Source organism: Rhodanobacter sp. C06 (assembly GCF_002001105.1).
Lineage (GTDB): Bacteria > Pseudomonadota > Gammaproteobacteria > Xanthomonadales > Rhodanobacteraceae > Rhodanobacter_A.
The window spans coordinates 1-81,893 of the sequence record NZ_MUNP01000026.1; the positions used below are offsets into that span (position 1 = coordinate 1).

Here is an 81,893-nt window from a genome sequence, read left to right on the forward strand (position 1 = left end):
CTCAAGGGTCGAACCGGGTGATCTCGCGCTCGCCGCCACTTGCGGTGGGGGCTTGCATCGCTAGAATTGGCACTCATCTACGTCGAGTGCTAACAGCGGTCCCCGAACCGGCCTGTCAGTTCTCCAGCCACATCCACCACCTAGCTTGGGAGCCACCCATGAGCAAACTGCGTCCGCTGCACGACCGCGTCATCGTCAAGCGCCTGGAAGAGGAGCGCGTCTCCGCCGGCGGCATCGTCATCCCCGACAGCGCCACCGAGAAGCCCACTCGCGGCAAGGTGATCGCCGCCGGTACCGGCCTGATCCAGAGCGACGGCAAGATCCGTCCGATGTCGCTGAAGGCCGGCGACGTGGTGCTGTTCGGCAAGTACGCCGGCCAGGAAATCAAGATCGACGGCGAAGACCTCGTGTTCCTGAAGGAAGACGACATCGTGGCCGTGATCGAAGGCTGATCGGCTGAGCGCGTAAATCGCGCTCGCCAGTCACCAGAGGCTTCCTTCGGTGACGCTTTCGAAACGACAAATCCCTTTACTTAATTTCAAAATTTTTCAAGGAAAAATTTTATGGCCGCTAAAGAAGTCCGCTTCGGCGAAGACGCCCGCTCGCGCATCCTCAAGGGCGTGAACACGCTCGCCAACGCCGTCAAGGTCACGCTGGGCCCGAAGGGCCGCAACGTCGTGCTGCAGAAGAGCTTCGGCGCTCCCACCGTCACCAAGGACGGTGTGTCCGTGGCGAAGGAGATCGAGCTGGCCGACGCCTACGAGAACATGGGCGCGCAGATCGTCAAGGAAGCCGCCTCCAAGACCTCCGACAACGCCGGTGACGGCACCACCACCGCCACCGTGCTGGCCCAGGCGTTCATCCGCGAAGGCATGAAGGCCGTCGCCGCCGGCATCAACCCGATGGACCTGAAGCGCGGCATCGACAAGGCCGTGGTCGCCGCCGTCGGCGAGCTGAAGAACCTCAGCAAGCCCACCGTCGACGACAAGGCGATCGCCCAGGTCGGCACCATCTCCGCCAACTCCGACGTCGCCATCGGCGACATCATCGCCACCGCGATGAAGAAGGTCGGCAAGGAAGGCGTGATCACCGTCGAGGAAGGCTCGGGCCTGGACAACGAGCTGGACGTGGTCGAGGGCATGCAGTTCGACCGCGGCTACCTGTCGCCGTACTTCATCAACAACCAGCAGAGCCAGCAGGTCGAGCTGGAAGACCCGTTCATCCTGCTGTACGACAAGAAGATCTCCAACGTGCGCGAGCTGCTGCCCGTGCTCGAAGGCGTGGCCAAGGCCGGCAAGCCGCTGCTGATCGTCGCCGAGGAAGTGGAAGGCGAGGCGCTGGCCACGCTAGTGGTCAACACCATCCGCGGCATCGTCAAGGTTGCCGCCGTCAAGGCGCCGGGCTTCGGCGATCGTCGCAAGGCGATGCTGGAAGACATGGCCATCCTCACCAACGGCCAGGTGATCTCCGAGGAAGTGGGCCTGCAGCTCGAGAAGGCCACGGTGCAGGATCTGGGCCGCGCCAAGAAGATCGTGGTCACCAAGGAAAACACCACCCTCATCGACGGCGCCGGCGAAGCCGAGAAGATCCAGGCTCGCATCAAGCAGATCAAGGCGCAGATCGAGGAGACCTCCTCCGACTACGACCGCGAGAAGCTGCAGGAGCGCGTGGCCAAGCTGGCCGGCGGCGTGGCCGTCATCAAGGTCGGCGCGGCGACGGAAGTCGAGATGAAGGAAAAGAAGGCCCGCGTGGAAGACGCCCTGCACGCCACCCGTGCGGCCGTCGAGGAAGGCGTGGTGCCCGGCGGCGGCGTGGCGCTGATCCGCGCGCTGACGGCCGTCGAAGGCCTCAAGGGTGACAACGAGGACCAGAACCTCGGCATCGCCATCACCCGCCGCGCGCTGGAAGCCCCGCTGCGCGAGATCGTGTTCAACGCCGGCGCCGAGCCGTCCGTCATCGTCAACCAGGTGAAGGAAGGCAAGGGCAACTACGGCTACAACGCCGCCACCGGCGAGTTCGGCGACATGGTCGCGATGGGCATCCTCGACCCGACCAAGGTCACCCGCTCGGCCCTGCAGTACGCCGCGTCGGTTGCCGGTCTGGCGATCACCACCGAAGCGATGGTGGCCGAGCTGCCGAAGAAGGAAGAGCACAACCACGGCGGCGCCCCCGGCGGCATGGGCGGCATGGGCGGCATGGATTTCTGATGCCCTCATCCGTGCCATCGTCCCTGATGGCTTGAGTCAAAAAGCGGCCATTCATGGCCGCACTGCTCACCAAGAGCAGCGCGACACCAAAAACCCCGCCTCGGCGGGGTTTTTCTTTGATCGCGTTGCCGTGACATCGCGCGAAGTCTGTTGTTGCATGCAACATAAATGTTGCTATGCTGGGTTCGCGCAGGCAGGGACGGGCCGATGAAATACAGCGAGTTCCAGCGCTGGCTGAGGCGGCAGGGCGTGAGTTTCGAGCCTGGCAAAGGCAGCCATCAGATGGCGCGCTACCGAGGCAAGACCTCCGTATTCCCCTCGCATGGGGCGAAGGAGATGCCGGAGTCGTTGCGCAAGAAGATCCTGAAGGATCTGGGACTCTGAGCGGACACCGCGCCGTCGAAGCCGGACAGGAGCCACGATGAAATACCCGATCAAGCTGGTGCATGCCGATGGCGTAGTGATGGCCACCTGTCCGGACTTGCCGGAATTCGCCAGCGTGGGCGACACGCGGGACGAGGCGCTGCGTGAGGCCGTCGATGGCATCGAGACCACGCTGCAGATGTACATGCAGGATCGTCGCGACATTCCGGTGCCGAGCGCCCCCAAGCGAGGTCAGCGCCTCGCCGATTTGCCGCCGCTGGCTGTGGCCAAGATTGGGCTGTATCAGGCGATGCAGGCGAAGCGCATGCGCAAGGCCGATCTCGCGCGCCTGCTCGACATGCACATGCCGCAAATCGACCGCCTGCTCGACCTGCGCCACAGCTCGAAGCTGGAACAGGTCGAAGCCGCGCTCAACGCGGTGGGCTATCGCATCGAACTGGCGGTGCGGGCGGCGTGAGCAGCAAAGCCGAATACGATTGACCCGGTCGAAGCGCTCCAAGGATGTACCGCACTTCAAGAAGCTGCAGGAGGCCGCAGGCAGCGGCAAGACCCGCATCTCGATCATGCTGGACGATGCGGTGATCGCCAGTTTTCGCGCACGCACCGTTGCCGACGGCGCCAGCTACCAGACCGAGTTCAACCGCGCCCTGCGAAAAGCCTGCAAGGCGACGAGCCAGTAACTCTGGAAATACTGCGCAAGGCAACGCGCGAGCAGTTGCGGTCGGCTTGAAGGCGCACATCATACGTGCGGCGGCAACACGTTCCCTACTACATAACTTACGGTGCACGCGGCCGTGTAGGGCGTGTGCAGCTTGGTTTGTCCCGTATGCATGATCCGCAGGCTGGTGCCGCGAGTCCTTACCACTTCTCCATCTCGTCGATGATGATGGATTCGAGCAGTTCCGCTGGGTTTTCGCCGGCACTATTCAAGAGTTCTTTGGCCCATTCGCGACCAAACCTTTCGGTGACGTCGTATAGCCAAACGCCGCCGAATTCCTCCGCATCCACACGGCGCCAGCGTTCGGATAGCAGGGGTGCGTGACGGATAACTTCGCCGATGAACCCCATGTAGCCGTCGTATGCATCGAGGGACTCGCCGCGATGGTTCTTGAGAACATCGGCGGCTCCCAAGGCGAGGAAGGCAATTTCCTCGGCAAGCGATTCGTCGAACTTGCAGTGGGCTGCCGCTTCGCGTTTTTCCAGCTTCGCCAAAGCGTCGGCAGGCGTCGTACCGAAGGCGTACTCCTCGCCATCACCTCGCTCCGCGTAGTAACGAGCCTTTGCCGCTGCTCGCCAGTTTGGGTCGACATGCCCAATGGTGATGTTCTTCATAGCTGGCTCCTCAGCATCGTCTCGCGGTGGTTGCGGATGAGTGCAAGTTCTGGCGCGAACCGTTCCGGCAATTCGATAAAGCGATCCTCGATAGGCCGGAACACCTCTTGCAGGAACAAGTCCTTGCTTGCCTTTAGTTGATGAGATAGCACGACACGGTGGTCGTCGGTCAGCGAGAAAAGATGCAGGTCGAACGCCTTGTCGTGGATCGTCGAGAGGCATAGCCCGTTGCTCGGATTCAAGCGATTCGCCTTGTCCTCGCGCCACGGCACGATGTGGCTGGCGACAAGCAGGCGCGCATCGCTGACGCCCGAGATACAGCAGCGCCCGCCGTAGCTGGCGAGCACGGCGCGACGGAAGAAGTTCTGCTTGATGCGCTGTTGCACAAGGGCTTGGCGGGTTACGCCGGTGTAGTCGTCGAGTGCGAAAGCGTCGTCGGCATCGCGCGGTGTTTCGGCTTTCAGGCCGTGTTCGTGCAGCAGGTGCTGGCGGAGTTGTTCGCACTCGACGGCGAGCCGTTCCCAATCGGCGTGGAACTCGTCCCATATCTCGCGATCCAGCGCGGACGCGCCGCTCAGTCCCTTGCGTCCCGTGCCGGTGATCGACGGATCAAGGCTGGCGAAGTTGACCAGCTTCATCGCCAGCGCACTGGGCGTGCGGCCGATCAGCTTGGCTAGCTCAACGATCTGCGGGTTCTTGCTGTGCAGCTTGCCGAACGGCGTCTGGCAGTAGAACGCGAAGGCGAGCTTGAGTTGCTCGGGCGTCCAATGTCCCTTGTTGGAAAACGCGCCGGGTGAAAGTGAGATCGTGTCAGGCATGGCGACTTCCTTGGCAGCAAGCCTGCATCCTGGCACTTCGCAACGATGGCAGCCACTACGACCAACCATCGTTGAAACAAGCGAAAGTCAGCGCGCGACCTGCGTCCCGCCGCTTGCTGTGTTCGGCACCGGCGCCACATGCGCCACGTGCTCGGGCGCGATCCCGCCGACGAACTTCGCCAGCACCCCATCCAGCTTGCGGCTCATGCGCAGCTGCTCGACGCTGGCCATGGACCGGTCGAGCTTCCGGGTGGCGGCGTCCGTGTTCGGCGGTGGTGCGCCGGGGGCGCGGGTGAGCGCGGCGAGCTGCGGGCCGAGCAGCTGGGTGAGCGCGAAGTAAGGGGCGTCGTGGATGCCGGCGGCGGCGAGCAGCTTGCCGGGCAGCAGCCATGAGGCGGTGCTTTCGTGCACGGGCTGGCCGCTGCCGCGCGGGTCGACCAGCAGCCAGGTGCCGGCCTGCGCGAGCATGTCGCCGCCGTCGACGAAGCCGTCGATGCGGTAGCTGCCGGCGAGCCCGGGCAGGTGGTCGCCGTAGAACAGCAGCAGGGTGGGGCGCTGGCGTTTGGCGAGCAGGTCGGCGAGGCGGCCGAGTTCCTGGTCGGCGTGCTGCATGTGGTAGAGGTAGGTCTGCAGTTCGCGCTTGTCCTTGCCCTCGATGCCGGCGGGCACCGCGATCGCGTCGCGTGCGGCGGTGTCCTTCGGCTCCACGTCGTAGGGGCCGTGCGCCTCGATGCTGATCGCGAAGATGAACTGCGGCGGCCCGCTGTCCTTGAGCTGGCGCAAGATCTCGTCGGTCATCGCGCTGTCGGCCATGTACTTGCCGTCGTTCGGCGCATCGGGCGGGAACGCGGATTGCGACACGAAGCGCTGGAAGCCCAGCGTCTTGAACGCGGTGCTGCGGTTCCAGAACGTGGGGTCGTTGCCGTGCACCGCCACCGTGGCGTAGCCGTGGTCGTCCAGCACGTGGACGAGGCTGGGCAGCGGCTTGCGGCCGATCTGCAGGTAGGGGAACTGCAGGTTGTCGAAGTAGCGCAGCGACAGCCCGGTGAGCACCTCGAACTCGGTGCGGATGGTGCCCCCGCCGAAGGTGGGCACGTGCAGCGGGCCGCTGGTGCCGTGCTGCGCGAGCCGGCGCAGGTTGGGCGTGAGCTCGTCGTGCGCGTAGCCCTTCATGATGCTCGGATCGAAGAACGATTCGCTCTGCACCACCACGATGTCGGGCAGCACGCTGGCGTTCGGCAGCGCGAGGTGCTGGCGCAGCGCGTCGGCGGACTGGGCGATCAGCTGCTCGGCGATGGCGCGATCGGGCTTCGGCTTCTGCTGGCCGTATTGCAGGTGGAACATCACCAGCTCGCTGACGAGGCCTGCATGGATGCGGGTGGAGGCGGCCGACCAAGGCTCCAGCCACAGCACGCGGGCGTTGTAGATCTTCGCCCAGCCGCCCCAGCCGCCGAGCAGGCTGCCCAGCAGCAGCGCCAGCACGCCGCCAGCGACGAGGCGCTTGCCGCCGGTGCGGCGCGCGAACAGCGGCGGCTCCACCCGCCACATCGCGATCAGGATCAGCACGCCCGCGAGCAGCGCCAGATACGGCCACGGGCTGTGCGGCAGGTAGCCGGCCAGCAGGTGCGCGCCGCCCTTGCGCAGCTGGCCCACCATGCGGAAATCGGCCGGCAGCAGTGGCGTGCCGAGGTTCGCCACCTTCAGCGCGTTGACGCCGTAGACCACCCCCTGCAGCAGGTAGGCCAGCCCGAACGACAGCAGCACGCGGCGCGTCATCGCCAGCAGCAGGCCGGCGAACAGCAGCCCGGGCCAGGCATTGGCGAGCGGGAAGCGCGGCTGGTCCAGCAGGCGCAGCGGCAGCACGCCCTTGCCGCCGTCGAGCAGGCTGGTGAGCAGTACGAAGGCCAGTGCCATCGCGAGAATGAGGGCGATGCGCGGCGCCGTGCGGCGCAGGACGGGGACGGCGGGTGGAGTCATGGCGGAAGCGGGGGCTCGCTTGTCATGGGGGTTGAAGAGTGCGGCCATGGATGGCCGCCCGTTTGATTCTCGCAATCACGGATGATTGCAAAGGAATTGAGCAGTGCGGCCATGGCTGGCCGCCCGTTTGATTCTCGCGATCACGGACGATCGCAAAGGTTGAGGCGTGCGGCCATCGCTGGCCGCCTGTCGGATTCTCGCGATCACGGACGATCGCAAGGGTGTTGAAAAGCGCGGCCATGGCTGGCTGGCCGTTTGATCTTCGCGATCGCGGACGATCGCAAAGGCAAAGGAAACAGTAATCAGGATGACATGAACCGGGTGTTCATCGTGGCTGGGGACGAACGGCTCAACCTGCAACGCGTCGGCGGGGCAACGGTGTACCGACCACGTGCATGGCTCGGCTGCGGCACAATGGCCCGATGTCCCACGAATCCCCCGCGCTACGCGCCCTGATCGACGACCGCTACGCCGAGCTGGCCAAGTGCTGCCGCGCCGCCGGCGTGCCGCTGCACGACGACGCCGGCGTGGCCGAGCGCATCCGCCGCACGCTGGCGGCCAGCGATTTCGCATTCGAGGCCTGGCGCGCCCAACCGGCGCTGCTGTCACCCGCGGGGCTGGATCGGCTGCGCTCGAACGCCGACGCCGCCGCGCGTATCGACACGCTGAAGCTGCCCGAGGACGAGACCCTGACGCTGGCCGCGTTGCGCCGCTTCCGCCACGCCGAGGCATTGCGGCTCGTGTTCCGCGACGTCAACGGGCTGGACGAGCTGCCCGAGACGCTGTCCGCCACCAGCGTGCTGTACGAGGTGCTGCTGGAGGTGGCACTGGGCTGGTCCGAGCGCGCGCTGGCCGCGCGCTACGGCCACGCACGCAGCCGTGAGGGCGAGCGCCAGCGGCTGGTGGTGGTGGGCTTCGGCAAGCTGGGCGGCGCGGAGCTGAACTTTTCCTCCGACATCGACCTGGTGCTGGCTTACCCGCATGGCGGCGAGAGCGACGGCGCGCGCGTGCTCGACAACGGCGAGTATTTCGTGCGGCTGGGGCGACAGCTTGTGCGCCTGCTGGGCGAACCCACGGTGGACGGCATCTGTGCGCGCGTCGACTTGCGCTTGCGGCCGTTCGGCAACGCCGGGCGACTCGCGCTGTCGTTCAGCGCGATGGAGCAGTACTACCAGCGCGAGGGCCGCGACTGGGAGCGCTACGCCTGGATCAAGGCGCGCCCGGTGGCCGGCGACCGCACTGCCGGCAAGCAGCTGCAGGAACTGCTGCGGCCCTTCATCTACCGCAAGTACCTCGACTACACCGCGTTCGCCGGCCTGCGCGAGATGAAGGCGCTGATCGATGCCGAGGTGGCGCGCAAGGATCTGTCCGACAACCTCAAGCTCGGCTCCGGCGGCATCCGCGAGATCGAGTTCATCGTGCAGCTCACCCAGCTGATCCGCGGCGGCCGCGAACCGTCCTTGCGCGTGCGCGGCTTGCTGCCCGCGCTGGCCGCCTGCGAGGCGCGCGGTCACGTTCCCGCCGCGCGCGCAAAGGCGCTGCGCGAGGCCTACGTGTTCCTGCGCCGGCTGGAGAACCGCGTGCAGATGCTGCGCGATGCGCAGACCCACGACATCCCCGATGACGCGCTGAGCCGCGAGCGCATCGCGTTCGGGCTGGACTGGCCGGCGTGGGAACCGCTGGCCGCGGAACTGGCGCAGCACCGCGAGATCGTAGCCACCGAATTCGCCGCCGTGCTGATGCCGCAGGGCGGGCGCGGTGCGCGCGTGCCGGCGGCGGACGCGGCACTGTGGCAGGCCGCCTGCGCCGAGACGCTGGACGCCGGCACGCTGGAGGCCAGCGGTTTCGTGCCGGGCGCGGAGGTGGCAGACGCGCTGGCCAAGTTGCCGCAGGGCGGCGCGGTGCGCGCGATGTCGGCGCGCTCGCGCGAGCGGCTGGATCACCTGATGCCGCAGCTGATCGCCGCCGCGCGCACCAGCGCGGCGCCGGTGCCCTGTCTGCTGCGGCTGTGCCGGCTGACCCAGACGGTCGCGCGACGCTCGTCCTACCTCGCCCTGCTGGAGGAACAGCCCGCCGCGCGCAAGCGGCTGGCCACGCTGTTCGCCGACAGCGCCTTGCTCGCCGAGCAGGTGATCGCGCAGCCACTGCTGCTGGACGACGTGCTCGATCCGCGCATCGACCAATTGCCGCTGAAGCGCGCCGATATCGCCGCCGAGATCGCCCGCGTGCTGGCCACGCTGGAGGAGCGCGAGGCCGAGGCCGAACTGGAGCGCATCAACGAGTTCCAGTCCTCCACCGCGTTCCGCCTCGGCCTCGCCTTCAACGACGGTCGCGCCGACGCCGCGGCCACCGCGCGCCGGCTCGCCGCGCTGGCCGAGTCGGTGGTGGGCGCGGTCACCGCGCTGGCCGAGCGCGAGCTGGTCGCCCAGCACGGTCGCCTGCCGGGAGCCGATCTGCAGTCGGGTTCCGGCTTCGCGGTGCTGGGCTACGGCAGCCTTGGCGGCGAGGAGCTCGGCTTCGCCTCCGACCTCGATCTGGTGTTCGTCTACGACGGCAAGCGCGCGCAGGCGATGAGCGACGGCGCGCGGCCGATCGAGGGCGCGCGCTGGTACCAGCGCCTCGCCCAGCGCGTGATGAACTGGCTCACCGTGCCCACCCGCGCCGGCCGCCTGTACGAGGTGGACACGCGGCTGCGCCCCGACGGTTCCAAGGGCCTCTTGGTGGGCAGCCTCGACGCCTTCGTCGCCTACCAGCAGAGCCGCGCGTGGACCTGGGAACACCAGGCGTTGCTGCGCGCCCGCCCGGTGGCCGGCGATGCCGCGCTGGGTGTGGCGCTGGCCGCGGTGCGCCGCGAGATCCTCGGCGTGCCGCGCGAACCATCGCAGGTGCTGGACGAGGTGAGCCAGATGCGTCGCCGCTGGCGCGCCGAGCGCGACCGCTCCGACGAACGGCACCTCGACCTCAAGCAGGGCCGCGGCGCCCTGCTCGACATCGAGTTCGCGCTGCAGGGACTGGTGCTGGCGCACGCCGCGCGCCATCCCGCGCTGCTTGGCGTCACTTCGAATGCGGCCTTGCTCGCCGCCTGTCGCAACGCGGGCCTGCTGGCCGCGGCGCAGTTCGCCACGCTGGCAGGCGCGCACGCCGCGCTGCTGCAGCGCTCGCTCGCCTGCACGCTGGATGCGCGTTCACGCGTCGCACCGCGCGATGCGGCGCTGGAGACGCTGTGCAACGAGGTGATCGCGCTCACGCAGGCGCTGGGCTTCGCGTTCGACTGATGCGTGGCGGCGACGGGCGCGTCGCTTGATCAAGCGTCGCCGAGTGCCGCCCTCTTTCTTCGGGAGAGGACGGCGGCAGCCGGGAGAGGGTTCGCACAAGGCGAGGTACTGCGGCGATGCCGAACCCTCTCCCCAATCCCCCTTCCTCGCTCCTTCACGCGGAGAGAGCACATGGACGTTCTCGGCTCTGAGGAGCGAGGAAAGCAGGGCCATCCACGGCCCTTCCCCGCATCCGGCGGAGAGGGGCTTCATGCAGTCCGCAGCGTGCTGAAGCGAGGGCTTGCCATGGCCCGTGGTGCGCGATCGAAGGATGCCGCGCTCAATGCACCAGTGCCGGTGTGGCGAACGGCTTGCGCACGACGTAGTCGATCGATTCGCGGCTGTCCTTGCTGGATTCGTGGTAGCCGCCGCCGTAGAACTTGCGCGCCCAGTCGGCGTAGCGCTCGAGCTTGCTGGGCATGTGGTCGCTGCGCGTGATGATCTCGCAGGCATAGGGAGAGCTGGCAAACGCGTCGAACAAGTTCATGACGACACCTCCTCTCTGGATACGCGCCATGCGGTGATGGTGCGATGCTGGCCGCCAGCTTCCCCGCGGGGGATGCGTCGATGGCCACGCTGGCGTCCGGAACCTTGTGCGTGCCTGACATGCGCCGCTATTGGACGCCGGAGCACGGTGCAGCCGTCGTGAAGCTTGCGCGATACGAAAGTGAAGAACTTGTTTTGCGACGGGATCAGCGAATGGCCATGCGCCGTTGCAGTTCGGCCGCGATCGCGGCGGTTTCGCGCAGCGGCGGCTGGCGTGCGGGCGCCACGTCGTCCAGCCCGTGCAGCAGGCCGCGTTCGCGCAAGGCGGCGTGGAAGCGCGCGAGCTTGTCCGGCAGCGGCGCGGCGACATGGGTGTGCACGGCGCAGCCCACCGCGCACGCCTCGCTGAGCATGTTCACCGAGTCCGGCGTGACCACCAGCCGGTCGGCCCAGCCCAGCACGCCGGGGTAGGGGTTGCGGCCATCGTCGGGGCCGGACCAGACCAGTCCCGGCACGCCGGCCAGCATGTCGCGGAAGATCGCCAGCATCTCAGGTGGCGTGCGCCGCGAGGCCAGCACCAGCAGGCTGCCGCCTTCGCGCGCGTGCCGGGCGAGCAGTTGCGTGGCCAGCATGTGCGCGTAGCCAGCATCCAGCGCCAGCTGCTTGCGCGGTCCGCCCAGCAGCACGCCCACGCGTGGTTGCGGCAGTTCCTCGAAGGCGGGGCAGGCATCGCGACCATCGGCCAGCCAGTCCTCGTCCACCGGGTTCAGCGAGCCCAGCGGCATGAGCACGTTGGGCTCCGCGAGTTGGTCGTGGCGCGGCGCGATCACCGTGTCCCAGTGCGCCGGATCGATGCGCGGATCGAGGATCTGCACGCTGTGGCACTGCCCGCGCGACAGCCGGCGCAGCATGCGCGTGAACAGCGCGGCTGCGCGACCGCAGCCGATCGCCAGTTGCGGCCACGGTGGCGCGAATTGGCTGCGCTGGTCCGCGGGCAGCGCCAAGCGGCCTCCCAGCACGAAGCGCGGCGCCAGCCACGACCACGGTGCACGCGGTTCCAGCAGCAAGTGGCGCACCGGCAACCCCATCCGTTCGGCCAGCGCCAGTGCCTGTCGCTGGTTGCCCGCGGAGGCGTCGGTGATCACCCAGCACTCCGCCCTCACGCCGGGCATGCGGAACGGCACCGGCGGATTGTTTCCTGTGCGTGCACGCTGTGTTGCCCCCGGTTGCGTTTCTGATCTGGCGGCGTGTCGATAGACTGACTGCCGGCACTGTTGTCGCCCAGCCGGCGACTCGGAGAATACCCGTGATTGGCTGTTCTTCCGAGACGTCGCCGCGGGCACTCGGCGGCTTTCCCGTCACCCACCCATTGCGGAGAACTTCCATGCGCGTGTTTCGTTGCTTCCTGATCGCGGGCCTGCTCGGCGCCGCGGCCACCGCCCAGGCCAGCCCGGTCACCTACAAGCTGGATCCGAACCACACCATGGTGCTGTTCAGCTGGAACCACTTCGGCTATTCCAACCCCACCGCCGACCTGGGCATGGGCGAGGGCACGCTGGTGTTCGACCAGCAGGACCCGGCGAAGTCCTCGGTGGACGTGACGCTGCCGCTGAGCAAGCTGGACACCCACGTACCGGCGCTGGACAAGCACCTCAAGGAAGCCGATTTCTTCGACGCCGCCAGGTACCCGGTGGTGACGTTCAAGAGCACCAGCGTCGAAGCGATGGGCGGCAACCAGTACAAGGTGACCGGCAACCTCACCGTGCACGGCGTGACCAAGCCGGTGACGCTGGACGCCACGCTGAACAAGGTCGGCCCGCACCCCATGACGAAGGCGCAGGCGATCGGCTTCGACGCCACCGCCACGCTGAAGCGCTCGGATTTCGGCGTGAGCACCTACGTGCCGATGGTGAGCGACGACATCAAGATCCACATCACCACCGAAGGCGCGGTACCGAAGGCGAAGTAAGCCGCCAAGCGTGCCAATGAAAAGCCCGCACCGTTGCCGGTGCGGGCTTTCGTCGTCGGGATCGGCGGCTCAGTTCGCCTTCACGCCGGCGTCCTTCAGCGCGGCCAGCTTGTCCAGATCGACGCTGGCCACCGCCTGCTTCAGCTGGTCGACGCTGTCGACATTGCCGCTCGCCTTCACCGAGAAGCGCTGGCCCACCAGCACGCCGTACTCGCCGTACTTCGACTCGCTGTCCCACTGTTCGTGGATCAGGTTGCCGTTGGCGCTCCAGGTCTTCTCGTAGCCGTGCTCGGTCTGCTTCTCCTCTTCCGGCGCCATCGCGGTGGCGAGCGACACCAGGCCCTTGGCGCCGCCGGTGTCGGAGACCTCGAGCCGGATGTGCCGGCCGTTGTCGGCCGCGTACTCGGCGTCGGCCTCGGAAACCTGCATGCCCATCGCCGCATTGCGCTGGGCCGACAAGTTGGTGCGCTTGAGGTCGCCCAGGCTGTCGGGCAGGAAGGCCTTGATCTGCTCGGGCGGCAGCGCCTCGACGTTGCCGCCACCGGCCATCGCGCCCATCATCTTGCCCATCGCGGCCGACTGCGCCGCGCTGTCGCCGGACTTCTGCGCCGCGTCCATGTCCTTGCCGGCCTGCTCGGCGCGCTGGCCCATCGCGGCGAGCTTGCCCAGCGCGCTGTTGCTGTCGAGGCTGACGTTGCCGCTGTCGCTGCTGCCCAGGTGCATGCCGCCCATCGCGGCGCCACCCAGCATCGCGGTGCCGACCACGCCGGCGACGATCAGGCCGATGATCCAGCTCAGCACGACCGCGATGATCACGCTCACCGCGGTGTAGCCACCGGCCTTTTCCGGCGGGCACTTCATGGTCGACGGCAGGCCGAGGTACAGCAGGTAGATCGCGTAGATCGCGCCGGCCAGCGCGATCAGCCAGCCGATCCACGGCAGGATCACCGCGATGCCGGCGATCCAGCTGGCGGTCCAGGAGTAGGCCACCACCTTCAGCGCCTGGGTCATGTCCTTCTGTCCGCCGAAACTCGGCGCCAGCGCGTTGACGATCAGCGCCATCACGTAGACCAGCACCAGCGACAGCACGTAGCCCAGCACGAGGCTCGTGATGCCGCCGCCGAACGAACTGCGCACGGTCATGCCGAACGCGCTGTAGCCGATCAGGCTGCTCTTGATGAAGTGGGCGATCGCCGGCAACGCGGCGACGATGACGATGTAGCCGGTGTACAGGCCGCCGACCGAGGCCGGTTCGGTGGCGACGACGGGCCACTCGGTCTTCGGTGTGGTGAGGATGGCCTTGATCCGCGCGATGACCTTTGCGAAGTCCATGATCGTTCCCCCGCGTGCGTGTGGTCGGCCGTTGCCGGACACGGGCCGGCTGGCCGTGAGTCCTGCGGCGCCGGAGATGCTGCGCCGCTCCGTTTGCTTCCCCTGGCCCCCACTGCGTACCACGGCGGCAGGATAGCTCAGCCTGCTACCATTGGCGGCCTCGCATCCCGTCCGGAGCCCTCCCCATGTCTGCCTCTGCCGCAGCCGTCGCGCCGATCCCGGCGAATGCCGAAAATCGTTACGAAGTGACGCGCGCCGACCTGCCGCTGTCCTGCCCGATGCCCGGAATGGGCTTGTGGAACTCGCACCCGAAGGTGTATCTGCCGATCGTCGATGATGGCGGCGAGTCGGTTTGTCCTTATTGCGGAGCACGTTACGTCTTGAGCGACTGACTCGGTCCGTCGTTCAGGATGGGCGCGGCATTGTTCTTGCTTGGATTTCAGGATGAAACTCGTGCACCAGGATGCAGGCCCGCAGGCGGGAACCATGTCCGGCAGTGTCGACTCCACACCGCGACTGACCGTAGTCCAGCTGATCCCCGCGCTGCAGTCCGGCGGCGCGGAGCGGTCCGCGCTGGAGATCGCCCGTGCGTTGGTACAGGCCGGCCACCGTTCGGTGGTGATCTCCGCCGGCGGCCGGCTGGTGGAACAGCTGGTGGCCGAGGGCAGTGAGCACGTCACGCTGGACATCGGCCGCAAGTCGCTGGGCGCGTTGCTGAAGGCCGGCGCGCTGCGCCGGCAGCTGCGTGAGCTGAATCCCGACATCGTGCATGCGCGCTCGCGCCTGCCGGCGTGGCTGGGCTGGTGGGCGCTGAAGGGGCTCAAGACGCGCCCGCATTTCGTCACCACGGTGCACGGGCTCAACACGCCCGGCCGCTACAGCGCGATCCTGCTGCGCGGCGAGCGGGTGATCGTGGTTTCGCAAACCCTGCGCGACTTCGTGCTCGGCCACTACCGCTGGCTGGAGCCTGGGCGGGTGCGGGTGATCCCGCGCGGCATCGACCCCGAGGCGTTCCCCTACGGCCATCGCCCGGACGAGGCGTGGAAGCGGGCGTTCTTCGCCGAATACCCCGCGCTGGCCGGTGCGCCGCTGCTGACCTTGCCGGGCCGCGGCACCCGGCTCAAGGGGCATCACGACGCGATCGAACTGCTCGCCGACCTGAAGCGCCGTGGCATCGACACGCGGCTGTTGCTGCTCGGAGTGATCGAAGCCGGCCGCGAGGCCTACGTGGACGAGCTGCGCGCGCTGATCCGCGAGCGTGGCGTGGAGGCGCAGGTGGTGCTGGCGCCGCCGCGCCACGACGTGCGCGACGTCTACGCGATCTCCAGCCTGATCCTGCAGTTGTCGAACAAGCCCGAATCCTTCGGCCGCACCGTGATCGAGGCACTGTCGCTGTGCCGGCCGGTGCTGGGGTACGCACACGGCGGCGTGGGCGAGCTGCTGGCCGAGCTGTATCCTGCCGGCCGCGTGCCGCCGGGCGATCGCGAGCGGCTGGTGGAACGCGCCGCCGAACTGCTGCGCGTGGCGCCGCCGATCCCGATGCTGCAGTCCTACCGGCTGGCCGACATGCAGCAGGCCACGCTGGCGCTGTACGGGGAAGTGGTCGCGGGCTGAGCGCGGGCTTCCCGCCCTCTACAATGCGGGATCGTCGTCGCCACGGTTCCGCATGACTTCCGCGATCGATTCACTCAAGACCGTCCTGCGTTCGCCGCTGTTGCCGTTCTGGCTGGTGATCCTGTTGCTGCCGTTCGGGCGCAGCAGCGAGTTCGGCACCTTTCTCTGCCTGGTCGGGACGATCCTGTTCGTCGTGCGCGGACCGCGGGACTGGCGCGAGCAACCCGGCGTGCGATTGCTGCTGTGGCTGCTGGCGGCCTACATCGGCGCGGCGCTGATCTCGGCCTTCGACTCGGTGGCGCCGGGCAAGAGCTGGAGCTCGGTGGCCGCGCTGCTGCGCTACCTGCCGCTGGGTCTGTATGCCTGTCTCGCGATTCGCGGCGAGCGCCGCCTGCAAGCCTTGTATGTGGCAGTGGCCTGCGTGCTGGCGTGGTGGGTGCTGGACGCGTGGACCCAGGCGTTCACCGGCTGGAGCCTGGGCGGACATGCCGAGGCCCAGCGCCTCTCCGGTATCTTCGGCGCGAAAAACCTCAAGCTCGGCCCGACGCTGGCGGTGCTGTCGCCGTTCGCCCTTTGGACGGCGCGACGGCGCTGGGGCGTCGCCGGACTGGTCGCCGCCTTCCTGCTGCTGCTGGGGCCGGTGCTGCTGGCCGGATCGCGCGCGGCGTGGCTGTGCTACGGACTGGTGGCATTGGCCTTCGCCTGGCGCGAGGCGCGCTCGTGGCGCCGCTTCGCGCTGTACTGCGCGCTGGGCGTGGTGGTGCTGGCGCTGGCCGGCGGCATCGCGTGGCGCGCCTCCAGCCGCTTCGAGGCGCGCGTGCAGCGCACGCTGGATGTGCTGCACGGCACCGACAGCGGCCTCAACGCCGCGCTGACCGGGCGGCTGGACATCTGGCACGACAGCCTGAAGATGATCGCCGCGCACCCGTGGAACGGCGTGGGCGTGCGCGCGTTCCGCTACGCCTACCCGCAGTTCGCGCCGGCGAACGACCACTTCGTGGTGGCCGAGTCCTGTGGCGAGGGCGAAGGCGCCTGCCATGCCCACCAGATCGTGCTGGAGATCCTCACCGAGACCGGCGGCATCGGCCTCGTACTGTGGCTGGCGGCGGTGGTGCTGGCATGGCGCACGTGGCAGCGGGTGGGCGCAGTGGCGCGCGAACGCGCATTTCCGGTCACGCTGGCGCTGGGCGTGATGCTGTTTCCGCTGAATACCCATCTGGCCTTCTATTCGGCGTGGTGGGGCCTGCTGTTCGCGTGGCTGCTGGGCTTGTGGTGTAGCAGTCTGTTCGTGCCGACATCCCTGCCGGACTCCTCAAAGAAGCCCTTCCTCCGGGAGGCGCCCGATGAGGCGTGAGCGGCTGTCGGTGGTGGTGATCACCTTGAACAACGCGGCCACGCTGGACGCCTGCCTGTCCGGCGTGGATTGGGCCGACGAGATCGTGGTGCTGGACTCGGGCTCGACCGACGACACGCTGGCGATCGCGCGGCGCCACGGCGCGCGCGTGGCCATGCACCCGTTCGACGAGTTCGGCCCGCAGAAGCAGCGCGCGATCGACATGGCCAGCCACGACTGGATCCTCAACCTCGATGCCGACGAGGTGCTCTCGCCGGCCAGCCGTGCGGTGATCGAACGCGCGCTGGTCAATCCGCGCTGCGCGGGCTTCCGCCTGCCGCGTCGCGAACGCATGTTCTGGACCGTGCAGCACCCGTGGAGCTGGCGCAACGCGCACCTGCGCCTGTACGACCGCCGCCGCGGCCGCATGAACGAGGTGGAAGTGCACTCGGCGATGGAGGTGGACGGCCCGGTCAAGACGCTGTGGCGCGCCGACTTCATCAACGACAGCGATCCCGACATCGCCAGCCGCATCGAGCGCATCAACCGCTACTCAAGTGCGCTGGTCGCGCACAAGCTGCGTCGCCGCCAGCGTTTCACCGGGCTCCGCATGGTGCTCTACCCGCCGGTGTTCTTCCTGCGCCAGTACCTGTTCAAGCGCTATTTCCTGAGCGGCTGGGCGGGTTTCATCGCCAGCGTAGTGGGTGCGAACTACGTGTTCCTGAAGTACGCCAAGCTGCACGAAGCGCGGCGGCAGGCGAAACCCGGATCGCGCGTCGGCAACGATCCGGAATAAGAGTCGGCCGCCGCCGATCCAGCCGTTGCAGGCGCACGATGTCGTTGCCTGGTGATTCATGCATGGTTTATGTATGGATTTACGCCATGCAGCAACATGCAATTTGGCTGTGCATTGCAGCATCGTCAAAAATGGTGACAGTCGGACGATTGCATGAAATGCCGTCGGCGTATTTGGCTGCGGATCGATTATCGCATCAAGCTGCACCATGCCATCTGTCGCATGTTTTCGCGATCAGAATGCATATTCATGCCGTTGTTTATGCTGGATTTATTCAATGGCAATAATCCGCAGATCACAGTTGTTTTCGGCGCCATTTGTATTTTGGGTGGATGCGTGACAGCTTCCGCTGATCCCCGGCGGCGATCTTCAAGGCCGGGGAATGAATCCGAAGCGGGACAAAGACGGACAAGCGGATCGGGCCGTTTGTCGGGGCGAATGATTTCGTTATCCGGGCGCGGGGCGAGGCGAAGCGGATTATGACAATGCATGGCGGCCGCCTCGGCGGTTGCCCGGAGGCGTTTTGCTCCTTCGGCTACGCCGTGCAGGGTCGATGGGCAATGGCGACATGCGCGAAAACTCTCGTTCGTGCCGCCGGGCCGGCGGGAAGCCGGGTTGCTGCAGGAAAGGGAAGTCCGCAATGACAGGGGGAATCAACAGGGGGTTCAGGTCGTCACCCCATCCAAGGAGAGATTCCCATGAAGCAAAAGCACCTTGTACTCAGTGTGGCCATCACTGCGGCGCTGGCCAGTCTGCCCGTTGCGGCGCAGACCACGGCGGCGGCAGATGCATCCGTGAATGCGGCGGTGGCCGGGCTCGCTCCGGTCGAAGCGGCGCGGGTAACGCATGTCGTTGACGATCGTGTCCTGGTGACGATTCCGCGCAGCCAGGTGCCCTTGCTCGTGCATGCGCAGCCCACGGGGGCGGTGGCCGACTCGATGCGCATGGAGCACATGCAACTGATCCTGAAGCGCAGCACGCAACGGGAAGCGGCGCTCGCCAGCCTGATCCGGGCTCAGCAGGATCCGGCATCGCCGAAATACCACCGCTGGCTCACGCCGCAGCAGTTCGGCAGGTATTTCGGCGTGGCGCCGGCCGACGTCAACGCGGTGACAACCTGGCTGGTCGCGCACGGTTTCAAAGTCAACGGGATCTACCCGAGTCGGACGGACATCGACTTCAGTGGCACCGCGGCCCAGGTGCGTGCGGCCTTCCACACGCAGGAAGCGCATTACCTGGTCAACGGCGAGCAGCATGTGGCCAATGCGTCCGACATCCGCATTCCCGCCGCACTCCAGGATGTGGTGGCCGGCATGGCCGGCTTGAACGATTTCCGTCCGCAGCCCCAGCATGTGCCGCCCCGGAAGCTGACCTGGGATGCCGCCACGGAGAGCTTCAAGCTGCGCGCCGGCTCGGCCCAGCCGACCGGGACCGGGGCCAGCCCGCAGACTTTCCCGTTCAACCCGAGCCAGCGCGGCTTGTCGCCATACGACATGGCGAAGATGTACAACGTCGCGCCGCTGCTGAAGCAGGGCATCACCGGCAAGGGCGTCACGATCGCGGTGATCGAGGATGCCGAGATGAATCCGGCGGACTGGCAGCAGTTCAACAGCGCCTTCGGCCTGACCGGCTACGGCGGCAGCTTCGCCATCGTCAACCCGCCGCCGGCAGGCATCGCCACGGACAACTGCTACGCGCTTCCCTACGCGACCTGGGGCGAGAGCATCGAGACCGTGCTGGATGCGGAGTGGAGCACCGCGATGGCGCCCGGTGCAAACGTGGAAGTCGCGAGTTGCGCCGATTTCGATCCGAGCAACTTCAATCCCGCCACCAGCAATTTCTTCGGCGGCGTGTACATCGCGGGCATGAACCTGATCAACGGCAGCAGTCGGCCGGACATCATCAGCGCCAGTTACGGTTATGACGAACTGCAGGTCGACATCGCCAGCAAGCTGGCCGACGACGGCATGTGGCAGCAGGCGGCGGGGGAGGGCATCTCGGTGTTCGTCTCCAGCGGCGACTCCGGCACCAACGCGGGTTTCAACGGCGCCCAGTTCATCACGCTGCCGATCAGCCCCAACTCGTTCGCCAGCTCGCCGTATGTCACCGCCGTGGGCGGCACGGACACTGCCGATGTCCTCGACGGCACCACCAGCACGTACTTCAGCGCGAAACCGAACAAGGTGTTCGGTTCGGCGCTGTCCTACGTGCCGGAGATTCCGTGGAACGACTCCTGCGGCAATGGCGCGGCGGCCAAGGATCTGGGCTTCGCGGACGGCGTGGCCATGTGCCTGTACGAGTTCAAGTTGCTCAGCACGGGTGCGCCGTTCACCGCCGAAGGTTCCAGCGGCGGTCCGTCCGCGCTGGACGGCAAGCCGGCGTGGGAGACCCTGGTGTTCGGCACGCCTGGCGACCAGTCGCGCGATCTGCCGGATGTGGCCTTGTTCGGTGGCAGCTTCAACGGCTACACGTGGGCGCTGCTGTGCACGGAGTTCGACAACTGCGCACCGGGGCTGCCGAACGGCGTGGAAGGCGTCGCCGGCACATCGCTGTCCTCGCCGATGTTCGCCGGCATCCAGGCTTTGGTGAATCAGGCCATGGGCGGCCAGCGTCAGGGCGTGGCGGCGGCGACGCTGTATCCGCTGGCAGCCAAGGAATACGGCGCGCCCGGGGGCAAGGTGCCGAAGAGTCTGGCCGCCTGCAATGCCGACCACGGCACCAAGGGCACCGGCGCCTGCGTGTTCCACAACGTCACCCGCGGCGGCATCTCCACCAACTGCGGCAGCGGTGGTGCCGGCGGGTTCCCCGTCATCAACAACTGCTACGTGTACCAGTCGGCCTGGGGCTTCGGCCTGACCTCGACGACCAACGGCAGCTACACCGAGGCGTATCCGGCCCAGCCGGGCTGGAGCTTCGCCGCGGGCCTGGGTTCGGTCAACGCGGCCAATCTGGTCAAGGCCTGGAAGGCTTACGCCGTGACGAAGTAACGCCACTGCCGAATGCGGCATGTCCCCTCCCCGGCAGCGTGGCGCTGCCGGGGGTTTTCATGCGGCACCAAGCTGGCGCACGAACTCGGCGGCGATCACCGGCGTGCTGAAGTGCCGCTCGACGAAGTCGCGCGCGGCGGCGGCCATCGGCTGGCGGGTGGCGTCGTCGCACAGCGCGAGGATGGCTTCGCTCCAGGCGTCGACATCGCCCGGAGGCAGCAGCAGGCCGGTAACGCCAGGCTGCAGGGTTTCGGGAATGCCGCCGACGTCGCTGACCAGCACCGGCACGTTGCAGGCCTGCGCCTCCACCGAGACGCGGCCGAACGTCTCCGGCTCCAGCGATGGCAGCGCCAGCATCGACAGCACGTTGTAGTACGCATGCGCATCGTCGACCCAGCCGAGCACCTGGTGGCGATGTGCCAGCGGGAGCGCCGCAATCCGTTCCTGCAGCCTTTGTGCATCGGTGCCGTCGCCCAGCCAGATGCACTGCAGGCGCGGTTCGCGCGTCATGGCCATGTTGACGGCTTCGAGCAGGGTGAACATGCCTTTCCATGCAAGCATGCGCCCGGTATAGCCGAGCACGATCGCGTTCTCGTCCAGCCCGAGTACATGCAATAGCGCCGAGCGCTGCGTTGCGTCCGGGCGGTATGCGTCGGTATCCACCGGGTTGTACAGCACCTGCACGCGAGGCGCGGGCATGCCGTGTCCGATGTAGTCGCGGCGGGCATATTCGGAGACTGCGAAGAAGCGCTGCGCGAGACGCGGCACCAGTCGCGCGGAATACCCCTTCATGGGCTTGATGCGGTGGCGGAACAGCGCGACCGGTATGCGCAGCAGGCGGCCGAGCAGGATCAGCGGCCAGTATTCCTTGCCGAAGTCGCCCACCAGCCAGTCTGGCTGGAGTCGCCGCGCCGCCGTAGTCACCACGCGATAGCCGCGCAGGTCGAACACATTGCGGAAGCGGCCCGGGTGCAGGCGCACCGCGGAGCCCGCCAGCGCAAGCGCCACCGGGGCGCCCGGGTACACCACGGCCTCGACCTCGTGTCCGGCGGCGGCCAGCGCCTTGGCCAGCGTGACGAAGTGGACCTCGGCGCCGCCGCGCTCGCGGGTCGTGCCGATGAGCAGGAATTTCATCCGCGACTATCCTCGTAGCCGGTGAGCGCGCGCCAGGCGAATTGCGGCAGGATGTGGCTGCGCGCCACCGCCACGCGCGGCAGTCGCCACGGATCCATGCCCGGTTGCGCGCGGCCGCGGCGGATCGTGGTGGCGGCCGCATAGCCGGCTTCGCGCGTGGCCGCGACCACACGCTCGTCGTGGTCGCCGTAGGGGTAGCAGAACTGGGTCACCGGTGCGCCGAGCAGATCTTCCAGCTCGGCCTTGTTGCCGGCGATCTCGTCGCGCAGCTGCGCGTCACTGCACTGGGTCAGGCGCGGATGCGTGCGGGTGTGCGCGCCCACCTCCATGCCGGCCTGGTGCCAGGCACGTAGTTGCGCGGCGTCCATCATCGGCTTGCGCACGCCGAGCTTGGCGTCGTCCCAGTCGTTGTAGCGGCCCAGTGCGCCGCTGACCGCGTAGCAAGTGGCGCTGAAGCCGTGGCGCTGCAGCACCGGCAGCGCGTTTTCCAGGTTGTCCGCGTAGCCATCGTCCAGCGTGATCGCCACGACGCGGCCCTGCCGTTCGCCGCGCAGGTAGGGCATCGCGGCGCTCATCGACAGGCCCGTGTAACCGATCCGCCGCAGCAGCGCCATCTGCCGCGCGAACGAGCGCGGATGCACGTACAGGCTGCGCCAGCGCTGCAGCTCGCGCGGCGCCGGCGCGATGTTGTGGTACATCAGGATGGGGATGGGCATGACGGCGATGCTCAATAGATGCGCGGAGCGCCGGGCGGCCGGGTCTTGAAGCGCTTGTGCACCCACAGGTACTGCTCGGGCGCTTCGCGCACCATCTGCTCGATGCAGGCGTTGATGCGCGCGGTGTCGTCCGATGCGCTGGGCCCGGGGAAATGCTCCAGCGGCGCGCCCAGGCGCAGCGCATAGCCCTGGCTGTCGGGCAGACGGCGATGGAAGAACGGGACCACCGCGGCGCCGGACAGCCGCGCGAGGTGGTGCGTGGCGGTGATCGTGGCGGCAGGCACGCCGAAGAACGGCACGAAGGCGTTGTCCTTGCTGCGCATGTCCTGGTCGGGCGCGTACCACAGCGTGCCGCCGCCTTTCAGGTATTTCACCGTGCCGCGGATGTCGTCCTTGTCGAACATCGCGTCGGCGTAGCCGAGGCGCGCGCGCAGCACCACCCACTCGAACACCGCGGAATCCATCTTGCGGTACATGCCGGCGATGCGGATGCGTCGCGAGACCAGCCGCGCGCACAGTTCCAGGTGCGAGAAGTGCCCGCCCACCAGCAGCACGCCGCGGCCCTGCGCGCGGGCGGCTTCGAGATGTTCGAGGCCTTCGATGCGTACCGGCACGCGCGCGATCGCGCGCTCCGAACCCAGCCAACCCAGCGCGAACTCCATCAGCATCAGGCCGAGGTCCCGCAGGTGGGCATCGACCAGCGTGGCCTGCGCCTTCGCATCAAGCTCGGGGAAGCACAGCGCGATGTTGGTTTCCGCCACCGTCCGCCGCGCGGACGGCACGCGCTGGATCAACCAGCCCAGCGCACCGCCCAGCACCATCAGCGCACGATACGGCAGCTGCGCCACTGCCCGGATCACGCCCACGCCCAGCCAGGCCGGCCAGTGGCGCGGCGCGAGCAGGGCGCGCTGGAAATCGGGACGTGGGGTGCCGGGCATCCGCGGCATTGTAATGGACGTCCCTGCTTGCCCCGTATACTCGTGCGCTGTTTCCGGAGGCCGCCATTGCGTTATCTCTACACCCTCGCGATGTATCTGGTGACGCCGTTGATCGTGCTGCGGCTGGCGCTGCGCGGTTTCCGCTCGCGGCCGTACTACTGGCGCTGGGCCGAGCGCTTCGGCTTCTTCAAGGCGCCGCCGGAGCTGCGTGGCAGCCTGTGGGTACATGCGGTGTCGGTGGGCGAGGTGAACGCGGCCGAGCCGTTGATCAAGGCGCTCCAGCGCGACTACCCCGATGCGCCGCTGGTGGTGACCACGGTGACGCCCACCGGCACCGCGCGCGTGCAGCAGCTGTTCGGCGACGGCGTGTTCCACGTCTACCTGCCCTACGACCTGCCTTATGCGGTGAACCGTTTCCTCCGGGGCGTGCGCCCGCGGCTGGCGCTGATCGTGGAAACCGAGATCTGGCCGAACCTGTACTTCGCCTGCCGGCGCCGCGGTGTCCCGCTGATGATCGTCAACGCGCGCCTGTCCGAGCGCTCGCTGCGCGGTTACCGGCCGCGGCCCCTGCGCGGCATGGTGCGCGCGGCGCTGGGCTGCGTGGATCGGGTGGTCGCGCAATCCCGCGCGGACGCCGCGCGCTACCGCCTGATCGGTGCGCCAGCGGAGCGCATCGTGGTCGGCGGCAACCTGAAGTACGACATGCCGGTGCCGCTGGAGGCGCAGGCCACAGGCGCGCGCCTGCGCGAGCACTGGGGCGCGCGGCGACCGGTGTGGATCGCCGCCAGCACCCACGAGGGCGAAGAGCAGTCCGTGCTGGAGGCACACCTCGCGGTGCTGAAGCGCCTGCCCGACGCGCTGCTGCTGATCGCGCCGCGCCACCCCGAGCGTTTCCGTCCGGTGGAACACGCCGTGCGCAGCCTCGGATTCGCCGCCGGCAGCTACGGCGCCGACGGCATGCCGGCGCCGTCGAACCAGGTCTTCGTGATCGATGCGATGGGCCAACTGATGCCGTTCTATGCGGCCGCGGGGCTGGCCTTCGTGGGCGGCAGCCTGGTGCCGATCGGCGGCCACAACGTGCTGGAACCGGCCGCGCTGGGCACGCCGGTGCTGGTGGGGCCGCACACCTTCAACTTCGAAGAGATCACCGCCAGCCTGATCGAGGATGGCGGCGCGCTGCGCGTGCCGGACAGCAGTGCGCTGGGCGAGGCGGTGTTACGCCTGCTGCGCGACGACGCGCAACGGCGCGCGATGGGCCACGCCGCGCAGCAGGTGTTCGAGCGCGAGCGCGGCGCGGTGGGGCGGTTGATGCGGCTGATCGGCGCGCAACTGCGGGAATGACGGCGCCGAAACGACGATGGCCGGGCATTCGCCCGGCCATCGATCCGGCGTGCGCTGGATGACTTACTGCAGCAGGGCGTTGATGGCCTGCATGTCGCCGAGGCTGGCGGTGCCGGCGCTCTGCTTCAGCAGCAGGCGGTTCAGCACCAGCTGGTGGCGCGACTGCGAATAGGTGCTTTCCGCCTGGGTCAGGGTCTGGATGGCCAGCAGCACGTTGACCATGGTCTGCGTGCCTACCTCGAAGCCTGCGCGAGTGGCGTCCAGCGCCTTCTGCGCCGACTCCACCGCGGCCTTGCCCGACTGCACCTGGCTGACGCCGGCCAGCACCGAGCGGTAGTAGTTGAGCGTGCTTGCCTTCACCTGGCGGCGCTCGATCTCCTCCGAGTCCTGCGCGGCATCGCGGTTGTAGATCGACTGGCGCACGCGCGACTGGGTGAGGCCGCCGGAGAAGATCGGCACGTTGAGGGTGAGTCCGATCGTGGTCGAAGACGGCGTGTTGGAATGGATCGCCGCGTTCTCGTACCAGCTCGCGCTCTTGCCATAGCTGACGTTCGCGGTGATCGTCGGCAGGTGGCCGGCGCGCGCCGCGGTGATGTTGTGCTCGGCGGCCGCCACGTTCTGCTTCTGCGCCAGCAGGTTCGGGTTGTTGATCAGCGCCTGCTTCACCCAGGCATCCGGGTCGGCCGGGTCGGGCGAGTTCATCGGCAGCTCGTCGCGCAGCTTCTTCAGGTTGCCGGTGGGCTTGCCGGTGATCTGGCTCAGCGCCTCGCGGTCGTTGTCCAGGGTGTTCTGCGCAGCGATCGTCGTCGCCTTGGCCGCTTCGTAGAAGCTCTTGGCCTGGTACACGTCGGTGATCGCCGACAGGCCGACCTTGAAGCGCTGGTCCGCCTGCTCGAACTGCTGTTTGAAGGCATCTTCGTTGGCTTTGGCGTTGGCCAGCAGGTCCTCGTCGGTGAGCACGGTGAAGTAGGCGCCGGTGACGCGCACGAACAGGTTCTGCAGCGCGGCCTGGTACAGCTCGTCCTGCGCGTCCGCCGAGGCATGTGCGGCCTTGAGGTTGGCGTACTTGCTGAAGTCGAACACGGTCTGGCTGAGGTTGAGGTTTAGGCTGCGCGTGCGGCTGTGGCCGAACGAGCTGGTGCTGATGAACTGGCCGGGATTGTTCGGATCCTGGATGCGGCCGCCGCTGCCGCCGGTGGTCTGGCTCAGCGAGAGGCTGCCATCGATCTGCGGCAGCAGCAGCGCGCGCGCCTGGGGCACACCCTCGCCGACGGAGAGGCGGTTGGCGTCGGCCTGGGCCAGCACCGGGTCGTTGGCGCGCGCCTCGCGGTAGGCGTCGAGCAGATCTTCGCCATGACTGGGCAGCGAGACGGCGGCCAAGGCCAATGCCAGGGTGAGCAGCTTCAAACGCATGGGTTGCCTCGTGGGGAAGTCGATGTCGGTCGGTGGGGCGTTCAGAACACGAAACGCGACGACGGCGCGGCGTGGGCGAGATATGGCAGGTCGGTCTCGAACAGGCTTTGCTCGCGCTGGCGGCCTTCGCCCTCGTGGACGATCAGCACGGCCTGCTGTGCGGGCGACTCGCCGCGGATCACCAGCAGGCGGCCGCCCGGCTTGAGCCAGCCGAACCAGCGCGCGGGCGTCTCGGCCACGGCGCCCGTAGCGACCACGGCGTCGAACTGGCCGTCCGGCTGCCAGTCGCGCACGGCTTCGCCGGTGTGCAACCGCGCGTTCGTCGCGCCGGCGGCCTGCAGACGCTGGCTGGCGGCCGTGGTGAAGTCGGCATGGATGTCGACGCTGACCACTTCGGCCGCGAGCCCGGCGAGGCAGGCAGTGAGGAAGCCCGAGCCGGTGCCGATCTCCAGCACACGTTCGCCGGGCTGGAGATCCAGCGCCTGCAGCACGCGGCCTTCCAGCACCGGTTTCATCATCACCTCGCCGTGGCCCAGCGGCAGGCACAGGTCGGCGAAGGCGAGCTGGCGGTGTTCGGGCGCCACGAAATCCTCGCGCCGCACGCGGCCGAGCATGTCCAGCACGCGGCCGTCCAGGACCTCCCAGGGACGCACCTGGTTCTCCACCATGTTCGTCCGCGCCTGCTCGAAGTTCATCGCCATGTCTGCCGGGTTCCGTGAGTATCGAAAAAAGACCTGAAAGGATAAGGGCTTGGCCTCGCCTCGACAATGACTAGACTGCGACGCGCGCCCTGTGTCACGAAGTGCCGGAAGTCACCGCGATGCGCTGACTTAAGTCATGCCCCGGACCGTGTCCGCGGACACTCTGCCGCCTGCCGACTGGAAATAATTGAACCAATGCGTATAATAAAGTCCATGTACCGTTTTGGGAAGGCTTGGACATGAGCAGCATCTCGCCGGTCAGGTCGCAGGGACCGGGGCGACCGAAAGACCTTGAGAAACGCGCGGCGATCCTCGCCGCGGCCAAGGCGCTGTTCATCCGCAACGCCTTCGCCGGCACCAGCATGGACGCGATCGCCGCCGAGGCCGGGGTCTCCAAGCTCACCGTCTACAGCCACTTCGGCGACAAGGACAACCTGTTCCGCGAGGTGATCCGCGCGCGCATCGAGGACTTGCTGCCGGAAAACACCTACGACTACGACCCGCAAGCCCCCATCGAGCAGACCCTGCTGCGCGTGGCGCTGATCCACGCCCGGCTCGACTGCGATGCCGAAACCGTGGGCACCTTCCGCGCCATACTCGGCGACTGCCGCCAGGGCAACCCGCGCTTCGGCCGGTTGCTCTGGGAGGAAGGCACCCTGCGCACGCATGGCCTGATGGAACGCCTGCTGCAGCAGGCGGTTGACGCCGGCCAGCTCGCGATCGACGACGTGCCGCGCGCCTGCGTGCAGTTCTTCGCGCTGATCAAGGGCGATCTGTTCATGCGCCGCATGTTCGGCTGCGTGGACTGCAGCGAGAGCTACGCCGCCGAGATCGAGGCCACCGCCCGCGCCGGCGTGGCCACCTTTCTGCGCGCCTGGGCGCCGCGCTGAACTGCGCCGCACTCGCGGTCGATCCCCGCTTCGTGCTTGAATAGCCGTTCCAGAAGCGGGGGTGCCGGCGCAACGGTCGGCTGAGAGAGTCCCTTCGAACCTGATCCGGTTAGCACCGGTGTAGGGAGCTTCGCCGCACGACGTTCCGCCTGTCGTGCTCCGGCGCCAACGCTTCGCGCGCGAACTCCATCGCGCAGAGACCGCACACATGTGCGGATTTCCCATGCAAGCCGCCGGAACCCAAGCCGATGAATGCCCAGCTCTCCGACCTCGCGCGCGCCGCGCAAGAACTCTCCGAAGCCGTCACCCGGCCGATTCCAGGTTCGCGCAAGATCCACGTGGCGGGCAGTCGCGCCGACCTGCGCGTGCCGCTGCGCGAGATCGCCCAGGCCGACACGCCGGCGATGTTCGGCGTGGAGCAAAATCCCGCGATCACCGTCTACGACACCTCGGGTCCCTACACCGATCCGGACTACCGCGTGGACCTCGCCGCGGGCCTGCCCGCGCTGCGCGCGGCCTGGATCGCCGGGCGCAGCGACACCGAGCAGCTCGCCGGGCGCAGCTCCGAATTCGGCCGCCACCACGCGAGCGCGCCGGAACTGGCCGCGATCCGCTTCCCGCAGCTGCCCGTGCCGCGCCGCGCGAAGGCGGGCGCCAACGTCACCCAGATGCACTATGCGCGCCGCGGCATCGTGACGCCGGAGATGGAATACATCGCGATCCGCGAAAACCAGAAGATCGAGGCGCTGGGCGACAGCGCGCTGCGCACGCAGCATCCGGGGCAGTCGTTCGGTGCGGCAATCCCGCGCATCATCACGCCGGGGTTCGTGCGCGACGAAGTGGCGCGCGGCCGCGCCATCATCCCCGCCAACATCAACCACCCGGAAAGCGAGCCGATGATCATCGGCCGCAACTTCCTCACCAAGATCAACGCGAACATCGGCAATTCCGCAGTGACGTCGTCGATCGCGGAAGAAGTCGAGAAGATGGTGTGGTCGATCCGCTGGGGCGGCGACACCGTGATGGATCTCTCCACCGGCAAACACATCCACGAGACGCGCGAGTGGATCCTGCGCAACTCGCCGGTGCCGATCGGCACGGTGCCGATCTACCAGGCGCTGGAGAAGGTCGGCGGCGTGGCCGAGGACCTCACCTGGGAGCTGTTCCGCGACACGCTGATCGAGCAGGCCGAGCAGGGCGTGGACTACTTCACCATCCATGCCGGCGTGCTGCTGCGCTTCGTGCCGCTGACCGCGAAGCGCGTCACCGGCATCGTCTCGCGCGGCGGCTCGATCCTGGCGAAGTGGTGCCTTGCACACCACCGGGAGAACTTCCTCTACACGCACTTCGAGGACATCTGCGAGATCATGAAGGCGTATGACGTGTCCTTCAGCCTCGGCGACGGCCTGCGTCCCGGCTGCATCGCCGATGCGAACGACGCGGCGCAGTTCGGCGAGCTGGACACGCTGGGCGAGCTGACCCAGATCGCGTGGAAGCACGACGTGCAGACCATGATCGAAGGCCCCGGCCACGTGCCGATGCAGCTCATCAAGGAGAACATGGACCGCCAGCTGGAGAAGTGCGGCGAGGCGCCGTTCTACACGCTGGGGCCGCTCACCACCGACATCGCGCCGGGCTACGACCACATCACCTCCGCGATCGGCGCGGCGATGATCGGCTGGTTCGGCACCGCCATGCTCTGCTACGTCACGCCGAAGGAGCATCTGGGCCTGCCGAACAAGCAGGACGTGCGCGACGGCATCATCGCCTACAAGATCGCCGCGCACGCGGCGGATCTGGCCAAGGGCCACCCCGGCGCGCAGGTGCGCGACAACGCGTTGTCGAAGGCGCGTTTCGAGTTCCGCTGGGACGACCAGTTCAACTTGGGCCTCGATCCGGAGAAGGCGAAGGAATTCCACGACGAGACCCTGCCCAAGGACGCGCACAAGAGCGCGCACTTCTGCTCGATGTGCGGCCCGAAGTTCTGCTCGATGAAGATCACCCAGGACGTGCGCGACTACGCCGCCGAGCACGGCACCGGCGAAGCCGAGGCGCTGGCCGAAGGCATGGCCGAGAAGGCCGCCGAGTTCCGCGCGCAGGGCGCCGAGGTGTACCGCAAGGCCTGATCGCAGGGGCGGGCTGGATCGAGAAAGCCGGGTGGAATCCTTCACCCGGCTTTTTCGTGTACGCACCTAGGCTGGACGGACTTGCCTGCACCGCACCGCCCTGCCAGGAGTCCGTCATGTCCAAAGCCAAGCCCTTCGTCAGCGACATCGAAGCCATCCGCAAGCGCGCACGCCAGGACATCGACAAGGGTGCGATGACCGCCGGCTACAAGGCCGATCGCGCCACCGTGGTGAAGCTGCTCAATCACGCGCTGGCCACCGAGATCGTCTGCGTGCTGCGCTACAAGTACCACTACTACATGGCTTCGGGCATCCACTCGCAGGCGATCAAGGCGGAGTTCCTGCAGCACGCGAACGAGGAGCAGGGCCATGCGGACCTGATCGCCGAGCGCATCACCCAGCTCGACGGCAAGCCCAACCTGTCGCCCGAAGGCCTGCTCGCGCGCAGCCACTCCGACTACGTGGAAGGCGAGGACATCGTGGACATGATCAAGGAAGACTTGGTCGCCGAGCGCATCGCCATCGACAGCTACCGCGAGATGATCGACTACGTGGGCAGCGCCGATCCCACCACGCGTCGCGTGCTGGAAAGCATCCTGGCGATGGAGGAGGAGCACGCCGAGGACATGAACACCTTGCTGGAACAGCTGGGCAAGAGGGGCGAGCCGGCCAAGCCGGCGCCCGCGCATGGCAAGAAGAAGTGAGAAGTGAGAAGTGAGAAGTGAGAAGTGAGAAGTGAGAAGTGAGAAGTGAGAAGTGAGAAGTGAGAGAGAGTCGGCGCATGCCTTTTCTCGCTCCTCGCTCCTCTCAACTCACTTCGCTTCCATCATTTCACGGCCGCGCATGGAGGCTGCAAAGGTCGCGGTGAATCGAGCGACCCTGCCGTCTCACCAGCCGGCCAGCACCAGCTTGCCGATGCTGGCGCCCGATTCCAGCCGGCGATGCGCCTCGCGCAGGTTCGCCGCATTGATCGGATTCAGCGCCTCGCGCTGGATGCCCTTCAGCTCGCCCGCATCGATCAGTTGCGCCACGCGCGCGAGGATGCGGCCCTGCTCGGCCATGTCCGGCGTCTTCCAGCGCGCACGCGCGAACATCATCTCCCAGTGGATGCCGATGCACTTGGCCTTGTACGGGTCGCCGATCTTCAGCGCGCCCTTCGGCTCCACGATCAGGCCCAGGTGGCCTTGCGGCGCCAGCAGATCGCCGAGATCGTCCCAATAGCGGTCGGTGTCGGCGAGGTTCAGCGCGGCGTCGATCTGGGGAAAGCCCAGTGCGGCGAGCTGCGGCGCCAGCGGTTCGCGATGGTTGATGACGTGCTGTGCGCCCATCGCGCGGCACCAGTCCATGGTCTCGGGACGCGAGGCGGTGGCGATCACCGTGAAGCCCGCGCGCCGCGCCAGTTGGATCGCGATCGAGCCCACGCCACCCGCGCCGGCGATCACCAGCAGCGACTTGTCCTTGCCGCCGTGCTCGCTGTCGAACGGCATGCGCTGGAACAGCAGTTCCCATGCGGTGACTGCCACCAGCGGCAGTGCGGCGGCCTGGGCGAAGTCCAGCGAGCGCGGCATCGCCGCCGCCAGCCGCGCATCGACCAGCTGGAACTCGGCATTGCTGCCCGGACGGGTGACGTCGCCGGCGTAGTACACGCGATCGCCGGGGCGGAAGCCTTGCACCTCGGCGCCCACCGCCTCGACCGTGCCGGCGGCGTCGTAGCCCAGCACCTTCGGCTGCGCTTCCACCTGCGGCTTCGGCGAGCGCAGCTTGGTGTCGACCGGGTTCACCGACACGGCTTCCACGCGCACGAGCAAGTCGTGCGCGCCGGGCGCGGGTTGCGGCAGATCGGCATCGACCAGTGATTGCGGATCGTCGATGGGCAGGTAGCGGGTGAGAGCGACGGCTTTCATGGCGTGGACTCCGTGGGGATCGGGAAGGGCGTCACCGGCGGCGGATTGCGCTCGGCGAACGGGCCGTTCCAGTAGGGGTAGTAAGGATACGGCGGCATCACTGCGCTGGCGGTGTCGAGCAACGCTACCTGCGCAGGCGTGAGGTTCCAGCCGACGGCGCCCAAGTTGTCGACGAGTTGTTGCTCGTTGCGCGCGCCAATCAGCACGCTGGACACGGTGGGGCGTTCCAGCAGCCAGTTGATCGCCACCTGCGGAACCGTGTGGCCGGTTTCCGCGGCGACAGCTTCCAGCGCATCCAGCACGCGGTACAGGCGCGCCTCGTCCACCGGCGGTGCGAAGCCGGCGGTGTCGTGCAGGCGACTGCCGATGGGCAGCGGCTGGCCACGGCGGATCTTGCCGGTGAGCCGGCCCCAGCCCAGCGGGCTCCACACGATGGCGCCGATGCCCTGATCGAGACCCAGCGGCATCAGCTCCCATTCGTAGTCGCGGCCGATCAGCGAGTAGTAGGCCTGGTTGGCCACGAAGCGCGGGCGACCGTGGCGCTCGGCAGCGGCCTGCGATTTCATGATCTGCCAGCCGGAGAAGTTCGACGCGCCGAGGTAGCGAACCTTGCCCGCGCGCACCAGGTCGTCCAGCGTGGACATCACCTGGTCCACCGGGGTCATCGCGTCGAAGTGGTGAAGCTGCAACAGGTCGATCCAGTCGGTGCCAAGCCGCTTCAGCGTGCGCTCCACGCCGGCGACCAGGTGATGGCGCGAGGCGCCCACGTCGTTCGGGCCGTCGCCCGCGCGCAGGGTGAGCTTGGTCGAGATGATCGCGCGCTCGCGGCGGCCCTTCAGCGCGGCGCCGAGGATTTCCTCCGAAGCGCCATCCGAATAGACGTCCGCGCTGTCGAACAGGTTGGCGCCGGCATCGAGGCAAATATCGACAAGTCGCTTCGCCTCGGCTGCATCGGTGCTGCCCCAGGCGCTGAACAGCGGGCCCTTGCCGCCAAAGGTGCCGGTGCCGAAGCCGAGAGCAGGCACCTTGAAGCCGGAACGGCCGAGAAAGTGGTAGTCCATGACGAAAGCTCGTGAGTGAAGTGAGACATCAGGCCTGTGGGCAGGCGGCGATTGGTGCGCTGCGCATCGAACGTTCGCCGCGTACCGCGAGCAAGGCGATGGCGATGCCAGCCACGGTGACCAGCACCGCGACCCACGGCAGGGCGGCCAGGCCGTAGCCGCGCGCGATGGTCTCGCTGCCCAGCCACGCGCCCAGCGCGTTGGCGAGGTTGAACGCGCCGATATTGAGGCTGGAGGCCAGGCTGGGCGCGGCTGCGGCCTTGCGCAGCACCCACAGTTGCAGCGGCGCCACCGTGGCGAACATGGCCAGGCCGAGCAGGCCGGTGAACAGCACCATCGGCCACGCGGCCTGCAATACCAGGCCCAGCGCTACCAGCACCGCCGCCAATGCTGCCAGCGTGCCGAGCAGGGCCGGCACTAAGCGGCGGTCGGCCAAGCGGCCGCCCAGCGGGTTGCCGATCATCATCCCCAGGCCGAACACCAGCAGGATCGGCGACACCGTCGCGTCGGCCAGGCCGGTAACGCGGGTCAACAGGGGCTCGATATAGGTATAGACCACGAACACGCCCGCGAAGCCGAACACCGTGGTCGTCAGGCCCAGCAGCACCGGCGTGCTGGCGATCGCACGCAGTTCGGTGCCCAGCGCCGCCGGCGTGCTCTCGTTGCGCGTGGCCGGCACCAGCACGGCCACCGCCAGCATGGCCAGCAAGCCCACCACGGCCACCGCCCAGAACGCCGCGTGCCAGCCGAAATGCAGGCCCAGCCACGCGCCCGCCGGCACGCCCAGCAAGGTAGCCACGGCCAGGCCGTTGAACATGGTCGAGATCGCAGACGCCTGACGGTTCGCGGCCACCAGCGAGGTGGCCACCACCGCGCCCACGCCGAAGAAGCTGCCGTGCGCCAGCGAAGTGAGCACGCGCGCGGCCAGCAGGGTGGCGTAACTCGGCGCCAGCGCGCTGGCCAGGTTGCCCAGAGTGAAGATCACCATCAGCCCCAGCAGCACTCCTTTGCGCGGCAGTCGGCGGGTGGCGAGCGTGAGCACGGGCGCGCCCGCGAACACGCCCAGCGCATAGGCGGAAATCAGCAAGCCGGCGGTGGCGACGTCGATGCGCAGGTCGCCGGCGATCTGCTGCAACAAGCCCATCGGCATGAACTCGGTGGTGCCGATGCCGAAGGCGCCGATGGCCAGCGCGTACAGCGCCGGCGGCGTGCGGGAAACGGAAGAGGACATGGCGGTGGCTCGATGCGGGAAGGGTGCAGGCTAGGCGCTTGCGCTTTCTTGAAAAACCGCAAGAATGGCGAATCATTTTCAACGAATGGTTGAATATGGATCGCTTGGACGACCTGCTCCTGTTCCTGCGCGTGCTCGACCAAGGCTCGATCAGCGCCGCCGCGCGCAGCCTGGACATTTCCGTGGCGGTGGCCAGCCAGCGCCTGCAACGGCTGGAGCGTGGCATGGGCGTGCGGCTGCTGCAGCGGACCACGCGGCGGCTGCATCCCACGGCGGAGGGTCGCCTGCTGGCCGAGCAGGGCCGTGCGCTGGTGGAGGATCTGGATGCGCTGACCAACGACCTGCGCCAGAGCGCCGGCAGCGTGGCCGGCACCTTGCGCGTGACGATGTCGGCCGCGTTCGGCCGCGAATACATATCGCCGCTGCTCCCCGAGTTCCTCGCGCGGCATCCGAAGCTGCGCCTGTACGCCCACCTCAGCGACGAAATGGTGGACGTGGTGGGCGCGGGCTTCGACCTCGCCATCCGCATCGGCGCCTTGAACGATTCCAGTCTGGTCGCGCGCAAGCTGGCCGCGAATCGGCGCGTGCTGTGCGCCTCGCCCGACTACCTGCGTCGGCACGGCAGTCCACGCACCCCCGCCGAGCTTGCGCGGCACGAATGCGTGCTGCTGTCCGGCCAGGACGTATGGCGACTCGTCGACCGGCGCGGACACGAGCATGCGGTACGCGTGCAGGGGCGATTCGAAACCACGCTGGGCGAGGCGGTACGCGACGCGGTGCTGGCCGGGCAGGGCATCGGTCTGCATTCACAGTGGCACGTGCATGCGGAACTGGCCGCGGGCCGGCTGGAGCCGGTGCTGCCCGACTACCGCCTGTCGGAGAGCGGCATCTGGGCGGTGACGCCGGAGCGCCGGATGATGCCGCCGCGGGTGCGCGCGTTTACCGAATTCCTGCTCGAAAAGCTGGGCGATCCGCCGCCGTGGGAGCGTAGTGCGGCGAAGGCGACCGCGAAGCGCGGGCCGCGAGCACGCCGGGGATGACGTGCAAAAGAAACGGCGCGTCGCCGCGTGGCGACGCGCCGTCGATTCAGCGGACTCAGGCCTTGGACGCCTTGTAGCGCGCGATGCCGGCGAGGATCTCGGTCTTCGCCGAGGCGGCGCCTTCCCAGCCTTCCACCTTCACCCACTTGCCCTTCTCGAGGTCCTTGTAGTGCTCGAAGAAGTGGCCGATGCGCTCCAGCCAGTGCGGCGACACGCCCTTCATGTCGCTGATATGGGCGTAGCCCGGAAACACCTTGGGCGAGGGGATCACCACCAGCTTCTCGTCGGCGCCGGCCTCGTCGGTCATCTTCAGCATGCCGACCGGGTGGCAGCGGATCACCGAGCCCACGGTCAGCGGCAGCGGCAGGATCACCAGCGCGTCCAGCGGGTCGCCGTCGCCACCCAGCGTGCCCGGCACGTAACCGTAGTTGCAGGGGTAGCGCATCGGCGTGGACAGGATGCGGTCGACGAAGATCGCGCCCGAGTCCTTGTCCACCTCGTACTTGACCGGCTCGGCATCCTTGGGGATTTCGATGATGACGTTGATTTCGTCCGGCACGTTGCGGCCGGCGGGAACCAGGTGCAGACCCATGGGGATGTCCTTGCGCGATTTCGGAGGAAGAAAGCCCGCAAGGATACGCCACCGGCTGCTGCGATGCAGCAGCGGAGGCTGAACGCCACTGCCGAACGGCCGGCGTGTTCGACGCCGCCGCCCGGTCGCGTGGCTCCCTCCCCTGCGCGCAGGGGAGGGCAGGGGTGGGGTGCTCTTTGCCGGTTCGCGAGCACGGAACAACCCCCTCCCAGCCTCCCCCTGCAGGCAGGGGGAGGAGACAAATCGCCGACGGATTCGCTCAATACGGCCGCTCGCGCAGCCACTTGGTGGCGATCCACTTCTCGCCGCGCTGCACCGGCAGGCCGGCGTGCAGCGAGCTGGCGTCGCCGCCCTCGTAGGCGAAATAGACGGCCGAACCGCGCAGCGCGCTGACGGTGAGGCCGACCTCGGGGAACGCGGTGCCGCCGCCGGCTTCGGGCGTGTTGAGGTACATCACCACGCTGGCGATGCGCTGGCCGCCGCGTGCGGTGATCGTGGCGTAGCCCGGCTGGTCGGGATCGAACCAGTCGTAGTGCGGCTGGTACTCCTGGCCGGGCAGGTAGTGCAGGATCTGCAAGCCCTCGCCGTGGCTCACCGGGATGTCGAGCAGCTCGGCGATGCGCAGTTCCAGCCGCGCCACCAGCGGCAGCTCGCCCAGCTTGAAGAACATGCCCACGCTGGTGCGGCGGTGGTCAACCTGCTGCTTGCCGGCCGCGTCCACGGTGAGCGCACGCGCCATGCGCGGCTGGGCCAGCGCGATCAGCTCGTCGCATTCCTCGCCCGAGAGCAATCCGTCGAGCACGCGCAGCGCCGGCCGGTTCATGCTCAGCGCGACCCGTATCTCGCGATCGCCCACCGTGGCCAGCGGTCCCTCGGGATGCTTCGTGCGACGCCCCGCCGGCGCCGCGGCATCCGCGTCCAGGGCAGCCAGCGGCAGTTGCAGCACTTCCGCCACGATGGCGCGGCTCTGCCGCGGTTCGTAGCCATGCACCCGCATCAGTTCGAGCACGTCCTGCGGGCCGTGGCCGGCACGCGTGGTGGCGAGGATCCATTCACGCAGTTCGGGGCTGATCGCGGTGCGGGTGTTCATGGTACGAGGCCAGTCGTGGGCTCACCTAAGCTTACTTCACGAGGCCCGGCGCGACCGAGCCGGCGCGGCGTCGACTTTGCGCCGCTTGGTGGCGATGACTGCCGCCAGCAGAAGTCCGAAAGCTCGGGGCAAAAGCGTCACTCGCCCCTCTTGACGGGGGAGTCTCCTACGGAATTGTTAGGCATCAGCCTGCTCCCATAGACGCCCTGCTCGGACCACCTTGCAGTGGTAGCAGCCACTGCTCTTGTCGTCCATGTTGTACCAGGAGTGACGTCCACCTGCTGCCTCGCAGTCCGGGCCTTTGCCCGCAACGCCGAAGTCAATCAAGAACCACGGCAAATGCCGGCGAACTGCGGTTCTCCAGCGATAAGGGGACGGCTTCGCGACAGTGCCCATCTGATGCCTAACGCTTGAGTTAAGCGGCGGCGAAGCCGTCCGCCTTGAACGAATGATTAGGGCTCACTACCAGCAACAAGCCCGCGAATGATACGAACAGCAACTTTTTTGTCTGCCGACAGTAGCGCACGATAGAGAAACAATAAGCGACGTTCATCTGGTGTCAGCGTGTTGGGTGTAACAGCAAGATCTGCTGTGCTGGACCCGTCGTTGAGCCACGACGGACTCACTCCAAGAGCTGCAGCAATAGTTACGACTGATCTTGAAGTGCGGCTATCGCCATATTCCAGGGTGGCCAGAGTCGATACGGGGATTCCGGTTTCTTTGGCTAGACGTTGGCGAGTCCAGCCAAGTTCGGTTCGCTTTTGTTTGACGCGTTCGCCGACTGTCATGTGGCCCCTAACGCCAAGTAGACCCCAGAACGAGGCATATGCAGCGATGCTCTGCCACCACCCTCTTGCCGTCAAGCGCACCAACCCAGTGCTGCAACAAGCGCTTGCCGCAGTATTCCAGGCATCGATTCGGGAGCATGCCGGTTTGCATGTCGCGCGAAACCAGATGCATGTCTTGTCGGTCCGGAAGTCCGGAGTTGCGCGCTGACGCTGCAGTTGCCGTAGGAGGCGCCGTGGTGGAATGGTGTGGCGCCTGCGACACAGCAAGGGCAAGGTCCGGGGCATGCCATCGCCAATGGAATGGAGCGGCAGACTGATTGAATGGCTCAGCCTGCCGCGGCCGGGACGGCGGCCAGACACTCGCCGAAGAGCCGCATCGCCTCGCGCAATTCGGTGGTCGACAGGTTGCAGTAGCCGAGCAGCAGGCCGGGCCGGGACGGCGGAGCGAGGTAATGCGGCGCGATCGGGTGCAGGCCGAGTCCGCGGTCGTGTGCGTATGCTATCAGCGCCTCGGCGCGCGCGTGGTCGTAACCGTTCAGCCATGCCACCACGTGCATGCCGGCCGGCGAATGCACGATCTGCACGCGGTCGCCGGCGTGGCGGCGCAGGCCTTCGATCAACGCCTCGCGGCGGGTCTTCAGTTCCCTGCGCGCATGGCGCAGGTGCCGCTCGAAACCGCCGCTTTCCATGAAGTGCGCCAGCGCCGCCTGCTCGATGCCGGGGGACGACATGTCGATGAGGTACTTGGCGGTGTTGAAGTCGTTGCACAGCGCCGTCGGCAGCACCATGTAGCCGAGGCGCAACGCGCCGAACAAGGTCTTGGAGAAGGTGCCCACGTAGATCACGCGGTCGCTCTCGTCGAGCGAGCGCAGCGCGGCCAGCGGGTGGCCGTCGTAGCGCAGCTCGCCGTCGTAGTCGTCCTCGACGATCCAGCAGTGCTTGCTGGCGGCGTAGCGCAGCAGTTCGAGCCGGCGTGGCAGCGACATCACCGCGCCGGTGGGGAACTGGTGCGAGGGCGTCACGCTGATCAGTTTCGGGGGCACGTCCGGCAAGTCACTGCAGATCAGGCCGTCGTCGTCGGTGCGCACCGGGAGAAAGTTCGCGCCGTGCGCGTCGAGGACGTGATGGGCGCCGAAGTAGTGCGGCTCCTCCAGTACCACGGTGTCGCCCTCGTCGAGCAGCGCGCGCGCGCACAACGCATAGGCTTGCTGGGTGCCGGTGACGATCAGCAGGTTCTCCGGGCGCGCCTGCACGCCGCGTCGGCGCGCCAGGTAGTCGCAGATCTGCTGGCGCAGCGCCGGCAAGCCCCACGAGCTGGTCACCTTGAGCGGCGAGTAGGCGGCGGCGCGCGACAGTTCGCGCCCCCACGCGGCGTTCAGCGCGGGATTGGTCACCGGATCGCCGTACAGCAAGTCGTAGCGCAGGCCGTGATGCATGCCCGCGATGCCGCGGTTCCGCAGCCGCCGGGCACGTTCCGCGTAGCGCGAAGCGGGAGGAACAGTCTCGCCATCGGCGGGTTGCAAGGCCGGCGCGATCTGCAGGCGGGTCACGTAGCTGCCCGAACCGACGCGACCGTTGATGAAACCTTCCGCGCGCAGCTGTTCGTAGGCGGCCAGCACGGTGGTGCGCGACACCTCGAGCTCCTGCGCCAGTTCGCGCGTGGGCGGTAGGCGCGCGCCCGCGGCCATGCGACCATCGAGGATGGCGCCCTTCAGCGCGCGGGTCAGTTGTGCGTACTGGGGGCCGTCGCCGTCCAGGTCGAGGAACATGCAAGCGCACTCTCGGATGGGGAGTCGGAGGGTGGAGGTTCGACTGCGGCAAGAGTTTGCGCACAACGGTCGGAGTACGGCAACACTTGCGTAACCCATGGCGTCGCACGTTCTTGCGATAGCGGCCTGCACGCTGGCCAGGTCGTGCCCGAAGTCGAATTTCATCGAATGCACACCCACCGCCAGGCCGCTGCCCTTGCAGTTCTCGTGCAGCCGTTCGACATGCGGCAACGCGCACACGCAGTCGATGCGGGAGCACGCCCGGAAATCGACCGCACCCGCTTGCCGCGCAGGCTGGCGGCAGCGAGTTGAACCGGTGGTCGATGCCGGGAATCCGAACGCCCGCGCAAGCACAGGCGCCGCGAGGACTCCGCTGGACGTGACGCCCGGCAGCCATCGCGCGAACAGCGCGAGCTTTTCACGACATCGGTCCCGCATCGAAAGCGACGCCGGCGTCCGTGGCGGACGCCGGCGTCTGGTCAGCATCGCGCCCGGCCGATCACCGGCCGGGCTGGTGCCGCGACGGCTCAGTAGTCGTAGGTCACGGAAAGCCGCACGGTGCGCGGCGGATTCCAGAAGATGCCCTGGCCGTAGCTGTTGTTGATCGAGATGATGTTGGTGGCACTGTCGTAGGCGGCTTCACCGACGGGCTGGGTCTGGATGGCCCGCTGCTGGTTCAGCGCGTTGAAGATGTCCAGGTTGATGCCCAACTTGTGGTCGGCGAACGCCGGCATGTAGTGGACGCCGAGGTTGAGCAGCTCCGTCCACGGCGTATGGCCGACGGAGCCGGGCGGGATGCGCACCCCGTGGCACCAGTGGTAGTTGCCGGCGCCGCCGAGGTTGTAACCGGTGGGATCGCCGGTGCCCGAGGGTCCGTAGTAGCCCAGGCATTCCTTCGGGAAGCCGGACTGCACCAGCAGGACGGCGGAGACCAGCCATTCCGGCGTGATCTGGTAGGCGCCGCGGAAACGGAACTGGTGCTTGCGGATGTTGCTCAGTTCGCCGTTCTGGCCGTCCATCAGTTGCCAGGAATCCCAGTCCTCGGTCTTGGAGACGTCGGCCTGGCCGAAGTCGCTGCGCACCTGGCCTTCGGTGTTGCCGAAGCCACGGCTGAAGGTGTAGTCGGCGCGACCGTACCACTTGCCGTCGAACGGATGCTCGAGGTAGAGGTCCAGCGAACCGATCTTGCGGATCACGCCCTGCTGGTAGCCCCAGTCCTTCATGGTCATCGGCACGAGCATGTTCGGATGGCTGCTGTCGCTGGAAGCGACCAGCATGTTGTTGGTCAGGCCCGGATTGATCAGGCGGCAGTACGAAGCGCCGTACAGCGAGTCGTAGTAGGGGCCGCCGGGCGCTGTGAGGGCCGGATTCACACCCATGGCCTGCATCTTGGTGGCGATCTGCCCCGGCGAACACTCGTCGTCGATCGCGGTCTTCAGGTCGCGCCACATCGCCTTGGCACCATAGACCCAGTGGTCGTCCAGCTTCTTGTCGAAGCCGACGATGAACTCGTCCACGTATTCCGGCTTCAGGTTGCGCGCGGTGACCTGCTGCGGGTCCTTGGGCAGGCCGAACTCGCCGTCGGGCGAAGTCGGTTTGCCGATCTGGGTCAGGCCGGTCGGTATGCCGGTGGTCGGATCGATGCCGGTGTAGTTGTAGGTGGTGACGATATAGGTCGAGCGGTTTGCCGCGCGTTCGGCCGCGTTGTCCGGCAGCGCGAGGTAGTAGCGGCCCGCATTGCCGTAGACCTTGAACGAGGAGTCGCCGAACACGTCCCAGCTCACGCCGAGGCGCGGTTCCCACTGGTTCTTCTCGTCGACGAAGGCCTTGCCCAGATCGTTGTAGTTGGTGAAGTGGTCGTTGCGCACGCCCACGTTCAGCAGCAAGTTCGGCGTGACCTGCCAGGCGTCCTGCAGGTAGTACGCCTTCTGCGTCATCGTCATGCTGGTGACCCAGCCGAGCTCGCGCTTCTTCACGATATCGCCCGGGTAGTAGCGCCAGAAGTAGTTCAGCGACGGGTTGAACGGATTCTGCTGATCCGGGCCCTGGTTGCGGGCCTTGTAGCTCATGTTGTCGATGCCGACGGACAGGTCGTGGTCGCCCAGCTTGTAGTCGAAGTCGACGCGCAGGCCATGGGTACCGTTGGCGGCTTGGGCCGAGGTCCAGTTGGCGTTGACTTGGCTGTTGACGATGCCGTTCGACCCCGTGCCCGGCGGCAGCAGGGCCGGGTCCTGGCGGTCCGCGCGGTCAATGAGCGGCAGTGGGCTGTGGTTGCCGTAAACGACCGGATCCTGGAAGCGCGCCTTGCCGTACAGGATGCTCAGCGTGGCGTTGTCGGTGATGTAGCTGGTGAAGTGGCCGAGGTAGAACTGGGCGTTGTCCTTGGTGACATCGTTGTTCGTGACGAAAGGCCCCGACTTCAGCGTGTCGGTGTCGAACGAGTAGGTCGTACCGGCGCCGATGCTGGAATTGTTCTTGAGCGCCGTCAGCTCGAGGACGTTGTTGTCGGTGATGTTCCAGTCCAGCTTGCCGTAGAACTTGTTGTCCTTGTCCTGGTTGTATTGGACGAGCTGGTTGGCGGCGAACTCCACGTTGGTGGAATGCGTCCTGGTGGTTTCGGCCGCCAGGAACAGGAACAGCTTGTCCTTGATCAGCGGGCCGCCCACGTAGGCCGAGTAGATCGTCTGCCACTCCTTGTTGTCGGCGCGGTACTGGTTCAGCGTGCCCGGCTGTCTTGGGTTTTCCAGCTGGTAGGTGACCGGACCGATCGGCGCGGGAATCACCGGGTGGCTGTTGTAGTAGTTGTTTACCGGGTTCGATTCGAGGAACCGCGGCTGCCAGACCACCTGGCCACCGAAGTGCCAGTCGTTGGTGCCACGCTTGCCGAGCTGGTTGATCACGCCGCCGTCGGAGCGGCCGTACTTGGCGCTGTAGCCGCCGGTGAGCGTCTCCTGCTGGTCGATCGCACCGTAGGGCAGCTGGAAACCGCCGAGGTTCTTGTAGGGCTCACCGGTGTTGTAGCCGTTGACGTAGTAGGCGTTCTCGGTCACCGACGAACCGCCGAATGCGACCAGCGTCTTGTTGCCTGGGCCCATGAAGAAGCTGCTGCCCGCGACCGTGCCGGGCGCCAGCAAGGCAATGGATTCGGCATTTCGCGCCACCGGCAGCTTCTGCAGGTCGGCGGCGGTGATGATGGTGCTGGAGTTGACGCTGGACACGTCGATCGACGGCAACGCGTTGGCGACCACGCGCACGGCGCTCAGGTTCTGGGCATTGGTCGTGATGGCGGCCGCAGTGAATGGCACCTCGATGCCAGTGGCGACACTGACTGCCACGCTGTCGTGCGTGGCGATCGTCTGGCCGCCGTTGCGCAGGGTCACGGTGTAGGTGCCCACCGGCAAGGACTTGATGGCGTAGCGGCCGTCCGCGCCGACCGCCACCTCGCGCGTGACGCCCGAGGCGCTTTTCGCGATCACGGTTTCGCCGGTCGCCACGGGCGCGGTTCCGAAGATGCTGCCGGTCGTGGCCTGCGCGTGAACCGGGTTGGTCGCGCCGAGGCCATACAAGGTGGCGGCCATGGCCAGGCTCAAGGCGGTCAAGGCCGGCTTTCGGCTGTGACGACGATTTGCAACGTGCGTACTGCTGTTCATGCAACTCCCCTCTCAGTGAGATGTGAAACCGGATTCGCCCCAGCGAACCCTGACCGCATGAAATGCGGATGCTTGTGGCGATTTACGTCGTTTTCTGGATGGCCATGCCGATGTTTTCCGGAATCGGTCGGTGCCGGCGGCGCGGAATCGATCGCGCTTCTGCGCCACGCTCGATCACGCGATGAGGGTGCGGCGATTGCCGCGCAGGAGGTTGCCGAGCGTGGCGTGGAAAGCGATCAGGCGTTCGGCATGCCCTGGCTCGCTGGCGCGTCCCAGCAGTTCGTAGAGTTCGACCAGCACGTCGGCACGCTGCGACGGATCCAGCGAACCGCCGGCCAGGCCGATGTACGACTGCAGCAGGCGCAATGCGGAAGCGAGCCGGCGCGCATCGACCGCTGGCATGCCGGCTTGCGGTGTGGGCTCGATGGCGTCGGCACGAACCGGGGCGGCAGTGTGTGTCATGGCGACGGCAGAGGGCGTCTCCACGCGCATGGCCCCTTCGCCGGAAACCAGCCAGAGCAGCGAGATACCGAGTGCCTGTGCGAGAATCACGCAACGCTCGCGTGACATGTCGCTGTGGCCATCGCGCCAGTTGCGTACCGTGCCTTCGGATACGCCACAGCTCCGCGCGATGGCGCTGGCGCTGCCTTCGGTCCGGATCAGCCATTGGATGCGCGCGGACAAGCCGAGCGCGGTGTCCGCAGGCGCTTGCGACGAAGCCATGCGCACGCCATCCATGACTCCGTCGCGCACCGTTCCAGATCCGCGCGACGGGCGTTCGAGAAACGCAATGCGCGTGTGGGACGGGTCGCTCTGGAAATCCGCTGCGTCGCCGCTTCCTGCAATGCAGCGAGACGGATCCCCATGAGGCATTGCGGCCAGCGTGGACATGGGTCGTTGCTCCGGCGAGCGGGGAAAAGGTGGAGAAGGGATTCGCCTGGGGCTGGGGAGGCTCCCAGGCGAACCAGACGTCCGCGCAGACGAATCGTTGATGTCGCCGTCAACTATTCGTTACGAAAGCGTCCGGCGAGCAGCGTAGGTATGCGCGGCGATGCGATACACAACCAATTCGCGCGAAATCGTCAAAGCCATTCGGAGAATGTTGCGAGCCGCGGGCGAATACCGCGGGGAGAACAAGCAACACCGTGGCGGTGACATGGAGAAGCCTCCTCTCGGGCCAGCTTGGCGCGTGAGGCGGGACTGATATGGGACGCGGCCACAGGGTGGTGGAGGGTGTCATGCGCATGGTTCGGCCATCGCGGTCGTGCTTGACGACGACACGCGACGGCCATGTGACGACCAAGGCCATGCCGGGAATGGATGCGCTCCATTCCGGCGACGTATTTGTTCGCCCGCTTCCCCTCTGCGGGTTCCTTTTTCGATCAGGCGGCGACTGGCTCGTGCCGTGCGTAGCCGGATAACTGGTTCTGCAAGGCGGCCTTGAATGCCGGCCGCGATTCGCAGCGTTTGACGTAGGCGTCGACCACCGGATATCCAGCGACCAGATCGGTGTGCCGGATGAACCGCAGCACCGTTGTCATCAAGATGTCGGCGGCCGTGAACGAGCCGAGCAGATGGATGCGGCCGTCGAGCCAGTCGGAAAGCGCGGCCAGCCGCGCCTCGACCTCCTCGACCGCCCCGGCGCGCCGCAGCTTCGCCCACTCCTCGTCGCCGCGCAGCTTGTCCAGCACGAAAAGATTCCACAACGGCGGCTCGACCGAATTGAGTGCGGCGAACATCCAGGTGAGCGTTTCGAAGCGCAAATCGGCGGGCATGAGTGCTTCGCATCGCTCGGCGAGCATGTAGATGATGGCGCCTGTTTCGAACTGGGTCTGGTCACCCGATTCGAAGGCAGGCACCATCCCGAACGGATGTCGGCTGCGGTGTGCCGCCGAGTTGCGTTCGTCGATGCCGATCCAACGGCTTTCGTAGGCGAGCCCAGCCTCCTCCAGTGCCCAGCGCACCCGCAGGTCCCGCACCAGTCCCTGGGCGAAAGGCGGCACCCAGCTGAAACCCCATACGGCAATCTTTTGCATCTCGTTCCTCCTCGTCCGAACCGCCATTGGCGCCGGTCGTATCCGGCGTGTATTCCGCCGTGCATTCGGCGGGTCTCCCCGAGAGAACGAACCAGCCAGACGAAAGGAATCGGTGCGGGGTGATTTGCCGGCCTCACACCAGCCTGGACTGATGGGCGGCCGGAATTCGTCGCCGGTCCGATTCTTTTGCGCGGCCCAGAACGTCTTGATGAAAAGGGGCGTGTCGCCGATGGGGATGACGCCGTCCGGCGCATAATCGCGACAGTCGCGAAATCACTGCGACCCACTGTCAAGGATCAACCGGCTCCATGACCGACACCCCTGCTTCCACCCACGCACGACGCCAGCTGCTCGATCGGATGCTGGCCGAAATACGGCCGCGGCTGCATCGCTACGCAGCGCGCATGACCGGTTCGGCGGTGGATGGCGACGACGTGGTGCAGGAGACGGTGGTGAAGGTGCTCGATTCGCCGCCGGATATCGACAACTTCTCCTTGCTGGAGCGCTGGCTGATCCGGGTGACCCACAACACCGCGATCGACTTCTTGCGGCGGCGCACCCGCGAGGACGCGCGCCACGTGGATGAGGAACTGGACATGATCGTCGACCATTCCGCCCGCATCGACGCCTTCGACGCCGCGCTCGTGGGTTTCCGGATCTTCGCGCGGCTGCCGCCAATGCAGCGCAGCACCGTGATCTTCAAGGACGTGCTGGGCTACTCCCTGGACGAAGTCTCGAACTTCACCAACAGCACGGTGCCGGCGGTCAAATCGGCGTTGCAGCGGGGTCGTGCCCGCCTGAAGGAGCTCGCCAATGCACCGGACGACGTGCCCGTGCCCGTGCCCGTGCTCGATGCGCGCGAACGTCGTCTGCTGACCACTTACGCTTCCCACTTCAATGCGCGGAATTTCGACGCAGTGCGAGACATGCTGGCGGACGAGGTCAAGCTCAACCTGGTGAACCGCATGCAGGCGAACGGCAAGGCGCGGGTTTCCAACTACTTCGAGAACTACAACCGCTTGAACGGCTGGCAACTCGGGTTGGGCTTCGTGGACCGCAACCCTGCGCTGCTCGCATTCGACCCCGACGACAGGGATGGCGCACCCTTGTATTTCGTGGTGCTCGAGTGGAGCGGCAACGAGGTCGCCGCGATTCGCGACTTCCGTTACGCGCGCTACGCGCTGGAGGGCGCGCAGATCGTCGTCGTGGAGCGGCTGCGGGCGTCGATCTAGTTCCGCCGTGTCAATGGGCGCGTGGAGCTCGCTGATGCGTTTTCTCGCCGCGAGGAGGCTTCAAATCGGCGGATTTGAAAATTCACGGACACCGAGCCGGCACAAGGCCGGCCCGCGTGCACTGCAAAGTTCAGCGTCTTACTGCAGCTTGTCCCACAGGAAGTCGTAGACCATCGCGTGCATGTGCGCGGACTGCTTGTTGTCCGCGCCGGCGCCGTGGCCGCCTTCCAGGTTCTCGTAGAACCACACGTTCGGGATATCCATGCCTTCCATCTTCGCGGCCATCTTGCGCGCCTGCGCGGGGCCCACGCGGTCGTCGCTGGTGGTGGTGTAGAACAGCACCGGCGGGTAATGCGTTTCCTTGTGCAGGTTCTGGTAGGGCGAGAAGGTCTTGATGAAGGCCCACTGCTTCGGGTCGTCGGGGTTGCCGTATTCGGCGATCCACGAGGCGCCGGCGTCGAGGTGGATGTAGCGCTTCATGTCGAGCAGCGGCACTTCGCAGGCGATCGCGCCGAACAGCTGCGGGTACTGGGTGAGCATGTTGCCCATCAGCAGGCCGCCGTTGCTGCCGCCCTCGGCGCCGAGGTGCTGCGCGGAGGTGACGCGACGCTTCACCAAGTCCTCGGCCACCGCGGCAAAGTCCTGGTAGGCCTTGGGCCGGTTGGCCTGCAGCGCGGCCTGGTGCCAGGCCGGGCCGTATTCGCCGCCGCCGCGGATGTTGGCGATCACGTAGACGCCGCCGCGTTCCAGCCAGGCGCGACCGATGCTGCCACTGTAGAACGGCTGCAGCGAAACCTCGAAACCGCCGTAGCCGTAGAGCAGTGTGCGGTTCTTGCCGTCGAGTTTCATGTCCTTCGGCGCGATCTCGAAGTAGGGCACGCGGGTGCCGTCCTTCGAGGTGACGAAGTGCTGGCTCACGCTGAATTTCGAGGCATCGAAGAAGGCCGGCTCGTGCTTGATCGTCCGGGCCGCGCCTTCGCCCAGCACGCCGCGTTCCAGCGAGGACGGGGTGAGGAAGCCGGTGACGCTGAGCCAGTATTCGTCGCTGTGGTCGGGGTCGGTGTCGACCACGCTGACCGTGCTCATCGCTGGCGCGCCGGGCATCGCGGCGCGCTGCCAGTCGCCGGTGGTGACGGGCGTCAGCACTTCCAGCTTGCTCTTCACGTCGTCCAGCACGTCGAGGATCAAGTGGTGTTGCGTCCACGCGTACGTGGAGAGCGCGGTGTGCGCGTCGGGCTTGAACAGCGCGGTGAACGCGCGCTTGCCGGCCATGAAGTCGTCGAACTTCATTGCGATCAGCGCGCCGTTGGGCCAGGTGGTGCCGCCCACCGTCCACGGCGAGCGCAGCTGCACCAGCAGCCATTCGCGGTGCGCGTCGGCGTTGGCGTCGGTGGGGATGTCGAGCTTCACCAGCTTGCCGTCCTTACGCAGGTAAGTCTCGCTATGGAAGAAGTCGGTGGCGACCTGCACGAAGTCGCGCTCGAAGCCGGGTGTGCGGTCGTGGAAGGCGCTCACCGCGAGGTCGCTGGCCTTGCCCTCGTACACCGTGGTGGCGGCGGCAAGCGGCGTGCCGCGCGTCCATTCCTTGGCGATGCGCGGATAGCTGGACGCCGTCATCGAGCCCGGGCCGAAGTCGGTGCCCACGTAGAGATGGTCCTGGTCGATCCAGCCCACCTGGGTCTTGGCGATCGGCAGCTCGAAACCGCCCTGCACGAAGGACTTCGTGGGGATGTCGAACTCGCGCACCGCCACCGCGTCGCCGCCGTCGGGCGACAGCGAGAGCAGGCAGCGTGCGTAGGCCGGCTTCAGGCATTGCGCGCCCTTCCACACCCAGCGCTTGCCCTCGGTCTTGTTCAGCGCGTCCACGTCCAGCACGGTTTCCCACTTCGGGGTGGCCTTGCGGTATTCGGCCAGCGTGGTGCGACGCCAGAGGCCGCGCGGGTGCGCCTGGTCCTGCCAGAAGTTGTAGAGCCAGTCACCCATGCGGCGCACATAGGGGATGCGCGCATCGGAATCGAGCACTTCGAGGATCTGCTTGCGGGTGTGCTCGAACGCGGGCGTGCTGGCGAAGTCCTTTTCGGTGATCGCGTTCTGCTGCTTCACCCAGTCCATCGCGCGCGCACCGTGGGTGGCTTCCAGCCACAGGTAGGGATCGTCGCTGGCGGCGGGCGGTTCGGCGGCATGGGTGGCATTCATGCCGCCCAGTGTGATGCCCAGCGCAAGCGCCAGCCAGAGGGAGGTCTCGGAAGTCATGCGCGGAGTCCTTGTCGTGTGACAAATCGCCGGGAAGGTCGAGTGTGGCCGTCGCTGGCTGGCCGTGCCTGTGGCTAAAGTCAGGCCTGCCCGAAAAGCGACAGGCCCCGCATGCGGGGCCTGTCGTCGAAGCCTGCGTCGCTCAGTGCAGCAGCGGAATGATCAGCAGCGCCACGATGTTGATGATCTTGATCAGCGGGTTCACCGCGGGGCCGGCGGTGTCCTTGTACGGATCGCCCACGGTGTCGCCGGTGACCGCGGCCTTGTGCGCTTCCGAACCCTTGCCGCCGTGGTGGCCGTCCTCGATGTACTTCTTCGCGTTGTCCCAGGCGCCGCCGCCGGTGGTCATCGAGATCGCCACGAACAGGCCGGTGACGATGGTGCCGATCAGCACGCCGCCCAACGCCTTCGGCCCCAGCAGCAGGCCGACCACGATCGGCACGATCACCGGCAGCAGCGAGGGCACGATCATCTCGCGGATCGCCGACTTGGTGAGCATGTCGACCGCGCGCGAGTAGTCCGGCTTGGCGGTGCCCTGCATGATGCCGGCGATGTCGCGGAACTGGCGTCGCACTTCCTCCACCACCGCGCCCGCGGCGCGGCCCACGGCCTCCATCGCCATCGCGCCGAACAGGTAGGGGATCAGGCCGCCGATCAGCAGGCCGATGATCACCATGTGGTCGGACAGGTCGAAGCTCAGCGTCTGCGCCACGCCGCCGCTGGCGGCGGCCTTCATCTGCGCGGAGACGTCGAGGTTGTGCGTGTAGTCGGCGAACAGCACGAGTGCGGCCAGCGCGGCCGAGCCGATCGCGTAGCCCTTGGTCACCGCCTTGGTGGTGTTGCCGACCGCGTCCAGCGGATCGGTGACGCCGCGCACTTCCGGCGGCAGGTCGGCCATCTCGGCGATGCCGCCGGCGTTGTCGGTGATCGGGCCGTAGGCGTCCAGCGCCACGATCATGCCGGCCATCGACAGCATCGCGGTCGCCGCGATCGCGATGCCGTACAGGCCGCCCAGCGTGAACGCGCCCCAGATCGCCACGCAGATCGCGAGTACCGGCCACGCGGTGGCCTTCATCGAGATGCCGAGGCCGGCGATGATGTTGGTGCCGTGGCCGGTGGTCGAGGCCTGCGCGATGTGCTGCACCGGTTTGTAGTCGGTGCCGGTGTAGTACTCGGTGATCCACACGATGGCGCCGGTCAGCGCCAGCCCGATCAGCGAACAGAACCACAGGTTCAGTGCGCCGCCGTCGAAGCTCGCCATCAGCCGCATGGTGATCGGATAGAACGCAATCGCGGCCAGCACCGCCGAGACGATCACGCCCTTGTACAGCGCACCCATGATCGAGCCGCCCGCGCCCACCCGCACGAACAGCGTGCCGATGATCGAGGCGATGATCGACACCGCGCCCAGCAGCAGCGGGTACAGCACGGCGTCGGCGCCGGCGTTGCTCAGGGTGAGGCCACCCAGCAGCATGGTGGCGATCACGGTCACCGCGTAGGTCTCGAACAGGTCGGCCGCCATGCCCGCGCAATCGCCCACGTTGTCGCCCACGTTGTCGGCGATCACCGCGGGGTTGCGCGGGTCGTCCTCGGGAATGCCGGCCTCGACCTTGCCCACCAGGTCGGCGCCCACGTCGGCGCCCTTGGTGAAGATGCCGCCACCCAGGCGCGCGAAGATCGAGATCAGCGAGCTGCCGAACGCCAGCCCGACCAGCGCATGCAGCGCGGCCTCGCTGGTGATGCCCATGCGGTTGAGGATCAGCCAGTAGCCGGCCACGCCCAGCAGTGCCAGGCCCACCACCAGCATGCCGGTGATCGCGCCGCCGCGGAACGCCACGTTCATCGCGGCCGAGAGACCTTGCCGTGCCGCCTCGGCGGTGCGCACGTTCGCGCGCACCGACACGTTCATGCCGATGTAGCCGGCCGCGCCGGACAGCACCGCGCCGATCAAAAAGCCCACTGCGGTGGGCCAGGAGAGGAAGAAGCCGATCAGCAGGAACAGCACCACGCCGACCAGGGCGATCGTGCCGTACTGGCGGTTGAGATAGGCGCGGGCACCCTCCTGGATCGCCGCGGCGATCTCCTGCATGCGTGCATTGCCCGGCGACTGCGCCAGCACCCAACGCGCGGAGATCGCGCCATACAACACTGCCACCACTGCACACGCGAGCACGATCCACCAGCCATACTGCTGCAGCATCGGAGCCTCCCCATGAGATGTAATGGCCGTCCGGAGCGGGCGGTCACGGGGAGTATAGGCAGAGCCCGGCGCGTATCCTGTTGTGCGGCGCAACGTCCTGCCGAAACACGAAGGCCGCGCGGCCTTCGTCGTCACGGCACGGGTTCAGCGCGTGGCGATATCGAGGATGATGCCGGTGGCGAGCGCGACCAGCAGGTAGTCGCTGTTGCTGCCGCGCACCCAGCCGTAGCCGCGCGGCGGCGGACGCAGGCGGTAGTGGCCGTAGTCGTGCACCACGTAGATCGGGCCGCCGTAGCGATGGCCGCGTTCCCAGTGGCGGTAATGGTCGTGGTGGCGGACGACCACGTGGCGGCGGTCATCGTGATGCCCATGGCCGCGCCGCTCCTGCCAGCCGTGGCGGTCGTGCCCGCGATCGTGACCGCGGCCGTGGTCGCGATCGGCCAGCGCCAAACTGCTGGCGGCGAGCAGGGGCAGGGCGAGCATCAGGTTGTGCAAGGTCTTCATCGCGATTCCTCCGGTCGCGCCGACTGGCGGCGTGGATGGAGCGTATGAAATTGCGCCTGAACGAAAGATATGTCGACGGCATGCCGCCTTCAGGTGCCAGTCAGCGGTTCGCCCCGGTTGTCGCGTGTCAGCAATGATGATTGGGCCGGCATGGCGGCCGCGCATGGCGTAGTAGGCTGCGCGGATGCATCCCATCGACTACGCGCCGCGTCGCGCCGCCTTCCGCCAGCTGCATGCCAGTGGCTGCTTCATGCTTCCCAATCCCTGGGATCCCGGCTCCGCCCGGGCCTTGCAGGGGCTAGGCTTCAAGGCGCTGGCGACCACCAGCTCGGGCTTCGCGTGGTCGCAAGCCCATGCCGACAACGCGATGGGTTTGGAAGCGGTGCTCGCGCACTGCCGCGCGATCGTGGCGGCCACCGACCTGCCGGTGAACGCCGACTTCGAGGACGGCCATGCCCGTGACCTCAGGGAACTGGCGGACAACGTGCGTCGTTGCGTCGACACCGGCGTGGCAGGCCTGTCGATCGAGGACGCCACCGGCGACGCCGCGCAGCCGCTGTATGAACTCGACGAAGCCGTGGCGCGCCTGCGCGCCGCACGCGCGGCGATCGACGCCTCGGGCCACGACGTGATGCTGGTCGGCCGCGCCGAGTGTTTCCTGGTCGGCCATCCCGATCCGCTGGATGAATCACTGAAGCGTCTGCAGGCCTACGCCGAAGCCGGCGCGGATTGCCTGTACGCGCCGGGCCTGCGCAGTGCCGAGCAGATCGAGGCGCTGGTGCGCGCCGTGGCGCCGAAGCCGGTCAACGTGCTGGTGGGTTACGCCGCGCCGTTCACGCTGGCCGAGCTCGCGAAGCTCGGCGTGCGCCGGGTCAGCGTGGGCGGTGCGCTGGCGGGCGCGGCCTGGGGTGGCTTCCTGCGCGCCGCGCGCGGCTTGGCCGAGGGGCGTTTCGACGGTTTTGCCGACAACGCCACGCACGGGCAGGTCGACGGCTTGTTCTGAACGCCGCGTCCAGCGTCTGCCGTGCCGGCATCGCCGCGCGATGTCAGGGTTTGTCCGGCGACCATGCCGCCAGCTTCTTCGCCACCGGCAGGTTCTTCAGCTGCACGTAGGCCGGCAGGCCGTCCTTGCCGTTGGGCGGCGGCGCCTCGCCGGCGATCAGCGGCGCGAGGTAGCGGCGCGCGGCGGCGGTGATGCCGAAGCCGTCCTTGCGGATGAAACCCTTGGGCAGCTTTTTCTCGCGGTTCGCGATCTTCGCCAGCGGCGCCGGCTCGATCTTCCAGCGGTACGGCGCGTCGGAGCTGCGCACGATCACCGGCATCACCGCGTTCATGCCGGCCAGCGCGCAGTCCACCGCGGCCTTGCCCACGGCATAGGCCTGCTCGGCGTCCACCTTCGAGGCGAGGTGGCGGGCCGAGCGCTGCAGGTAGTCGGGCAGCGCCCAGTGCACCTTGTAGCCGAGCTGGCCCTTCACCAGCGTGGCCAGCGTGGGCGCCACGCCGCCGAGCTGCACGTGGCCGAAGGCGTCGCGCGTGCCGGCGTCGGCGAGGAACTGGCCCGCGGCATTGCGGATGCCCTCGGAGGCCACCACGGTGCACCAGCCCACGCGTTCCACCGTGGCCTTCACTTTCGCCAGGAACGTGGCCCCGTCGAACACGTTCTCGGGGAACAGGATCAGGTGCGGCGGCGCGTCCGCGCCTTCGCCGGCCAGGCCCGCTGCGGCGGCGATCCAGCCGGCGTGGCGCCCCATCACTTCGAGGATGAACACCTTGGTCGAGGTGGACGCCATCGAGGCCACGTCCAGGCTGGCTTCCAGCGTAGAGACGGCGGTGTACTTCGCCACCGAGCCGAAGCCGGGGCAGCAATCGGTGACGGCGAGGTCGTTGTCCACCGTCTTCGGCACGCCGATGCAACGGATGTCGTAGCCCAGCGCCTTGCCGATCTGCGAGAGCTTCAACGCGGTGTCGGCCGAGTCGTTGCCGCCGTTGTAGAGGAACCAGCGGATGTCGTGGGCGCGGAACACCTCGATCAGCCGCTCGTATTCCGCGCGGTTCGCCTCCAGCGACTTCAGCTTGTAGCGGCAGCTGCCGAACGCGCCGCCGGGGGTATGGCGCAAGGCCGCGATCGCGACCTTCGACTCCTTCGCGGTGTCGATCAACTCTTCGCGCAGCGCGCCGAGGATGCCGTTGCGCGCGGCGTACGCCTGGATGCCGCGGGCGCGAGCCGCTTCGATCACACCGGCGGCGGTGGCGTTGATCACGGCGGTGACGCCGCCGGACTGGGCGTACAGCAGCTTGCCGGGGGTGGGGCGGCGGGTCGGCATGGCGATCTCCTGGCGTGAGGTCGCAGTATCGCGCCGATATGACGAATGTCGGTACCGTGGCGGTGTTTTTTGTTTGACGCCAATGGCCTCCAAACGCTACCGTGAAACCCATTTCCCAGGGAATCGGCGGCCGTCCGTCGCCGTTGCGGAGCGATATGCGACTCGTGCTACTCGGTGCGCCCGGTTCGGGCAAGGGCACCCAGGCCACCCGGCTGAAGAACGACTTGGGCGTGCCGCACATCTCCACCGGCGACATGCTGCGCGCGGCCGTGGCCGCGGGCACGCCCACCGGCCTCAAGGCCAAGGCGGTGATGGATGCCGGCAAGCTGGTTTCCGACGACATTCTGCTCGCGATGCTGGAAGAGCGCCTGGCCCAGTCCGACGCGAAAGCCGGCTTCATCCTCGACGGCTACCCGCGCAACCTCGCCCAGGCCGATGCGCTTGACCACCTGCTGGCTCGCATCGGCCAGCCGCTGGACGCGGTGGTGAAGCTGGAGGTGCCGAACGAGGTAATCATCGGCCGCTGCGAGATCCGCTATGCCGCCGAGCATCGCAAGGACGACGACCCGGCCGTGGTGCGCGACCGCCTCAAGGTCTACGCCGAGCAGACCGCGCCGGTGGCCGATTTCTACGCCAAGCGCGGCAAGCTGCAGGTGGTCGACGGTGTGGGCGAGCTGGACGAAATCACCGCGCGGGTGAAGGCCGCGCTCAAGGCCGAGTCGGCGGCCGCGAACGGCTGAGCCACGGGTATCTCCCTCTCCCCTGCGGGGAGAGGGCTGGGGTGAGGAGTGGACGAAGCGCCATCTTCCCGTGTCGCGGCTGCTCCAAAGCCCCTCTCCCCAACCCCTCTTCCTCGCTCCTCAAAGCAGGGCCATCCATAGCCCTTCCCCGCGTCCGCATGCGGGAGAGGGGAGTCGGTTTGCAAGGAACCCCCATGCGTCTGCACATCCTCGGCATCTGCGGCACCTTCATGGGCGGCGTCGCCGCGCTGGCGCGCGAGCTGGGGTTGGAAGTGGAAGGCTCCGACGCCAACGTCTACCCGCCGATGAGCACCCAGCTCGAAGCGCTGGGCATCCGCCTGATGGACGGCTATGCGGCCGAACATCTCGAGTCCGCGCCCGATCTGGTGGTGGTGGGCAACGCGATGACGCGCGGCAACCCTGCGGTGGAATACATGCTCGACGCGCAGCTGCGCTACGTCTCCGGCCCGCAGTGGCTGGGCGAGACGGTGCTGGCCGGGCGCGGGGTGCTGGCGGTGGCCGGCACTCACGGCAAGACCACCACCAGCAGCCTGCTCGCGCACCTGCTTGAGAGTGCTGGCATGGCGCCGGGTTTTTTGATTGGCGGCGTGCCGGGCAACTTCGGCGTGTCCGCGCGGCTGGCAGAAAACCGGGGTCAGAGTCGGCTTTCTGAAATGTTCGGTGCAAATCAGAGGCCGCAGAAAACCGACTCTGACCCCGGTTTTCTTTCCCCGTTCGTGATCGAGGCGGACGAATACGACACCGCGTTCTTCGACAAGCGCTCGAAGTTCGTGCATTACAGGCCGCGCATCGCGATCCTCAACAACCTCGAATACGACCACGCGGACATCTTCCCCGACGTGGCGGCGATCCAGCGCCAGTTCCACCACCTGGTGCGCACCGTGCCGGGCAACGGCCGGCTGATCGTCAACGCACACGACGAGCGCCTCGCCGAGGTACTCGCGATGGGCTGCTGGACGCCGGTGGAGACGTTCGGCATTGGCCGCGGCGACTGGCAGGCCGAGCTGATCGAAGCCGACGGCAGCGCGTTCAAGGTGATGCGCAAGGGCGAGCCGGTGGGCGAGGTGCATTGGCCGTTGCTCGGCAACCACAGCGTGATGAATGCGCTGGCCGCGCTCGCCGCGGCGACAGCGGCCGGCGCCGATCCGCGCGCCTTGCTGCCGGCCTTCGCCAGCTTCGAGAGCGTGAAGCGGCGCATGGAGTTGGTCGGCGAGGTGCATGGCGTGCGCGTCTACGACGACTTCGCCCATCACCCCACCGCGATCGCCACCACGCTGGCCGGTTTGCGCGCGAAGGTGGGCCGGGCGCGCATCCTGGTGGCGCTGGAACCGCGCTCCAATTCGATGCGGCTCGGGGCGCATGCCGAGGCGCTGGCGCCCTCGCTCGCGGATGCCGACGCGGTGGTGTTCCTGCACCGGCCCGAGTTGCCGTGGGATGCGCAGCGTGTCACCGACGCGCTGCAGGGGCGCGGCAGCACCGCGCCCGGCGTCGATGCGCTGCTGGCGGCGCTGCGTGCGCAGACGCGGCCCGGCGACCACGTGGTGTTCATGTCCAACGGCGGCTTCGAGGGCGCGCCGCGGCGCTTCGTCGAGCTGCTTGCCTGACGCTACTCTCCCCGAATGGGGGGCGATGTCAGGCGGCCACCGTGGCGCGATGCGGCTGTTCGGCGGCCATGCGCGCCAGCACCCGTTCCATGCGCGCGAACACCTCGCTCAGCTGCGCCGGCTGCGGCAGCAGGGTGAGGCGCAGGTGGCGGCTGGCCGGCACGTTGAAGCTGGTGCCGGGCACCACCAGCACCTGTTCCTCTTCGAGCAGGCGCAGCGCGAAGGCCTCGTCGTCGAACGCGGGCAGGCGGTCGGCGCGCACCTGCGGGAAGGCGTACAGCGCGCCGGCGGGCGCCACCACGTCGAGATAAGCGCTGGCGGCCACGCCGTCGAGCACGGCCTGGCGCGCCTCGTGCAGCCGCCCGCCCGGCGCGGTGAGCGCCGTGATGGTGGGCGCGTCCGCCAGCGCCGGAATCACCGCCCACTGCGCGGTGACGTTCGCGCACAGGCGCAGCGCGGCGAGCAATTGCAGCGCATCGCGGTAGTCGGCGCTGCGCGCGGGGTCGCCGGACAGCGAGAGCCAGCCCACCCGGTAGCCGCAGGCGCGATGCACCTTGCTGAGGCCCCCAAGGCTGACGCAGGGCACCTGGCCGGCGACTTCCGCCAGTGGCTGGAACGGCGCGTCGTCGTAGAGGATCTCGTCGTAGATCTCGTCGGTCAGCAGCAGCAGGCCGTGGCGCGCGGCCACCGCCACGATGCGCTCCAGCAGCGCGCGCGGATAGACCGCGCCGGTGGGGTTGTTCGGGTTGATCAGCACCAATGCCCTGGTACGGGATGTGACCAGTGCCTCGATCTCGTCCGGGTCGGGCTGGTGGCCGTGCTCGGCGAGGCAGCGGTAGTAGCGCGGCTTGCCGCCGTTCAAGATGGTGGCGGCGCTCCACAGCGGGTAGTCGGGGCTGGGCAGCAGCACCTCGTCGCCGGGCTGCAGCAGGGCGCGCAGGCTGAGGTCGATCAGCTCGCTGACGCCGTTGCCGATGAAGATGCGCTCCACCTCCACGTCGCGCGCGCCGCGGGCGCGTTGCTGCGCGGCGATCGCCTCGCGGGCCGCTTCCAGGCCTTGCTCGTGGCCGTAGGCCTCGCTCTCGGGCAGGTGCGCGGCGATCGCCTCGCGCAGGTGCGCCGGCGCCTGGAAGCCGTAGCGGCCGGGGTTGCCGATATTGAGCTTGATGATGTCGCGGCCGGCGGCCTCCAGCTCGCGGGCACGCCGGGTAAGTGCGCCGCGGATCTCGTAACGCACGTCCGCCAGATGCGTGCTGGGTCTGATCGAAGCCAACGCCGGAATCCTCATGGCCGGCCGGAGCGCCGGTTTGCGCCGATGCTAGCAGCATGGTGCGGTGCAGCGCGAGCCGCTCGGCTGGCTTTGCACGGGCATTTCCGAGGCAGGGCATAATCGCCCTTACCGGCGGAAATCCCTGACTCATGAGTGACGCTGAAACGACAGAGCGACTGCGGCGCATCGGCTGGCGCGGCAACGCCTTGCCGGCGACCGGCCGCCAGCTGGCGCGGGTGGTGGCGCAGCACCGCACCGGCTACGAGCTGCACGACGGCGAACGCAGTTTCGGCGCACAGCCGGCCGGACATTTCCTGAAGCGCAGCCTCGATCCGGCCGAACGGCCGGCGGTAGGCGATTTCGTGGAGATCGAGCCGGGCCAGCCGCCGCACATCGTCGCCGTGCTGCCGCGGCGCAGCGTGCTGTCGCGCGCCGCCGCGGGCGAACGCTACGCGCGCCAGCTGATCGCCACCAATATCGACTACGTGCTGGTGCTCACCGGGCTGGACGGCGACTACAACCCGGCGCGCATCGAGCGCTACCTCTCGCTGATCGAGGATTCCGGCGCACGGCCCGTGGTGCTGCTGAGCAAACCCGACCTGCACGAGGACGCCACTGCGCGCATCGACGAACTGCGCGCGCGGCTGGCGCCCGGCACCGCCGTCCATGCGATCAACGGCAAGGATGCCGCCAGCGCGGCGCAGCTCGCGCCCTACCTGCAGCCCGGCGACAGCGCGGTGCTGGTGGGCTCCTCCGGCGCCGGCAAGTCCACGCTCACCAACACCTTGCTCGGCATCGACAAGATGGCCACCAGTGCGGTGCGCCACCACGACAGCCGCGGCCGCCACACCACCACGCACCGCGCGCTGTTGCAGCTGCCCACCGGCGGCTGCCTGATCGACACCCCCGGCATGCGCGAGCTGAAGCTCACCGGCGAGGAGAACCTCGACCTGTTCGCCGACATCGAGGAACTGGCCGCGGCCTGCCGCTTCGCCGACTGCGGCCACGGCAGCGAACCGGGCTGCGCGGTGCAGGCCGCGCTCGACAGCGGCGAACTGTCGCCGGAGCGCTGGCGCAATTATCTCAAGCTGCGCGACGAGCGCGAGGAGCAGGCCAGCACGCTGGAGGCGAAGCTGCGCCGCCAGCGTGGCGGCCGGCCGATCGAGCGGCCGCACGCGCCGCGCGGCCGGCGGGAGCGGGAGTGATGCGCTTGCGATTCGGCCTCGCTGCTCGTCATTCCGGCCCGCGCCGGAATGACGGTTGGACGTTTCGTTCTGACGAGAGTGTGATCGTCGACGCCGAAGGGATGTCGGCATGAACAACATCGCCGCCGCCCTGCAACACGCTGCCGCGCTCGACCAGCGCTTGCTCACTGCGGCGAAGGGCATCCACATCCTGCCCACGGTGGCGTGGCCGGCTTCGCTGGAGAACCGCATGATCGCGGACTACGCGGTCGGGCGCTTCGCCCTGCCCGAGGTTCAGTACGAGCGGCCCAACCTCGCTGCCGCACGCGCCGAGCTGGTGGCGATCGAGCGCGAGGCGGCGACGCTGGGCGGCGATCCGCTGGGCGATTACCTCGCGCGTACCGCCGAGTCCTGGCGCATCGCGGCGGAGATGCTGGAGGCGGTGGGCAGCGACGGGGTCAGCGCGCCGTCGATCGCGCTGTACGGCCGGCCCGGCGACGCGCTTCCCGGTAGCCAGCGCAGCAACCTCGATGCGGCGCGCTACTTCGTGGAGCTGTCGGACGAATTGGGCGCCGACTTGCTCGCCGACGACGCCCGCGAGGGGATCAGCGCCGAGACGCTGCGCGACGAGCTGGCGAAGACCCTGGACGATTTCTTCGGCGCGGACACGGTGAAGGTGGAGGTCGACCCCGAGCTCACCGCCAAGGCTGCCGCGGGCGCCACCCGCATCCGCCTGCGTGGCGGCGCCAGTTTCACGGACTACGATCGCCACCAGTTGCTGGCGCACGAGGCGCTGGTGCACACGCTCACCGCCTTGAACGGCCGCGCGCAGCCGCTGTTGGCCTCGCTGGGGCGCACCTCGCCGCGCGTCACCGCCACCCAGGAAGGGCTGGCGGTGTTTGCCGAGCTGATGTCGGGGGCGATCGACATCGCGCGGCTGAAGCGCATCAGCCTGCGCATCCTGGCGATCGACATGGCGCTGTCCGGCGCCGATTTCGTCGAGGTCTACCGGTTCTTCGTGGCGCACGGGCAGAGCGCGGCGGACAGCTTCCATTCCGCCCAGCGCGTGTTCCGCGGCGTGCCGCTCGGCGGCGGCGCGGCGTTCGCCAAGGACAACGTCTACCTCAGCGGCCTGCTCACGGTGCACACCTTCTTCCGCTGGGCGCTGAAGGAGCGGCGACTGGAGATGCTGCGCCATCTGTTCGCCGGCAAGCTCACGCTGCACGACGTGGTGGCGCTGCAGCCGCATTTCGCATCCGGCGCGATCGCGCCGCCGCGCTGGCTGCCGCCGTGGATGCAGCACGTGCATGGCCTGGCCGGCAAGCTGGCGTTCTCGGTGTTCGTCAACGGCATCCGCATGGGCAAGGTCCACGCCGACGAATTGTCGCTGGGCGTGTAGCCGACAGCGCAGTGCTACCATGGCGCGAGCCGCCTTGCGGCCCCCCGAATCCCACGAAAAGCCCCGTCCATGGCCCACTCCGAAGACCTGCGCCGCGCCGCGCTCGAGTACCACCGTCATCCGCGCCCGGGCAAGATCAAGGTCAGCCCGACCACTCCGCTGCTGACCCAGCGCGACCTGTCGCTGGCCTATTCGCCCGGCGTGGCCTACGCCTGCGAGGCGATCGTCGAGGACCCGAACGCGGCCAGCGAGATGACCGCGCGCGGCAACCTGGTGGCGGTGATCACCAACGGCACCGCGGTGCTGGGCCTGGGCGACATCGGCCCGCTCGCTGGTAAACCAGTCATGGAAGGCAAGGGCGTGTTGTTCCAGAAGTTCGCCGGCATCGACGTGTTCGACATCGAACTGGCCGAGCGCGACCCGGACAAGCTGGTCGACATCATCGCCGCGATGGAGCCCACCTTCGGCGGCATCAACCTCGAAGACATCAAGGCGCCGGAATGCTTCATCGTCGAGCGCAAGCTGCGCGAGCGGATGAAGATCCCGGTATTCCACGACGACCAGCACGGCACCGCGATCATCGTGGGCGCCGCGGTGCTCAACGCGCTCGAAGTGGTCGGCAAGCAGATCGGGGACGTGAAGGTCGCCACCACCGGCGCCGGTGCGGCCGGCATCGCCTGCCTCGACATGCTGGTGGCGCTGGGCGTGAAGCCCGAACACATCCTCGCGTTCGACCGCGAGGGCGTGATCTACACCGGCCGCGACCACATGGACCCGGACAAGGCGCGCTACGCGCGCGACACCGACAAGCGCACGCTGGCCGAGATCGTGGCCGGCGCCGACGTGTTCCTGGGGCTCTCCGCCGGCGGCATCCTCAAGCCGGAGATGGTGGCCACGATGGCCGACAAGCCGGTGATCCTGGCGCTGGCCAACCCGAACCCGGAGATCCTGCCGGAGGACGCCAAGCGGGTGCGCCCGGACTGCATCATCGCCACCGGCCGTTCGGACTACCCGAACCAGGTCAACAACGCGGTGTGCTTCCCGTACATCTTCCGCGGCGCGCTGGACGTGGGTGCCACCGGCATCAACGAGGCGATGAAGACCGCCTGCGTGCGCGCGATCGCCGAGCTGGCGCGGATGGAGGCCTCGGACCTGGGCAGCGCCTACGGCGGCGACGTGCCGACCTTCGGCCCCGACTACCTGATCCCGCGCCCGTTCGACCGCCGCCTGCTGGTGATGCTGGCGCCGGCGGTGGCGCAGGCGGCGATGGATTCTGGCGTGGCCACGCGGCCGATCGCCGACATGGACGTCTACAAGGAAAAGCTCGGCCAGTTCATCTACCGCACCGGCCTGATCATGAAGCCGGTGTACGACCGCGCCAAGGCGGATCCGAAGCGCGTGGTTTACGCCGAGGGCGAAGAGGAAACCGTGCTGCGCGCGGTGCAGAGCGTGGTCGACTACAAGCTGGCCAAGCCGATCCTGATCGGCCGCCCCGACGTGATCGAGATGCGCATCGAGCGGCTCGGCTTGCGCCTGCGCCCCGGCGTGGATTTCGAGCTCACCAACATCAACGACGACCCGCGCTTCAACGAGTACTGGCAGCAGTACCACGCGATGACCGAGCGTCGTGGCGTCACCCCGGACGCGGCGAAGAACCTGATGCGCTCGCGGCCCACCCTGATCGCCGCGATGATGGTGGAGCGCGGCGAGGCCGACGCGATGATCTGCGGCCTGGTCGGCCGCTACCACAAGAAGCTGGGTTACCTGCGCAGCGTGTTCGGGCTGGACCCGGGCGTGCAGTGCACCTCGGCGATGACCGGCGTGATCAACGACAAGGGCGCGTGGTTCTTCCTCGACACTCACGTGCAGGTCGATCCCGGCGCCGAGCAGATCGCCGAGGCCACCCTGCAGGCTTCCTATCGCCTGAAGCTGTTCGGCGTCGAGCCCAAGGTGGCACTGCTCTCGCACTCCAACTTCGGCAGCCACGACAACCCCAGTGCGGCGAAGATGCGCAAGGTGCGAGAGATCCTCAAGGCACGCGCGCCGAAACTGGACATGGATGGCGAGATGCAGGCCGACACTGCGTGGGACGAGGTGCTGCGCAAGCGAATGTTCCCCGGCACCACGCTCAACGGCCGCGCCAACCTGTTCGTGCTGCCCAACCTCGACGCCGCCAACATCGTCTACAACATGGTGCGGGTGATGACCGACGGCGTGGCGATCGGCCCGATCCTGATGGGCGTGGACAAACCGGCCCACATCCTCACCACCGCCTCCAGCGTGCGCCGCGTGGTCAACATGACCGCGGTCGCCGCGGTGGATGCGCAGATTCGCGCCGCGCGCAGCTAGCAGGCTGTCGAAGACAGCCTGCTAGCTGCGCGCAAAGGATGAGGCGGGCGCCGGAGCCGGACGCTGCTGCGCCGTGAGATGTTTGGCAAGCGAACCCGCTCACCGCGTTCGCCTCCTCTCCCCATTGGGGAGAGGATTGAGGTGAGGGGCGGGTGCTCGCGAAGGTGCGTGATCGAAGCGCGCTTCGTAGCCTCCACGCCGCCAGCTTGCCCCCTAACCCCGGCCCTCTCCCCAAAGGGGAGAGGGGGAAAGTCGCGCTCCCATGCGCCCCCGCATGGCGTCCATCGACGGACGTCCAACTGGCAGCGATGTGCCGCGAAGGCTAGACTTGGACGTCGGCCTGCCGCTTCCCCGGCGACGGCTTCCCCTACAGGCATCTGCGCCGCATGGCGCTGCGGAGAATCTTCCCATGGATCAGCTCGACGACGTCCTCAACCAGGATCTCGATCCCACCGAAACCCGCGAATGGATCGACTCGCTCAGCGCGGTCATCAGCCATGACGGCACCGAGCGCGCGCACTACCTGCTGGAGCAGATGGTCGATTCGACGCGCCGTGCCGGCGGCTACCTGCCGTTCGATCCCACCACCGCCTATGTCAACACCATCGCGCCGGCGAACGAGGCGAAGAGCCCGGGCGACGCGGCGATGGAATGGCGCATCCGCTCGCTGATCCGCTGGAACGCGATGGCGATGGTGGTGCGCGCGAACCGCAAGCCGGGCGAGCTGGGCGGGCATATCGCGAGTTTCGCCTCGTCGGCCACGCTGTACGACGTGGGCTTCAACCACTTCTGGCGCGCGCCCAGCGCCGACCATCCGGGCGACCTGGTGTTCCATCAGGGCCATTCCAGCCCCGGCATCTACGCGCGCTCCTTCCTCGAAGGCCGCTTTGCCGAGGACCAGCTCGACCTCTTCCGCTCCGACGTGATCGGCCACGGCCGTTCGCTGACCTCCTACCCGCACCCGTGGCTGATGCCGGACTACTGGCAGGTGCCCACGGTGTCGATGGGCCTGGGCCCGATCCAGGCGATCTACCAGGCGCAGTTCTTCAAGTATCTGGAGAACCGCGGACTGGTGCCGAAGACCGACCGCAAGGTGTGGTGCTTCCTGGGCGACGGCGAAACGGACGAGCCGGAGTCGCTGGGCGCGATCGCGCTGGCCGGCCGCGAAGGCCTGGACAACCTGGTGTTCGTGATCAACTGCAACCTGCAGCGCCTGGACGGCCCGGTGCGCGGCAACGGCAAGATCATCCAGGAGCTGGAGGGCGTGTTCCGTGGCGCCGGCTGGAACGCGATCAAGGTGATCTGGGGTTCCTACTGGGATCCGCTCCTCGCGCGCGACAAGGACGGCGTGCTGCGCAAGCTGATGATGGAAACCGTCGATGGCGAGTACCAGGCTTGCAAGGCCTTCGGCGGCGCGTACACGCGCGAGCACTTCTTCGGCAAGTACCCGCAGACGCGCGAGATGGTCGCCAACCTCAGCGACGACGACATCTGGCGCCTCAATCGCGGCGGCCACGATCCGCACAAGGTCTACGCGGCCTACCACGCGGCGACGCAGACCAAGGGCATGCCCACGGTGATCCTCGCCAAGACGGTGAAGGGCTACGGCATGGGCATCGGTACCGGCGAATCGCAGAACCCCACGCACCAGCAGAAGAAGCTGGACGACGAGGCGGTGCGGCATTTCCGCGACCGTTTCCAGATCCCGATCGCCGACGACAAGCTGCACGAGGTGCCATACTACCACCCCGGCAAGAACTCGCCGGAAGTGGAGTACATGATGGAGCGGCGCCGCGCGCTGGGCGGCTTCCTGCCGCAGCGCCGCCGCAAGGCCGACGCCAAGCTGAAGGCGCCGGAGCTCGCGGCGTTCGAGCAAATCACCAAGGGCACCGGCGAGCGCGAGATCAGCACCACGATGGCGCTGGTGCGCGGCATGAACCTCTTGCTGCGCGACAAGCAGCTCGGCGAACGCGTGGTGCCGATCGTGGCCGACGAGGCGCGCACCTTCGGCATGGAGGGCATGTTCCGCCAGATCGGCATCTACGCGCCGTTCGGCCAGAAGTACCGCCCGCAGGATTCCGACCAGCTGCTGTACTACCGCGAGGACCAGAAGGGCCAGGTGCTGCAGCAGGGCATCAGCGAAGCCGGCGGCATGGCTTCGTGGATGGCCGCGGCCACCAGCTACAGCATCAGCAACCAGGCGATGTTGCCGTTCTTCATCTACTACTCGATGTTCGGCTTCCAGCGCATCGGCGACCTGTGCTGGGCCTCCGGCGACATGCGCGCGCGCGGCTTCCTGGTCGGCGGCACCGCCGGCCGCACCACGCTGAACGGCGAGGGCCTGCAGCACGAGGACGGCCACTCGCACCTGATGGCCGGCACGATCCCGAACGTGAAGGCCTACGACCCCACGTTCTCCTACGAGGTGGCGGTGATCCTGCAGGACGGCGTGCGCAGCATGATGCAGGAGCAGGAGGACCACTATTACTACGTCACCGTGATGAACGAGAACTACGCTCATCCGGACATGCCCGAGGGCAGCGCCGAGGGCATCATCAAGGGCATGTACCTGTTCAAGGACGGCGGCAAGCCGAAGAAGGGCGAGCCGCGCGTGCAGCTGCTCGGTTCGGGCACCATCCTGCGCGAAGTGATCGCGGCGGCCGAACTGCTGGACAAGGACTTCGGCGTGAAGTCCGACATCTGGTCCTGCCCCAGCTTCATCGAGCTGCGCCGCGACGGCTTCGACGCCGAGCGCTGGAACCGCCTGCATCCCGAGGACAAGCAGCGCGTGCCCTACGTCACCGGCCTGCTGGAAGGCCGCGGCGGCCCGGCGATCGCCGCCACCGACTACGTGCGCGAGTACGCCGACCAGATCCGCGCCTTCCTGCCCGACGGCATGCGCTACACCGTGCTCGGCACCGACGGCTACGGCCGCTCGGACACCCGCGCGCACCTGCGCGAGTTCTTCGAGGTGGACCGCCACTGGATCGCCCACGCCGCGTTGGCCGCGCTGGCGAAGGACGGCAAGGTCAACGCCAAGGACGTGGCCCGCGCGATCAAGGAATACAAGCTCGACCCGGAGAAACCCAACCCGATCACGGTGTGAGCCGGGACGGCGAGCCAAAAGCAAGGCATCGCCACGGTATGAGCCGCTGGCGATATGACAAGAAAACCCGCCGCGTGGCGGGTTTTCTTGTTTGGGGCGCGTGCCCGCGAATGGCCGTCCGTTTGATTCCAGCGATCATCGATGATCGCAAGGGATCACTCCGACAGCCGACGCTGGATCGCCTCCAGCGCGTGGCCGCGGGTCTCGATCCCGTGGCGCGCCAGCAGCCAGCCGGCGGCGGCCATCGGCAAGGCGATCAGCAGCGCCGACAGCGCGAAGTGCGCGAACAGGCCCAGCACGCCCAGCGCCGCGCCCAGGATGCCGCCGAACTTCGAGCTGGCGGCGATCAGACCCGAGCCGCTGCCGCGCAGGTGCACCGGGTAGATCTCCGCCGCATACGGGATCATCGTGGCGATCACGCCGCCGCTGCTCACCAGCAGCGCCGCGGTGGTGGCGATCATCGGGGCCTCGGCCCGTGCGCCGCTGAAGGCAAGCGCGCAGAACGCGGCCAGCGACAACGCGGTCAGTGCGATGAACAGCACCAGCGTGCGGAAGCTGCTCCAGCGCTGATACAGCCACACCACCGCGGCCGTGCCCGGCACTGCCAGCAGCGCCGAGCGTGCCAGCAGCGCGCTGGCGGCGTGCGCGTCCAGGCCGAGCTTGGCCAGGTTGGCCGGCAGCCACAGCAGGAAGCCGAAATTCACCAGTCCCCAGGCCAGTCCGCAGGTGCCCAGCCCCAGCGTGATCCGTGCATGCCGGCCGCGCAGCAACTGGCGCAGGTCGGCCGCCGGGTGCGCGCTTTCCATGATCGGCGGGTCGCTGTCCTCGCCTGTGGGATCCTCGCGCAACGCCGCAGGCGAGCCGGCGAAGCGCGCCAGCACCGCGCGTGCCTGCGCATGCAGCCCGGCGTCGGCGAGGAAGCGCGGCGACTCCGGGATGTAGCGGTTGATGAACACGATCAGCGCACCGGTCGGCAGGTTCAGCAGCCACAACGCGCGCCAGCTGAAGGACGGCTCCAGCGCGGTGGCCGCGCCCGAGGCGGCGAGATAGCCGGCCGAAGTGCCCAGCCCGCCCAGCGCCACCAGCAGCCAGCCGCGGTGGGCGGCGGGCACAGTCTCGGCCATCAGGGTGAACGCGATCGGCAGCATGCCGCCCGCGGCCGCGCCCATCAGGAAACACATCGCCAGGTTCCAGTCGAATACCGGCATCGTGCCGCAGATCGCGGTGCCCATGAACAGCAGCGCCGACAGCAGGATCGAGGCGCGGCGGCCGAACCGGTCGGCCAGCCGTCCCCACACCACCGAGCCGAGCGCGGTGCCGGTGAGCGCCGACAGCGCCAGCCAGCCCGCGGTGGTCATGCAGATGCCGTATTCCGCGGTCATGCCCGGCATCACGAAGGCCAGCGAGGCCGGCTTCATCACGTCGATCGCCAGCGCCACCGACAGCGCCGCCGCGAGGATCCAGTGCGCGCGATTCAGCGGCGCGCGATCCGCGATGTGCAGATGCGGCTGGCTGTCGTTGCCTTGGCGGCTGCGCCGCATTTGCGCCAACCGCGGCATCAGGCCGTAGCCGGCCAGCATCACGCCGCCGGGGATCAGCACCATGCCCACGAGCATGCCGGCATCCATCGGCATGCCGGCAAGCTGGTAATGCATCGGCGCTGCCATCAGGTACATCGGCAGGTGCAGCAGCACGCCGATCGCCACCGCGACGCAACCCAGCCAGAACGCGAGCGGATGATGGAAACGCAGTTCCGGGGACATGGCGACCGTCGGGAGAATGACGATCGCCAGCTTAGCAGTGGCGTCGCTGCGCGAGGTCGCGCGCTTGTTCAGTCCTCGTCGTTGTCGCGAAGGACCCGGCGCAGCAGCAGGAACGCACCGATGGTGCCGGCCACGATCGCGACGGTGGCGACCGGGTGGCGGTTCACCTGGCGCCGGAGCCGCCGGTAGCGGTAGTTCGTCTCGTCGACGAGGTCTTCGGCCGCACGGGCCAGCCGGCGCCGGTAGCCGTCGCCATCGAAACGCGCCGCCGCGTTGCGCCCGCGGGCGATCCAGCCGCGCGCGGTATCGCCGGCGTCGCCGGCGTAGCGGCGCGCGCGGTCGCCGAGATCGTCCAGGCTTTCTTCGATGTCGCGACGGGTACTCATGACGGACTCCTGCAGGAACCGGCACCACGCTGCCAGCGCCGGCGTGAGCTGCGTGTAAATGGCGCGCCGCGGCGTTCAGCCGGCGAGCGCGTATTCGCCGCCACGCTCCAGCGCGCGCTGGTACGCTGGACGCGCATGAATGCGCTGCAGGAACGCCCACAGCCGCGGTCGGCCGGCGTCGAGGCCGGCGCGCGCGGCGGCGGCCTCCAGCGGAAAGCTCAGCGCGATGTCGGCGACGCCGAACGCATCGCCGCCGAACCACGTACTCTTGCCAAGTTCGGCTTCAAGGTAGTCCAGATGCAGCGCAATCTGCGGATCGACGAAGCCGCGCTGCACCTTGCCGGCGATGCCGCGCGCCACCGGCTTGACGAAGAACGGCGCTGGCGCGGCTTCGACGCGGTGGAACACCAGCTTCAGCAGCAGCGGCGGCATCAGCGAGCCTTCCGCGTAATGCAGCCAGTAGTCGCAGCGCAGGCGTTGCGGCATGCCGTGGGCGGGGATCAGGCTGCCGCTGCCGTAGCGGTCGGCGAGGTAGCCGAGGATCGCGCCGGACTCGGCCAGCACCAACCCGTCGTCCTCGATCACCGGCGACTTGCCCAGCGGATGCACCGCGCGCAACTCGGGCGGCGCCAGCATCGTGCGCGGGTCGCGTTGGTAGCGGCGCAGCTCGTAGGGCAGATCCAGTTCTTCCAGCAGCCACAGGATGCGCTGCGAGCGCGAGTTGTTGAGATGGTGGACGGTGATCAAGGGCTTGCTCCGCGAAGCGGGATCGGATGACGGCAGTCGGGCAGCGGCCTGCGCCACCTTCAGCCCGTATACGCAAGACAGGACTCAGTAGATCTCACCCACGCAACAGCGCAGGCTGCCGCCGGCCTTCTCGATCTCGGACAGGTCCACCGCGCCGAGGCGGAAGCCCCAACCGGCCAGCGCCGCGCGCTGTTCGTCGTCGAGCGAGGCGGCGGCCATGGCGCTCATCCACACGCGCTCGTCGCTGAGCGTGATCGCATTGGCGGCGTAGGCCTGCTTTTGCGCGGGCGAGAGCCACAGAGCACGGTTGCCGTAAGCCTGCGCGATCGCCTGCGGCACCGCCGGATCGGCGAAGCCGTCGGCGGCGAGGATCGCGGCGCGGCCGGCGAGCAGGGCGAACACCACGTTGGTGTGGTACTCGCTTGGCGCCAGTTCGAAGGCGTAAGTCAAGCGCAGGCCGAACGCCTGGTGCATCGCCTCGGCACCGGCGAGGTCGCAACGTTCGCTCAAGCCGCAGTAGCCGATGCCGCGGGCGCGGTCGATCACCAGCGAACCGGTGAGTTCGGCGACCAGGTTGTCGCAGCCGGACAGGTCGATCTCGTCGTAGCCCAGCAGCTCGCCGAAGAAGTTGCGGATGTCGGGGCGTTCCGCCTCGCGCTGGCGCACGGCATGGCGCATGCGGCCCACCACCAGCGTGTCAGGCGCGGTGCCGAACACGTTGTTCGGGAACACCGCATCGGGGGTGGCCGCGTCGCCGGGAAACACGATCACGGGCACGTCCGCGCGCAGCGCCTGTGCCAGCACCTGGTGCTGGGCCAGCGCCCGCAGCGGGTCGACGGATTGCTCCATCGCCATGTAGCGGTTGTCGCGCGCCGATTCCGCCGCCAGCGAGAAATCCGCCGGCGCCACGAGGAACGCGCCGCGCGCGGTGGCGGGCGCGCCGAGCAGGGGCGCGAGTGTGGCGAAGGCATCGAGGAAGGCGGTCGGTGTCGCGACGATCATGGGCAAGTTCGGTGGAATGGCGCGAGGCGGGTCTCAAAGTGTATCGGCTGCCGCTTCCGCGGCATCCGGCGTGGCTTCCATGTGCAGCCGCTGGCGCCGGCGCAGGCTGGGGAACATCGCCATCCACGCACCCACCACCGCCAGCGTACCGAGGCCGCCGACCACTGCGGAACCCACCGCGCCCAGCCACGCCGCCAGCATGCCCGACTCGAACTCGCCGAGCTGGTTGGAGGTGTTGATGAAGATGGAGTTCACCGCGTTGACCCGGCCGCGCATCGCGTCGGGCGTGTCCAGCTGCACCAGCGAGCCGCGGATCACCATGCTCACCATATCGAATGCGCCCAGCGCGAACAGCGCGGCCAGCGACAGCCACAGATTCGCGGAAACGGCGAACACCAGGGTCGCCACGCCGAAGCCCGCGACGGAAGCGAACATGGTCATGCCCACGCGACGTTGCAGGTCGTGCCGTGCCAGCCACAGCGACATCAGCAGCGCACCCACCGCCGGAGCCGCGCGCAGCAGGCCCAGGCCCCACGGCCCGGTGTGCAGGATGTCGCGCGCGAAGATCGGCAGCAGCGAGGTGACTCCGCCCAGCAGCACCGCGAACAGGTCCAGCGAGATCACGCCCAGCACGTCCTTGCGTTCGCGGATGAAATGCACGCCCGCGAACAGCGACTTCAGTGTGGCCGGCTCGCGCTTCGGCGGCGCCTGCTCGTAACGCAGCAGCGCCATCATTGTGGCGGCGACGAGGTACAGCGCGGCGGCGCCGAGGTACACCACGCCCGGGCCGGCCACGTAGAGCAGGCCGCCGACCGCGGGGCCGAGGATCATCGCCATCTGGAACGCCGAACCGCTCACCGCCACCGCGCGCGGCAGGATCGCCGGCGGCACCAGCGCCGGCAGCAGCGACTGCATCGAGGGCGACTCGAACGCCTTGGCCACGCCGATCGCGAACACCAGCAACAGGATGCCGGCCTCGTGGATGCGATGAGTCAAGGTCAACACGGCCAGCAGCACGATGGCCGTCCATTCCACGATCTGGCCGAGCAGCACCACGCGGCGCCGCTCGTACTGGTCTGCCACGTGCCCGGCCGGCAACGCCAGCAACACCGATGGGATGAACTGCACCAGGCCGATCAGGCCCAGATCGAACGCCCGCCCGGTGATCGCGTAGATCTGCCAGCCCACAGCCACCGACAGCATCTGGAAGCCGAAGCCGGAGGCGATGCGCGCGCACCAGAACTGCACGAAGGCGCGGTGGCGCAGCGGCGAATCGGGCTGTGGGGACATGGATCGTGCACGGCGGGAAACCGCCAGTTTAACCGGCCCGCCGGATGCGCAAGCGGCGGCCGCCATGCTGCGGGCGGCCGCGAGGCGACGACGCGACGCGCTCAGCCCGTACGCGTGAAGCCGTCCGCGCTCCAGCCTTCGCTGCCCACGCCGTGGTGCACGAAGAACAGGCCGTCGGGATCGTACCTGCGCTTCGCCGCGGCGAGGCGCGGATAGTTGCCGCCCCAGAATCCTTGCTGCCAGTCGCGCAGGAAGTAGTCGCTCTCCGAGACGTAGCAGCCGGCATCCGGCGCCACGGCGCGCAGCGCATCCATCGTCTTGTCGATGGACGACGCCATGTGCCGCGCCATGGCCAGGTCGGGCTTCGCGCCCGGCATGCCGGGAAAAGCGGGATCGCCGCCATTGGCGCTGATGGCAAGGGCGAAGGCCTCCAGCACCTGCGGGTGGGTGGCAGTATCGCGGGCGCGGGCGATCGCGTCGGCCGGCGCACCCGCCAGGCCCTTGTTGAGATGCAGCGAGACGCCGAAGTGCCGCGCGGCCTCGAACAAAGCATCCACCAACGGCGTCTGCCGTCCCGGTTGCAGCAGCGAAGCCGGCAGCCAGGCCGACTGGTAGCCCTGGATGAACCAGCCCGCCTGGTCGCGGTCGCCGGCCCACACGAAGTGGTGGCGGGGCGCACCCGGCCGGTCGTCCGGCACGATGGCGTTCGGGAGGTACTTGCGCAGGAATTCGGCGTCCCAGAGATGCCGGGCCGGTGCTGCCAGCGCCTCGAATGGTTTGGTGACGCGGCAATCCCTGCGGGCATGCACCCAGGCCAGGAAGGGTGCCCAGGTCTGTTCCGCCTGCTGCTTGGTGAGGCCCTGGAACATCGTGGAAACTTCGAAGGTGTCGCCACCGTAGAATTTCAGCTGCTCGCCCCAGTGCGGATTGAACAGCGCGCGCTGATAGAAGCTCACCGCCTCGGTGATCAGGGCGCGATAAGCCGCGTCCGAGTTGGCCTTGATGGTGAGGTTGACCGCGCCGAAGAACTCGGGCAGATCGAACGTGCGCAGAGTCAGCCGCGTGACCACGCCCAGGCTGCCGCCGCCGCCGCCCTTGAGGCCCCAGAACAGCTCGGGATTCGTGCGGGCGTTGGCGATGCGCACCTGGCCGTCGGCGGTGACGACTTCCGCTTCCAGCAGGTTGGATGCCGCCGTGCCCCAGTTCTTCGAGAAGCTGCCGAAGCCGCCGCTCTGCACCAGCCCCGCCACGCCCACGGTGGTGCAGCCGCCGCCCTGCACGTAGCGGCCGCCCTTGGTGGTGACTGCATCGTAGGCGTCGATCCACATCGCGCCGGCCTGCACGGTCACGGCCGGCTGCGGCGCGACGTGACCGGCGCAGCCTTGTGGCACGAAGGTGTCGTGCAGGCTCACCTGGTTCATGTGGCGCGTCCACACCAGCAGCGAATCCGGTGCGTCCGAGGTGCCCTGGTAGCTGTGGCCGCCGCCCTTCACCACCAGGCGCAGGTGGTGCTTGCGGGCGAAGTCGACGGCTGCGACCACGTCGGCGGTGTTTTCCGCCGCCACCGCATAAGCGCTGGGCCGCGAGGTCCACGCGTCGGCCCAGCCGCTGGTCTGGGTCAACGCGGGGTTGTCGCCCACCGCGAACGGGTTGGCGAGTTGCTTCAATGCCGGCGAGGCGGCGCCCTGGGCGAACGGCGGTTCCAGCTTCAGCAGCCTGCCACCGACGCGTTGTTTCAGTTGCTCCCATTCCGCCGCCGCGGGCCAGCCCGGCTGGCCGGGGCGCAGCCGCGAGCGCAGGGTCGTGGCGAGCGCGCCAGCGCCATGCGCGAGTGCCGTGCCACTGCGCATCAGCAGGGGCAGCAGCGGCAGGGTGATGGCGGCTTTCAGCAGGTCGCGTCGTTTCATGGCGGCACTCCGTGGCAGGTCGGCGGCCAGCATGACCCCTTGGCAACACCACGCCCAGCGCGCGGTGACGGATCGCGGCTTGCAGGGACGAATCGCTGCCGACCCGGGACGAGGCGCAGGGGCAGCGCGACGCCGTGAACCCGTAGAATCGTCGGCATGAACGAGCAGGCGGATGGCGGATACCGGGATTTCCAGCGCTGGCGCCCCTCGGTCGAGGTCGCCTTCTGGGTGGCGCTGTACACCCTCAATGCGGTGTTCAACGGCCTCGTTGCGCGGATCGACAACGCCCGCACGGCGGCTTGGGAGCCGTGGGTGTGGGAATCGAGCAGCGCGCTGCTGATCCTGCTGCTGATCCCCTTCGTGAAGGCGGTGGAGCGGCGCTGGCCATTCCGCTTCGATACGTGGCGCCGCAGCCTGCCGTGGCATCTGCTGGCCAGCGTGGCGTTCAGTCTGGTGCACGTGGCCGGCATGGTCGGCTTGCGCAAGCTGGCTTACGGGATGGTTGATCAGCACTACCGTTTCGGAGCGTGGTGGCCGAACTTTGGCTACGAGTACCTGAAAGACATCCGCAGCTATTTCGTCATCGTCGCGATGATTTGCTTGTCGCGCCTGTGGCTGCTGCGCCAGCGGGGCGAGGCGAAGCTGCTGGCCGCGCCCGACGACGGCCCGCCGGTGGAGCCGGTGGAGCGGCCCGAGCGTTTCCTCGTGCGCAAGCTGGGCAAGGAGTTCCTGGTCGCGGCGCGCGAGATCGAGTGGCTGCAGGCCGCGGGCAACTACGTGAACCTGCGCGTGCGCGGGCGCGACTATCCGCTGCGCAGCACGATGGCGGCGATCGAGACGCGGCTGGACCCGGCGCGTTTCCTGCGCGTGCATCGCGGCTACTTCGTCAATCTCGACTATCTCGCCGAGATCGAGCCGCTGGACACCGGCGACGCGCGCCTGCACCTGCGCGACGGTGCGAAGATCCCGTGCAGCCGGCGTTATCGCGCCGCCCTGCGTGAGCGCTACGGCCAGCCGGCGGCGGTCGAATGAACCGGGCCGCGCTTGCGTAGTGGCGCGCGCTCGTTCCAAGCTAGCTCCCTGATTCCGTACCGGATGCTCTGCCGATGATGCACGTGCCGTCGCCCCGCCACCTCGTTCTTGCCGCCCTTGCCGGCGCGCTGATCCTCGCCGGCTGCTCGCAGGGCGGCGCGCCCGCGCCGGACGCCGCGCAACAGCAGGCGCAGGCCAAGGCCGCCGAAGCGGCGCGCAACCTCGACACCTATCGCCAGCTGCTGCGCATCCACAACGACCAGATGGCGGCGACGCTGGGTCAGGACATCGTGCAGCGCTTCCCCGGCAGCGCCGCGGCGAAGGAGGTGCAGCAGACGCTGCCCGAGGTCGAGCAGCGCTGGAAGGAGAACAGCGAGAAGGCGCGCCTCGCCGCGTTGTGGCAGTACCAGGTGGCGCCGATGGCCGGCGGCACCCAATCCACCGCAGCGACCTACAACAGCCGGCCGATCGGCGTGCACGTGCGGCTGGTGCTGCGTCGGCATACCAGCTGGGGCCAGAGCGCGTTCCTGTTCAACGACGGCCGCGGCGGCTTCGTCTGCAAGGGCGAGTGCACGATCGCGGCGAAGTTCGACGACAAGACGCGTGCGATCAAGGCCTACGCGCCGTCCACCGGCGAACCGGCGCTGATGATCCGCGACGACAAGGGTTTCATCACGGCGCTGGAGAAGGCGAAGAAGATCAGCCTGCCGGTCACCCTGCAGGATGGCGAGAAGAAGGTGGAACTTGTCTACGAGGTCGGCGGCTTCGTGCCGGACCAGTGGCAGGCGCTGCCGAAGAAGGGCAAGAGATAGGGGAGAGGAGCGAGGGGTGAGAGAAAGCAGATCCAGCGATGCGCTCCAGCTCTTCACTCACTTCTCACTCCTCTCCACTCACATCCTGCTTCCTGGTGCACCCGCCGGCCGTTCGCGCGTTCCACTGCGTATCGACGAATGGAGGAAGCAACCATGTCTCGCAAAGCTTCGTGGATGGCCGTCGCACTGGCGGCGATGCTGAGCGCGTGTTCCAGCGTGCCGTATGCGCAGCGGATGGCCCAGCGCCAGGCCGCCTACGCGGCCGCGGCCGGCGCGCCGGTGCGCAGCTTCCACTATTTCGACCTGTACTCGTGGGAGCCGCTGGGCGACAGCCAACTGGCCGTCTACGCCCAGCCGAATCGCGCGTGGCTGCTGGACGTGGGGCCTTGCCCGAACCTGGAATTCGCCAATGCGATCGGGCTCACCTCGTTCACCGGCGAGGTGTCGGTGAACTTCGACAAGGTGCTCACCGGTCGCGGCTTTCCGCCGTGCTTCATCTCGAAGATCCGCCCGGTCGACGTGGCGAAGCTGAAGCTGGAGCAGCAGGCGCAGCGCAAGATCGAATCCGAGCCGCGCCAGCCGTCCGCCGACGCAGCGCAGAAGTAGGCGGCGTCAGCGCACCACTGTCACCGGCACGTGGGCGCGGGCCAGCACGTTGGTGGAGACCGAACCGAGCAGCCAGCGCGCCAGCGCGCCGCGCTCGGTGTGGCCGATCACGATGTGGTCGATGCCGTGCTGGCCGACTTGGCCGAGCAGCACGTCGCCGGGGCTGCCGTGGGTGAGTTCGACATCGACCAGACTGGCGGCATCCGGCGCGATCGCGGCCAGTTCGTCCTCCAGTTCCTGCATGCGCTGGGTGCCGGAGTCGGTCATCATCAGCGCGCAGGTGTCGCCGCCTTCGGCCACCTGCAGCACCGACACCACGCGCACCCGGCCGCCGCAGGCGTGGGCCAGTTCCATCGCGAACGCGAACGCGCGGCGCGCGGCGTCCGAGCCGTCGTAACCGACCAGTGAATACTTGGGCATGCCCGCTCCTTGAGGGTGGAAACATCATCGTTTGGTGAAGAAGTCTGGACTGGCGCGCGTTAGCGGAACATCAAGATGAACGGACGCGCGCACAGCTCACGCGCACGTCACGGAGGGCTGTCGAAGCTGGACCGCACGTTCCACCGGGCCACCGGATGGCAACGGATCCCGCGCCAGTTGCGCCACTGTAAGGAGAAGCCGATGAGCAAGCACACTCTCGTCCTGACCGCCGCCCTGCTGCTCGGTGCGGGTGCCTTGGCAGCCGTGCCGGCCGCCCCCGTCCACGCCGCCGACGCTGACGTGAAATGCGATCTGACCTTCAGTCTGGCCGGCTGGTCGATCCTCTACAAACACGCCGAGGGCAACGGTATGGTGACCTGCAACAACGGCCAGCGTGCCAACGTGAAGATCACCGTGGTGGGCGGCGGCCTCACTGCCGGCAAATACCGCATCGACCATGGCACCGGCGAGATCACCCACGTGCGCAGCATCGACGACGTGTTCGGCAACTATGCGCAGGCCGGCGCCGAAGCCGGCGTGGTGAAGAGCGGCACCGCCCAGGTGCTGACCAAGGGCACCACCTCGCTGGCGCTGGCTGGCCACGGCGAAGGCATCAACCTCGGCGTGTCGGTGGGCAAGTTCACCATCAGCCGTCGCTGAAGAGGCACGGCAGGAGGGTTCGAAGGGCGCCGCAAGGCGCCCTTCGTTTGCGCGGCAGCGTACACTGGGCGGCGCTGCCCCCTCCCGGAGAACCGCGATGCGTCGCCTGCCGCTGCTGTTCGTGCTGACCCTGCTGTGCGGCCTGCTGGCCACTCCCGTCGTTGCCGTCGATGCGTTGCCCCAGGTCGGCGCCAGCGCGCCTGCCTTCCGCCTGCAGGACCAGAACGGCCACTGGCGCAGCCCCGCCGACTATCACGGCCACTGGCTGGTGCTGTACTTCTATCCCAAGGACTTCACCCCCGGCTGCACCACCGAGGTCTGCACTTTCCGCGACGATGTCGCCAAGCTGCGCCAGGCCGGCGCCTCGGTGGTGGGCGTGAGCCTGGACGACACGAAGTCGCACGCCGAATTCGCCGCCAAGTACTACGTGCCGTTCCCGCTGCTCGCCGACGCGGATCGCAAGGCGGCCGCCGAATACGGCGTGCTGAGCTCCATGGTGGGCATGCATTACGCCAAGCGCACCACCTTCCTGATCGACCCTGAAGGCAGGATCGCCAAGGTCTATGCCGATGTCGATCCCAAGGCGAACTCCAGCCAGGTGCTGACCGATCTCGCTGCCATGAAGAAGGCGGCGCCCTGATGGCGGTGATGGCCCGGGCCGAAGCCGGCTCCCCCACGCGCGGTTTCGCGGCTTGGCGCGTGCTGGTCTGGCTGATGCTGTTGCTGGCCGCGTTCGGCAGCGTGCAATACCTCGGCCACGCGCAGCTCCTGTGGGCACATCGTGCCGGCTTGTCGCCGGACGACGGCGCCGCGCTGCAGCGCATGCTGGCCTGGGATATCGGCTATCTGCTGGCCGCGTTCGCGCTGATCGTGCTGTGCGCCGGCTGCATCCTGCGCCAGGCCTGGGCGCGCGCGCCGCTGCGCATGGCCTGCGGCGTGCTGGTGCTGTGGGCGCTGGCCAGCGGCGGCATGATGCTGGCGCAATGGCCGCAGTTCCACCGCGCCAGCGCCGACGCGCTGGCCCAGCTCGGCAACGACGCCACCTTGCGCAGCGCCGTGATGCACGCCCGCCGCGTCTACCGCATCACGCTGGGGCTCAAGGCGATCGCGATCCCCGTGCTGCTGTGGCTGGCCTGGCGACTGGGCACGCCCGCGGTGCGCATGCAGTTCCGCCATCGGCGCTAAGCGGTGGCATGGCATGATCACAGGGAGCGCGTTTTCGAGCTTGTCGACCGTTTCAACAGGAGGAAGGGGATGAAACGCTGGTTGTCAGGTCTGTTGTGTCTGGTGCTGTCAGGTGTGGCGTTGGCCGCCGGACCGGCGGCAGTGCGCAAGCGGGTACAGGCGAGCATGCGGGTCAATGGCACGATCGAGGTGGCTCCGGATGGCAGCGTGAAACAGTACGCGCTCGATCAACCGGAAAAATTGCCGGATGCGGTAAAGGAGCTGTTGACCAAGTCCATACCCGCATGGAGGTTCAAGCCTGTCGAGTTGGATGGCAAGCCGGTGACGGCCAAGGCGGCGATGAACCTGCGCGTGGTCGCCAGTCCCTTAGACGGCGACAAATACAATCTTGGTGTTGCAGGAGCCTGGTTTGGTGATCAGGGTGGCGCTACGACACAAACGATCTCATACAAGAGCCAGAAGCGGCCCGGTTACCCAATGGTTGCAGCCCATAACAGGGTGTCGGGCACGGTGTACGTATTGTTGAAGGTCGGACGCGATGGCAAGGTGGCCGACGCCGAGGCCGAACAGGTGGATCTGCGTGTTATCGCAAGCGACAGCGAGCTGGAGCTTTGGAGGCAAGCGCTGAGGGCTGCAGCTTTGTCTGCACTCAAGCAGGACACCTTCAATTTGCCCACTGCAGGGCCGGAGGTGAATAACCCCTATTGGATTGCGAGGATTCCGGTGACCTTCCAGATGAATGGCGCACAGCCAACGGAGTATGGCCAATGGCAGGCCTACGTACCGGGTCCGGTACATGAGCCCGAGTGGGCAGGGAAGCACAAGTTGGCAGGAAGCCCGGACGCGATTCCCGAGGGGGGAGCCCTGTTGGCTGACCAGGCATTGCACCTGCTCACATCGCTCGGCGGCACTTGAACTCTTTACGTGCGGCTAGGAGGACAACGCCCCGTTCGCGGGGCGTTTGCGTATTGGCCCTGCGTGTTCAGCATCGGTTGCCCCAAGTGCAGGTATCGCTGCGCCATCCCATTCCCGGAATCGTCCCGATGCGCCCCTGCCGTATGCCGCTGTTCCTGCTGTCGCTGCTCGTCGTGTTGCCGCTGCAGGCGCAGGACCTCGCCGCCACCTGCCATGCCACCAGCAGCTACGACGTGACGCTGCGGCCGGGCAGCGTGCTGTTCGATCGCCCTGCGCCCGCGCCGACGCGGGTGGAGCTGAGCCATGGCACGCTGCGCACCGATGGCGCGGCGGTGCCGCTGAATGCCGAAGAGCAGGACCGTCTGAGCCTGTTCGAGCGCGACCTGCGCGCGCTGGCGCCGCGCGTGCGCACGGTGGCGCAGCACGGCGTGGACATCGCGGTGCAGGGCCTGCGCGAGGAGGCCGCGGGCATGGGCCTCGGCGCGGATACGCGGGTGCAACTGGACCAGCGGCTGGCGGCCGATGCGGCCAGCCTCAAGCAGCGCATCGCGGCCAGCGACAGCACGCACGACTGGCAGGGCGGCGCAATGGATCAATACGTCAACCAGATCGAGAGCGATCTGTTGCCGCTGATCGCCGGCGATCTCGGCCAGCAGGCGCTCACTGCCGCCATGAGCGGCGACCTGCAGACCGCCGCCAGCCTGCGCGACCGCGCCACGAACCTGGCCACGCAACTGGAACCGCGCATGCGCCAGCGGATGCAGGCACTGCGGCCGCAGATCGAGGCGTTGTGCCCGGCGATCCGTCAGCTGGCCACGCTGCAGCAAGGTGTGCGCGACGGCAAGGGCCGGCCATTGGACCTGCTGCAGATCGGCCAGTGAACGCGACACCTTCGTGACGCGGATTAATCTCCGGCTAAGTAGCCGTGGGCGAGGATGACGCCATCATCCTCACCGCCCGACCGGGGGCGACCGTGGCTACGAGCGTCATCCGAACCACCTGCAACCAGCTGATCCGCCGTGGCATCGACCTGTGCCGCCTGTACCGCCATGCCTCTCTCGCGGTGAGCGAGCCGGGCCTGCGCGCGGTGCTGGACGAGGATGCCCAGGCGCTCGCCGCCATGGTCGTCGAGTTGCAGCACGAGGTGGCGCTGGCCGGCGGCGAGCCGCGCATGCACGGCAGCTGGCGCGCTGCGCTGCGTTGCCGGATGGTGGACGGCGTGGCGCGCACCGCCGCGCGGCGTGACAGCGCCTGGATCCACGCCCTGGCGCAGGACGAGTCGGGCCTGCTGCGGGCCTTCGAACGGGCGATCGCCGGCCTGCCCGAGGACTCGGCCAAAGTGCTGCGCCGGCAGCTGCCGCGCCTGCGCGGCATCCATCTGGACATGCACAGCCTGGCCGGCCCCGCGCATTCCTGACGGCACGCGCCTGACGGCACGCACCGACACGCACGCGGGCGGCACGCCCACCCGATCCCCGGCATCTTGCCGTCGCCGTCGTCGCGGCGTCCGCACTAGCTTGCATGCTCCTGTCCGTCACACGGGGAGCGTGCCATGCATCGTCACCGACTGGCCGGTCTGCTGGCCTGTGTCTTGTTCGCCTGCGCCACCGGCGCCGCCGCCTCCGACAGCTTGCGCGTGGGCAACCGCGTGCTGGTGGTGGGCGACAGCGCAGCCACGGTGAGCGCGCTGCTCGGCAAGCCTACGCACAAGTCGCATCAAGGTGCCTCCCGCAGCGGCGGCCGCCACGGCAAACGCGTGCGCGGCATCTCCGCCAGCGCGACGCGCGGCGAGCAGTGGCAATACCGGCGCAACGGCAAGGTGATCGTGGTCACCCTGGTCGACGGCCGCGTCAGCGACATCGACGAGCGCAGCCGCTGACGGTTTCCCGCCGCGCACACCGTGACTGATGGCAGGGCATGACGCATGGCGCATGCCGCTGGGGACTGCGTAACTGAAGCTTCCGGGCATGCCGGCGCTCGCAGCCGGCATCAGGCCACGGGAGTTTGCATGTCCGGACACCGCACAGTCGCCACGCTTGTCCTCGCTCTCGGCGTTGCCCTCGGCCTGCCAGTGCAGGCGGACGGGGTCCACGTGCGCGGCGACCAGTGCGGCTACGACAGCAACTACGACGTGCGGGTGACGCCGGCCGGCATCGACTTCAGCCGCAGTGACACGCAGCCTGCAGCGGTCTTCATGCACGATGGTGCGCTGCGTATCGACGGCCGGCCGGTCGCGGTGTCGGCGGAGGATGCGGCGCGGCTGCGCCGCTACGAGGCGGGCATGCGCAGCCTGTTGCCCGAGATGGCGGGCATCGCGCACGAGGCGGTGGGCATCGCGTTCGATGCGCTGACCACGGTGGCCGCCACGCTGGGCGGCAGCCAGCATCACCGCGATGCGCTGGTGCGCGAGCTCAACCAGTCGCGGGTGCAGGCGCTGCGCGGCATGGACACCAACATCGATGCCGACCACTGGGGCCAGCAGGACTTCGCCGACGCGATCGAGCAGCCGGTCGACAAGGCCAGCAACCAGTTGGCCAGCGCGCTCACGCGCAGCGTGATGTGGTCGCTGTTCACCGGCGGCGCCGACGAACTCGAGGCCCGCGCCGATTCGATCGACGCGTCGATGGAAAAGGAGATGCAGGCGCGCGCGGGCCAGCTGGAGGCGCGCGCCAAGGCGATCTGCCCGCGTCTGGCGGAGCTGGACGAACTGCAGCGACAGTTCCATTTCCGTCTCACCGATGGCCAGCCGCTGCAACTGCTGACGGACAATCGGGATCGCAAGGGCAGGGACAGCCAGAGCGGCGCGGACGACGACGCAGTCGCCACGCGCTGATACCCCCAGGAACCGTGCGCTCCCCGCACGGTGACATGCCGCGCCCGGCGTGATGCCGCCCGCGGCTTTTTTTTGTGACCACCATCCTTGGTGGTCGCCATTCGGGCCATCGCTGCGCGATGTCATTGTCGCTCCTGGCGATTTCTTGCCTGCTGGCTGCAGGGACGGGGACGCGGCGGACACGATCCTGCTGCTAGGCTCGTTGCCAGTCTTTCCGAGCGACCGCCATGCACGAATTGTCGACCCGCCTTGCCTCCGTGGATCTCTCCGCCATCGTGGCCAGCGTCGGTCCACGCCTGCTTGGCGCGCTGCTGATCCTGCTGATCGGCGCGTGGCTGGCCGCGCGGTTGGCGAATTTCAGCCAACGAGCGCTGCGTCGGGCGAAGGTGGACGACACCCTGGGCGGTTTCCTGCGCAACCTGATCTACGGCGTGCTGATCGCAGTGCTGGTGGCGATGGCGCTCGCTGCGCTGGGCGTGTCACCGGCGCCGATGGTGGCTGCGCTGGGCACCGCCGGCCTGGCGATCGGCCTGGCGCTGCAGGGCTCGCTGTCCAACCTCGCCTGGGGCGTGCTGCTGATCATGTTCCGGCCGTTCCGGGTGGGCGACTACGTCACCGCCGGCGGCATCGACGGCACCGTGCAGAGCATCGACCTGATGTACACCCAGGTGCTGCTGCCCGACGGCCGCGAAGCGGCGGTGCCCAATGCCAAGGTGGGCAGCGACGCCATCCTCAACTTCAACCGCCGCGGCACGCGCCGGGTCGACCTGAAGATCGGCATAGGCTGGCGCGACGACCTCACGCAGGCGATGGCCACGCTGCAGCAGGTGCTGGCGGACGAGCCGCTGGTGCTGGCCGAGCCCGCGCCCGGCGTGTGGGTGGACGGCATCGCCGGGCAGACCGTGACCCTGGTGCTGCGCGGCTGGGTGAAAAGTCCCGACGTGTGGGCCACGCAGACCGCGCTGCTGCGCGCGGTGAAACAGCGCATCGACGCCAGCGAGTTGAGTTTGCCGGCGACTGCGCACGAGGTGAGCGTGGTGCAGGCGCCATCGAAAGATGGCGCGGGAGCATGATGGTGCCGGGTGCGCTTGCGCGAGCAACGAAGCGGCTTCGAGCGCCTGCCGCGCCATAGGAGCCCCGGGTACGCTGCCGGCGCGCAGTAGCAGGAGCACCCCACCCG

General features: G+C 67.9%; 70 protein-coding genes and 1 riboswitch. Of the genes, 37 read left to right on the forward strand and 33 right to left on the reverse strand.

Annotated features, from left to right (window positions below; translation table 11 throughout):
* The first annotated feature begins 158 nt into the window (after positions 1-158).
* From B0E52_RS01595 to B0E52_RS01615, 5 genes are all read left to right on the forward strand, one after another.
* Positions 159-452, forward strand: a complete 294-nt coding sequence (locus tag B0E52_RS01595) for a co-chaperone GroES (RefSeq protein WP_077481096.1) — start codon at positions 159-161, stop codon at positions 450-452.
* Between the two features lie 111 nt (positions 453-563).
* Positions 564-2,207, forward strand: a complete 1,644-nt coding sequence (gene groL, locus B0E52_RS01600) for a chaperonin GroEL (RefSeq protein ID WP_077481098.1) — start codon at positions 564-566, stop codon at positions 2,205-2,207.
* Positions 2,208-2,414: 207 nt separating this feature from the next.
* Positions 2,415-2,591 carry a type II toxin-antitoxin system HicA family toxin gene (locus tag B0E52_RS01605; protein ID WP_077481100.1) on the forward strand — a complete coding sequence of 59 codons (177 nt, stop codon included), beginning with the start codon at positions 2,415-2,417 and terminating at the stop codon, positions 2,589-2,591.
* A gap of 37 nt (positions 2,592-2,628) precedes the next feature.
* Positions 2,629-3,048 carry a type II toxin-antitoxin system HicB family antitoxin gene (locus B0E52_RS01610; RefSeq protein WP_077481102.1) on the forward strand — a complete coding sequence of 140 codons (420 nt, stop codon included), beginning with the start codon at positions 2,629-2,631 and terminating at the stop codon, positions 3,046-3,048.
* 19 nt (positions 3,049-3,067) lie between these two features.
* A complete protein-coding gene (locus B0E52_RS01615) occupies positions 3,068-3,271 on the forward strand; it encodes a BrnA antitoxin family protein (RefSeq protein ID WP_217316651.1) in 204 nt (67 codons plus the stop codon).
* Between the two features lie 178 nt (positions 3,272-3,449).
* On the opposite strand, the gene B0E52_RS01620 is transcribed toward B0E52_RS01615, so the two are convergent.
* The 3 genes from B0E52_RS01620 to B0E52_RS01630 form a co-directional block, all read right to left on the reverse strand.
* Complete coding sequence (locus B0E52_RS01620) at positions 3,450-3,923, reverse strand: hypothetical protein (RefSeq protein WP_077481104.1); 474 nt, start codon at positions 3,921-3,923, stop codon at positions 3,450-3,452.
* Positions 3,920-4,741 carry an HNH endonuclease signature motif containing protein gene (locus B0E52_RS01625; protein WP_077481106.1) on the reverse strand — a complete coding sequence of 274 codons (822 nt, stop codon included), beginning with the start codon at positions 4,739-4,741 and terminating at the stop codon, positions 3,920-3,922. The genes B0E52_RS01620 and B0E52_RS01625 overlap by 4 nt, the downstream gene beginning before the upstream one ends.
* Before the next feature lie 87 nt (positions 4,742-4,828).
* Positions 4,829-6,718 (reverse strand): LTA synthase family protein, encoded by a 1,890-nt coding sequence (locus B0E52_RS01630; protein WP_077481108.1) that lies wholly within the window; start codon positions 6,716-6,718, stop codon positions 4,829-4,831.
* Between the two features lie 422 nt (positions 6,719-7,140).
* Between B0E52_RS01630 and glnE the strand changes: the two genes are divergently transcribed.
* Positions 7,141-9,993, forward strand: a complete 2,853-nt coding sequence (glnE, locus tag B0E52_RS01635; RefSeq protein ID WP_077481110.1) for a bifunctional [glutamate--ammonia ligase]-adenylyl-L-tyrosine phosphorylase/[glutamate--ammonia-ligase] adenylyltransferase — start codon at positions 7,141-7,143, stop codon at positions 9,991-9,993.
* A 319-nt stretch (positions 9,994-10,312) separates the two neighbouring features.
* Here glnE and B0E52_RS01640 read toward each other — a convergent pair whose 3' ends face one another.
* Positions 10,313-10,519: a hypothetical protein gene (locus B0E52_RS01640; RefSeq protein ID WP_077481112.1), complete on the reverse strand. Its 207-nt coding sequence runs from the start codon at positions 10,517-10,519 to the stop codon at positions 10,313-10,315.
* Between the two features lie 205 nt (positions 10,520-10,724).
* The gene (locus B0E52_RS01645) at positions 10,725-11,690 is read right to left on the reverse strand and encodes a mitochondrial fission ELM1 family protein (RefSeq protein ID WP_077481114.1); all 966 of its coding nucleotides are present in this window, start codon (positions 11,688-11,690) and stop codon (positions 10,725-10,727) included.
* A 212-nt stretch (positions 11,691-11,902) separates the two neighbouring features.
* On the opposite strand from B0E52_RS01645, the gene B0E52_RS01650 reads away from it, so the two are divergent.
* Complete coding sequence (locus B0E52_RS01650) at positions 11,903-12,487, forward strand: YceI family protein (RefSeq protein ID WP_077481116.1); 585 nt, start codon at positions 11,903-11,905, stop codon at positions 12,485-12,487.
* A 69-nt stretch (positions 12,488-12,556) separates the two neighbouring features.
* On the opposite strand, the gene B0E52_RS01655 is transcribed toward B0E52_RS01650, so the two are convergent.
* The gene (locus tag B0E52_RS01655) at positions 12,557-13,819 is read right to left on the reverse strand and encodes a Yip1 family protein (protein ID WP_077481118.1); all 1,263 of its coding nucleotides are present in this window, start codon (positions 13,817-13,819) and stop codon (positions 12,557-12,559) included.
* A gap of 185 nt (positions 13,820-14,004) precedes the next feature.
* Here B0E52_RS01655 and B0E52_RS01660 point away from each other — a divergent pair, with 185 nt between their 5' ends.
* The 5 genes from B0E52_RS01660 (at position 14,005) to B0E52_RS01680 (ending at position 20,549) form a co-directional block, all read left to right on the forward strand.
* Complete coding sequence (locus B0E52_RS01660) at positions 14,005-14,211, forward strand: zinc-finger domain-containing protein (protein ID WP_077481120.1); 207 nt, start codon at positions 14,005-14,007, stop codon at positions 14,209-14,211.
* Between the two features lie 94 nt (positions 14,212-14,305).
* The gene (locus tag B0E52_RS01665) at positions 14,306-15,433 is read left to right on the forward strand and encodes a glycosyltransferase (RefSeq protein WP_077481220.1); all 1,128 of its coding nucleotides are present in this window, start codon (positions 14,306-14,308) and stop codon (positions 15,431-15,433) included.
* A 52-nt stretch (positions 15,434-15,485) separates the two neighbouring features.
* Complete coding sequence (locus tag B0E52_RS01670) at positions 15,486-16,787, forward strand: O-antigen ligase family protein (RefSeq protein WP_077481122.1); 1,302 nt, start codon at positions 15,486-15,488, stop codon at positions 16,785-16,787.
* Positions 16,777-17,562 (forward strand): glycosyltransferase family 2 protein, encoded by a 786-nt coding sequence (locus B0E52_RS01675; RefSeq protein ID WP_077481124.1) that lies wholly within the window; start codon positions 16,777-16,779, stop codon positions 17,560-17,562. Before B0E52_RS01670 ends, B0E52_RS01675 begins: the two co-directional genes overlap by 11 nt.
* 698 nt (positions 17,563-18,260) lie before the next feature.
* Positions 18,261-20,549 carry a S53 family peptidase gene (locus B0E52_RS01680; RefSeq protein ID WP_077481126.1) on the forward strand — a complete coding sequence of 763 codons (2,289 nt, stop codon included), beginning with the start codon at positions 18,261-18,263 and terminating at the stop codon, positions 20,547-20,549.
* 57 nt (positions 20,550-20,606) lie between these two features.
* Here the strand turns inward: B0E52_RS01680 and B0E52_RS01685 are convergent, their stop codons facing one another.
* Genes B0E52_RS01685 through lpxL form a run of 3 tightly spaced genes read right to left on the reverse strand, consistent with a single transcriptional unit; the run spans position 20,607 to position 23,346 of the window.
* Entirely contained in the window at positions 20,607-21,683 is a 1,077-nt protein-coding gene (locus B0E52_RS01685) for a glycosyltransferase family 4 protein (protein ID WP_077481128.1), read from the reverse strand.
* Positions 21,680-22,399, reverse strand: coding sequence for a polysaccharide deacetylase family protein (locus tag B0E52_RS01690; RefSeq protein ID WP_077481222.1), 720 nt, complete (start codon positions 22,397-22,399; stop codon positions 21,680-21,682). Before B0E52_RS01690 ends, B0E52_RS01685 begins: the two co-directional genes overlap by 4 nt.
* A gap of 11 nt (positions 22,400-22,410) precedes the next feature.
* Positions 22,411-23,346, reverse strand: coding sequence for an LpxL/LpxP family Kdo(2)-lipid IV(A) lauroyl/palmitoleoyl acyltransferase (gene lpxL, locus B0E52_RS01695; protein ID WP_077481130.1), 936 nt, complete (start codon positions 23,344-23,346; stop codon positions 22,411-22,413).
* Between the two features lie 57 nt (positions 23,347-23,403).
* Here lpxL and waaA point away from each other — a divergent pair, with 57 nt between their 5' ends.
* On the forward strand, positions 23,404-24,678 hold the full coding sequence (gene waaA / locus B0E52_RS01700) for a lipid IV(A) 3-deoxy-D-manno-octulosonic acid transferase (protein WP_077481132.1): 1,275 nt from the start codon (positions 23,404-23,406) through the stop codon (positions 24,676-24,678).
* A 63-nt stretch (positions 24,679-24,741) separates the two neighbouring features.
* Here waaA and B0E52_RS01705 read toward each other — a convergent pair whose 3' ends face one another.
* Together B0E52_RS01705 and B0E52_RS01710 are read right to left on the reverse strand one after the other, a co-directional pair.
* Positions 24,742-26,091, reverse strand: a complete 1,350-nt coding sequence (locus B0E52_RS01705; RefSeq protein WP_077481134.1) for a TolC family outer membrane protein — start codon at positions 26,089-26,091, stop codon at positions 24,742-24,744.
* Between the two features lie 41 nt (positions 26,092-26,132).
* The gene (locus B0E52_RS01710; RefSeq protein WP_077481136.1) at positions 26,133-26,792 is read right to left on the reverse strand and encodes a protein-L-isoaspartate O-methyltransferase; all 660 of its coding nucleotides are present in this window, start codon (positions 26,790-26,792) and stop codon (positions 26,133-26,135) included.
* A gap of 239 nt (positions 26,793-27,031) precedes the next feature.
* Here B0E52_RS01710 and B0E52_RS01715 point away from each other — a divergent pair, with 239 nt between their 5' ends.
* The 3 genes from B0E52_RS01715 (at position 27,032) to B0E52_RS01725 (ending at position 30,512) form a co-directional block, all read left to right on the forward strand.
* Positions 27,032-27,682 (forward strand): TetR/AcrR family transcriptional regulator, encoded by a 651-nt coding sequence (locus B0E52_RS01715; protein WP_077481138.1) that lies wholly within the window; start codon positions 27,032-27,034, stop codon positions 27,680-27,682.
* A 47-nt stretch (positions 27,683-27,729) separates the two neighbouring features.
* Positions 27,730-27,826: riboswitch (TPP riboswitch) on the forward strand.
* A gap of 104 nt (positions 27,827-27,930) precedes the next feature.
* A complete protein-coding gene (thiC, locus tag B0E52_RS01720; protein WP_077481140.1) occupies positions 27,931-29,808 on the forward strand; it encodes a phosphomethylpyrimidine synthase ThiC in 1,878 nt (625 codons plus the stop codon).
* Between the two features lie 116 nt (positions 29,809-29,924).
* Positions 29,925-30,512: a DUF892 family protein gene (locus B0E52_RS01725; RefSeq protein ID WP_077481142.1), complete on the forward strand. Its 588-nt coding sequence runs from the start codon at positions 29,925-29,927 to the stop codon at positions 30,510-30,512.
* Between the two features lie 183 nt (positions 30,513-30,695).
* Here the strand turns inward: B0E52_RS01725 and B0E52_RS01730 are convergent, their stop codons facing one another.
* Genes B0E52_RS01730 through B0E52_RS01740 form a run of 3 tightly spaced genes read right to left on the reverse strand, consistent with a single transcriptional unit; the run spans position 30,696 to position 34,004 of the window.
* A complete protein-coding gene (locus tag B0E52_RS01730; protein ID WP_077481144.1) occupies positions 30,696-31,712 on the reverse strand; it encodes a zinc-binding alcohol dehydrogenase family protein in 1,017 nt (338 codons plus the stop codon).
* Positions 31,709-32,773 (reverse strand): aldo/keto reductase, encoded by a 1,065-nt coding sequence (locus B0E52_RS01735; RefSeq protein WP_077481146.1) that lies wholly within the window; start codon positions 32,771-32,773, stop codon positions 31,709-31,711. The genes B0E52_RS01730 and B0E52_RS01735 overlap by 4 nt, the downstream gene beginning before the upstream one ends.
* 28 nt (positions 32,774-32,801) lie before the next feature.
* Positions 32,802-34,004 (reverse strand): MFS transporter, encoded by a 1,203-nt coding sequence (locus B0E52_RS01740; RefSeq protein ID WP_077481148.1) that lies wholly within the window; start codon positions 34,002-34,004, stop codon positions 32,802-32,804.
* A 95-nt stretch (positions 34,005-34,099) separates the two neighbouring features.
* Between B0E52_RS01740 and B0E52_RS01745 the strand changes: the two genes are divergently transcribed.
* Positions 34,100-35,044, forward strand: a complete 945-nt coding sequence (locus B0E52_RS01745) for a LysR family transcriptional regulator (protein WP_077481150.1) — start codon at positions 34,100-34,102, stop codon at positions 35,042-35,044.
* A gap of 55 nt (positions 35,045-35,099) precedes the next feature.
* Here the strand turns inward: B0E52_RS01745 and ppa are convergent, their stop codons facing one another.
* The 7 genes from ppa to B0E52_RS01780 all read right to left on the reverse strand — a co-directional run bounded on the left by ppa (position 35,100) and on the right by B0E52_RS01780 (position 44,969).
* On the reverse strand, positions 35,100-35,636 hold the full coding sequence (gene ppa / locus B0E52_RS01750; protein ID WP_077481152.1) for an inorganic diphosphatase: 537 nt from the start codon (positions 35,634-35,636) through the stop codon (positions 35,100-35,102).
* 259 nt (positions 35,637-35,895) lie between these two features.
* Positions 35,896-36,726, reverse strand: coding sequence for a 2OG-Fe(II) oxygenase (locus B0E52_RS01755; RefSeq protein ID WP_077481154.1), 831 nt, complete (start codon positions 36,724-36,726; stop codon positions 35,896-35,898).
* Between the two features lie 452 nt (positions 36,727-37,178).
* A complete protein-coding gene (locus tag B0E52_RS18500; RefSeq protein ID WP_168174111.1) occupies positions 37,179-37,514 on the reverse strand; it encodes a helix-turn-helix domain-containing protein in 336 nt (111 codons plus the stop codon).
* 326 nt (positions 37,515-37,840) lie between these two features.
* On the reverse strand, positions 37,841-39,283 hold the full coding sequence (locus tag B0E52_RS01765; RefSeq protein ID WP_077481158.1) for a PLP-dependent aminotransferase family protein: 1,443 nt from the start codon (positions 39,281-39,283) through the stop codon (positions 37,841-37,843).
* 527 nt (positions 39,284-39,810) lie between these two features.
* Positions 39,811-42,882, reverse strand: coding sequence for a TonB-dependent receptor (locus tag B0E52_RS01770; RefSeq protein ID WP_343124490.1), 3,072 nt, complete (start codon positions 42,880-42,882; stop codon positions 39,811-39,813).
* A 225-nt stretch (positions 42,883-43,107) separates the two neighbouring features.
* On the reverse strand, positions 43,108-43,824 hold the full coding sequence (locus B0E52_RS01775; RefSeq protein ID WP_139351548.1) for a helix-turn-helix domain-containing protein: 717 nt from the start codon (positions 43,822-43,824) through the stop codon (positions 43,108-43,110).
* Positions 43,825-44,315: 491 nt separating this feature from the next.
* Positions 44,316-44,969 carry a glutathione S-transferase family protein gene (locus B0E52_RS01780; protein WP_077481164.1) on the reverse strand — a complete coding sequence of 218 codons (654 nt, stop codon included), beginning with the start codon at positions 44,967-44,969 and terminating at the stop codon, positions 44,316-44,318.
* Between the two features lie 308 nt (positions 44,970-45,277).
* Here B0E52_RS01780 and B0E52_RS01785 point away from each other — a divergent pair, with 308 nt between their 5' ends.
* Positions 45,278-46,201: an RNA polymerase sigma factor gene (locus B0E52_RS01785; RefSeq protein ID WP_077481166.1), complete on the forward strand. Its 924-nt coding sequence runs from the start codon at positions 45,278-45,280 to the stop codon at positions 46,199-46,201.
* A gap of 138 nt (positions 46,202-46,339) precedes the next feature.
* Here the strand turns inward: B0E52_RS01785 and B0E52_RS01790 are convergent, their stop codons facing one another.
* The 3 genes from B0E52_RS01790 to B0E52_RS01800 all read right to left on the reverse strand — a co-directional run bounded on the left by B0E52_RS01790 (position 46,340) and on the right by B0E52_RS01800 (position 51,158).
* Entirely contained in the window at positions 46,340-48,397 is a 2,058-nt protein-coding gene (locus tag B0E52_RS01790; RefSeq protein WP_254426668.1) for a prolyl oligopeptidase family serine peptidase, read from the reverse strand.
* A gap of 199 nt (positions 48,398-48,596) precedes the next feature.
* On the reverse strand, positions 48,597-50,654 hold the full coding sequence (locus B0E52_RS01795) for a sodium-translocating pyrophosphatase (protein ID WP_077481170.1): 2,058 nt from the start codon (positions 50,652-50,654) through the stop codon (positions 48,597-48,599).
* A 144-nt stretch (positions 50,655-50,798) separates the two neighbouring features.
* A complete protein-coding gene (locus tag B0E52_RS01800; RefSeq protein WP_077481172.1) occupies positions 50,799-51,158 on the reverse strand; it encodes an RcnB family protein in 360 nt (119 codons plus the stop codon).
* Positions 51,159-51,342: 184 nt separating this feature from the next.
* Between B0E52_RS01800 and B0E52_RS01805 the strand changes: the two genes are divergently transcribed.
* Entirely contained in the window at positions 51,343-52,161 is an 819-nt protein-coding gene (locus B0E52_RS01805; protein ID WP_077481174.1) for an isocitrate lyase/phosphoenolpyruvate mutase family protein, read from the forward strand.
* Positions 52,162-52,204: 43 nt separating this feature from the next.
* Here B0E52_RS01805 and B0E52_RS01810 read toward each other — a convergent pair whose 3' ends face one another.
* Positions 52,205-53,482: a 6-phosphofructokinase gene (locus B0E52_RS01810; protein WP_077481176.1), complete on the reverse strand. Its 1,278-nt coding sequence runs from the start codon at positions 53,480-53,482 to the stop codon at positions 52,205-52,207.
* 155 nt (positions 53,483-53,637) lie between these two features.
* On the opposite strand from B0E52_RS01810, the gene B0E52_RS01815 reads away from it, so the two are divergent.
* A complete protein-coding gene (locus B0E52_RS01815) occupies positions 53,638-54,222 on the forward strand; it encodes an adenylate kinase (protein WP_077481178.1) in 585 nt (194 codons plus the stop codon).
* Positions 54,223-54,416: 194 nt separating this feature from the next.
* Positions 54,417-55,847 carry a UDP-N-acetylmuramate:L-alanyl-gamma-D-glutamyl-meso-diaminopimelate ligase gene (gene mpl, locus B0E52_RS01820; protein ID WP_077481180.1) on the forward strand — a complete coding sequence of 477 codons (1,431 nt, stop codon included), beginning with the start codon at positions 54,417-54,419 and terminating at the stop codon, positions 55,845-55,847.
* Positions 55,848-55,875: 28 nt separating this feature from the next.
* Here mpl and B0E52_RS01825 read toward each other — a convergent pair whose 3' ends face one another.
* Positions 55,876-57,135 carry an aminotransferase class I/II-fold pyridoxal phosphate-dependent enzyme gene (locus tag B0E52_RS01825; RefSeq protein ID WP_174575528.1) on the reverse strand — a complete coding sequence of 420 codons (1,260 nt, stop codon included), beginning with the start codon at positions 57,133-57,135 and terminating at the stop codon, positions 55,876-55,878.
* A 131-nt stretch (positions 57,136-57,266) separates the two neighbouring features.
* On the opposite strand from B0E52_RS01825, the gene rsgA reads away from it, so the two are divergent.
* The 4 genes from rsgA (at position 57,267) to aceE (ending at position 65,155) form a co-directional block, all read left to right on the forward strand.
* The gene (gene rsgA / locus B0E52_RS01830) at positions 57,267-58,322 is read left to right on the forward strand and encodes a ribosome small subunit-dependent GTPase A (RefSeq protein ID WP_077481182.1); all 1,056 of its coding nucleotides are present in this window, start codon (positions 57,267-57,269) and stop codon (positions 58,320-58,322) included.
* A 109-nt stretch (positions 58,323-58,431) separates the two neighbouring features.
* A complete protein-coding gene (locus B0E52_RS01835) occupies positions 58,432-59,700 on the forward strand; it encodes a flavohemoglobin expression-modulating QEGLA motif protein (RefSeq protein WP_077481184.1) in 1,269 nt (422 codons plus the stop codon).
* A gap of 69 nt (positions 59,701-59,769) precedes the next feature.
* A complete protein-coding gene (locus tag B0E52_RS01840; RefSeq protein ID WP_077481186.1) occupies positions 59,770-62,049 on the forward strand; it encodes an NADP-dependent malic enzyme in 2,280 nt (759 codons plus the stop codon).
* Between the two features lie 409 nt (positions 62,050-62,458).
* On the forward strand, positions 62,459-65,155 hold the full coding sequence (gene aceE / locus B0E52_RS01845) for a pyruvate dehydrogenase (acetyl-transferring), homodimeric type (RefSeq protein ID WP_077481188.1): 2,697 nt from the start codon (positions 62,459-62,461) through the stop codon (positions 65,153-65,155).
* A gap of 155 nt (positions 65,156-65,310) precedes the next feature.
* On the opposite strand, the gene B0E52_RS01850 is transcribed toward aceE, so the two are convergent.
* The 6 genes from B0E52_RS01850 to B0E52_RS01875 all read right to left on the reverse strand — a co-directional run bounded on the left by B0E52_RS01850 (position 65,311) and on the right by B0E52_RS01875 (position 72,250).
* Positions 65,311-66,918 (reverse strand): MFS transporter, encoded by a 1,608-nt coding sequence (locus B0E52_RS01850; protein WP_077481190.1) that lies wholly within the window; start codon positions 66,916-66,918, stop codon positions 65,311-65,313.
* 68 nt (positions 66,919-66,986) lie between these two features.
* On the reverse strand, positions 66,987-67,304 hold the full coding sequence (locus tag B0E52_RS01855; protein WP_077481192.1) for a hypothetical protein: 318 nt from the start codon (positions 67,302-67,304) through the stop codon (positions 66,987-66,989).
* Positions 67,305-67,379: 75 nt separating this feature from the next.
* Entirely contained in the window at positions 67,380-68,051 is a 672-nt protein-coding gene (locus B0E52_RS01860; RefSeq protein ID WP_077481194.1) for a glutathione S-transferase, read from the reverse strand.
* 84 nt (positions 68,052-68,135) lie between these two features.
* Positions 68,136-69,053, reverse strand: coding sequence for an arginine deiminase-related protein (locus B0E52_RS01865; RefSeq protein WP_077481196.1), 918 nt, complete (start codon positions 69,051-69,053; stop codon positions 68,136-68,138).
* Positions 69,054-69,086: 33 nt separating this feature from the next.
* Positions 69,087-70,343 carry an MFS transporter gene (locus tag B0E52_RS01870; RefSeq protein ID WP_077481198.1) on the reverse strand — a complete coding sequence of 419 codons (1,257 nt, stop codon included), beginning with the start codon at positions 70,341-70,343 and terminating at the stop codon, positions 69,087-69,089.
* Positions 70,344-70,444: 101 nt separating this feature from the next.
* Positions 70,445-72,250, reverse strand: coding sequence for an FAD-binding oxidoreductase (locus tag B0E52_RS01875; RefSeq protein WP_077481226.1), 1,806 nt, complete (start codon positions 72,248-72,250; stop codon positions 70,445-70,447).
* A 156-nt stretch (positions 72,251-72,406) separates the two neighbouring features.
* On the opposite strand from B0E52_RS01875, the gene B0E52_RS01880 reads away from it, so the two are divergent.
* From B0E52_RS01880 to B0E52_RS01890, 3 genes are all read left to right on the forward strand, one after another.
* Entirely contained in the window at positions 72,407-73,282 is an 876-nt protein-coding gene (locus B0E52_RS01880; protein ID WP_077481200.1) for a LytTR family DNA-binding domain-containing protein, read from the forward strand.
* 74 nt (positions 73,283-73,356) lie between these two features.
* Entirely contained in the window at positions 73,357-74,094 is a 738-nt protein-coding gene (locus B0E52_RS01885) for a hypothetical protein (protein ID WP_174575529.1), read from the forward strand.
* A 153-nt stretch (positions 74,095-74,247) separates the two neighbouring features.
* The gene (locus B0E52_RS01890) at positions 74,248-74,700 is read left to right on the forward strand and encodes a DUF6491 family protein (RefSeq protein ID WP_077481230.1); all 453 of its coding nucleotides are present in this window, start codon (positions 74,248-74,250) and stop codon (positions 74,698-74,700) included.
* A 6-nt stretch (positions 74,701-74,706) separates the two neighbouring features.
* Here the strand turns inward: B0E52_RS01890 and B0E52_RS01895 are convergent, their stop codons facing one another.
* Entirely contained in the window at positions 74,707-75,120 is a 414-nt protein-coding gene (locus B0E52_RS01895; RefSeq protein ID WP_077481202.1) for a universal stress protein, read from the reverse strand.
* 201 nt (positions 75,121-75,321) lie between these two features.
* On the opposite strand from B0E52_RS01895, the gene B0E52_RS01900 reads away from it, so the two are divergent.
* From B0E52_RS01900 to B0E52_RS01940, 9 genes are all read left to right on the forward strand, one after another.
* Positions 75,322-75,780 (forward strand): hypothetical protein, encoded by a 459-nt coding sequence (locus B0E52_RS01900; RefSeq protein WP_077481204.1) that lies wholly within the window; start codon positions 75,322-75,324, stop codon positions 75,778-75,780.
* Between the two features lie 97 nt (positions 75,781-75,877).
* Positions 75,878-76,420, forward strand: a complete 543-nt coding sequence (locus tag B0E52_RS01905) for a peroxiredoxin (protein WP_077481206.1) — start codon at positions 75,878-75,880, stop codon at positions 76,418-76,420.
* Positions 76,420-76,965 carry a hypothetical protein gene (locus tag B0E52_RS01910; protein ID WP_077481208.1) on the forward strand — a complete coding sequence of 182 codons (546 nt, stop codon included), beginning with the start codon at positions 76,420-76,422 and terminating at the stop codon, positions 76,963-76,965. Before B0E52_RS01905 ends, B0E52_RS01910 begins: the two co-directional genes overlap by 1 nt.
* 69 nt (positions 76,966-77,034) lie before the next feature.
* A complete protein-coding gene (locus B0E52_RS01915) occupies positions 77,035-77,880 on the forward strand; it encodes an energy transducer TonB (protein ID WP_077481232.1) in 846 nt (281 codons plus the stop codon).
* 128 nt (positions 77,881-78,008) lie between these two features.
* The gene (locus tag B0E52_RS01920) at positions 78,009-78,761 is read left to right on the forward strand and encodes a DUF2884 family protein (protein ID WP_077481210.1); all 753 of its coding nucleotides are present in this window, start codon (positions 78,009-78,011) and stop codon (positions 78,759-78,761) included.
* A 92-nt stretch (positions 78,762-78,853) separates the two neighbouring features.
* Positions 78,854-79,297 carry a PA2169 family four-helix-bundle protein gene (locus B0E52_RS01925; protein WP_077481234.1) on the forward strand — a complete coding sequence of 148 codons (444 nt, stop codon included), beginning with the start codon at positions 78,854-78,856 and terminating at the stop codon, positions 79,295-79,297.
* Positions 79,298-79,432: 135 nt separating this feature from the next.
* On the forward strand, positions 79,433-79,759 hold the full coding sequence (locus B0E52_RS01930; RefSeq protein ID WP_077481212.1) for a DUF2845 domain-containing protein: 327 nt from the start codon (positions 79,433-79,435) through the stop codon (positions 79,757-79,759).
* A 129-nt stretch (positions 79,760-79,888) separates the two neighbouring features.
* A complete protein-coding gene (locus B0E52_RS01935; RefSeq protein WP_168174112.1) occupies positions 79,889-80,713 on the forward strand; it encodes a DUF2884 family protein in 825 nt (274 codons plus the stop codon).
* 227 nt (positions 80,714-80,940) lie between these two features.
* Positions 80,941-81,786 carry a mechanosensitive ion channel domain-containing protein gene (locus B0E52_RS01940; RefSeq protein ID WP_077481216.1) on the forward strand — a complete coding sequence of 282 codons (846 nt, stop codon included), beginning with the start codon at positions 80,941-80,943 and terminating at the stop codon, positions 81,784-81,786.
* Positions 81,787-81,893: the final 107 nt, after the last annotated feature.

What these genes read in the sequence shown, in the direction of transcription:
- B0E52_RS01650 (WP_077481116.1), top strand. Translation starts at nt 11,903, where the DNA reads ATGCGCGTGTTTCGTTGCTTCCTGATCGCGGGCCTGCTCGGCGCCGCG.
- B0E52_RS01880 (WP_077481200.1), top strand. Translation starts at nt 72,407, where the DNA reads ATGAACGAGCAGGCGGATGGCGGATACCGGGATTTCCAGCGCTGGCGC.
- ppa (WP_077481152.1), bottom strand. Translation starts at nt 35,636, where the DNA reads ATGGGTCTGCACCTGGTTCCCGCCGGCCGCAACGTGCCGGACGAAATC.
- B0E52_RS01800 (WP_077481172.1), bottom strand. Translation starts at nt 51,158, where the DNA reads ATGAAGACCTTGCACAACCTGATGCTCGCCCTGCCCCTGCTCGCCGCC.
- B0E52_RS01920 (WP_077481210.1), top strand. Translation starts at nt 78,009, where the DNA reads ATGCGCCCCTGCCGTATGCCGCTGTTCCTGCTGTCGCTGCTCGTCGTG.
- B0E52_RS01735 (WP_077481146.1), bottom strand. Translation starts at nt 32,773, where the DNA reads ATGGACTACCACTTTCTCGGCCGTTCCGGCTTCAAGGTGCCTGCTCTC.
- B0E52_RS01905 (WP_077481206.1), top strand. Translation starts at nt 75,878, where the DNA reads ATGCGTCGCCTGCCGCTGCTGTTCGTGCTGACCCTGCTGTGCGGCCTG.
- B0E52_RS01755 (WP_077481154.1), bottom strand. Translation starts at nt 36,726, where the DNA reads ATGAACACCCGCACCGCGATCAGCCCCGAACTGCGTGAATGGATCCTC.
- B0E52_RS01725 (WP_077481142.1), top strand. Translation starts at nt 29,925, where the DNA reads ATGTCCAAAGCCAAGCCCTTCGTCAGCGACATCGAAGCCATCCGCAAG.
- B0E52_RS01640 (WP_077481112.1), bottom strand. Translation starts at nt 10,519, where the DNA reads ATGAACTTGTTCGACGCGTTTGCCAGCTCTCCCTATGCCTGCGAGATC.
- B0E52_RS18500 (WP_168174111.1), bottom strand. Translation starts at nt 37,514, where the DNA reads ATGACAGTCGGCGAACGCGTCAAACAAAAGCGAACCGAACTTGGCTGG.
- B0E52_RS01730 (WP_077481144.1), bottom strand. Translation starts at nt 31,712, where the DNA reads ATGAAAGCCGTCGCTCTCACCCGCTACCTGCCCATCGACGATCCGCAA.
- B0E52_RS01810 (WP_077481176.1), bottom strand. Translation starts at nt 53,482, where the DNA reads ATGCCGACCCGCCGCCCCACCCCCGGCAAGCTGCTGTACGCCCAGTCC.
- B0E52_RS01780 (WP_077481164.1), bottom strand. Translation starts at nt 44,969, where the DNA reads ATGCAAAAGATTGCCGTATGGGGTTTCAGCTGGGTGCCGCCTTTCGCC.
- groL (WP_077481098.1), top strand. Translation starts at nt 564, where the DNA reads ATGGCCGCTAAAGAAGTCCGCTTCGGCGAAGACGCCCGCTCGCGCATC.
- B0E52_RS01690 (WP_077481222.1), bottom strand. Translation starts at nt 22,399, where the DNA reads ATGCCCATCCCCATCCTGATGTACCACAACATCGCGCCGGCGCCGCGC.
- B0E52_RS01870 (WP_077481198.1), bottom strand. Translation starts at nt 70,343, where the DNA reads ATGTCCCCACAGCCCGATTCGCCGCTGCGCCACCGCGCCTTCGTGCAG.
- B0E52_RS01685 (WP_077481128.1), bottom strand. Translation starts at nt 21,683, where the DNA reads ATGAAATTCCTGCTCATCGGCACGACCCGCGAGCGCGGCGGCGCCGAG.
- B0E52_RS01850 (WP_077481190.1), bottom strand. Translation starts at nt 66,918, where the DNA reads ATGTCCCCGGAACTGCGTTTCCATCATCCGCTCGCGTTCTGGCTGGGT.
- B0E52_RS01625 (WP_077481106.1), bottom strand. Translation starts at nt 4,741, where the DNA reads ATGCCTGACACGATCTCACTTTCACCCGGCGCGTTTTCCAACAAGGGA.
- B0E52_RS01875 (WP_077481226.1), bottom strand. Translation starts at nt 72,250, where the DNA reads ATGAAACGACGCGACCTGCTGAAAGCCGCCATCACCCTGCCGCTGCTG.
- B0E52_RS01595 (WP_077481096.1), top strand. Translation starts at nt 159, where the DNA reads ATGAGCAAACTGCGTCCGCTGCACGACCGCGTCATCGTCAAGCGCCTG.
- B0E52_RS01740 (WP_077481148.1), bottom strand. Translation starts at nt 34,004, where the DNA reads ATGTCCTCTTCCGTTTCCCGCACGCCGCCGGCGCTGTACGCGCTGGCC.
- B0E52_RS01675 (WP_077481124.1), top strand. Translation starts at nt 16,777, where the DNA reads ATGAGGCGTGAGCGGCTGTCGGTGGTGGTGATCACCTTGAACAACGCG.
- B0E52_RS01835 (WP_077481184.1), top strand. Translation starts at nt 58,432, where the DNA reads ATGAACAACATCGCCGCCGCCCTGCAACACGCTGCCGCGCTCGACCAG.
- B0E52_RS01915 (WP_077481232.1), top strand. Translation starts at nt 77,035, where the DNA reads ATGAAACGCTGGTTGTCAGGTCTGTTGTGTCTGGTGCTGTCAGGTGTG.
- B0E52_RS01940 (WP_077481216.1), top strand. Translation starts at nt 80,941, where the DNA reads ATGCACGAATTGTCGACCCGCCTTGCCTCCGTGGATCTCTCCGCCATC.
- B0E52_RS01665 (WP_077481220.1), top strand. Translation starts at nt 14,306, where the DNA reads ATGTCCGGCAGTGTCGACTCCACACCGCGACTGACCGTAGTCCAGCTG.
- B0E52_RS01670 (WP_077481122.1), top strand. Translation starts at nt 15,486, where the DNA reads ATGACTTCCGCGATCGATTCACTCAAGACCGTCCTGCGTTCGCCGCTG.
- B0E52_RS01775 (WP_139351548.1), bottom strand. Translation starts at nt 43,824, where the DNA reads ATGTCCACGCTGGCCGCAATGCCTCATGGGGATCCGTCTCGCTGCATT.
- B0E52_RS01840 (WP_077481186.1), top strand. Translation starts at nt 59,770, where the DNA reads ATGGCCCACTCCGAAGACCTGCGCCGCGCCGCGCTCGAGTACCACCGT.
- B0E52_RS01890 (WP_077481230.1), top strand. Translation starts at nt 74,248, where the DNA reads ATGTCTCGCAAAGCTTCGTGGATGGCCGTCGCACTGGCGGCGATGCTG.
- B0E52_RS01930 (WP_077481212.1), top strand. Translation starts at nt 79,433, where the DNA reads ATGCATCGTCACCGACTGGCCGGTCTGCTGGCCTGTGTCTTGTTCGCC.
- B0E52_RS01660 (WP_077481120.1), top strand. Translation starts at nt 14,005, where the DNA reads ATGTCTGCCTCTGCCGCAGCCGTCGCGCCGATCCCGGCGAATGCCGAA.
- B0E52_RS01805 (WP_077481174.1), top strand. Translation starts at nt 51,343, where the DNA reads ATGCATCCCATCGACTACGCGCCGCGTCGCGCCGCCTTCCGCCAGCTG.
- B0E52_RS01705 (WP_077481134.1), bottom strand. Translation starts at nt 26,091, where the DNA reads ATGCGTTTGAAGCTGCTCACCCTGGCATTGGCCTTGGCCGCCGTCTCG.
- B0E52_RS01900 (WP_077481204.1), top strand. Translation starts at nt 75,322, where the DNA reads ATGAGCAAGCACACTCTCGTCCTGACCGCCGCCCTGCTGCTCGGTGCG.
- B0E52_RS01910 (WP_077481208.1), top strand. Translation starts at nt 76,420, where the DNA reads ATGGCGGTGATGGCCCGGGCCGAAGCCGGCTCCCCCACGCGCGGTTTC.
- rsgA (WP_077481182.1), top strand. Translation starts at nt 57,267, where the DNA reads ATGAGTGACGCTGAAACGACAGAGCGACTGCGGCGCATCGGCTGGCGC.
- B0E52_RS01745 (WP_077481150.1), top strand. Translation starts at nt 34,100, where the DNA reads ATGGATCGCTTGGACGACCTGCTCCTGTTCCTGCGCGTGCTCGACCAA.
- B0E52_RS01885 (WP_174575529.1), top strand. Translation starts at nt 73,357, where the DNA reads ATGATGCACGTGCCGTCGCCCCGCCACCTCGTTCTTGCCGCCCTTGCC.
- B0E52_RS01855 (WP_077481192.1), bottom strand. Translation starts at nt 67,304, where the DNA reads ATGAGTACCCGTCGCGACATCGAAGAAAGCCTGGACGATCTCGGCGAC.
- B0E52_RS01765 (WP_077481158.1), bottom strand. Translation starts at nt 39,283, where the DNA reads ATGTTCCTCGACCTGGACGGCGACGGCCCCCAGTACGCACAACTGACC.
- mpl (WP_077481180.1), top strand. Translation starts at nt 54,417, where the DNA reads ATGCGTCTGCACATCCTCGGCATCTGCGGCACCTTCATGGGCGGCGTC.
- B0E52_RS01795 (WP_077481170.1), bottom strand. Translation starts at nt 50,654, where the DNA reads ATGCTGCAGCAGTATGGCTGGTGGATCGTGCTCGCGTGTGCAGTGGTG.
- B0E52_RS01935 (WP_168174112.1), top strand. Translation starts at nt 79,889, where the DNA reads ATGTCCGGACACCGCACAGTCGCCACGCTTGTCCTCGCTCTCGGCGTT.
- B0E52_RS01790 (WP_254426668.1), bottom strand. Translation starts at nt 48,397, where the DNA reads ATGAATGCCACCCATGCCGCCGAACCGCCCGCCGCCAGCGACGATCCC.
- B0E52_RS01605 (WP_077481100.1), top strand. Translation starts at nt 2,415, where the DNA reads ATGAAATACAGCGAGTTCCAGCGCTGGCTGAGGCGGCAGGGCGTGAGT.
- lpxL (WP_077481130.1), bottom strand. Translation starts at nt 23,346, where the DNA reads ATGCCGCGGATGCCCGGCACCCCACGTCCCGATTTCCAGCGCGCCCTG.
- B0E52_RS01710 (WP_077481136.1), bottom strand. Translation starts at nt 26,792, where the DNA reads ATGGCGATGAACTTCGAGCAGGCGCGGACGAACATGGTGGAGAACCAG.
- glnE (WP_077481110.1), top strand. Translation starts at nt 7,141, where the DNA reads ATGTCCCACGAATCCCCCGCGCTACGCGCCCTGATCGACGACCGCTAC.
- thiC (WP_077481140.1), top strand. Translation starts at nt 27,931, where the DNA reads ATGAATGCCCAGCTCTCCGACCTCGCGCGCGCCGCGCAAGAACTCTCC.
- B0E52_RS01620 (WP_077481104.1), bottom strand. Translation starts at nt 3,923, where the DNA reads ATGAAGAACATCACCATTGGGCATGTCGACCCAAACTGGCGAGCAGCG.
- B0E52_RS01785 (WP_077481166.1), top strand. Translation starts at nt 45,278, where the DNA reads ATGACCGACACCCCTGCTTCCACCCACGCACGACGCCAGCTGCTCGAT.
- B0E52_RS01610 (WP_077481102.1), top strand. Translation starts at nt 2,629, where the DNA reads ATGAAATACCCGATCAAGCTGGTGCATGCCGATGGCGTAGTGATGGCC.
- B0E52_RS01865 (WP_077481196.1), bottom strand. Translation starts at nt 69,053, where the DNA reads ATGATCGTCGCGACACCGACCGCCTTCCTCGATGCCTTCGCCACACTC.
- B0E52_RS01895 (WP_077481202.1), bottom strand. Translation starts at nt 75,120, where the DNA reads ATGCCCAAGTATTCACTGGTCGGTTACGACGGCTCGGACGCCGCGCGC.
- B0E52_RS01815 (WP_077481178.1), top strand. Translation starts at nt 53,638, where the DNA reads ATGCGACTCGTGCTACTCGGTGCGCCCGGTTCGGGCAAGGGCACCCAG.
- B0E52_RS01630 (WP_077481108.1), bottom strand. Translation starts at nt 6,718, where the DNA reads ATGACTCCACCCGCCGTCCCCGTCCTGCGCCGCACGGCGCCGCGCATC.
- B0E52_RS01655 (WP_077481118.1), bottom strand. Translation starts at nt 13,819, where the DNA reads ATGGACTTCGCAAAGGTCATCGCGCGGATCAAGGCCATCCTCACCACA.
- aceE (WP_077481188.1), top strand. Translation starts at nt 62,459, where the DNA reads ATGGATCAGCTCGACGACGTCCTCAACCAGGATCTCGATCCCACCGAA.
- B0E52_RS01825 (WP_174575528.1), bottom strand. Translation starts at nt 57,135, where the DNA reads ATGAGGATTCCGGCGTTGGCTTCGATCAGACCCAGCACGCATCTGGCG.
- B0E52_RS01715 (WP_077481138.1), top strand. Translation starts at nt 27,032, where the DNA reads ATGAGCAGCATCTCGCCGGTCAGGTCGCAGGGACCGGGGCGACCGAAA.
- B0E52_RS01680 (WP_077481126.1), top strand. Translation starts at nt 18,261, where the DNA reads ATGAAGCAAAAGCACCTTGTACTCAGTGTGGCCATCACTGCGGCGCTG.
- B0E52_RS01645 (WP_077481114.1), bottom strand. Translation starts at nt 11,690, where the DNA reads ATGCCCGGCGTGAGGGCGGAGTGCTGGGTGATCACCGACGCCTCCGCG.